Origin of the sequence: Amycolatopsis pithecellobii, assembly GCF_009707865.1 — a bacterium.
GTDB lineage: Bacteria > Actinomycetota > Actinomycetes > Mycobacteriales > Pseudonocardiaceae > Amycolatopsis_E > Amycolatopsis_E pithecellobii.
Map to the genome: position 1 here is coordinate 113,324 of NZ_WMBA01000003.1, position 113,273 is coordinate 226,596.

Annotated in this window: 108 protein-coding genes and 1 pseudogene (1 of these 109 cut by a window edge); 64 read left to right on the plus strand and 45 right to left on the minus strand. The window is 67.7% G+C overall.

Annotation, left to right across the window (positions count from 1 at the left end; genetic code table 11):
* The 3 genes in view from GKO32_RS03195 to GKO32_RS03205 are tightly spaced (at most 39 nt apart) and all read left to right on the plus strand, a layout consistent with a single transcriptional unit that may run on beyond the window.
* Positions 1–537, plus strand: partial view of an SDR family NAD(P)-dependent oxidoreductase gene (locus GKO32_RS03195; protein ID WP_154755241.1) — the 3' portion only. It extends 234 nt beyond the left edge of the window; 537 of the gene's 771 nt are visible here — the last part of the coding sequence; its start codon lies beyond the left edge, outside the window; its stop codon occupies positions 535–537.
* A 19-nt stretch (positions 538–556) separates the two neighbouring features.
* Positions 557–970: a VOC family protein gene (locus GKO32_RS03200; protein WP_154755242.1), complete on the plus strand. Its 414-nt coding sequence runs from the start codon at positions 557–559 to the stop codon at positions 968–970.
* Positions 971–1,009: 39 nt separating this feature from the next.
* Entirely contained in the window at positions 1,010–1,699 is a 690-nt protein-coding gene (locus GKO32_RS03205; RefSeq protein ID WP_154755243.1) for a TetR/AcrR family transcriptional regulator, read from the plus strand.
* 359 nt (positions 1,700–2,058) lie between these two features.
* Here GKO32_RS03205 and GKO32_RS03210 read toward each other — a convergent pair whose 3' ends face one another.
* Complete coding sequence (locus tag GKO32_RS03210) at positions 2,059–2,613, minus strand: TetR/AcrR family transcriptional regulator (RefSeq protein ID WP_154755244.1); 555 nt, start codon at positions 2,611–2,613, stop codon at positions 2,059–2,061.
* A gap of 161 nt (positions 2,614–2,774) precedes the next feature.
* On the opposite strand from GKO32_RS03210, the gene GKO32_RS03215 reads away from it, so the two are divergent.
* Positions 2,775–4,451, plus strand: coding sequence for a CocE/NonD family hydrolase (locus GKO32_RS03215; protein ID WP_208024251.1), 1,677 nt, complete (start codon positions 2,775–2,777; stop codon positions 4,449–4,451).
* Between the two features lie 34 nt (positions 4,452–4,485).
* Positions 4,486–6,018 (plus strand): AMP-binding protein, encoded by a 1,533-nt coding sequence (locus tag GKO32_RS03220; protein ID WP_312867459.1) that lies wholly within the window; start codon positions 4,486–4,488, stop codon positions 6,016–6,018.
* Here the strand turns inward: GKO32_RS03220 and GKO32_RS03225 are convergent.
* On the minus strand, positions 6,011–6,325 hold the full coding sequence (locus GKO32_RS03225; RefSeq protein WP_154755245.1) for a putative quinol monooxygenase: 315 nt from the start codon (positions 6,323–6,325) through the stop codon (positions 6,011–6,013). The two genes, GKO32_RS03220 and GKO32_RS03225, sit on opposite strands and share 8 nt — an antisense overlap.
* A 57-nt stretch (positions 6,326–6,382) precedes the next feature.
* Positions 6,383–6,943 carry a TetR/AcrR family transcriptional regulator gene (locus tag GKO32_RS03230; RefSeq protein WP_154755246.1) on the minus strand — a complete coding sequence of 187 codons (561 nt, stop codon included), beginning with the start codon at positions 6,941–6,943 and terminating at the stop codon, positions 6,383–6,385.
* A gap of 111 nt (positions 6,944–7,054) precedes the next feature.
* Here GKO32_RS03230 and GKO32_RS03235 point away from each other — a divergent pair, with 111 nt between their 5' ends.
* The 13 genes from GKO32_RS03235 (at position 7,055) to GKO32_RS03295 (ending at position 18,514) form a co-directional block, all read left to right on the plus strand.
* On the plus strand, positions 7,055–7,762 hold the full coding sequence (locus GKO32_RS03235) for a GntR family transcriptional regulator (RefSeq protein ID WP_154755247.1): 708 nt from the start codon (positions 7,055–7,057) through the stop codon (positions 7,760–7,762).
* Between the two features lie 82 nt (positions 7,763–7,844).
* Positions 7,845–8,033 (plus strand): ferredoxin, encoded by a 189-nt coding sequence (locus GKO32_RS03240; RefSeq protein ID WP_154755248.1) that lies wholly within the window; start codon positions 7,845–7,847, stop codon positions 8,031–8,033.
* Complete coding sequence (locus GKO32_RS03245; protein ID WP_154755249.1) at positions 8,033–9,208, plus strand: NAD(P)/FAD-dependent oxidoreductase; 1,176 nt, start codon at positions 8,033–8,035, stop codon at positions 9,206–9,208. Before GKO32_RS03240 ends, GKO32_RS03245 begins: the two co-directional genes overlap by 1 nt.
* Positions 9,205–10,392, plus strand: a complete 1,188-nt coding sequence (locus GKO32_RS03250) for a cytochrome P450 (protein WP_154755250.1) — start codon at positions 9,205–9,207, stop codon at positions 10,390–10,392. Before GKO32_RS03245 ends, GKO32_RS03250 begins: the two co-directional genes overlap by 4 nt.
* Complete coding sequence (locus GKO32_RS03255; RefSeq protein ID WP_208024252.1) at positions 10,389–10,751, plus strand: creatininase family protein; 363 nt, start codon at positions 10,389–10,391, stop codon at positions 10,749–10,751. Before GKO32_RS03250 ends, GKO32_RS03255 begins: the two co-directional genes overlap by 4 nt.
* Positions 10,748–11,035, plus strand: a complete 288-nt coding sequence (locus GKO32_RS03260) for a putative quinol monooxygenase (RefSeq protein WP_166459352.1) — start codon at positions 10,748–10,750, stop codon at positions 11,033–11,035. The genes GKO32_RS03255 and GKO32_RS03260 overlap by 4 nt, the downstream gene beginning before the upstream one ends.
* Positions 11,036–11,050: 15 nt before the next feature.
* Entirely contained in the window at positions 11,051–11,902 is an 852-nt protein-coding gene (locus GKO32_RS03265; RefSeq protein ID WP_154755252.1) for a fumarylacetoacetate hydrolase family protein, read from the plus strand.
* 1 nt (position 11,903) lies between these two features.
* On the plus strand, positions 11,904–12,788 hold the full coding sequence (locus GKO32_RS03270; RefSeq protein WP_154755253.1) for a VOC family protein: 885 nt from the start codon (positions 11,904–11,906) through the stop codon (positions 12,786–12,788).
* 3 nt (positions 12,789–12,791) lie between these two features.
* Positions 12,792–13,631 (plus strand): SMP-30/gluconolactonase/LRE family protein, encoded by an 840-nt coding sequence (locus GKO32_RS03275; protein ID WP_154755254.1) that lies wholly within the window; start codon positions 12,792–12,794, stop codon positions 13,629–13,631.
* A gap of 13 nt (positions 13,632–13,644) precedes the next feature.
* Complete coding sequence (locus GKO32_RS03280; protein WP_154755255.1) at positions 13,645–15,150, plus strand: bifunctional 3-(3-hydroxy-phenyl)propionate/3-hydroxycinnamic acid hydroxylase; 1,506 nt, start codon at positions 13,645–13,647, stop codon at positions 15,148–15,150.
* Complete coding sequence (locus GKO32_RS03285) at positions 15,147–16,175, plus strand: fumarylacetoacetate hydrolase family protein (protein WP_154755256.1); 1,029 nt, start codon at positions 15,147–15,149, stop codon at positions 16,173–16,175. The genes GKO32_RS03280 and GKO32_RS03285 overlap by 4 nt, the downstream gene beginning before the upstream one ends.
* The gene (locus tag GKO32_RS03290; RefSeq protein ID WP_154755257.1) at positions 16,151–16,942 is read left to right on the plus strand and encodes an enoyl-CoA hydratase/isomerase family protein; all 792 of its coding nucleotides are present in this window, start codon (positions 16,151–16,153) and stop codon (positions 16,940–16,942) included. Before GKO32_RS03285 ends, GKO32_RS03290 begins: the two co-directional genes overlap by 25 nt.
* A 15-nt stretch (positions 16,943–16,957) precedes the next feature.
* Positions 16,958–18,514, plus strand: a complete 1,557-nt coding sequence (locus GKO32_RS03295; protein WP_166459353.1) for a class I adenylate-forming enzyme family protein — start codon at positions 16,958–16,960, stop codon at positions 18,512–18,514.
* Between the two features lie 64 nt (positions 18,515–18,578).
* Here GKO32_RS03295 and GKO32_RS03300 read toward each other — a convergent pair whose 3' ends face one another.
* On the minus strand, positions 18,579–19,169 hold the full coding sequence (locus tag GKO32_RS03300) for an NADPH-dependent FMN reductase (RefSeq protein WP_208024253.1): 591 nt from the start codon (positions 19,167–19,169) through the stop codon (positions 18,579–18,581).
* A gap of 118 nt (positions 19,170–19,287) precedes the next feature.
* On the opposite strand from GKO32_RS03300, the gene GKO32_RS03305 reads away from it, so the two are divergent.
* Complete coding sequence (locus GKO32_RS03305; protein ID WP_154755259.1) at positions 19,288–19,767, plus strand: MarR family winged helix-turn-helix transcriptional regulator; 480 nt, start codon at positions 19,288–19,290, stop codon at positions 19,765–19,767.
* Positions 19,768–19,915: 148 nt separating this feature from the next.
* Here the strand turns inward: GKO32_RS03305 and GKO32_RS03310 are convergent, their stop codons facing one another.
* From GKO32_RS03310 to GKO32_RS03325, 4 genes are read right to left on the minus strand one after another with little or no spacing between them, the layout of a single operon-like run.
* Positions 19,916–20,845 carry a DODA-type extradiol aromatic ring-opening family dioxygenase gene (locus tag GKO32_RS03310; protein WP_154755260.1) on the minus strand — a complete coding sequence of 310 codons (930 nt, stop codon included), beginning with the start codon at positions 20,843–20,845 and terminating at the stop codon, positions 19,916–19,918.
* The gene (locus tag GKO32_RS03315) at positions 20,845–21,756 is read right to left on the minus strand and encodes an alpha/beta fold hydrolase (protein WP_312867460.1); all 912 of its coding nucleotides are present in this window, start codon (positions 21,754–21,756) and stop codon (positions 20,845–20,847) included. The genes GKO32_RS03310 and GKO32_RS03315 overlap by 1 nt, the downstream gene beginning before the upstream one ends.
* Positions 21,753–22,253, minus strand: a complete 501-nt coding sequence (locus GKO32_RS03320; protein WP_154755261.1) for a cupin domain-containing protein — start codon at positions 22,251–22,253, stop codon at positions 21,753–21,755. The genes GKO32_RS03315 and GKO32_RS03320 overlap by 4 nt, the downstream gene beginning before the upstream one ends.
* Positions 22,254–22,267: 14 nt before the next feature.
* On the minus strand, positions 22,268–23,059 hold the full coding sequence (locus GKO32_RS03325) for an SDR family oxidoreductase (RefSeq protein WP_154755262.1): 792 nt from the start codon (positions 23,057–23,059) through the stop codon (positions 22,268–22,270).
* Positions 23,060–23,139: 80 nt separating this feature from the next.
* On the opposite strand from GKO32_RS03325, the gene GKO32_RS03330 reads away from it, so the two are divergent.
* The 3 genes from GKO32_RS03330 to GKO32_RS03340 all read left to right on the plus strand — a co-directional run bounded on the left by GKO32_RS03330 (position 23,140) and on the right by GKO32_RS03340 (position 25,962).
* The gene (locus tag GKO32_RS03330) at positions 23,140–23,907 is read left to right on the plus strand and encodes an IclR family transcriptional regulator (protein ID WP_312867461.1); all 768 of its coding nucleotides are present in this window, start codon (positions 23,140–23,142) and stop codon (positions 23,905–23,907) included.
* 99 nt (positions 23,908–24,006) lie between these two features.
* The gene (locus tag GKO32_RS03335; protein WP_154755264.1) at positions 24,007–25,497 is read left to right on the plus strand and encodes a flavin-containing monooxygenase; all 1,491 of its coding nucleotides are present in this window, start codon (positions 24,007–24,009) and stop codon (positions 25,495–25,497) included.
* A 15-nt stretch (positions 25,498–25,512) separates the two neighbouring features.
* Positions 25,513–25,962, plus strand: coding sequence for a cupin domain-containing protein (locus GKO32_RS03340; RefSeq protein ID WP_154755265.1), 450 nt, complete (start codon positions 25,513–25,515; stop codon positions 25,960–25,962).
* A gap of 321 nt (positions 25,963–26,283) precedes the next feature.
* Here GKO32_RS03340 and GKO32_RS03345 read toward each other — a convergent pair whose 3' ends face one another.
* The 5 genes from GKO32_RS03345 to GKO32_RS03365 form a co-directional block, all read right to left on the minus strand.
* Positions 26,284–27,546 carry a hypothetical protein gene (locus GKO32_RS03345; protein WP_312867462.1) on the minus strand — a complete coding sequence of 421 codons (1,263 nt, stop codon included), beginning with the start codon at positions 27,544–27,546 and terminating at the stop codon, positions 26,284–26,286.
* A 40-nt stretch (positions 27,547–27,586) separates the two neighbouring features.
* Positions 27,587–28,618, minus strand: coding sequence for a TIGR03842 family LLM class F420-dependent oxidoreductase (locus GKO32_RS03350; RefSeq protein ID WP_154755266.1), 1,032 nt, complete (start codon positions 28,616–28,618; stop codon positions 27,587–27,589).
* An 8-nt stretch (positions 28,619–28,626) separates the two neighbouring features.
* Complete coding sequence (gene hydA, locus GKO32_RS03355) at positions 28,627–30,036, minus strand: dihydropyrimidinase (protein WP_154755267.1); 1,410 nt, start codon at positions 30,034–30,036, stop codon at positions 28,627–28,629.
* Entirely contained in the window at positions 30,033–30,881 is an 849-nt protein-coding gene (locus GKO32_RS03360) for a nitrilase-related carbon-nitrogen hydrolase (protein ID WP_154755268.1), read from the minus strand. The genes hydA and GKO32_RS03360 overlap by 4 nt, the downstream gene beginning before the upstream one ends.
* 100 nt (positions 30,882–30,981) lie before the next feature.
* Positions 30,982–32,007, minus strand: a complete 1,026-nt coding sequence (locus GKO32_RS03365) for a LacI family DNA-binding transcriptional regulator (protein ID WP_166459354.1) — start codon at positions 32,005–32,007, stop codon at positions 30,982–30,984.
* 163 nt (positions 32,008–32,170) lie between these two features.
* Between GKO32_RS03365 and GKO32_RS03370 the strand changes: the two genes are divergently transcribed.
* From GKO32_RS03370 to GKO32_RS03400, 7 genes are read left to right on the plus strand one after another with little or no spacing between them, the layout of a single operon-like run.
* On the plus strand, positions 32,171–33,241 hold the full coding sequence (locus GKO32_RS03370; protein ID WP_154755270.1) for a BMP family ABC transporter substrate-binding protein: 1,071 nt from the start codon (positions 32,171–32,173) through the stop codon (positions 33,239–33,241).
* Between the two features lie 14 nt (positions 33,242–33,255).
* Complete coding sequence (locus GKO32_RS03375; protein WP_154755271.1) at positions 33,256–34,776, plus strand: ABC transporter ATP-binding protein; 1,521 nt, start codon at positions 33,256–33,258, stop codon at positions 34,774–34,776.
* Positions 34,769–36,019, plus strand: coding sequence for an ABC transporter permease (locus GKO32_RS03380; RefSeq protein ID WP_154755272.1), 1,251 nt, complete (start codon positions 34,769–34,771; stop codon positions 36,017–36,019). The genes GKO32_RS03375 and GKO32_RS03380 overlap by 8 nt, the downstream gene beginning before the upstream one ends.
* Positions 36,020–36,022: 3 nt before the next feature.
* Positions 36,023–37,288, plus strand: a complete 1,266-nt coding sequence (locus tag GKO32_RS03385) for an ABC transporter permease (RefSeq protein ID WP_154755273.1) — start codon at positions 36,023–36,025, stop codon at positions 37,286–37,288.
* 21 nt (positions 37,289–37,309) lie between these two features.
* Complete coding sequence (locus GKO32_RS03390; protein WP_154755274.1) at positions 37,310–38,098, plus strand: nucleoside phosphorylase; 789 nt, start codon at positions 37,310–37,312, stop codon at positions 38,096–38,098.
* Positions 38,095–39,105, plus strand: a complete 1,011-nt coding sequence (locus tag GKO32_RS03395; RefSeq protein WP_154755275.1) for a s-methyl-5-thioribose-1-phosphate isomerase — start codon at positions 38,095–38,097, stop codon at positions 39,103–39,105. Before GKO32_RS03390 ends, GKO32_RS03395 begins: the two co-directional genes overlap by 4 nt.
* Positions 39,106–39,114: 9 nt before the next feature.
* Positions 39,115–39,798 (plus strand): class II aldolase/adducin family protein, encoded by a 684-nt coding sequence (locus GKO32_RS03400; RefSeq protein WP_312867463.1) that lies wholly within the window; start codon positions 39,115–39,117, stop codon positions 39,796–39,798.
* Here GKO32_RS03400 and GKO32_RS03405 read toward each other — a convergent pair whose 3' ends face one another.
* Positions 39,799–41,379 carry a PucR family transcriptional regulator gene (locus GKO32_RS03405; protein ID WP_154755276.1) on the minus strand — a complete coding sequence of 527 codons (1,581 nt, stop codon included), beginning with the start codon at positions 41,377–41,379 and terminating at the stop codon, positions 39,799–39,801. It abuts the gene before it with no gap.
* 123 nt (positions 41,380–41,502) lie between these two features.
* Here GKO32_RS03405 and GKO32_RS03410 point away from each other — a divergent pair, with 123 nt between their 5' ends.
* From GKO32_RS03410 to GKO32_RS03450, 9 genes are all read left to right on the plus strand, one after another.
* Entirely contained in the window at positions 41,503–43,017 is a 1,515-nt protein-coding gene (locus tag GKO32_RS03410) for a CoA-acylating methylmalonate-semialdehyde dehydrogenase (RefSeq protein ID WP_312867464.1), read from the plus strand.
* Positions 43,010–44,353, plus strand: coding sequence for an aspartate aminotransferase family protein (locus tag GKO32_RS03415; protein ID WP_154755277.1), 1,344 nt, complete (start codon positions 43,010–43,012; stop codon positions 44,351–44,353). Before GKO32_RS03410 ends, GKO32_RS03415 begins: the two co-directional genes overlap by 8 nt.
* 184 nt (positions 44,354–44,537) lie before the next feature.
* Positions 44,538–45,401 carry an amidohydrolase family protein gene (locus tag GKO32_RS03420; RefSeq protein ID WP_154755278.1) on the plus strand — a complete coding sequence of 288 codons (864 nt, stop codon included), beginning with the start codon at positions 44,538–44,540 and terminating at the stop codon, positions 45,399–45,401.
* A gap of 1 nt (position 45,402) precedes the next feature.
* Positions 45,403–46,152 carry an SDR family NAD(P)-dependent oxidoreductase gene (locus tag GKO32_RS03425; RefSeq protein WP_312867465.1) on the plus strand — a complete coding sequence of 250 codons (750 nt, stop codon included), beginning with the start codon at positions 45,403–45,405 and terminating at the stop codon, positions 46,150–46,152.
* A 61-nt stretch (positions 46,153–46,213) separates the two neighbouring features.
* Positions 46,214–48,331: an acetate--CoA ligase family protein gene (locus GKO32_RS03430; protein WP_154755279.1), complete on the plus strand. Its 2,118-nt coding sequence runs from the start codon at positions 46,214–46,216 to the stop codon at positions 48,329–48,331.
* Positions 48,332–48,357: 26 nt separating this feature from the next.
* Positions 48,358–50,346, plus strand: coding sequence for a flavin-containing monooxygenase (locus GKO32_RS03435; RefSeq protein ID WP_154755280.1), 1,989 nt, complete (start codon positions 48,358–48,360; stop codon positions 50,344–50,346).
* A complete protein-coding gene (locus tag GKO32_RS03440) occupies positions 50,339–51,295 on the plus strand; it encodes an alpha/beta hydrolase (RefSeq protein WP_166459356.1) in 957 nt (318 codons plus the stop codon). The genes GKO32_RS03435 and GKO32_RS03440 overlap by 8 nt, the downstream gene beginning before the upstream one ends.
* Positions 51,292–52,482, plus strand: a complete 1,191-nt coding sequence (locus GKO32_RS03445; protein ID WP_312867466.1) for an FAD-dependent monooxygenase — start codon at positions 51,292–51,294, stop codon at positions 52,480–52,482. The genes GKO32_RS03440 and GKO32_RS03445 overlap by 4 nt, the downstream gene beginning before the upstream one ends.
* Positions 52,483–52,588: 106 nt before the next feature.
* A complete protein-coding gene (locus GKO32_RS03450; protein ID WP_312867467.1) occupies positions 52,589–53,470 on the plus strand; it encodes a dioxygenase family protein in 882 nt (293 codons plus the stop codon).
* Between the two features lie 187 nt (positions 53,471–53,657).
* Here the strand turns inward: GKO32_RS03450 and GKO32_RS03455 are convergent, their stop codons facing one another.
* From GKO32_RS03455 to GKO32_RS03465, 3 genes are all read right to left on the minus strand, one after another.
* Positions 53,658–54,458 carry an alpha/beta fold hydrolase gene (locus GKO32_RS03455; RefSeq protein WP_154755282.1) on the minus strand — a complete coding sequence of 267 codons (801 nt, stop codon included), beginning with the start codon at positions 54,456–54,458 and terminating at the stop codon, positions 53,658–53,660.
* 5 nt (positions 54,459–54,463) lie between these two features.
* A complete protein-coding gene (locus GKO32_RS03460; protein ID WP_154755283.1) occupies positions 54,464–55,453 on the minus strand; it encodes an amidohydrolase family protein in 990 nt (329 codons plus the stop codon).
* A gap of 128 nt (positions 55,454–55,581) precedes the next feature.
* Entirely contained in the window at positions 55,582–56,973 is a 1,392-nt protein-coding gene (locus GKO32_RS03465) for an aminotransferase class I/II-fold pyridoxal phosphate-dependent enzyme (RefSeq protein ID WP_154755284.1), read from the minus strand.
* A 179-nt stretch (positions 56,974–57,152) separates the two neighbouring features.
* On the opposite strand from GKO32_RS03465, the gene GKO32_RS03470 reads away from it, so the two are divergent.
* The 4 genes and pseudogenes from GKO32_RS03470 to GKO32_RS03485 all read left to right on the plus strand — a co-directional run.
* Entirely contained in the window at positions 57,153–58,301 is a 1,149-nt protein-coding gene (locus tag GKO32_RS03470) for a thiolase C-terminal domain-containing protein (protein WP_154755285.1), read from the plus strand.
* A 35-nt stretch (positions 58,302–58,336) separates the two neighbouring features.
* On the plus strand, positions 58,337–58,738 hold the full coding sequence (locus tag GKO32_RS03475; protein WP_154755286.1) for a Zn-ribbon domain-containing OB-fold protein: 402 nt from the start codon (positions 58,337–58,339) through the stop codon (positions 58,736–58,738).
* Positions 58,735–59,664 carry a cyclase family protein gene (locus GKO32_RS03480; protein ID WP_208024254.1) on the plus strand — a complete coding sequence of 310 codons (930 nt, stop codon included), beginning with the start codon at positions 58,735–58,737 and terminating at the stop codon, positions 59,662–59,664. Before GKO32_RS03475 ends, GKO32_RS03480 begins: the two co-directional genes overlap by 4 nt.
* A 7-nt stretch (positions 59,665–59,671) precedes the next feature.
* Positions 59,672–59,752 (plus strand): annotated as a pseudogene (locus GKO32_RS03485) (transposase); the annotation flags it as partial.
* A gap of 17 nt (positions 59,753–59,769) precedes the next feature.
* Here GKO32_RS03485 and GKO32_RS03490 read toward each other — a convergent pair.
* The 5 genes from GKO32_RS03490 to GKO32_RS03510 are packed head-to-tail and all read right to left on the minus strand — an operon-like array spanning position 59,770 to position 67,021.
* On the minus strand, positions 59,770–61,116 hold the full coding sequence (locus tag GKO32_RS03490) for an MFS transporter (RefSeq protein WP_208024255.1): 1,347 nt from the start codon (positions 61,114–61,116) through the stop codon (positions 59,770–59,772).
* 30 nt (positions 61,117–61,146) lie between these two features.
* Positions 61,147–62,076 (minus strand): amidohydrolase family protein, encoded by a 930-nt coding sequence (locus tag GKO32_RS03495; RefSeq protein WP_154755287.1) that lies wholly within the window; start codon positions 62,074–62,076, stop codon positions 61,147–61,149.
* Positions 62,077–62,081: 5 nt separating this feature from the next.
* The gene (locus GKO32_RS03500; RefSeq protein ID WP_154755288.1) at positions 62,082–63,674 is read right to left on the minus strand and encodes a class I adenylate-forming enzyme family protein; all 1,593 of its coding nucleotides are present in this window, start codon (positions 63,672–63,674) and stop codon (positions 62,082–62,084) included.
* Positions 63,675–63,705: 31 nt separating this feature from the next.
* Entirely contained in the window at positions 63,706–64,683 is a 978-nt protein-coding gene (locus GKO32_RS03505) for a TIGR03619 family F420-dependent LLM class oxidoreductase (protein ID WP_166459357.1), read from the minus strand.
* A 34-nt stretch (positions 64,684–64,717) separates the two neighbouring features.
* Positions 64,718–67,021, minus strand: coding sequence for a CaiB/BaiF CoA transferase family protein (locus GKO32_RS03510; RefSeq protein ID WP_154755290.1), 2,304 nt, complete (start codon positions 67,019–67,021; stop codon positions 64,718–64,720).
* Positions 67,022–67,168: 147 nt separating this feature from the next.
* On the opposite strand from GKO32_RS03510, the gene GKO32_RS03515 reads away from it, so the two are divergent.
* Complete coding sequence (locus GKO32_RS03515; protein WP_154755291.1) at positions 67,169–68,542, plus strand: MFS transporter; 1,374 nt, start codon at positions 67,169–67,171, stop codon at positions 68,540–68,542.
* Positions 68,543–68,578: 36 nt separating this feature from the next.
* Here the strand turns inward: GKO32_RS03515 and GKO32_RS03520 are convergent, their stop codons facing one another.
* Entirely contained in the window at positions 68,579–69,274 is a 696-nt protein-coding gene (locus GKO32_RS03520; RefSeq protein ID WP_154755292.1) for a GntR family transcriptional regulator, read from the minus strand.
* Between the two features lie 186 nt (positions 69,275–69,460).
* Between GKO32_RS03520 and GKO32_RS03525 the strand changes: the two genes are divergently transcribed.
* Positions 69,461–70,639 (plus strand): cytochrome P450, encoded by a 1,179-nt coding sequence (locus GKO32_RS03525; RefSeq protein ID WP_154755293.1) that lies wholly within the window; start codon positions 69,461–69,463, stop codon positions 70,637–70,639.
* A gap of 384 nt (positions 70,640–71,023) precedes the next feature.
* On the opposite strand, the gene GKO32_RS03530 is transcribed toward GKO32_RS03525, so the two are convergent.
* Positions 71,024–71,806: an SDR family NAD(P)-dependent oxidoreductase gene (locus tag GKO32_RS03530; RefSeq protein ID WP_154755294.1), complete on the minus strand. Its 783-nt coding sequence runs from the start codon at positions 71,804–71,806 to the stop codon at positions 71,024–71,026.
* 86 nt (positions 71,807–71,892) lie between these two features.
* Here GKO32_RS03530 and GKO32_RS03535 point away from each other — a divergent pair, with 86 nt between their 5' ends.
* A complete protein-coding gene (locus tag GKO32_RS03535) occupies positions 71,893–72,750 on the plus strand; it encodes a helix-turn-helix transcriptional regulator (protein ID WP_154755295.1) in 858 nt (285 codons plus the stop codon).
* A gap of 314 nt (positions 72,751–73,064) precedes the next feature.
* On the opposite strand, the gene GKO32_RS03540 is transcribed toward GKO32_RS03535, so the two are convergent.
* Positions 73,065–73,916 (minus strand): SDR family oxidoreductase, encoded by an 852-nt coding sequence (locus GKO32_RS03540; protein ID WP_154755296.1) that lies wholly within the window; start codon positions 73,914–73,916, stop codon positions 73,065–73,067.
* Here GKO32_RS03540 and GKO32_RS03545 point away from each other — a divergent pair.
* The gene (locus GKO32_RS03545) at positions 73,884–74,207 is read left to right on the plus strand and encodes a TetR family transcriptional regulator C-terminal domain-containing protein (protein WP_166459358.1); all 324 of its coding nucleotides are present in this window, start codon (positions 73,884–73,886) and stop codon (positions 74,205–74,207) included. The genes GKO32_RS03540 and GKO32_RS03545 overlap by 33 nt on opposite strands.
* Positions 74,208–74,316: 109 nt before the next feature.
* Here the strand turns inward: GKO32_RS03545 and GKO32_RS40410 are convergent, their stop codons facing one another.
* The 8 genes from GKO32_RS40410 to GKO32_RS03585 form a co-directional block, all read right to left on the minus strand.
* Positions 74,317–74,475 (minus strand): hypothetical protein, encoded by a 159-nt coding sequence (locus tag GKO32_RS40410; protein WP_246243100.1) that lies wholly within the window; start codon positions 74,473–74,475, stop codon positions 74,317–74,319.
* A gap of 46 nt (positions 74,476–74,521) precedes the next feature.
* Positions 74,522–75,592 carry an aminotransferase-like domain-containing protein gene (locus GKO32_RS03555; protein WP_154755299.1) on the minus strand — a complete coding sequence of 357 codons (1,071 nt, stop codon included), beginning with the start codon at positions 75,590–75,592 and terminating at the stop codon, positions 74,522–74,524.
* Between the two features lie 27 nt (positions 75,593–75,619).
* On the minus strand, positions 75,620–77,062 hold the full coding sequence (locus GKO32_RS03560) for an MFS transporter (RefSeq protein WP_312867468.1): 1,443 nt from the start codon (positions 77,060–77,062) through the stop codon (positions 75,620–75,622).
* Between the two features lie 48 nt (positions 77,063–77,110).
* Complete coding sequence (locus tag GKO32_RS03565; protein WP_154755300.1) at positions 77,111–77,878, minus strand: HpcH/HpaI aldolase family protein; 768 nt, start codon at positions 77,876–77,878, stop codon at positions 77,111–77,113.
* A 5-nt stretch (positions 77,879–77,883) separates the two neighbouring features.
* On the minus strand, positions 77,884–78,660 hold the full coding sequence (locus tag GKO32_RS03570) for a cupin domain-containing protein (protein WP_154755301.1): 777 nt from the start codon (positions 78,658–78,660) through the stop codon (positions 77,884–77,886).
* Entirely contained in the window at positions 78,661–80,241 is a 1,581-nt protein-coding gene (locus tag GKO32_RS03575; protein ID WP_154755302.1) for a hydantoinase B/oxoprolinase family protein, read from the minus strand.
* The gene (locus GKO32_RS03580) at positions 80,234–82,327 is read right to left on the minus strand and encodes a hydantoinase/oxoprolinase family protein (RefSeq protein WP_154755303.1); all 2,094 of its coding nucleotides are present in this window, start codon (positions 82,325–82,327) and stop codon (positions 80,234–80,236) included. Before GKO32_RS03580 ends, GKO32_RS03575 begins: the two co-directional genes overlap by 8 nt.
* A 230-nt stretch (positions 82,328–82,557) precedes the next feature.
* On the minus strand, positions 82,558–83,352 hold the full coding sequence (locus GKO32_RS03585) for an SDR family NAD(P)-dependent oxidoreductase (protein ID WP_154755304.1): 795 nt from the start codon (positions 83,350–83,352) through the stop codon (positions 82,558–82,560).
* Positions 83,353–83,461: 109 nt separating this feature from the next.
* Between GKO32_RS03585 and GKO32_RS03590 the strand changes: the two genes are divergently transcribed.
* From GKO32_RS03590 to GKO32_RS39625, 6 genes are read left to right on the plus strand one after another with little or no spacing between them, the layout of a single operon-like run.
* On the plus strand, positions 83,462–85,015 hold the full coding sequence (locus GKO32_RS03590; protein ID WP_154755305.1) for an FAD-dependent monooxygenase: 1,554 nt from the start codon (positions 83,462–83,464) through the stop codon (positions 85,013–85,015).
* Complete coding sequence (locus GKO32_RS03595; protein ID WP_154755306.1) at positions 85,012–86,673, plus strand: (2,3-dihydroxybenzoyl)adenylate synthase; 1,662 nt, start codon at positions 85,012–85,014, stop codon at positions 86,671–86,673. Before GKO32_RS03590 ends, GKO32_RS03595 begins: the two co-directional genes overlap by 4 nt.
* A 48-nt stretch (positions 86,674–86,721) precedes the next feature.
* Complete coding sequence (locus tag GKO32_RS03600; protein ID WP_154755307.1) at positions 86,722–87,318, plus strand: VOC family protein; 597 nt, start codon at positions 86,722–86,724, stop codon at positions 87,316–87,318.
* Positions 87,315–87,590, plus strand: a complete 276-nt coding sequence (locus GKO32_RS03605; protein ID WP_154755308.1) for a hypothetical protein — start codon at positions 87,315–87,317, stop codon at positions 87,588–87,590. The genes GKO32_RS03600 and GKO32_RS03605 overlap by 4 nt, the downstream gene beginning before the upstream one ends.
* Positions 87,583–88,842, plus strand: a complete 1,260-nt coding sequence (locus GKO32_RS03610) for an alpha/beta hydrolase (RefSeq protein ID WP_154755309.1) — start codon at positions 87,583–87,585, stop codon at positions 88,840–88,842. Before GKO32_RS03605 ends, GKO32_RS03610 begins: the two co-directional genes overlap by 8 nt.
* Positions 88,843–88,866: 24 nt before the next feature.
* Complete coding sequence (locus tag GKO32_RS39625) at positions 88,867–89,652, plus strand: TetR/AcrR family transcriptional regulator (RefSeq protein WP_154755310.1); 786 nt, start codon at positions 88,867–88,869, stop codon at positions 89,650–89,652.
* A gap of 51 nt (positions 89,653–89,703) precedes the next feature.
* On the opposite strand, the gene GKO32_RS03620 is transcribed toward GKO32_RS39625, so the two are convergent.
* Entirely contained in the window at positions 89,704–90,660 is a 957-nt protein-coding gene (locus GKO32_RS03620; RefSeq protein WP_154755311.1) for a quinone oxidoreductase family protein, read from the minus strand.
* Between the two features lie 71 nt (positions 90,661–90,731).
* Between GKO32_RS03620 and GKO32_RS03625 the strand changes: the two genes are divergently transcribed.
* From GKO32_RS03625 to GKO32_RS03635, 3 genes are all read left to right on the plus strand, one after another.
* The gene (locus tag GKO32_RS03625) at positions 90,732–91,334 is read left to right on the plus strand and encodes a TetR/AcrR family transcriptional regulator (RefSeq protein ID WP_154755312.1); all 603 of its coding nucleotides are present in this window, start codon (positions 90,732–90,734) and stop codon (positions 91,332–91,334) included.
* Positions 91,335–91,747: 413 nt separating this feature from the next.
* Positions 91,748–92,050, plus strand: coding sequence for a hypothetical protein (locus tag GKO32_RS03630; protein ID WP_208024257.1), 303 nt, complete (start codon positions 91,748–91,750; stop codon positions 92,048–92,050).
* Between the two features lie 120 nt (positions 92,051–92,170).
* Positions 92,171–93,388: a glycosyltransferase gene (locus GKO32_RS03635; protein WP_312867469.1), complete on the plus strand. Its 1,218-nt coding sequence runs from the start codon at positions 92,171–92,173 to the stop codon at positions 93,386–93,388.
* Here GKO32_RS03635 and GKO32_RS03640 read toward each other — a convergent pair.
* Positions 93,385–94,434 (minus strand): saccharopine dehydrogenase family protein, encoded by a 1,050-nt coding sequence (locus GKO32_RS03640; RefSeq protein WP_154755313.1) that lies wholly within the window; start codon positions 94,432–94,434, stop codon positions 93,385–93,387. The genes GKO32_RS03635 and GKO32_RS03640 overlap by 4 nt on opposite strands.
* A gap of 81 nt (positions 94,435–94,515) precedes the next feature.
* On the opposite strand from GKO32_RS03640, the gene GKO32_RS03645 reads away from it, so the two are divergent.
* Positions 94,516–95,100, plus strand: a complete 585-nt coding sequence (locus tag GKO32_RS03645) for a TetR family transcriptional regulator (protein ID WP_154755314.1) — start codon at positions 94,516–94,518, stop codon at positions 95,098–95,100.
* A 72-nt stretch (positions 95,101–95,172) separates the two neighbouring features.
* Here the strand turns inward: GKO32_RS03645 and GKO32_RS03650 are convergent, their stop codons facing one another.
* On the minus strand, positions 95,173–96,336 hold the full coding sequence (locus GKO32_RS03650) for an alpha/beta hydrolase family protein (protein ID WP_154755315.1): 1,164 nt from the start codon (positions 96,334–96,336) through the stop codon (positions 95,173–95,175).
* A 110-nt stretch (positions 96,337–96,446) separates the two neighbouring features.
* Here GKO32_RS03650 and GKO32_RS03655 point away from each other — a divergent pair, with 110 nt between their 5' ends.
* Positions 96,447–97,073, plus strand: coding sequence for a TetR/AcrR family transcriptional regulator (locus GKO32_RS03655; RefSeq protein ID WP_154755316.1), 627 nt, complete (start codon positions 96,447–96,449; stop codon positions 97,071–97,073).
* A gap of 53 nt (positions 97,074–97,126) precedes the next feature.
* Here GKO32_RS03655 and GKO32_RS03660 read toward each other — a convergent pair whose 3' ends face one another.
* Positions 97,127–97,714: an AfsR/SARP family transcriptional regulator gene (locus GKO32_RS03660; RefSeq protein ID WP_166459359.1), complete on the minus strand. Its 588-nt coding sequence runs from the start codon at positions 97,712–97,714 to the stop codon at positions 97,127–97,129.
* A gap of 978 nt (positions 97,715–98,692) precedes the next feature.
* Between GKO32_RS03660 and GKO32_RS03665 the strand changes: the two genes are divergently transcribed.
* From GKO32_RS03665 to GKO32_RS03680, 4 genes are all read left to right on the plus strand, one after another.
* On the plus strand, positions 98,693–98,875 hold the full coding sequence (locus GKO32_RS03665; protein ID WP_154755318.1) for a hypothetical protein: 183 nt from the start codon (positions 98,693–98,695) through the stop codon (positions 98,873–98,875).
* A 90-nt stretch (positions 98,876–98,965) separates the two neighbouring features.
* Positions 98,966–99,148 carry a hypothetical protein gene (locus GKO32_RS03670; RefSeq protein WP_154755319.1) on the plus strand — a complete coding sequence of 61 codons (183 nt, stop codon included), beginning with the start codon at positions 98,966–98,968 and terminating at the stop codon, positions 99,146–99,148.
* 240 nt (positions 99,149–99,388) lie between these two features.
* Positions 99,389–100,837 (plus strand): hypothetical protein, encoded by a 1,449-nt coding sequence (locus tag GKO32_RS03675; RefSeq protein ID WP_154755320.1) that lies wholly within the window; start codon positions 99,389–99,391, stop codon positions 100,835–100,837.
* Between the two features lie 84 nt (positions 100,838–100,921).
* The gene (locus tag GKO32_RS03680; protein WP_154755321.1) at positions 100,922–103,081 is read left to right on the plus strand and encodes an MMPL family transporter; all 2,160 of its coding nucleotides are present in this window, start codon (positions 100,922–100,924) and stop codon (positions 103,079–103,081) included.
* Here GKO32_RS03680 and GKO32_RS03685 read toward each other — a convergent pair.
* Entirely contained in the window at positions 103,070–103,546 is a 477-nt protein-coding gene (locus tag GKO32_RS03685) for a MarR family winged helix-turn-helix transcriptional regulator (RefSeq protein WP_154755322.1), read from the minus strand. The two genes, GKO32_RS03680 and GKO32_RS03685, sit on opposite strands and share 12 nt — an antisense overlap.
* A gap of 89 nt (positions 103,547–103,635) precedes the next feature.
* On the opposite strand from GKO32_RS03685, the gene GKO32_RS03690 reads away from it, so the two are divergent.
* Positions 103,636–104,049, plus strand: a complete 414-nt coding sequence (locus tag GKO32_RS03690; RefSeq protein WP_154755323.1) for a DUF6069 family protein — start codon at positions 103,636–103,638, stop codon at positions 104,047–104,049.
* Between the two features lie 64 nt (positions 104,050–104,113).
* Here the strand turns inward: GKO32_RS03690 and GKO32_RS03695 are convergent, their stop codons facing one another.
* Genes GKO32_RS03695 through GKO32_RS03715 form a run of 5 tightly spaced genes read right to left on the minus strand, consistent with a single transcriptional unit; the run spans position 104,114 to position 109,931 of the window.
* The gene (locus GKO32_RS03695; RefSeq protein ID WP_154755324.1) at positions 104,114–105,151 is read right to left on the minus strand and encodes a phosphotransferase family protein; all 1,038 of its coding nucleotides are present in this window, start codon (positions 105,149–105,151) and stop codon (positions 104,114–104,116) included.
* Positions 105,148–106,188: a zinc-dependent alcohol dehydrogenase family protein gene (locus tag GKO32_RS03700; RefSeq protein WP_208024258.1), complete on the minus strand. Its 1,041-nt coding sequence runs from the start codon at positions 106,186–106,188 to the stop codon at positions 105,148–105,150. The genes GKO32_RS03695 and GKO32_RS03700 overlap by 4 nt, the downstream gene beginning before the upstream one ends.
* Position 106,189: 1 nt before the next feature.
* A complete protein-coding gene (locus GKO32_RS03705; protein WP_154755325.1) occupies positions 106,190–108,064 on the minus strand; it encodes an acyl-CoA synthetase in 1,875 nt (624 codons plus the stop codon).
* Positions 108,061–109,059: an NADPH:quinone oxidoreductase family protein gene (locus GKO32_RS03710; protein WP_154755326.1), complete on the minus strand. Its 999-nt coding sequence runs from the start codon at positions 109,057–109,059 to the stop codon at positions 108,061–108,063. Before GKO32_RS03710 ends, GKO32_RS03705 begins: the two co-directional genes overlap by 4 nt.
* The gene (locus GKO32_RS03715) at positions 109,056–109,931 is read right to left on the minus strand and encodes an alpha/beta fold hydrolase (protein WP_154755327.1); all 876 of its coding nucleotides are present in this window, start codon (positions 109,929–109,931) and stop codon (positions 109,056–109,058) included. Before GKO32_RS03715 ends, GKO32_RS03710 begins: the two co-directional genes overlap by 4 nt.
* A gap of 122 nt (positions 109,932–110,053) precedes the next feature.
* On the opposite strand from GKO32_RS03715, the gene GKO32_RS03720 reads away from it, so the two are divergent.
* The gene (locus GKO32_RS03720) at positions 110,054–110,662 is read left to right on the plus strand and encodes a TetR/AcrR family transcriptional regulator (RefSeq protein ID WP_154755328.1); all 609 of its coding nucleotides are present in this window, start codon (positions 110,054–110,056) and stop codon (positions 110,660–110,662) included.
* A gap of 25 nt (positions 110,663–110,687) precedes the next feature.
* Here the strand turns inward: GKO32_RS03720 and GKO32_RS03725 are convergent, their stop codons facing one another.
* Complete coding sequence (locus GKO32_RS03725; RefSeq protein WP_154755329.1) at positions 110,688–110,981, minus strand: DUF427 domain-containing protein; 294 nt, start codon at positions 110,979–110,981, stop codon at positions 110,688–110,690.
* Between the two features lie 32 nt (positions 110,982–111,013).
* On the minus strand, positions 111,014–112,024 hold the full coding sequence (locus GKO32_RS03730; protein ID WP_154755330.1) for an aldo/keto reductase: 1,011 nt from the start codon (positions 112,022–112,024) through the stop codon (positions 111,014–111,016).
* Positions 112,025–112,132: 108 nt separating this feature from the next.
* Between GKO32_RS03730 and GKO32_RS03735 the strand changes: the two genes are divergently transcribed.
* Positions 112,133–113,119 (plus strand): AraC family transcriptional regulator, encoded by a 987-nt coding sequence (locus GKO32_RS03735; RefSeq protein WP_154755331.1) that lies wholly within the window; start codon positions 112,133–112,135, stop codon positions 113,117–113,119.
* Positions 113,120–113,273 lie beyond the last annotated feature (154 nt).

The following is a 113,273-nucleotide window of genomic DNA, read 5'->3' on the forward strand; positions in this document are numbered from 1 at the left end:
GCGGCGGTGGCCCGCGCGCACGACCGGCTGGAGGGCCTCGACATTCTCGTCAACAACGCCGGCGTCGCCACCGCGGTACCGGCTGTGCGGGAGACACCCGACGAGTTCCGTGCGGTAGTGGACCTCAATCTCTGTGGCGCCTACTGGATGGCGCAAGCCTCTGCGGCGGTGATGCCGTCCGGCAGCTCGATCATCAACATCAGCAGCGTGCTGGCCCTCACCACCGCGGCGCTGCCGCAGGCCGCCTACACCGCGAGCAAGGCGGCGCTGCTCGGACTCACCCGCGACCTGGCGCAGCAATGGGGACCACGGCGCGGAATCCGGGTCAACGCCATCGCACCGGGCTTCGTCCAGACGGAAATGACCGACGGATACCGCCCCGGCTACGTCGAGACGGTCATCACGCCGCGCATCCTGCTGGGACGGTTCGGCTCGGCCGGCGAGATCGCGAGCGTCGGCGTCTGGCTCGCGTCACCGGCCGCCGGCTATGTCACCGGCCAAACGATCGTGGTCGACGGCGGAATGACCATCACCTGACTGTCAAGGGAGTTATCAGATGCAATACAACCGCATCCACGGCATCAATATCGCGGTGCGTGACCTCGACCAGTGGACCCGCCGGTTCGAGGAGGTGTTCGAGGTCCGCAGCAGCCCGGTGGACGAGTCGGGCTTCGCCTTCCCCGGTCTGCGCGGTTCGTCGTTCGATATCGGGGGCTTCCACCTCAACCTGATCGCCAGCGAGGCCGACCCCACCTCGGTGAGCCGGTTTCTGGACCGGCGAGGAGAGGGTGTGTTCCTCCTGTCGGTCGGTGTCGAGGATGTCGAGGAGGCGACACGTGAACTCCGCGAATCCGGGTTGACGCCCATCCTGGAAAAGCCCGTCAGGGGCGATGGGCACGCTGGTGTTAACTTCACTCATCCGCGGGACATGGCTGGGGTCCAGCTCGAATTCATCGAGGTTCCGCGCTGACGGAACGGGTTTTCTTCAGGAAGGGTGGACGTCGAGGGCATGCCCAAAGGCACCGTGATGCAGGACGAGCTCATCAAGGCCGCAACGAGACTGTTCCAGACCCGGGGTATCCGAGCGGTTTCGCTGCAGGACATCGCCGAGGAGGTAGGGGTCACGAAGGCCGCGTTGTATCACTACTTCGCCAACCGTGACGATCTTCTCCGGCACGTGTTCGGCGACTGGCTCAAACGCGACATCGAGAAGCTCGACGCGGTGACGTCCGCGCCGGGAACCACACGGGAGCGGCTTCGCCGTTACGTCCACCATCACATTTCCTGCATCACGGAGAACATCGAGCTCTACGGTCTCACCTTCAGTGCCGAGAGTGAGTTGCCGCCGGAAGTCCGCGCCGAATTTCGCCAGTTCAAGCGCGAAAGTGATCTGGTCGTCCAGGAGATCCTTCGCGAGGGCGTGCGAAGCGGGGAATTCGTGGGCAGCGACGAAAACGCGACCGTGTTCGCCATTGACGGAATGTGCAACTGGCTGTGGAAGTGGTACCACTCGTCCGGCACGATGAGCCCTGAGCAAATCGCCGACCGATTCGCAGATCTGGTCCTGTACGGCCTCGCCTCGCGCGACGGCGGGCAAACCGAAGGCCCGGCCGATCTGGGGCGCGACGAACTCATTCGCTACCACACGCGGGCGATTCGCTTTCACAATGAGCGCATCGAAGCACTTACCACCGAGTGATCTCAGTGTACGTAGTCGCCCGGACCAGCAAGTACGCGGTATAGGTGCCCCTTGTTCTCCTCGTGATCCATCAGTGTTTCGAAGCCTGCCGTCCAAGACATCGAGGACAGCCTTTTTCATGACGGCATTGACGATCATCCGGCGGCGCCGTGCGGCTGGCTCGCCTGCTTCGGTCTTCTCGGAAGACATATCGACGTCCTCCTGGTCATTCCAGTCAATCATTACTCCGTAAGGGGAGTCCTTGTGGATGTGGATCACGGCTCCAGCACGCTGCTGGAATCCCGGCCTTGAGGATTTCGACTCGTGCCCGATTCGCCAGTTCGTGCCACTGAAGCAAAACGTCGTCGAGATCCCTCGGACTACGCCGAGGTGACCCGGGCGAGGATCATCGCGCCGACTTCGTCGGCCAGTTTGCCGGTGGGGAGCGGGTTTGCGGTGACTTCGTCGGGGTCCCACAGCGCCCGTGAGGCGCCCAGCCCCAGCAGGATCGTGTAGCAGGTCTGGGCCGCGGCGGGCGTGCATGCGAAGCGGTCGATCAGCCACGTCGACAGCCGGTCGGCGATCGCGTGGCTGGCTTGCCGGCCGCGTGCGTGGTGGAAAGTCTGTTCGTGGGCTTCAACCATGAAGGCCCGGAAACGCTGGTGGTATCGGGCGAACAGGTTGAGCCACAAATCGACCAGCCGGCCGACGGCCGCACGGTCGTCAGCCACCGAGTTCGCCGCCTCCATCTCGGCTGCCATCGCGTCCTCGACCTGGCTGAGGAAGTGGTCGATAGCGGCTGCCACGAGACCGTCGCGGTTGCCGAATCGGTGGTAGATCGAGCCGTTCGAGGTCTCCGAGAGGCGTGCGACGTTGTCGACGGTCAGTGCCTTCAGGCCACCTTCGTCGACCGCGGCGAGTGCGCTGGAGAGCATCCGCTCCGCAGACCTGCGACTGCGTTCTTGGCGCGGCGACTTCACGACGCCGATTCTGCCGGACCCGTGCCGGAACCGGTCGAGGAGGACCCTCGCCAAATTAGAGGCTAGCCTCTAGTATGACGGAAGCGTCCTTTTCATCGGAGAGAAGTGAGTAGACCGTGACTGACACCGACGTCATCTGGAGTGCGGCGAATCCTCCCGAGAGCCCGACAGCGAAGTGGCGCGGATTCAAGCCGGGGAGCGAGGTGCTGCCGCAGGGCTCGGTCCACTCGCCAGGCGGTCTGCCGCTGCCGTGCGACATCGTCTTCGAGCGGGACGTCGAGGTGACGTTGCGCGATGGCAAGCGGATCTTCGTCGATGTATTCCGTCCCGTCACCGGGGATCCGGTGCCCGCATTGATGGCCTGGAGTCCCTACGGGAAACAAGGCGGCTACTGGCATCTCGATGGCTATCCCGGTCGCGCGGGGGTGCCGGCTTCGGCGATTTCAGGACTGAACAAGTGGGAGGGTCCGGACCCGGCGTATTGGTGCGCCCACGGTTACGCGATCGTGCACCCGGACCCGCGCGGCGCGTTCGAGTCGGAGGGCGACATCCAGACGTTCTCGCCTCAGGAGGGGCGAGACGGCGCGGACGTGATCGAGTGGATCGCCGAGCAGCCGTGGTCGAACCAGAAGGTGGGGATGGCCGGCAACTCCTGGCTCGCCATCTCACAGTGGATCATCGCCGCGGAGCAACCTCCGCACCTGTCCGCCATCGCCCCTTGGGAAGGGTTGCTCGACATCTACCGCGACCTGGTCGCGCCGGGTGGCATCCCCTTCACCGACTTCATGGCATTGATCCTCTCGCACCATTACGGGCGCAACCGGTACGAGGACACGCTGGCGATGCTCGAGGCGCATCCGCAGCTCGACGAATACTGGGCGACGAAGGTGTTCGACACCTCGCGGATCACGGTGCCCGCCTATGTCGTCGCGAGCTACACCAACCTGATTCATGTGGACGGCACCTTCCGGGCCTGGGAACGCCTTGGTTCGGCCGAAAAGTGGCTGAGAATCCACAACACGATGGAGTGGCCCGATTTCTACGAGCACCAGGACGATCTGCGGCGCTTCTACGACCACGTGCTCAAGGGCGAGGCGAACGGCTGGGACGAGACGCCCCGGGTCCGGATGGCCATCCTCGACCCCGGCCACGACGATGTCGTCGATCAGCCCGAGACCGAGTTCCCGCCGAGCCGGACGGTCACCACCAAGCTGTATCTCGACGCCGCATCGGGGACCATCACCAGCGGTTCACCGAGGCAGGAGAGCCACATCAGCTACGACGCACCCACGGGATCCGCGGTCTTCACCGGTGATCTGGGAGATCTCACCGTTGCCGGCCCGATGCGGCTGCGGCTGTGGGTGGAGAGTGACGGACACCCCGAGGTGGACCTGTTCGTCGCGATCAGCAAGATCGACGCCGAGGGTGAGCATCGCGTGCCCGAGTGGGCCACCGGACTGCCCTCACCCGGCGCCCGAGGGTGGATGCGCACGTCGCATCGGGCCCTCGATCCCGAGCTGTCCACCGACTTGCGACCGGTCCAGAGTCACCAGGTCCGACAGCCTTTGGCGCCCGGCGAAGTCGTTCCGGTCGACATCGCGATCTGGCCGATGGCGATGCGCTGGCACGCCGGCGAAAAGGTGCGCATCGAGGTGACAGGCCACGACCTCGCGGTGGCTGTTCCCGATCTGCCGAACCGGTCCGGGGACAACGCCGGCCACCACACGCTGCGCACCGGTGGCCGTTACGAGTCCTATCTGCTCGCGCCCGTACTGCCCGAGTGCGGGCAGTAGGCCGAAATTCCGCCATCTGAGCAAGGAGTGCCGCGTGTTCGTCCCGTTCAGTGTCAATGACTTCATCCGTCGCGCCGAAGCGGTGTACGGCGACCGGATCGGTGTGGTCGACGAGCCGGACCAGCCCGCCGCCGGCCTCGGTTCGCTGACCTATCGGGAGGTCGCCGCCCTGGCCCGCCGGCAAGCCGCGAAGCTCGATGAGCTGGGGATCGGCGTGGGCGACCGCGTCGCCGTCGTGTCCCAGAACAGTGCCCGGCTCCTCGTGAGCTTTTTCGGGATATCGGGTTCCGGGCGGGTGCTGGTACCGGTGAACTTCCGGCTGAGCGCCGACGAGGTCGCCTACATCGTCGAGCACAGCGGCGCCCGGGTGCTGATCGTGGATCCTGAGCTCGACGACGCGCTGGCCGGGGTGCACGCGGAGTTCCGGTTCGTGATCGGGAAGGACGAGGACCTCTACGCCGCCGAGGATGCCGAACCGGGGCACTGGCAGCCCGACGAGGCCGCTACCGCCACGATCAACTACACCTCGGGCACGACGGCGCGGCCCAAAGGTGTTCAGCTCACGCACCGCAATATCTGGACCAACGCCATGACGTTCGCGCTGCACGCCGGCGTCACCGACCGCGACGTCTATCTCCACACCCTGCCGATGTTCCACGCCAACGGGTGGGGAATGCCGTTCGCGGCGGCGGGCGTCGGCGTACCGCAGATCGTGCTCCGCAAGGTCGACGGTGCCGAGATTCTGCGGCGCATCGAGCAACATGGGGTCACCTTGCTCTGCGCGGCACCCGCGGTCGTGGCCTCGGTGCTGGAGGCCGCGCGGAAGTGGGACGGGGAGGTGCCCGGGGCGGACCGGGCCCGGATCGTCGTCGCCGGCGCGCCGCCGCCGACGAAGATGGTCACTCGCGTCGAGCCGGAGCTCGGCTGGGAGTTCATTCAAATCTACGGGCTCACCGAAACGTCGCCGCTGCTCACGATCAACCGTTCGCGAGCCGAGTGGGACGGGCTCGCGGCGGAGGAACGGGCGGCGAACCTTGTCCGCGCGGGTTCGCCGGCTCTGGGTGTACAGCTCCGAGTCGACGAGGAGGGCGAGGTGCTGGCGCGGTCCAATGTGGTCCTGGAGGGCTACTGGGGTCAGCCGGAAGAGACCGCGAAGGCGCTCGACGGCGACTGGTTCCACACCGGTGACGGGGGCCGGATCGGTGACGACGGCTATCTCACCATCAGCGATCGCAAGAAGGACGTCATCATCACCGGTGGCGAGAATGTCAGCTCGATCGAGGTCGAGGACTGCCTGTTTTCCCACCCCGCTGTCGCCGAGGTGGCGGTTATCGGCGTGCCCAGTGAGAAGTGGGGCGAGACGATCAAGGCGCTCGTGGTCCCCGCGCCTGGCGTCGAGGTGTCCGAAGTCGAGCTGATCGCCTGGTGCAAGCAGCGGCTGGCCGGCTACAAGGCCCCGACCTCGATCGAGTTCCGGGCGCACCTGGCCCGCACCACCACCGGCAAACTGCAGAAGTTCAAGCTGCGCCGGCAGTACTGGACGGGCCAGGAACGCCAGGTCAACTGACGGGATCCCGGGAAGACTTGTCCGCGAGCTCGCCGAGGAATCCGGTGGGCACCTCGCCGAGAAGCTCGGTGACGCGGGTGATCTTCGGGTCCTGGTAGTAGCTGCCCAGTACGGCTTCGCCGTCACTGCGGGAGTTCCAGCGGGTCACGATCACCACGTGGCCAGGGTCGGCCAGGTCGCGGATGACGTCGTAGCCGGTGCAGCCCGCGGTCGCCGGCATATCGGCTCCGATGGCCAGGGCGAGGTCTACACCTTCTTCCGCGGCCTCGGGCGAGAAGCGCATGTCGAACACCGACGAAACGGCCATGTATCACTCCCAGTCACTAGTACGAGCGTACTAGTGAGGCTAACTAGGACGCTCGTACTAGTCAAGGGTCAACGCCTGAAGCAGTGCCGACGCGCTCTGCTCGAAGACGGTCAGCGTGCCGGTGGCGCGGGCCAGGACGAGGCTGCCCTCGAGGAAAGTGACCATCAACTGCGCGGTGGCGACGGCTTGCGATGCGGTCACTCCGACCTGGCGAAGCCTCTCCTCGAGAACGTCGATCCACGACCGGAACGCCGCCTCGGCCGCGGTATTCAGTGCGGCTTGCTCCGGTGACGCTTCCACCGTTACGGCAGCCACCGCGCAGCTCGTCCCCCCGGCGGCTTTCGCGACGACCGGCCGCATCAGGTCCACGAAGTTTCGCAACACGGCGCCCGGATCGTCGCCCTCGATGCGCTCGAACTCGGTGCGGACCCGGTGTCCCGTCCAGGTCACAGCCTGCTCGATGAGGTCGTCCTTCCCGCCGGGGAAGTGGTGGTAAATCGCCCCGCGTGCCGCGCCGCTCGCGGCCAGGACTTCGGTGAACGAGGTCGCGGCCAGGCCTTGTTTGCGCAGTGACAACGCCGCGGCTTCGATCATGCGCTGCTTGGTGTTCCTGGTCATCGGGCCTCCCACTCGTACGGCCGTCCTAGCCTAAACCGCGGCAAACTTTTCTCAGGCACGACAACTTTTAAAACTTGTGTTGATGTTCTCAAGTGAGTTAGGGTTTCTGCCATGGCCAAGCGACGGGGTGCGGAGACGCGGGCGGACGAGCTCTACGAGCGGCTCCGGTCGGACATCTTCATGGCCCGCTTGAAGCCAGGGCAGCGGTTGAAGTTCCCCGAACTCTCCGCCGCATACGGCACGAGTGTGGGGCCGATCCGTGAGGCGCTCACGAAGCTCACTGCGGAGCGGCTGGTCACGTTGCAGCCGCACCAGGGGTACGCCGTCGCGGCGTTGTCCGAGGGCGAGCTGACCGACCTGACCACCGTGCGCGTGGAAATCGAGGGGCTCGCGTTCCGGCAGGCGATGCTCAACGGTGATGACCGCTGGGAATCGGAGGTCGTGGCGACGCATCATCTCCTCGGCCTTCGGGAGCGTGAGGCCAAAGAGGGCGTCCGCGGTGACGCGTGGTACCTCGCGCACGAAGCCTTCCACGCGGCGCTGCTCGCCGGATGCGGCAATCGCCGGCTCATCCAGATCGCGCAGGGGTTGCGCGCGGAGACCGAGCTCTACCGGCGCTGGGCCGCGCCCCTGCTGGTGGAGAACGAACGCGATCCAGCCGCCGAACACCGGGCGCTCGCCGACGCGGCCCTTGCCAGGGACATCGAAGGCGGGGTGGACCTCCTGCGCCGGCACATCGCTTTCACCACGCAGATGCTGCTCGGCCTTTCGATGCCGGCATCGCCGGAATTTCCCGAGCTGGAACAGCGCCGGCGCTGACCACCGCAAGGCCGGGAGCACAACACCGAAAGAGCGCACCGGCGCTCGAGCACTGTCACCGAAGCCAGTGAAGGAGTTGGCAATGAAGCTGACCGTCGACCGGGACCGATGCGAAGGGTATGGACTGTGCGCCGAATCGGCGCCTCAGCTCATGCACCTCGACGAGGACGGCGAACTCGTGCTGGACCATGAAGAGGTCCCGGCCCCGTCGGACTCCGCGGCCGAAGTCGCCGTCCGGGTGTGCCCGGTGGCCGCCCTCAAGGTCGGCTGATGCGGCCAGGAAACCGGGCCGAGCGGATCGTCGTGGTCGGGGCGTCCGTCGCGGGCGTCACGACGGCCGACGCGTTACGCCGGCACGGCTACACCGGCACGCTGACCCTGATCGGCGCGGAGCCGCACGCCGCGTACAACCGGCCCGCACTGTCCAAGGGGATCCTCACTGGAACCGATACATACGAGGACATCGTGTTACCCCCACTGTCCACTGTGGCCGATCAGCGGCTCGGTGCGCGGGCCGTGGGTCTCGATGTCGAACGCCGGGAAGTTCTCCTCGCCGATGGCGATCGGGTCGCCTATGACAAGCTCGCCATCACGACGGGTGCGAGGGCCCGGCGGCTCGCCGAATTCGGGGTCGCGGACCCCGGTGTGCGGGAAACGGCCTTTCGTGATCTGGACGACGCGCGGCTGCTTTCCCAGCGGCTCGGCTCGCGGCCGCACGTGGTCATCGTCGGCGCGGGAATCCTGGGCATGGAGCTCGCTTCCGCGTGCGTCCATCGCGGTGCGACCGTGACCGTGGTCGACCAGCAACCACCGCTCAGGCGCCGGCTCGGCCCGTACCTGGCCGGCCTCATCACCGAGGCGGCGACCGCACAAGGGGTCCGCTTCGCCCATCACCCCGGCGGAGTCCATTTGCGAGGGTCGGGCACGCCGGTGGCCGAACTCGGCGACGGGCGCCGTTTCGAAGGCGATCTGGTGCTCAGCGCGGTCGGTTGTGCCCCCAACCTCGACTGGCTCGACGGGACCGGGCTGCTGACCCGTGGTGAACTCCGGATCGACGACCGTTGCCGCGCCGGCGAGAACATCGTCGCCGCGGGGGATGTCGCCGCGTTTCCCGTCGGGGCGGGACACCGCCGGACCCCGTGGTGGAACAGTGCTCTCGAGCAAGCGAGGACCGCTGCGATCGCCCTGCTCGACGGTGACGCGGCACCGAAACTGACGCCGTCGCCGATGTTCTGGACCGAGCAGTTCGGCCTGAGCATCCGGGTATGCGGCCCGCTGCCGGTCGCCGGTGAACCGGCCATTGTGGACGGTCAGTCCGTCTCCAGTGGACTCCTGCTCCGCTGGCCCGGCGAGAACGGGGAAGCGACCGCCGCCGCGGTCAACAAGCGGATCCCGATCACCCGGCTGCGTGCTCTGACCGGCCCCCGACAGGAGGTAAAGCAATGACGCTCACCCAGGCCCCGCATTCCGATATCGACCTGTTCGACGACAAGATTCTGCACGATCCCTACCCGGTCTACCGCGATCTCCGGCAGCTGGGCGGCGCCGTCCACCTCGACAGGTTCGACGCGTGGGCGCTGCCCCGCTACGCCGACATCCGGCACGCGCTCGCGGACTGGGAAACCTTTTCCTCGTCGGGGATCGCGCTCAATGACCCGGTGAACGAGATGCTGGTCGGCACGGTGCTGGCCGCCGATCCGCCCGAGCACGACAGGCTCCGCTCCGTGGTCGCCGACCGCCTCGGTCCTCGTGCGATACGGGGACTTCAGGCCGACATTTCCGCCCGCGCCGACGCGCTCGTCGAGGAAGTGCTGCGGAAGGAATCGTTCGACGCGGTGGGCGATCTGGCCGTCGTGTTCCCGTTCTCCGTGGTGTTCGACCTGATCGGCCTTCCCGACGAGGCCCGGCCGAACATGCTCCGGTGGGCGGATGCGACCTTCACCGTCATCGGCCCGATGAACGAACGCACCGCGAACGGTCTGGCGACCATCGGCGAGATGTTCCAGTGGGTCGGCACGCTCAGGCCGGACGATCTCAAAGAGGGCAGCATGGGGCGGGCCATTTTCGAGGCCGCCGACGCCGGCCGAATCCGGCCTGAGTCCTGCATCCCGCTACTCGCGGCCTATGCCACCGCGGGGATGGACACCACGATCAACGCCATCGCCAATGCCGTGCATCTTTTCGCGACCCATCCGGATCAGTGGGACCTGGTGTGCGCGGATCCGAGCCGCATTCCCGGCGCCTTCAACGAGGTCCTCCGGTACGACGCGCCGGTCCAGGTGTTCGGGAGGCGGACGAGGAAACCGGCCGACATCGACGGGGTCCGGATCGAAGCGGACGCGCAGATCCTGCTCCTGTACGGCTCCGGGAACCGCGACGACCGGCATTTCCCGGACCCGGACCGGTTCGACGTGACCCGTGCTCCGGCCGATCATCTGGCCTTCGGCTACGGCACGCACGCGTGTGCCGGCCAGGCGCTGGCGAGGCTCGAAGGCCAGGCGGTGCTCGCGGCGCTGGCCAGGCGAGTCCGGCGATTCCACTTAGGACAGCCACGTCGCCATCTGAACAATGTGGTCCGTGGACTCGAATCGCTGCCGGTCACCGGGACGGATCGCCGGGAGACATCGTGAAACTGTGGGCCTACACGTGGATGCGGCTCGAGGAGTACCTCGGGCGCGACGACCGGGTGGTGGTACCGCTCGGCTCCACCGAACAGCATGCCTGCCTTTCCCTCGGCACCGACGCGATTCTCTGCGAAAAGGGAGCCATCGAGGCGGCGCGGCCTGAAGGTGTGCCGGTGTTGCCGGTGAGTATCGCCGAGGCCGGGCACGCGTCATGGGTCGAGAATTTCTCCGCCGCCCGGATCGAGGGTGTCGCGATTCCCGTCGAAGCCGGCCCGCTTGTTTCTCCGGATGCCTTGCAGACGGCTTCTCCCGCACGCGTAAGGGAACTGCGGCGCGACGGGTCCGGCTGGGCGGGTGCCAGATGAGCATCGTCGAGCTCGTCACGATGCGGGCCAAACCAGGCCACGAGGATTACCTGGGCCGGACGCTGCCGAAGGGGCTGGCCGTCCTCGCCGAAGCCGAAGGATGTCTCGGGACGGCAGTCATGCGGTGCATCGAGCGTCCTGACGAATTCGTGTTGCGCATCGAGTGGGTCTCGGTGGCGGCACACGAGGATTTCCGGGCGGCGCCTGAGTTCGCGCACTACCGGGCGCCCTTCGCCGATCACCTCGCCGAGGTCGTCGGATTCGCCCACTACACCAGAATCTGAAAGAACGGAGATGTCATGCGACTGGCAACAATCAGGACGGGCGGCGGGTTGCGTGCGGCCCGCGTCGACGGTGACGAGCTGACGCTCCTGCCGTTCGAAGATGTCGGGCAGCTGCTCGCTTCGGGCGAAGACTGGGCGCAGCGCGCCGCCGGCGCCGAAGGTTCGCGGTTGGCACTGGCCGGCGCCGATTTCGCCCCGTTGACGCCGAATCCCGAGAAGATCGTCTGTGTCGGCCTCAACTACCGCGATCACGCGGCCGAGGGCAATCTGGCGGTGCCGGAACATCCGGTGTTGTTCTCCAAGTACAGTCGCAGTCTGATCGGCGCCCATGACGATCTGGCGATCCCGTCCGTGTCGAAGCAGGTGGACTGGGAGATCGAGCTGGGCGTGGTCATCGGCCGTCCGGCCCGTCACGTCAGTGAATGCGACGCTGAGTCCTATGTGGCCGGTTACACGATCGTCAACGACGTCTCGATGCGGGACTGGCAGCTGCGCTCCTCGCAGTACCTGGCGGGCAAGACGTTCGAGCACTCCACACCGGTCGGCCCGTTCCTGGTGACGCCCGACGAGGTCGGGCATGCCCGCGCGCTGCGGATGGAACTGGCCGTCGACGGCGAGGTCAAGCAACGCTCGTCGACCGACCAGCTGATCTTCTCGGTGCCGCAGATCATCGCCGATATCAGCACGTTCATCACGCTGGCGCCCGGTGACCTGATCGCCACCGGCACGCCCGGCGGGGTCGGGCACGTCGCCCAGCCCCCGGCTTATCTGACTCCCGGAAAAACCGTGACCTGCCACATCGAAGGTCTGGGCACCCAGACCACGCACTGTGTCGCGGCGCCCGGCTACGCATCCTCGGCGGCCTGACATGACTCCTCACATCATCAGCGAAATCGGCCATGCCGCACTCCGGGTCCGTGATCTCGCGGCGGCGGAGGAGTTCGCCACGAACATTCTCGGCCTGCACCTGACCGACCGCACCGATGACGGGCTCTGGTTCACCCATGGCGGACCGCATCACAGCCTCCAGTACCTCGCCTCGGACGAGGACGCCCTCGACCACGTCGGGCTCGTCGCTCCGGACGCCGAAGCCGTTGCCGAGGCACGAAAACGGGTGGAAGCGGCCGGGCTGCGGATCGTCGAGGACGGGCCGCTGGGCCCCGGTGTCCAGGACGGTTTCGCGTTCCAGGACAGCTACGGTTTCGTCTTCGAGATCTACAGCCAGATGACCGACGTCAAGCCGGACCGAGCCGCCGGGGTGCTACGGCCGCAACGACTCGGCCACTTCAACTTCTTCGTGCCCGATCCGCGGCGGATGGAAAAGATGCTGACGGAGCTTTTCGACTTCCGGGTGTCCGACCGGATCGAGGAGGGCGTTTTCCTGCGCTGCAACGTCGACCATCACGGTATCGGGGTGTTCCCTGGGCACGGGCGGATCCACCACTGTGCCTGGGAATACCCGACGATCGTCGAGATCGGGGCGATCGCCGACCTCATCGATGCCCGCGGCGAATCGGTGCTCTGGGGCCCACTGCGGCACGGCATGGGCCGCAACATCGCGACCTACGTGCAGGAGCCGAGCGGGCTTGTCGTCGAGTTCTACTGCGATATGGAACGGATCTACGACGACGCCCGGCATGTGCCGGGGGAGTGGTCCTACGACGGGCACAAATGGGTCAGCCTGTGGGGGCCGCACCTCACCCCGGAGGGTTTCGCCGAATTGGGCCTGCCGCCCGGAACCCGTGAGTCGTAAGGAGTGAGCGACACAATGCTGGCCGCCGATCTCGTGTGGGCCGAATCGCCGCGCTGGCGGGACGGAAGGGTGTGGATCTCCGACACCCAGGGAAACCGGCTCGTCATCGTCGGGCAGGACGGCACCCAGGTCCATCCCCTTGAGACACCGGTCAACGGCACGGGCTTTTTGCCCTCCGGTGATCTCGTCGCCGCGCGCATGCACGCGGCACGACTGGACAGGTTCGACGGGGACGCCTGGTCGGTGTACGCCGATCTGACCGGGTTCGTCGACGCCCGGCTCGGTGATCTGCTCGCCCTGCCGGACGGAACGGTTTACGTCGACGAGGTCCGGACGCCGGACGAGCCTGGCCGCCTCCTGAAGGTGGACGCCGCCGGCCGGGCCTCCGTCGCGGCCGAAGGGCTGGTGTTCCCCAACGGGCTCGCGGTGATCGACGAGGGCCGCACGCTGATCGTGGCCGAGACGTTCGCCGGCCGGCTGACCGCGTTCAGCATGGGTGCGGACGGGAAGCTCGACGGCCGGCGAACCTGGTTCGACCTGAGGGAGCGCCTCGGCGCCGGATACCTCCCGGACGGAATCTGTGCCTGCCGGGACGGATCCGTCTGGGTCGCGACGATGACCGGCAACGCTTTTGTCCGTGTTCGTGACGGCGACGTCGTCGACCGGATCGACGCCGATGGGTTCGCGATCGCGTGCTGCCTCGGCGACGACGAGAGCGAGCTGTACATCACCACGGCGACCAGCCTCGACCCGGGCACGCCGGTGATGGACGCGGCGCACCGGCAACGCACACGTGCCCGGGTCACCGCACTTCCGCACCACACAATCCGACCGCCCGGGTGAGCGAGGTTTGATCATGAACGAGACTTTCGACAATGAAGTCGATGTCGCGGTAATCGGTTGCGGGACAACGGGTCTGACACTGGCCCGGCTCCTGGAGTTCGAGGGCCTGCGTGTCGCGGTGATCGACCGCGGCCGCCTGCCGATGTCCCGGCCACGTGCGACACATGTCGACGACGAGACGATGCGGGCGTTCCAGACGCTCGGCGCGCAGCATCTGGAGAAGACATTTTCCCCGGTGGGCGTCTACCGTCACTACGATTCCCAATGGCGCACGGTGATGGAAATGGACATGAACCGTGGCTTGACCGAACAGGGCTGGCTGTCGGACTACATGTTCCATCAGCCCGATTTCGAGGCCGTGTTGCGCGGCTATGTCTACAACTATGCCGAGGGGAGCACGTATTTCGGCTGGGAAGCCACCACGATACGGGACACCGGCGATGCCGTACTGGTCGACGTCCGCGAGATTTCCACCGGTCAGGAGCGGCGGATCACGGCGTCGTTCGTGGTCGGCTGCGACGGCGCGAATTCCCGGGTGCGCGAATTCATGGGCTGCACGGAGGTCGATCACAAAGCGACGCACCGTTCGCTGATCATCGATATTCTCCCGTTCGTTTCCCACGACAAGCTGCCGGGCCGCGATTCCTTCATCCAGGGCGCGATTCGCAACCCGTTGACGTTCGTGCCCATCGCGGAGCCCCGCCTGCGCTTCGAGCTGATGCTTCGCCCGGACGACGACGCCGCGGTGTTCGAACGGACCGAGAAGGCATACGAAGTGGTTTCGCCGTGGTTCAGCCCGGATCAGTACCGGCTGTTGCGCTGCGACGTCTACGAATGGCGGTCGGTCACGGCGAGCCCATGGCGGTCCGGGCGGCTCCTGCTCGCCGGCGACGCCGCGCACACCATGCCGCCGCATCTGGGGCAGGGCATGTGTTCGGGTATCCGGGACGCCACCAACCTCGCCTGGAAGCTCGGGCGGGTGATCCGGGGTGAGTCCCCGGCGGGGCTTCTGGACAGCTACGAGACCGAGCGCTGCCCGCATGTGCAGACGTTTACGGCGATCGCCGCGGAGCTGGCGAACCGGATCGAGGCGCTGGAAGCGCCGGACGACGATCCCCCTGTCGTCAAGGCGGAAGCGTTGCGCCCGCGGCTCGGCCCCGGCGTTCTCGACGGCGTGAACGAACTCGCCGGAACCTTGAGCGCGCAACCGAGGACGACGAGCGGCCGGCTTCTGGACGACGTCGTCGGCTACCGTTTCGCCGTGGTGGGCGACCCCGTGACCGTGTCGCGGATGAGCTCCGATACGAAGGCGATGCTGGACTCCCTCGGCGTCCGTGTCGTCGACGATTTCTCAGGTGGGATCCGGGAATGGGTGACGGGTCTTGGCGTGGCCGCGGTGGTCATCCGGCCCGATCGATACCTCTTCGGGACCGCGAACAGCGCGGCCGAACTCGACGACGTGGTCGCCCGGCTCGGCTCCACAGTGGTGCCGCCGATCGCCGTGCGGGGCCCGGCATGAAGCTGGTCACCTTCGCGGTCCGCCGGGCGGAAGGTCATCTTGTGCGGGCGGGAGTTCTGCTCGGTGACGTCATCGTCGACGTCGACCTGGCGCTGGCCGGTCAAGGGCGCGAACCAGTCGCAAGTGGACGGTCCGGCGGCGATTCCAGCCTGCTGCGGTTGATCAGCGGGGGAGAGAGGGTGATCGAAGCCACCAGGGAAGCCACCGCCCGTGCCGTCGAGAAGGGAACCGACCGGCTGGGCGATGCGCGGATCTTGTACCCCGCCGGTGACGTGCAGCTCGTGTCGCCACTACCGCGCCCGAACAGTCTGCGCGACTATCTGGTCATCGAGGAGCATCTGCGGGGCGTCATCGCCGCCGGGGTGATCAAGGACGTGCCGGATGAGTGGTACCGGATTCCGGCGCACTACAAGGGAAATATCGACGAGATCTACGGCCCGGACGACACGGTCCCGTGGCCCGCCTACACCGGCAAGCTCGATTACGAACTGGAAGTGTGCGCCGTGATCGGCACGCCGGGGCGGCGAATCCGGGTCGGCGACGCCGGCCGCCATATCGTGGGTTACACGCTCTACAATGACTGGAGTGCCCGCGATATCCAGGCACGGGAAATGAGCATCGGCAACGGTCCGGGAATCAGCAAGGACTTCGGCAGCTCGCTGGGCCCGTGTATCGCCACGCCGGACGAATTCGACCTGCGCACCGCGCATCTCGAAGCACGGATCGACGGCGAAGTGTGGTCCGCGGGCACGCTCGGCACGATGCAGTTCTCGTTCGAAGAGCTCATCGAATGGACCAGTCAGGAGCAGACGTTGCGGCCGGGAGACCTGCTGGGCAGCGGCACCATTGGCAAGGGCTGCGGGGTCGAACTCGGTCGCTGGCTCACCGAAGGGTGCCAGGTGGAGCTGGAAGCCGAAGGCATCGGGATATTGCGGAACCGGGTCGGCTACCGGGGCCAGGGCCCGCGCCGTGCGGTGGACATCGTGAGCAGGAGCGAGGAATGTACAGCGACTACGAGTTCTTGAAAGTGGAGCCCGGCGCGGACCGGGTGCTGCGGATCACCATGAACCGCCCCGAAAAACTCAACGCATCCGGCGAGATCGGGCACGGCGAACAGGGCCGTATCTGGCGCGAATTCGATGCCGACCCGGAGATGAACGTCGCGCTGATCACCGGTGCGGGCCGGGCGTTTTCCGCCGGTGGTGACCTCGAAGCCGGCAACGGCCCGCTGGCCACCGATATGCGCGACGGGCGGGCGCTGGTGCGCAACATGATCGCTTGCCGCAAGCCGATCATCTCGGCCATCAACGGGTTCGCCGTCGGCGGTGGGCTGGCCATCGCGCTGCTTGCGGACATCAGCATCGCCAGCGAGAAGGCGGTACTCATGGACGGCCATCTCAAGATCGGCCTCGCGGCGGGTGACCACGCCGCCCTGGTGTGGCCACTGGCCATCGGCCTGGCACGGGCGAAATACCATCTGCTGCTGTGCGACCGCATCACCGGGAAGGAAGCCGCCGAAATCGGGCTCGTCGCCCGGTGCGTGCCGCACGAGGAGCTGATGACGACGGCAGAGGACATCGCGGCGCGGCTCGCCAAGGGACCTCAGTTCGCCATTCAGGGCACGAAAGCGGCCTTGAACAACTGGTATCAGCAGAACATCGGCATTTTCGAGCATTCACTGTATGTCGAGGCCCTCAGCGCGACCCTGCCGGACGCCGCGGCCGGCCTCGACGCGTTCCGCACCGGCGCCGAACCCGAGTTTCCCGGTGCCACCAACGCCAACATGTACTGAGGAAGGATGTGGGCGGTGGACACGCTCGCGGATTGGACGACCCTGGCGCGCCGGTGGACGCTCGCCACGGTGGCCGCACCGGAGGCGACGTTTCTCGAATACGTGCCGTCCGGCGGCGAGGTGGTCGCGTGGACCTATCGCGAATTCGACGCGCTCATCGGGCAGGTCCAGCGCGCGATCGCCACATACGGGGTGCGCCGCGGTGACCGTATCCAGCTGATTTTGCCGAACTGCCCGGCGTTCGTCGCCGTCCTGCTGGCCGCGGCCCGCAACGGCTGGATCATCCTTCCGTGCGACCCGCGCGGCACCGCCGGGGAACTGGCACGGCAGGCGGCGAGGGTCGATCCCGTGCTGGTTGTTTGCGGAGCCGCGCAGGCCGAAACCTACCAAGCGTCCGGAGCACCGGCGCCGGCCGTCGTCGTGGACCCTGAGGACCACAGGCTGACGGCACTGAGCATGCCCGGCGCCACTGAACCGGAGCCCGTATCGGTCGCACCGCTGGACAAACTGGCCCTGATGTTCACCTCGGGTACCACGTCGGAGCCCAAGATCGTGGAGCTGACACAGGCCAACTACGCGTTCGCCGGCGACGTCATGGCGGCGGCTTCCGGGCTGCGGGCCGGGTCGCGTTTTCTGGTCGTGCTGCCGCTTTTCCATGCGAACGCCCAGTACTATTCCGTTGCCGCGGCCATTTCGGTCGGGGCGACCGTGGTCCTCGCCGGTTCCTTTTCGGCCTCGCGGTTCTTGCGGCAGGCCGAGCAGTTGCGGGCCACCCATGCGTCGTTGTTCGCGGCGCCGATCCGGATGATCCTGGCGCGGGCCGAGCCGACGCCCTTGTCGCGGCCGCTGGAAAACGTGTGGTTCTCGCAGAACCTCACCGGCGACGAATACGACAGGTTCGCCGCGCTCGTCGGGTGCCGGCCGCGGCAGATCTACGGCATGACGGAGACCGCCCCGGCGGTGCTCATGAGTCGGCGGTTGAATCTCGCGAAAATGACGTTGGGCACCCCGACACTCGGTTGTCATGTCCGGCTCCGCGACCCGGACACCGGCGCACCGGTCGAACCGGGCGAGATCGGGGAGATCCAGGTCGGCGGCTTCCCGGGGCTGTCGTTGTTCGCCGGCTACCGTGACAACCCGGCCGCGAATGCCGCCGCGATCGTGGACCGAGATGGCGACGGATTCGCGTGGCTCAGGACCGGCGACCTCGGGCGCCTCGACGTGGACGGCGACGTGGTGTTCGTCGGCCGGGGCGGCGACATGCTCAAGGTCGCGGGGGAGAACGTGTCCGTCGTCGAGCTCGAATCGACGCTGGTCGACCACCCCGAGGTGCTCGACGCCGCGGTTGTCGGGGTGCCGGACGCGGTGCGTGACGAGGTGCCGGTGGCCTTCGTCGTCCCGGCGGCCGGCGCGTCCCCGACCCTGGCCGACGACCTACGGCAGTGGTGCGAGGAGCGCTTTTCCGGCCCGCGGCGCCCCCGTGAGATCCACGTGGTGGACGAACTCCCCCGAACCGCAGTCGGGAAGATCCAGCGCTTCCGCCTCGCGGAACGAGGGAACGCCAAGTCCTAGGTGGTGTATACCGGCGCCGCGGCCCGGCAGGCGCATGCTGCCGGGCCGCGGCGGGACGTCGGCGTCAGACGGCGGCACGCGCCTCGCGCAGGGCGGTCGACCACCAGACGAGGTCGTCGAACATGGCGTCGACCGAGGGCAGCAGGATGTTCTCGATGTCCGCGATCGGTGCGTCGCCGCCGAAGGGATGCACCTTGAACAGGTCGCTGCCGCCGATGTGGGCGCCGAACTTGGAGGGCACCATCTGAAGTTCGACGCCGATACCGCGTAGGTGCTCGACGGCGCGCGCACCGCCGGTGCTGCCGTAACCCAGCGCCGAGAACGGTTTGCGCACCCATTCGACGTACGCCTGATCGAGAGCGTTCTTCAAGGCCCCCGTGATGGAGTGGTTGTACTCGGCCACGACAAAGACATAGCCGTCGTACGGGCGGATGGCGTCCTGCCAGGCGACTACCTTGGGGTCGGCGCTGGGTACGTGCAAGTTCGAGCCGGCCTCGGCGAAGAACGGCAGATCGAAGTCACGCAGATCGAGGCGGTCGAGGGTGAAGTCGTCACGCTTGGCGGCGTAATCGATGAGCCAGTCAGCCGGTTTGTCGGCGAAGCGTTGCGGGCGGGTGGAACCGATGATGAGGGCCAGGCTGGGCCGAGTGCTCACGGGTCTTCCTTCGTCGTTTCAAGCGCCGGGGACGCGGCAACGATACGACCCGGAATAATCCGAGTCAAGATGATCCGGGTCTTGATGAGTTTTGCCGTGCTCATTAGCATGCTCTGGTATGGCGGTTCGAGCGACTGAGGACAACGGGGAACGGGTCTGTTCGACGTTGTTCCCGTCGGCCGACCTGAGCTTCCTGCTGCATGCGGCCTGTGCGCGGGTTTCCGCGGAGATCGACGGTGCCGCTCGCGAGATCGGGCTGACGGATGCACGCGATTGGTTCGTGCTGGCCGTTTTGGACGGCGGCGAGAAGCACACCCAGCTTGAGCTCAGTCGCATGGTGTGCGTCGACAAGACCACACTGATCAGCGTTATCGACCGGCTCGAGCAACGCGGTTTCGTGCAGCGCACCATCGATCCGGCCGATCGCCGGGTGCGCATTCCGCGAATTACCGCCGCCGGGCGCCGGGTGTGCGCGAAATTCGCTGCGGCACGCGACGAGGTCGAGTCGCGGGTGTTCGACGGCATCGAGCCCGGCCGCCGGGCGCTGCTGCTCGAACTGCTCGGGCAGGTCGCCGAGCGCGAGCCTGCTGGAGTCTGACGCGCCGACCACTGTCCACAGTGTACAAGAGGATGGCCGCAACGACCGAAACGGCAGCAAAGTCGGGTAGGCTTTTCTCGGTGGCCACATCGGACAGTGCCGGTCTCAAGGATTTCTCACGTCCGCAACGAGTTGACCCCCGGGTTGCTCAGCCGACGGGGAATGTGGTGCCGATGCCCATGCCGGTGATCCACTCGGGGACCGGCTCATAGCTGGTCCAGACCAGTGGTGCCCCGGCGGCGACCTGCCCGATCAGCCAGCAGCGCACCTCGTGGCCGCCGCTGCCCGCCAGGTCTTCCAGTTTTTCGTGTCCGAGTGCGGCGACCGCCTCGGCGTCGTTCGCGCTCAGGCGGTCGAGGAACCAGCCGTCCCACTCGGTGTTCACCCGGGCGCCGGGGTCACCGCCCATCGCGCGGACCCGCGGCTCCCGGGCTGCCGCGAAGGCGCGGACATCCGCGCGGCCGTGGATCAGCGCCTCGCGGCGCTCGCCCGTCAGTTCGCGTGGGTCGTTGGAAGGCAGCCAGTGCGACAGCCCACCGCTCGAGGCCACCAGGACGCGGCCGGGAAAGTCGGCCGAGCGCAGGGCCTCGCCCAGTGCGTGTCCCAAGGCGACGCACCGGTGCGGCGAGGGCAGCGGCGGCGCCGCGGTGTTGACCACGATCGGGACCATCGGCCGCTTGCTGCCGCCGGTGAGCATCTCGTAGGTCTGCACGATGCCGTGGTCGACGGTGAGCGAGTACGACAGAGCCAGGTCGAAGCCGGCGTCGGTCAGTCCATTATGGACGGACCAGGCGAGCTGTCCGGCGACCGGCAGCGGACCTTCGGCGCTGTCGAAGTCCCCGAAGCCGGCCGCGTGCTCGACCCCGAGGACGAACGGCGGCATCACGTCGTAGAAGTTGCCGTGGAAGTGGTCGGGCCCGATCACGACGATCGCGTCGGGGGCGAGGGTATCGACCGCGTGGCGGACCCGCTCGGCGTCGGCGAGAAACCGCGCGCCGGGACCGCCCTCGGCGGGCGGTGCCAGCAGTGTCGCGAAAGGACTGTGGGACATGCCGGCGAATCCGGCGATCTCGGCCATCAGGACGGGTCCTTCCCGGTGAGCAGCCAGGTGCGGTGGACGTCGAGGAACTCGGTGACCTTCTCCCACTGCGGCCAGTGGCCGGCGTCCTCGATGACGTGCAGGCGGGCGTCGGGCAACCAGCCGAGCAGCAGCTCGGCTTCGTCGAGCCCGCCGGTGGGGTCGTGGGTGGTCCATAGCAGCAGTGTCGGTGCGGTCACGCGCGACACCCAGGACGGGTCCCACGCGAAGTCCTTGCGTACCTCGGGGTCCTGCAGCACCAGCGTGTTGCCGATGGCCGTGACGAACCCGGGCCGGGAGTAGACCCGGCGGCGCAGGTTGACCAGCTCGTCGGTGACCATTTCCTTGTGGTGGAACAGGAACTCGACCCGGCGGCGCACGGTCTCGTCGCTCGGGTCGAGCACCGCGGCCATCGTGCTGTCCCGCATCTTGGCCATCACCTCGGGCTTGCTGGCGATGTTGCCGGGCGTGTTGAGCACGATCCTGCCGACCCGGTCCGGGTGGTGCGCGGCGGTCCAGGCGACCACCCAGCCGCCGAGGGACTCGCCGGACAGGTGTGCCCGCTCGATGCCCAGAGTGTCCAAAAGGGACACCAGGTGCGCGGAGAGGACGTCGATTGTGTAGGGCCGGTCCGGCAGGTCCGACCAGCCGTGGCCGACCATGTCGTAGACCGTGACGCGGAAGTCGCGGGCGAGGCCGGCCAGATCGCGGGCGTAGGCCTCGAGGTGCCCGCCCGTGCCGTGCAGCAGCACCAGGTCTTCTCCGGTGCCCGCTTGCAGGACGCGGGTCCGCACCGGCTGCCCGTCCAGCGGCACCTCGACGTAGCGCAGGGTGTGTTCGAGCTCGCCCAGCTCACCCCAGATGCCGACGTGGTCGGGGATGGGCGGGGCGGCGCGTTCGGTGGTCGTCACTGGTCCTCCCGGTGGTCGCCACGGGCTTCGGCGATGCTCGCCAGGCCCGCGCTCTGGCGGCGGCCGACCCCGAAAAGGTTCAGCAGCCGCGAGTTCTCGATGGTCAGGAACTCGACCGGGTGCTCGGCCGAGTCGTTGTAGTGGCGGTGCCACGTCCATGGCGGGGTGTAGATGAACGAACCGGTCGTCCATGCGACGGTTTCGTCCTCGATCTCGCTGTGGCCGCGCCCCGTCAGGACAAAGTGGACGGTCTCGTGGTGGTGGCGCTGCATGTCCGAGCTTTCGCCGGCCGGGATCACCTGGCGGAAAAGCTCGAACGTCGCGGTCGGCAGCTTCCCGGCGACCCGCAACGACGTCGGGTTCGGGACCGTGCCCGGCGGGATCTCCTCGAGTTCGCCGTCATGCACGACGAGCGGCCGCTGCGCGCCGGGGCGGACGGTGTGGCTGATGCTCGCGAGGAAGTCGGTCATGGCGAAACCGGGTCCGGATGTACTCATGAAGCACCTTTCGCTCAGGCTGGGGATTCCGTGCGGCCGCCGTCGACCGTCAGCACCGTCCCGTTGACGTATCCCGCTTCGGGGGACGCCAGGAACGCCACCGCGGCCGCGATCTCGCGAGGTTCCGCGGCCCGGCCGGCGGGGATGACGGCGAGGTCCTCGGCCATCGCCGCCGCGACGTCGACCCCGGCCGTGCCGGCCCGGCTGCGGACCACTTCGAGGCGCCGCTCGGTGAGCGTCGCACCGACGGCGACGCAATTGACGGTGACACCCCGGTCGGCGTATTCGCGGGCGGCCAGCTTCGCCGCCGATGTCGTCGCCGAGCGCAGCACGGTCGACGCGGCGAGCCCCGGCTGCGGCTGGCGCACCGCCGTCGACGTGATCACGACGACGCGTCCGAAGCCGCGCTCGGCCATCGACGGCAGTGCGGCGCCCATCAGCGCCAGCGGGCCCACGACCAGCAGATCGAGGTCGTGGTGCCACTGCTTGGCGGGGACGTCGAACACCGTGCCGGGCGCGGGACCGCCCGCGTTGGCGACCACGACGTCGAGCGTGCCGTGGCGCTCGCGTACCCGGGCCACCGCGTCGGCCGCGGCGTCCGGGTCGGCGAGGTCGCACACGACGAACTCGGCGTCGTCACCGAGGGCGGACGCGGTTTCGGCGAGTGTCTTTTCCGTGCGCCCGGCGAGAACCACGCGATGGCCGCTGGAAAGCAGCGCTGCGGCGCAGGCCGAACCGATGCCGCCGGCTCCGCCGCCGACGAGGGCGACGCGGCGGTCGTTCGCGAAGGACTGGTTGGTCTCCATGATGTGTCCTACATTCAGGCCATGTCCCCGAGAGACCAAGCATGAGTCCCACTGTGCGGGACTCGCGAGACGATGGTGCGGTGTCGGGCGCGCTTGAACGAGCGGCCGCGCTGCTGGACGCGTTCGACGTGTCCTATCGCGAGCTGACCCTCTCCCAGCTCGTCGAGCGGTCCGGGCTGCCCCGCTCGACCGTGCACCGGACCGCGGCCCGGATGATCGAACTCGGCTGGCTCGACAAGCCGGGGGAGAAGTACCGGATCGGCACCCGCCTGTTCGAGCTGTCCGGCCTGGTGCCGGTGCGTCACGAGCTGCGCGAAGCCGTCCTGCCGTACCTGCAGGACCTCTACGCCGCGGCCAAGACCACCGTCCAGCTCGGCGTGCTCGAAGGCACGCGCGTGCTGGTCGTCGAGAAGATCAGCGGGCACCGCCAGCTGCCGATGCTGGACCAGGTGGGCGGCTTCATCCCGGCGCACTGCTCGGGGCTCGGCCGCGCGATCCTCGCCTGGTCGGACGCGGAGACGGTCGGCGCGGTGGTGGCCGCCGGGCTCACCCGGCGCACCCCGCGCACGATCACCAGCGCCGACGCGCTGGAGCGCGAACTGGCCGCCGTCCACGAGCGCGGCTGGGCCTACGACCTCGAAGAAGGCAACCCCGGCATCAGCTGTGTCGCGGCGCCGATCTTCGACTTCACGGGCAACGTCACGGCTGCCCTGTCGGTCACCGGGCCGAGTGCCGCGGTGCAGCGCGATCGGATCGGACCGGCGGTGCGGATGGCGGCCGCGGCGGCGAGCCGGGCCTATTCCGCGCGGCGCTGGGCCATGCCCCGCCCGGAGCTGCCATCCCAGTGACTGGGACTCAAGTTTGGCCTACTCCTCACCGCTGATTCACGCTGTGGCACACGCCGTGCCGGGCACCCGGCGCGGATGATCGGTCGAGGAGGACCAGGCATGCGCGTCGCGATCATCGGAGCCGGCGTCGCCGGGCTGACTACGGCCAAGGTGTTGCTGCAGGCCGGCCACGACGTCGAGGTCTTCGACAAGACCCCGGATATCGGCGGCGTGTGGAGCCGGACCCGGCGCTATCCCGGGCTGACCACCCAGAGCCCGAAGGCGCAGTACTCCTTTTCGGACTTCCCGATGCCAAGGGAGTTCCCGGAATGGCCTTCCGGCGCGCAAATCCAGGAGTACCTCGCGGCCTACGCCGACGAGTTCGGCGTCACGCCGCGGCTGCGCCTGGACACCGAAGTCGAGTCGGTGGTGCTCGAGGACGGCCGGTGGGTGGTGACCACCGCGGCGCGGGAAACCTTGGGATACGACCGGGTCGTCGTCGCGAACGGTGTGTTCTCCGAGCCGGCGATCCCGGACTACCCCGGTCGCGCGGAGTTCGAGGCGGCCGGGGGGCGGCTGCTGGCCGGCTCGGACTTCCACGATGGTGAAGACGCTCGCGGCAAGCACGTGCTCGTCGTCGGCTACGGCAAATCCGCCTGCGACGTGACCGTGGCGATCAGCGATGTCGCCGCGAGCACCGACGTCATCGCCCGGCAGCTGCTGTGGAAGGTGCCGCGCCAGATCGCCGGTGTGCTCAACTTCAAGATGCTGCTGCTGACCAGGATGGGCGAGGCGCTGTTCCGCTACCGGCGGCTGCGCGGTTTCGAGAAGTTCCTGCACGGCGCGGGAAACCGGCTGCGACGGGCGCTGCTCAACACGGTCGGGTCGGTGTCGGTGCGGCAGTTCGGGCTTGCCCGGCACGACCTGGTGCCGCGCGGCGAGATGGAGCACATCATCAAGAACGCGATCGGTCTGGTCACCGAAGGGTTCTTCGAAGGCGTCGCCGACGGTTCCATCCGCGTCCACCGGGACCAGGTGATCACCCGGTTGTTCGCCGGCGACGGTCGTCCGATGGCGGAGCTCGCCGACGGCACCGTGCTGCCCGCCGACCTCGTCGTCTGCGCGACCGGGTTCACCCAGGGGGTACCGTTCCTGCCGGAGCCCGTTCAGGAGCGGCTGTTCGACGAGCGCGGGAATTTCCTGCTGTACCGGCAGATCCAGCCGATCGGTGTGCCGGGTCTGTATTTCAACGGCTACAACTCGTCCCTGTTCAGCCCGCTCAACGCCGAAATTGCGGCGTTGTGGATCGCGGCCGACCTCGGCGGCGCGCTGAACCTGCCCGACGAAACGACTCGCCGCGAGGACGTCGTCGCGCAGCTCGCCTTCATGGACACCGCCACCGACAAGCACCACAGCCGCGGCACGAAGATCATCCCGTTCTCCATCCACAACGTCGACGAAGTGCTCGGCGACATCGGCGTGCAGATCGGCCGGTTCACCCGCTTCACGCACTGGCTGAACCCGGTCGCGCCGTCGGCGTATCGGTCGCTGACCCCGAAGCTGCTCGCCCGCCTGGAAACCGCCCCCGAACCCGTCAAAGCCCCGCTGTAGAAAGGGAGTCCGCGGATGGACACTGCCACCGGCCACCACGTCATCCACCCCGATGAGGGCACGAATCTGGGCGCGATCGGGCTGGGCATCTACGCCCGGCTCACCGGCGCCGACACCAATGGCGCCTACTCGTTGTTCGAATACGTCGTGCCCCCCGGCCTCGGTGGCCCGCCGACCCACATCCACAGCCGCGAGGACGAGCTGTTCACCTGTGTCCAGGGCCGCGTCGAGGTCGAACTCGACGGCGTCCGGCACGTCCTCGGCCAGGGCGACTCGCTGCTCATGCCGCGTGGTGTGCCGCACGTGTTCCGCAACCCCTTCGACGAGGAGACCCGCGTCATCGCCGTGGTTTCCCCGCCGGGACTGGAAAACTACTACCGCGAACTGTCCGAACTGCCGCCCGGCCGCGACCTGAAGCTGGTGGCGGAAGTGATGACCCGCTACGGCTTGGCACTGCAGAAGTAAACCCCGCCCCGACACACGGAGAAAAACCGAGAATGACCGACGATATCCACGACGAGACGATCAGCTTCGACGCCGCCGAGATGCCGATTCCGACCTGATGAAGCGGTCTCCGGGCTATCATGGACGGCCTCTCCCGGAGGCGAACAAGCCGCTCATCGAGGCGGTGGACAAGCTGGGGGCCGCGGAAAAGTCGAGATCCACGACGGCGCTGGTGAGCTCGCCGAACTGAGCGGCTGGAAGCCCGCCGGACCGCCCTGCGGCGCGGTGAGCAGGGCCATGGACAGCTCGTCGAGGTTGGCGTCGGGGCGCAGGTCACCTCGGTCACGCATGCGTCGTGCTTGGTTGGTCCGTTGCAGGGCGGGGTGCGTGAGGGCGCCGGTATTCTCGTGTTTTCACGCTGAATTCCGCGATGGCGAAGGTGTCGCCGTCGGGGATTCCGGTCGCTACTGCTCCCGCGTGTGGTTCGCCGGCGATCCAGAGGCGGCGTGAGCCCATGAGTTCGGCTGCGATGTCGGCGGGACAGTCCACGATGCGAAACCGGGCGCGCATCCCGTCGGGGAACCGGGCCCAGCCCAGCATCGGCCGACCGGGGCGGAAGTCCTCGGCCACGACCGCGGCAGCCACTTCCGTCCACGGGCCTGCCGCCAGGAGCCGTGCCGGGGACGTCACATCCCACCGCCAGTTCACGGCCGCCGCGACGGCGAGGAGGACCAGCACCGGTAGCACCCAGGGCAGCACGCCACCCACGGTGATGACCGCCGCGGTCTCCAGCGCGACTCCGAGCACCACCACGGTCGCCAGCACGAACGTGCGGATGCGAAGGTGTAGGCCCAAAGCTGCCCGTGAGCGCGGCTTGCGACCGGGCATGCCGAATTGATCCGACGTGAACGTGACGCGGGCAAAGTCGTCAGAGCCGGGAAACCCGGCGATGGCCGAGCCGGGCAGAGCGGCGGTGATCCACATCCGCCCGGCGTGTTCGATCGCCTCGGCCAGTGCCGGTGGGCAGTCGCGGAGTACGAAATACCCAGGCGTGCCATCGGGAAAGGACACCGTCCCGGTGACGTCCGCGACGAGATGGTTGGCGCGCACCGGGAACGGCGTCCACGGGCCCTTGAGGACGCGCAGCATGCGGACGGTTCGCGCCCACCGGACCAGCACGAACACCGCCAGGCCAAGAGCGCAGGCCAGACCGAATGCGGCATAGAGCACGTCGACGCCGTGCGGCGGGTGCTCGACCATGCCACCCACGACCGCCGCCGCCGGCAACCAGGCCGGCAGCAGCACGCAGCTCAACCGAATACCGCGCGCCCGCAGCCATGAGCGCGACCACGGTCGCGGTGACCACTCACCGGTCAGCCAGGGCGGCACCCGGCGCACGAAGACCAGGATCAGCGTGCACCCGAAGCCCACTGGCAGACCGATCGCGGCCGTCGAGGTCCAGCCATCAGACAGGTGGATTGCCGCGAGAGCGACGAAGACGCCGAAGAGCCACCAGCGTGGACGCCACCCGATCTTCTCGGCGCCGGATTCGGTCAGCCCGGGAACGGGCTCTCCGACCGTCGACTCGGCGCCGTCCGAAACCACCGCATCACCGCCCGACTCCGGCTTCAGCTCGACCCCGTGATCATGCCTTGGCCTTCGGGCGTGAGGCCATCTGCGGTATGACTCCGTCACCGTAGGCGCGCAGCGTTTCGTCCTTGGCATCGTGTTGCAGGTAAAGGGCGAACTGGTCGACCCCCAGCGATTCGAGTTCACGCAGCCGCCGAACCTGGGTGTCGACCGGGCCGAGCAGGCAGAAGCGCCGCACTATCTCGTCGGGGACGAATTCCGTGTGCGCATTGCCCGCCTTGCCATGGGAGTTGTAGTCGTAGCTCTGCCGGCCCTCGACGTAGTCCGACAACGCCGCGGGCACCGAGCCCCCATCCGCGCCGTAGCGCTTCACGATGTCCGCGACGTGGTTGCCGACCATGCCGCCGAACCAGCGGCACTGGTCGGTGGCATGGACCAGCCCCGCGTCGGTTCCGTCGGTCACGTACGCCGGCGCGGCGACGCAGGTGGTGACCGATTCCGGGTCACGACCCGCGTCCGCCGCTGCCTTCCGGACGGCCCCGACGGACCAGGCGACCACGTCCGGATCGGCCAGTTGCAGGATGAAGCCGTCGGCCACCTCGCCGGCCAGCGCCAGCGCCTTCGGCCCGTATGCGGCCATCCAGACCGGCAAGTGCGAGCCGTGCGACCACGGGAAGCGCACCGTATTGCCTTTGTGGTGAACAGCGCGCGAGTTGCCCAGCTCCCGGATCACCGTGATCGACTCGCGCAGCGTCGCGAGGGTGACCGGACTCCCGTTGATCACGCGCACCGCCGAATCGCCCCGGCCGATGCCGCAGATGGTGCGGTTGCCGAACATGTCGTTGAGGGTGGCGAACAGCGACGCGGTGACGGTCCAGTCACGAGTGGCCGGGTTGGTGACCATCGGACCGACGGTGACCCGGTGGGTGTTCGCCAGGATCTGGCTGTAGACCACGTAGGGCTCCTGCCAGAGCAGGTGCGAGTCGAACGTCCACACGTGACTGAACCCGTAGTTCTCCGCGCGCTTGGCGAGGTCGACGACGCGCCAGGCCGGCGGATCATTCTGCAGTACCACTCCGAAATCCATGTGCGGCCTCAAATCAGGTTCTGGGAGAGATTGCGCTTCACGAAGCGGCCATGGCCCTTGGCGCCGATATAACCGGTGTCGTCCTTGATGACCGTGCCCCGCGACATCACGACATCGACGTGTCCGTCGATCTCGTATCCCTCCCACGCCGAGTAGTCCAGATTCATGTGGTGGGTCTTGCCCAGCCCGATCGACGTGTGGCCATGGGGGTCGTAGATCACGATGTCCGCGTCGGCGCCTGCCGCGATGGCGCCTTTCCTGCCGTCGAGCCCGAACATGCGGGCCGGCGCCGTGCAGCAGACATCGACCCACTTCTCCAGCGAAATCCGCCCGTCCACGACGCCCTGATAGAGCAGGTCCAGCCGGTGCTCGACCGAACCGATTCCGTTGGGGATCCGGGAGAAATCGTCGATGCCCAGCTCTTTCTGGTCTTTCATGCAGAACGGGCAGTGGTCGGTCGATACGGTCGTCACGTCACCGGTGCGGAGGTAGCGCCACAGTTCGTCCTGATGTCCCTCGGCCCTGGCTCGCAGGGGAGTGGAGCAGACCCATTTCGCCCCTTCGAATCCGGGCGCGCCGAGCTGCTCCTCCAGCGACAGATACAGGTACTGCGGGCAGGTCTCGCCGAAGACGTTCTGCCCGGCGTCGCGCGCCTCGGCGATGCGGGCCAGCGCCTGCTTCGCGGACACGTGCACCACATACAGCGGCGCTCCGGTGAGGTCGGCCAGCATCACCGCCCGGTGGGTCGCTTCCTGCTCGGTCTGCCACGGCCGGGTGGTGCCGTGGTGATACGGCGTGGTCTCGCCGCGGTGCAGGGCCTGCTGGACCAGCACATCGATGGCCGAACCGTTCTCGGCGTGCATCATGATCAGCCCGCCGTTGGCCGCCGCGGTCTGCATCGCCCGCAGGATCTGCCCGTCGCTGGACAGGAAGACACCGGGGTAGGCCATGAACAACTTGAACGACGTGATGCCCTCCCCGATGAGCTCGTCCATCGCCTTGAGCGACTCGTCGTTCACCTCGCCGATGATCTGGTGGAACGCGTAGTCGATCGCGCAGTTGCCGGCCGCCTTGTCATGCCAGCGCGCCACCTGGTCCTGCACCCGCTGCCCGCGCGTCTGCACGACGAAGTCCACGATCGTCGTCGTACCGCCCCAGGCCGCCGCCCGGGTGCCCGTCTCGAAGGTGTCCGAGGCGAACGTGCCGCCGAAGGGCATCTCCATGTGCGTGTGCCCGTCGACGCCCCCGGGGATCACGTATTTGCCCGTCGCGTCGATCACGTCGTCCGCCGAGATCGATGCCCCGACCGCCGACCCCGGTGCGAGGACCGCCGCGATCCGCTCGCCTTCCACCAGCACGTCGGCCGGCGACGAACCAGTAGAGGACACGACTGTCCCGCCCTTGATCAAGGTGGTCATGGGCGCGTCACCTTGGTGTAGGAGTCGGGCCTGCGGTCGCGGTAGAACTGCCAGTCGTCACGGGTCCGCTTGATCTCGTCCAGGTCGAGATCACGGATGACGATCTCCTCCTTGTCCTCGGAGGCGATCTCGCCGACGAAGTTGCCGCGCGGGTCGACGAAGTAGCTTGAGCCGTAGAACCGCACGGCGTCGTCGCCGAATTCGCCGGTCTCCCGGCCGATGCGGTTGCTGGCAGCGACGTAGTACTGGTTGTTCGCGGCTGCCGCCGGCTGCTCTATTTCCCATAAGCGGTTGGACAATCCCGGTTTGGTGGCCGACGGATTGAACACGATCTGCGCGTTGCCCAAGCCGAGCTCACGCCAGCCCTCGGGGAAATGGCGGTCGTAGCAGATGTAGACGCCGACGCGGCCCACGGCCGTCTGGAAGACCGGGTAGCCGAGATTCCCGGGACGGAAGTAGAACTTTTCCCAGAACTGCGGCAAATGCGGGATATGGTGCTTGCGGTACTTGCCCAGCAGGGTCCCGTCCGCGTCGATCACCGCGGCCGTGTTGTAGTACTCGCCCTCGTTGGCGACCTCGTAGATCGGTAACACGATCACCAGGCGCAGTTCCCGGGCGAGGGCCTGGAACCGCTGCGTTGCCGGCCCGGGAATCGGCTCCACGTATTCGTAGTACTTCTGATCCTGCACCGCGCCGAAATACGGTCCGTAGAACAGTTCCTGGAAACCGATGATCTGCGCTCCGGCCGCGGCGGCCTCCCTGGCCAGCTCGGCATGCCGCTCGATCATCGACTCCTTGTCGCCCGTCCAAGCCACTTGCGTGATCGCGGCACGCACGACCGTCATGTTTTTTCTCCTCCGCTACCCGGGATGTATTGTCCGGACGCCAGATTGGTACCGGTTTCAAAAACCCTCGCACAAGGCGGCGCGGATGGTCAAGAGCGCGCTAGCTGGAGGCGCGGATGATCAGATCGCAAGCCACCGTGGTGGTGCGCTCGGCCGGGAGCCCCTGGATGGCCGAGGTCAACATGCGGGTGGCGGCACTGGCGATGTCGTCGAGGTTGACCGAGACGCTGGTGAGCGGCGGATCAAGGTAGCGAGCCAGTTTGGTGTCGTCCCATCCGACCACGGCGACGTCACCCGGGACCTTCCGGCCGAACTCGCCGAGACCGCGCAGGACGCCGACCGCGATCTGGTCGGCGGCACACAGCACGGCATCGAGGTCCGGGGCGGCGGCCAGTAGCCGTTTGATCGCCCGGTGGCCGGCCTCGAACTCGTAGCCGACGGACTCGATCAGCTTGGGATCGATGGTGAATCCCCGCTCGGCGGCGATGGCGGTGAACGCATCGAGTCGCTCGCGCGCGATCGGTGACTGGTGGGCGTCCACGCCGCTGAGGTAGGCGATCCGGCGGCGGCCGGTGCGCCACAGATGCTCCAGGGCCTGCGCCACGCCGCTGACGCTGTCCGTCACGACGGTCGGCAAGTCGATGCCCTCGACCTCCCGGCCGGTCAGGACCATCGGGGGGCCACTCGACGCGATCGACTCCACCAGCGGGCGGATGGCCGGCTCGGCGAGGTGCGTGATCCCGCAGTGGATGATGCCGTCGACGCCGCGGTGCGGCAGATCCCGCAGGAAGCGGGCGAGCCGGTCCTGTCGCCAGTCGGTGTTGCACAGCATCAGGGTGTAGCCGGCTTCGTCACAGTAGCGCTCGAAGCTGCGGGCGATCTCGGCGAAGAAGGCGTTCGAGATATCGCTGACGATGAGGGCGACGACCCCGAAGCTGCGGCTCTTCAGGCTCTGCGCGACCCGGCTCGGGCTGTACTGCAGCTCGGCGATCGCACGCTGCACGGCCGCCCGTTTCTCGGGGCGCACGTTGGGGGAGTCGTTGAGCACCCGGGATACCGTCGTGACCGATACTCCGGCCGCGCGCGCGACCTCCTGGATGGTGACCTTCACCGGTTTCGTTGCCACGCCCGCAATGGTACCGGTTCCGCAACTCTGCGCGATAACTCTGCCCGGGGACGGTATCGGCTCTTGACTGGTTTGGGGCAGGGAGGCACACTCCCTCGCATCGGTACCTGAAACCGGTACCAAAGCCTGGGGGCGGAAACCGTTACGGACCTAGGAGTACGTCATGTCAGCATCTCGCCGAGCGAAATCGGTCTGTGCCCTGGCCGTAGTGGCCGTGGCAACGGCTTGTGGTGCGCCACCGTCGGGCGGCGCGGCCAAGGCCGGCGACGGGCCGACCGGATGCCTCGTCGCGGACACGGCCGGCATCAACGACGGCGGGTTCAACGCGCTGGCCTGGGGCGGTATGAAGAAGGCCGAAAAGGACCTCGGCGCGAAAGTCCGCTTCTTGCAGGCACGCTCCAGCGATGACTACGCCACCAACATCAACGCGTTCGTCAAGCAGGGTTGCGATCTGATCGTCACCGTCGGCTTCCGCATGGCGGACGCGACCAAAGCGGCCAGCGCGCAGTATCCGGACGCGAAGTTCGTCATCGTCGACAACGCCTACGACCCCGCGCTGCCGAACGTGCGCGGAACCACCTTCGCCACCGACCAAGGCGCGTTTCTGGCAGGCTACGCGGCCGCGAGTGCCAGTCACACCGGGAAGGTGGGCACCTTCGGCGGTGTCAAGATCAGCCCCGTCGAGTCCTATATGGACGGATTCGCCCGCGGGGCGGCGTACTACGGCAAGCAGACGGGTAAGGACATTCAGCTCCTCGGGTGGAGCATCGACCGCCGCGACGGAACCTTTATCGGGGACTTCAACGACCAGGAGAAGGCCAAGCAGATTACCCGGGCGCTCATGCAGCAGGGCGCCGATGTGATCTACCCGGTCGCCTCCGGTGCAGCTGTCGGCGGGTACTCCGCCATCAAGGACAACGGCAATGGCGTGCTGGGCATCAAGGGCGATATCGACGGCTGCACCGCTTTGCCCGACTACTGCGGCATCTTCCTCACCTCGGCACTGAAGAACGTCGACGCGGCCGTCTTCGAAGCCATGACCGAAGTGCGCGACAAAACGTTCAAGGGCTCGACCTACGTCGGCACCCTCAAGAACGACGGCACCGGCATCGGACCGTTCGGCCAGAACGAGGGCCGCGTGCCCCCGCAGGCGCGAGAGGACCTCAAGAAGATCGCCGACCAACTCAAGACCGGCGAGCTGAAGACCGGTTCCCCGTTCACCGTCGCGAACTAGGTGGCGACCGCATCGTGAAGATCGCGACAGAAAAAGTCACGAAGCGCTTCGGCGACCTGGTCGCCAACGACGAGGTTTCGATCGAGTTCGGCGCCGGCGCCATCCACGCCCTCCTGGGCGAGAACGGCGCGGGCAAGAGCACCTATATGGCGATGCTGTACGGAATGCTGGAACCCGACGAGGGCACCATCCTCTTCGACGGAAAACCCGTCGAACTGTCCGGACCGCCTGATGCCATGGCCGCCGGGATCGGCATGGTCTTCCAGCACTTCATGCTGGTCGGCCCGTTCACCGTCGCCCAGAACGTGCTGCTCGGTCTGGAGCCGGCGGAACTGACGGGCGTCGACGAGGAAGCCATGAACGCGCGCGTCGCCGAGCTCGCGGATCGCTACGGTATTCAGATCGACCCGCGTGCCCGCGTCGATGAGCTGTCGGTCGGGTTGCAGCAGCGCGTCGAGATCCTGAAGGCTCTCGCCCGCGACGTCCGGGTCCTCATTCTCGACGAACCCACCAGCGTGCTCGGCCCCGAGGACGCCCAGGCGCTGTTCGTCGTCATGCGCAAACTGGCGGCTGAGGGCAAGACGATCCTCTTCGTGACGCATCGGCTCAACGAGGTGCGTCAGGTCGCCTCCACGGTCACGGTCATGCGCCACGGCCGGGTGGTCGGCACGTGTGACCCCAGCGCGGACCGGGACGAGATCGTCGCTCTCATGCTGGGCGAATCCAAGCCACTCAGCCTCACCTACGCGCCCCCACCGCGTCGAGGCAAGACCGAGGTCCTGCGGATCCGTGACCTGCACGCCGCCGCCACGCTCGGCTCCGGACTGCGCGGTCTGGAGCTGAGCGTGCGACCCGGTGAGATCGTCGGCGTCGCCGGTGTCGAAGGCAACGGTCAGCGCGAGCTCCTCCGGTCACTGATCGGGCTGACGAGACCGGAGCACGGGACCATCAGCATCGACGGTCACGACGTCACCGATGCCCCGCCGGCGGAGCGGACCCGCCTCGGCCTCGGCTTCATCGCGGACGACCGGCACGGCCTCGGCATGATCGGGGGACTGAGCGTATCGGAGAACCTCATCTTGACCCGGCAGCGCCGGTTCACGAAGCACGGACTGCTGGATTTCAAGTCCATCGACAGTGATGTGGCCGCGCGGATCCGGGAGTTCGACGTGCGCCTTTCTTCGCCACAGCAACTCATCGGCAGGCTCTCCGGCGGCAACCAGCAGAAGGTGGTCATCGCCAGGGAACTCGCGCGTGAGCTGAAGATCCTCGTCGCGGCCCAGCCGACACGCGGAGTCGACGCGGGGGCGGCGCACAACATCCACTCGCAGATCGTCGCGTTGCGCGATCGGGGCGTGGGCGTGCTGCTGTTGTCGGCGGAACTCGACGAAGTCCTCTCCCTGTCCGACCGCGTCGTCGTGCTTGCCGGCGGCGTCGCGGCGCCGGCCGCTGCGCGTCCCTGGGATCGGCAGGCGATCGGCGCGGCCATGTCCCACGAGCACCCCGAAGCGGTGAGAGGTTCCCACGATGGCTGACACCATGCGCGAAACCAGCGCCCCGAACGGCTCGGAGTCACGGAAAACGCGAGCGGTCGTGCCGTTCCAGACCTTCCTGCTCTACGCGGGATCAGCCCTGATCGCGCTCGTCGTCGGCGCCGTCTTGATCATCGTCACGTCGTCGGACCTGCGGGCACGCTACTCGTACTTCTTCGCCGTGCCCGGCGACGCGATCGGGGCGACAGCGCACCGGATCTCCGAGGTCTACGGGACGCTGCTCACCGGCGCCGTCGGCAGCCCCAGCGCCTACCTCGCGTTCATCCGGGCGCCCGGCGCGGACACGGCCGGTGTCGCGTTTTCACCGATCTCCGAGACGCTCGTGGCCGCCGCTCCGCTGATCGTGGCCGGGCTCGGGATCTCGCTCGCGTTCCGCGCCGGCCTCATCAACGTCGGCGGTCCCGGACAGGCGGCGCTGGGCGCGCTCACCGCGGCGGTCGTGGGTTACTGGCTCGATCTCCCGTTTCCGCTCCCGTTGCTGATGGCGGCGGGCGCCGCCGTCCTGGTCGGCGGGCTCTGGGGCGCTCTCGTCGGCTGGCTGAAGGCCAGGTTCGGCGCCCACGAGGTCGTCACCACCATCATGCTCAACTACGCCGCGACCAACCTCGTCGTGCTGGCGTTGAGCTTTTCCTTCCTGAGGCGGCCGGGCCGCAGCGACCCGATCACCCCGGAGATCAGCGAAGGCGCACGGCTGCCGGGACTGTTCGGGAGCGACTTCCGGGTCAATATCGGCATTCTCGTCGCGATCGCCGCGGCCGTGCTGTTCTGGGTCCTGCTCAACCGGACGCCCCAGGGCCTGGAACTGCGGGCTGTCGGGCAATCGCGGCAGGCCGCGACCGCCCTGGGTATCAACCACCGGCGGGTATGGGTGGGTGCCATGGCCGGCTCCGGCGGTCTCGTCGCGCTGGGCGCCGCGATCCACGTCATGGGTGTCGAGCACGCCATGACGCCCGGAACGGCCGGAACTCTGGGCATCGACGCTCTTGTCGTCGCCCTGCTCGGCCGCACCGGGCCGGTCGGGTGCTGTGTCGCCGGGGTGATCGTCGGTGGCATGCGCGCCGGCGGTACCCAGGTGCAGGCGCTGACCGGCGTGCCCTACGACATCGTCACGTGCATCCAGGCGGTCCTCGTGCTGCTGATCGCGACACCGCGCGTGGCCAAGGCGCTCTTCCGGCTCAGGAAGCTTTCCATCAAGCCTTCGACGACCCATGGGTGGGCGGCGTAATCCATGACCACATCGATTGTCCTTGCGATCAGGGGAACCACCGCTCGTGCCACCAGGGTGAGGCTGGGCGCGGCACTCGCGCTCGCCGCCCTGAACGCGCTGCTGGTGCTGCTGACCTTCCGATCGCACAGCGGGACGACCAAGATCGACTGGTCGGTCTCCGGGCGCGAGACGGCCTGGACCATCCCGTCGTTCGCCGTCCCGACGAGCGTTGCCGCGGTATTGGGCGCAGTAGGGCTGCTCGCCGCCGGTCTCGCGGTGAGCCGCGGTGGAAAGCGCCACCTGGGCGGGCTGTTGACGCTCTCCGGGATCGTCGCGGTCCTCGCCACGCTGGTCCTTTGTGGAGCCGGGCAGACCGTCTCGTTGCTTGCGCTCGCCGATGAGTCGATGGCCCGCGCGGCGCCGTTGGTGCTCGCCGCGCTCGGCGGCGTGCTGTGCGAACGCGCCGGAGTCATCAATGTCGCCATCGAAGGCCAGCTCCTGTTCGGTGCTTTCGTCGGCGCCATCGCGGGCAGTGCCGGCGGATCCGGCCTGGTGGGGGTGCTTTTCGGTGTGGTGGCGGGTGTCGCTATCGGTGCGCTCTTCGCGACACTCGCGATCCGGTTCAAGGCCGAGCAACTCGTCGTCGGGATCGTGCTCAACACGGCGATCGCCGGGCTGACCGGGTTCTTCGTCTCCGGCATCTTCATCGACACCCCATCGCTGAACAACACCCCGACCATCGGCGCGATCAGCATCCCGCTGCTGGGCGACGTGCCTGTCCTCGGACCGTTGTTGTTCCACACCAGTCCTTATGTGTGGCTGGCCGTCGTCCTCGCGTTCGTGGTGAACTTCATCCTCGAGCGCTCCCGGATAGGCCGGCACATCACGGCGGTGGGGGAGAACCCCCGGGCCGCCGACGCCGTCGGTATCAACGTCCAGCGCGTCCGGTTCTGGGCGACCGTCGCCGGTGGTCTGATCATCGGCACCGCCGGCACCTACTTCACCGTGGGCAGCGTCGGCCAGTTCTCCATCGACATGACCGGGGGCCGCGGCTTCATCGCGCTCGCGGCCGTGATCCTCGGGGCATGGCGCCCGGCCGGGGCGATCGCCGCGGCGGCGCTTTTCGGCTTCGCCGACGCCTTGCAACTGGCGCTCAACATCCTCGGCGCTCCGATCCCGTCCCCGTTGCTCCTGTGCCTGCCTTACGTCGTCACGATCATCGCGATCGTCGCACGAGGCCAGGTGCGTGCGCCGTCGGCCGACGGCGTTCCGTACGAACGAAACTGACCCGAGAGGAACACACAGTTCATGACCGTCGACGAGCACCAGGCCGTACCCGCGGCCGCCCTTGCTCCCCGTTTCTTCACGGCACTGGCCGAGGATGGGTTCACTGCGGCGAACGCTCTAGTCACCGGTGATCCCGGCCGCATCGAGCCCGTATCGGAGCTCCTCACCGACGCGCGGGTGAAGTCGTTCCGGCGCGGATTCAAGGGCGCGACGGGACATTACCGAGGGCTGCCCGTCTTCCTGCTGTCCCATGGGATCGGCGCACCCGGAATCGAGCGAGCCCTCATCGAGCTGAAGGAGCTCGGGGTCCGTTCGGTCATCCGCGTCGGCACGACCGGTGCGCTGCAAGAGGGGATCGAGCCCGGGACGCTGATCGTCAACGACGCCGCCGTGCGCCTGGAGGGAACCTCCCTCAACTACGCGCGACCGGAGTTCCCCGCTGCCGCTTCCTGGGACATGACAGCGGCGCTGGTCGAGGCCGCCAGGGCACGGCAGCAGACCGTGCACGTCGGGACCGGGGCCACCACCTCGTCTTTCTTTGCAGGGCAAGGCCGAGAACCGTTCACGAAGTGGAATGCCGCCGCTGCCGGCGTGCTGGACGAGATGCATGCGTTGGGGGTACTGAACTTCGAGATGGAGGTGGCCACGCTGCTCACTCTCGCCCGGATCTTCGGCGTGCGTGCCGGTGCGATCTGCACTGTCGTCAACAACCGCGTCGACAAGGTCCCCGGCTGGGAGTTCAGCACTCTCGACGCCGCGCAGGTCGCACTCGACGCGCTCGTCGAGGCCGACAGCGCTGTCGTCCGATGAGCGCGATCCTCGACGCGGGCTGGGATACCGGGGTCTTCCTGCTCGACAACATCGCCCGCATCGACGCTCAGGGCGTGCACATCCTGGACCGGCGGGTCTATCCGTTCGACAAGACCTGGGTCACCTGCCCCGACGTACCCAGCGTGGCCACCGCGATCATCGACATGGTGACGCAGAGCGGCGGCACCGCGACCGCCGCCGCATACGGGATGGTGCTCGCCGCGGATCACGCCGGCCGGCACGCCCAGCCCCGTGACGAGCTCCAGCGTCTCGCGCGCATTCTCAGGGAAACCCGCCCCACCAACGACTCCGTGAAGACGGTGGTGGAGAACTCCCTCGAGATCTGCGCTCGATGGGAACCGGAGCAATGGCCCGGCGCGCTGGTCGAGTCCGTCAGCACCCGGGAAAAGCAGCGCCTGGCGCTGACCTGGCAGATCGCCGAGCACGGCGCCACGCTCCTGCCGGACGGCGTGCGGCTCCTGACGCACTGCTGGGCCGAAACGGGCCTCACCCAGATGGTTCTCGCCGCCACCCGCGCGGGCCGAACCGTCCAGGTGTTCTGTGACGAGACCCGGCCCTATCTGCAGGGCTCGAGGCTGACCGCCGACGCGCTGCGCGATGCCGGTGCAGCCGTCACCGTGGTGCCCGATGTGGCGGCTGGATATCTCCTGTCCGAGGGGGCGGTCGACCTGGTCGTCACCGGGTCCGACCGGGTCGCGGCCGACGGCAGCGTGGTCAACAAGGCAGGCACTTTGGCGCTGGCGCTGACCAGCAAGCGTTACGGCGTCCCGTTCTACTCGCTGTGCCCCCGCGTGGACAGGGACACCCCCACGGCCGCCGGCGTTCCGATCGAGCTGCGCGACGGTGAAGAGGCGTTGCACTGTCTCGGGCGGCGCACGGCCACCGAAAACGTGGCCGGCTTCTACCCGGCCTTCGACCGGACGCCGGCCGATCTCGTCACCGGACTCATCACGCCGACCGGGGTCAAGGCGCCCCACGAACTCTGAGGGACAACCGTGCAGAACCAGCAAGAACGGCGCCGACTGGTCGACGTGCTCCAGGAGATGTCACGTTCCGGGCTCGTCATCTCGACGGCCGGAAACGCCAGCATCCGGATCGACGACGACCTCGTGGCGATCTCCCCGTCACGACTGCCTTACGACAGCATGCAGGCCTCGGACATTTGTCTGGTCCACCTCAACGGTGCGCTGATTGACGGTCACCCGCATCCCAGCAGCGAGATGCAACTGCACCTCGACATCTACCGGGCAACCGATGCGCGAGCGGTCGTCCACACTCATTCGAAGGCCGCAGCGGTCGTTTCCACGGTCGCGGATCAGCTGCCGGCCATCCACTACTACATCAATCAGCTCGGGGGCGCGCCCATCCGCGTCGCCCCGTACTTCACGTTCGGCACCAAGGAGCTGGCGAACGCCGTGGTCGCTGCTCTGCGGGGCCGCACCGGCGCCCTGATGGCGAACCACGGTGCGGTGGCGATCGGCGATACGGTCGACGAGGCCTACTCGCGCGCCACCGTGCTGGAGTGGCTCTGCGAGGTGTGGTGCTCCGCCCAGACGCTAGGCACGCCGAGGCTGCTGAGCGACGAGCAACTCCAGGATGCCGAACGTCGACGCGAACGGTCGGTCTACGAACAGATGCAGGCCGAGCGCGCGCCAAGATCGTCGGCACCCGCGAACTGATCACTGAGCGGCCAGGTCGGCGGCGATCAGTGCCACGTGCAGCGACACCCGGATATCAGGATCCTGCAGGGACGCTCCCAGTAGCTTCTCGATCTTCGCCAGCCGGTCGTAGAACGCGGCGCGAGACAGGTGCAGGCTGGCCGCCGCGTCGGATTTGCCCGACGGATGTTCCAGGAGGGCACGCAGCACGTTCAGCAGGCCGTCGCCGGTCTGCCGGTCGTGTTCCGCGAGCGGATCCAGCTCACGGGCGACGAACAGGCGCAGTCGGTCGTCCGGACCCAGCAGCGTCAGCAGGCCGCGCAGATGCACGTCCTCCAGGCGGTACACCACCCGCTCGCCCGGGTCCTCGCGCAGCGACTCCACCACGTGCTGCGCCTCCCGCAGTGACCGGTCTATCTGCCCGGTCCTGGGCACGCCGCGGCCGGCCCCGACCACGACGGGATGGCGGCGCGCCACCCGCTCGGCCAGGTCGTCGACGAGCCGCTTTTCCTTGGCCGATGGCGGCAACGACAACAGCACCCGCACATCCCGGTCGATCTCGCACACCAGGGCCGGCACCCGCATCTCGTGGACCGAGTGCACCACCGCCGCGAGCGCGTCCTCCACCACCGACGCGGTGGAGCCGGGCGCCGAAACGCGGGGCCGGATGGTCAGGCCGACGAAGTTCCGCTTCCCCATCGGCAGGCCGGACAGCTCGCATCGGCGCACCAGGTCGGGGCCGGCCGGATCGGCGAGCAGACCGATGAGCAGCTCGTGATGGGTGCGGCGGACCAGGCTGTCCCGCTGCCGGTCCTGCAGCCGGTGCATGGCCAGTGCGGCCGCCGCCCGCTCGGCCACCACGATCAGCCGCCCGGCAGGCGCGGTCGGGGCCTGCACGATCAGCCGCCCCCAGCCACGATCACGGCGCCCCAGCCGGGTCAGGAGCCAGCCGTTCGTCTCGTCCCACGCCGTCCGCTCGGCCTGCTCGACGCCACGGGAACGCGACTGCCAACCGGCCAGGAATACGCCGATGTCCTCGGGGCCGGCACGGTAGTCCAGCACGCGGTGCTGCTCGTCCTCCAGCACCACCGCCGCCCCCGCGAGCCGCTGCACGGCTTCCAGGATTTCCGCCGGGCCGGCTTCGGCGATGCTCAACGCGGTGAACGTATCGTGCACGCGTTCGGCTTCGCGCAGCTCGGCCAGCTGGTCGGCCACGATCCGCTCGCCGACCGCCTGCGCCACCTCGGCGAACCGGATCTCCCGGCCCAGCGCGACCAGGGGGAGCCCGAGCCGTTCGCACGCGGTGATCAACGGCACCGGAACCGTGGCCCAGCGTCGTCCCAGCTCGATGAGCAGGCCCGCGGATTCGCTTTCGGCCAGGCTTTCGGCGAAGGCACCGAGCTCATCGGCCTTGTCCGGCAACGCGATGCCGGTGCTCAGCACCAGATCACCGCCGCGCAGCAGCGGCGCGATATCGGCCAGTTCGGTGGTGTGCACCCAGCGCACCCGCCGCTCCAGACTCGCGGCGCCGGCCAGCACCTTGGGCCGGGCCGCGCGCAGCACGGGCATCCGCACCACCTGCCCGACGGTCAGTCCGGCCATCCGGCATCCTCCCGCGTGAGCTGACAGAACGTTGGATATTGAGGTCGAACTCTACATTCTGTCGGCCCGAGTAGGGGCGCTGACCAGTTAGTTTCGGGAGCAGACCAGCGAAGGAGCCGCCACGTGACCACCCCGATCCACCACTGGGCCGACGGTGCCGAGTTCCCCGGCACATCCGGACTTTGGGCCGATGTCACCAATCCCGCCACCGGCCGGGTATCCGGCCGGGTCGCGCTGGCGAGCGAACGCGACGCCCAGTTCGTCATCGCCTCCGCGGCGCGGGCGAGCCACGCGTGGGCCGCCACCTCGCTGGCCAAGCGCACCCGGATCCTGTTCGCCTTCCGCGAGTTGCTCAACAGCCGCAAGGACGAGCTCGCCCGGCTGATCACCGCCGAGCACGGCAAGGTCCACTCCGACGCGGTCGGCGAGATATCCCGGGGCCTGGACGTCGTCGAGTTCGCCTGCGGCATTTCCCACCTGCTCAAAGGCGGGCACAGCGAAAGCGTGTCCACCGGCATCGACGTGCACTCCCAGCGTGTCCCAGTGGGCGTGGTCGCCGTCATCAGTCCGTTCAACTTTCCCGCGATGGTGCCGATGTGGTTCTTCCCGATCGCCATCGCCGCCGGCAATGCCGTGGTGCTCAAGCCCAGCGAGAAGGATCCGTCCGCGGCGTTGTGGCTGGCGAAACTGTGGCAGGAAGCCGGCCTGCCGGACGGCGTGTTCAGCGTGCTGCAGGGCGACAAGACCGCCGTCGACGCGCTGTTACACAGCCCCGAAGTCGACGCGATCAGCTTCGTCGGCTCCACCCCGATCGCCCGGTACGTATACGAAGAAGGCAGCCGGCACGGCAAGCGCGTGCAAGCCTTGGGTGGGGCCAAAAACCATCTGGTGGTGCTGCCCGACGCCGACCTGGACCTGGCCGCCGACGCGGCGGTCAACGCCGGATACGGCAGCGCGGGTGAACGCTGCATGGCGATCAGTGTGCTCGTCGCCGTCGACCCCATCGGCGACGAACTCGTCGCCCGCATCGCCGAGCGGACCCGCGCGGTGGTCGTCGGCGACGGACGCCAGGGCGAGGCCACGGAACCCGATATGGGACCGCTGGTCACCCGTGCCCACCGCGATCGGGTGGCCGGCTTCATCGCCGCCGGGGAGGCCGCCGGCGCCAAACTCGTCCTCGACGGCCGCGACGTCTCGCCGCGCGGGGACAGTGACGGTTTCTGGCTCGGTCCCACACTTTTCGACCACGTAACGTCCGAAATGGACATCTACCGCGAGGAGATCTTCGGACCGGTCCTGTCGGTGGTGCGGGTGGCCTCCTACGCCGAGGCCGTCGAACTGATCAACCGCAACGAATACGGCAACGGGACCGCGGTGTTCACCAACGACGGGGGAGCGGCGCGCCGGTTCGAGGCGGACGTGCGGGTCGGCATGATCGGAATCAACGTGCCCATCCCGGTTCCGGTCGCCTGCTACTCGTTCGGTGGCTGGAAGCGGTCGCTGTTCGGCGACACCCATGCGCACGGCACCGAGGGCGTGCATTTCTTCACCCGCGCCAAGGTCGTCACCTCACGCTGGATCGACCCGGCGGCGCGGCCGGCCGGCGGGCTCGAATTGGGGTTCCCGCGCAATGTCTGAGCTGATCCCGGCCGACGCCGGCCGCGCCTACGAACTGGACCGCCGGCACGTGTTCCACTCCTGGTCCGCGCAGGCGAAAATCGATCCGATGGTCGTGACCAAGGCCGCGGGCAGCTACCTGTGGGACGGCGAAGGGAACCGGTTGCTGGACTTCACCTCGCAACTGGTCTTCACCAATCTGGGCCACCAGCATCCCCGGATCGTGGCCGCGATTCAGGAACAGGCGGCCAGTCTGTGCACCATCGCACCGTCGCATGTGAACAGTGCTCGCTCGGAAGCCGCCCGGCTGATCACCTCGCACACGCCCGGGGGACTGGACCGCATCTTCTTCACCAACGGTGGGGCGGACGCCAACGAGCACGCCATCCGGATGGCGCGCCTGCACACCGGGCGGCACAAGGTGCTGTCCACCTATCGCTCCTACCACGGGGGCACCAGCCTGGCGATCAATGTGACCGGTGACCCGCGCCGGTGGCCCAACGACACCGGAACTTCGGGCACCGTCCACTTCTTCGGCCCATTCCTTTACCGCAGCGCATTCGCGGCGACCACCGAGGACGAGGAATGCACGCGGGCACTGGAACATCTGCAAAGCGTGATCGAGTTGGAAGGGCCGGACACGATCGCCGCGATCGTCCTGGAATCCATTCCCGGCACCGCCGGCATCATGGTCCCGCCACCGGGTTATCTGCGCGGCGTGCGTGACCTGTGCGACCGGCACGGGATCCTGTACATCGCCGACGAGGTGATGTCCGGATTCGGCCGGTCCGGCAGGTGGTTCGCCGTCGAGCACGATCAGGTGGTCCCGGATCTGCTGACCTTCGCGAAAGGCGTCAACTCCGGGTACGTCCCGCTCGGCGGCGTCGCGATCAGCGAAGGGGTCTGCGCGACCTTCGCCGAGCGACCCTATCCCGGTGGGCTCACCTACTCCGGGCACCCATTGGCCTGCGCCGCCGCCGTGGCCACCATCCGGACCATGGAGGACGACCGGGTCGTCGAGCACGCGGCGGAACTGGGGCGCACCGTGTTCGGCCCCGGGCTGCGCGAGCTGGCGGACCGGCACGAGTGGATCGGCGACGTGCGTGGCACCGGTGCCTTCTGGGCGGTCGAACTGGTCGGCGACCGCACCACGCGTGAGCCACTCGCCCCCTACGGCGCGAGCAGCCCGGTGATGGACGCGATCCTGGCGGCCTGCCGGCGCCGTGGCCTGCTGCCGTTCGCCAACTTCAACCGGATCCACGTGGTGCCCCCGCTGACGATCACCCCGGCCGAGGCGAAGGCAGGTCTGTCCATTTTGGACCAGTCGCTGGCCGGGGTGTCGATGAACAACGCCTGACACGGTCGCCGTCGTGCCGGCATTCTCCGGCACCCTAGAACTCCGTTCGCGGCGCGGGCAACCGTGGCTCGTTATGGCACAAGCACCGGGCGTCCGGGGGCCTTTCGCCGTTGATTTTCGCCATGCCGGTCCACCACTGTGGAAACCGGCCGTGAAGCGGAAATCGAGAACGGGGAACCCACCGATGGGCATCGACCTGAATGCGATCGAGGCAATCGACATGCATACGCATGTCCTGTCCTCGGTGGCCGGCCATCGTATCGCGCCGGACTCGGTGGAAGCAGCCAGTGGCGAGGTGTTCGGCCACGCGATGGCGATGACCGTTCCCGAGCTTGCGGAGACCTATCGACAGCGGCGGATGCTGTGCGTGACGTTCATGGTCGACGTGATGGGCACCGAGAATCCGGTGACCAACGACGAGGTGCTCCGGCTGGGGGCCGAGCACGGCGACGTGATCATCCCGTTCGCGAGTGTCGATCCGCGGCGCCCCGATGCCGTGACGGAGGCTCGCCGGCTGCTCGAGACCTACGACGTCAAGGGATTCAAGTTCCATCCGACGATGCAGAACTTCTATCCGAACGACGAGCGTTTCTACCCGCTGTACCAGGTGATCCAGGACAGCGGCGCGATCACGATCTTCCACACCGGACAGACGGCGATCGGGTCCGGTCAGCCCGGCGGGGGAGGACTGCGGTTGAAATACTCGAACCCGATCCACCACGACGACGTCGCCGCGGACTTCCCGGACCTCAAGATCATTCTCGCCCATCCGTCGACGCCGTGGCAGGATGAGGCACTCGCGGTCGCGGTCCACAAGCCCAACGTCTACATCGACCTGTCGGGCTGGTCGCCCAAGTACTTCCCGCCGCAGCTGGTGCAGTATGCGAACACACTGCTCAAGCACAAGGTGCTCTTCGGCACCGACTTCCCGGCGTTCACCCCGGAAAAGTGGCTCGAACTGTTCGACAAACTGCCGATCAAGCCCGAGGTTCGCCCGCTCATTCTCAAGGAGAACGCGGTCGCGTTGTTCGACGGGAAAGGGCTGTGACGTGAAGGTCGAAAACAACGTAGCCGTGGTGACCGGAGGATCGAGCGGACTCGGGCTGGCCACCGCGAAGAGACTTTCGAACATGGGAGCGAAAGTCTTCGTGCTCGACAGGCAAAAGCCGCCATCGGACGCGCTCGGGACCGCCCACTTCGCCGAGTGTGACGTCACCGACGAGGACGGGGTTCGCCGCGCGTTCGAGGAGGCATCGGCCCTGGGCCCGGTCCGCATCGTGGTGAACTGCGCGGGGATCGGCGATCCCCAGCGTGTCCTGTCCCGGGACGGCAGCACGAAGCCGCTGGCTCCGTTCCGGCATGTGCTGCAGGTCAACCTGGTCGGCACGTTCACGGTGCTGAGCATCGGGGCCGGGTTCATCGCGCAGACGCAACCGCAGGACGGCGAACGCGGGGTCATCGTGAACACCGCTTCCGTGGCCGCCTTCGACGGACAGATCGGCCAGGCCGCGTACAGCGCTTCCAAGGGCGGCGTCGCGGCGATGACGCTGCCACTGGCCCGCGACCTCGCGCAGTCGCTCATCCGGGTCGTCGCCGTCGCCCCCGGCATCTTCAGGACACCCCTGCTGTCCACCCTGCCCGAAGCAGCGCAGGTCGCGCTGGGCGAGCAGATCCCGCATCCGAAGCGACTCGGCGAGCCGGACGAGTTCGCCGCGCTCGTCGAGCACATCATCGGCAACCCGATGCTGAACGGAGAGGTCATCCGGCTCGACGGCGCCATCCGGATGGGTCCCCGATAGCCGCAACGTCCGCATTCCCCGAGCAACCCCCACCCAGCTTAGTCCACATTGGAGTGTCGTCATGCCGTTCACCGGTGAACCCCGGGAGCCCTCGCCCTCGGCGCGCTCCGCGGTCGAGAGGCTGATCACCCCGCGGTCGGTTGTCGTCGTCGGCGGGTCCACCCGTCCCGAGGCGCTGGGCAATCGCGTGCTGCGCGGCCTCATCGACGGCGGCTTCGACGGGGAGATCCACGTGCTGGGCCGCCGGGCGGCCACGATCCACGGGCTCCCGTGCGTCACGAGCTTCGACGACCTCCCGGACGGGATCGACCTTGCGTTGCTGACGATGCCGTCCGCTCAGCTCGGCGACGTCGTCGACTCGTGCGTCGCGCACCATGTCGGCGCCGCGGTGTGCTTCGCCTCCGGGTTCGCCGAGCTCGGCGAGGAAGGGAGCCGCCACCAGGAGGAGCTCGGTCGCCGCGCCCGCACCGGCGGTCTCCGCCTGCTCGGCCCGAACTGTTTCGGGCTGCTGAACACGGTGGGCCGGTTGTCGGCGCTGCTCGCGCCGATGCCGCCGACGCCCGTCCCCGGCCCCGGGCACGGGCCGGGAGTCGCGATCATCGCGCAGAGCGGCGGCATCGGCACGCTCGTCGCGGGCGGCCTCGGCGGGCGCGGTGTGCCCGTCTCCCACCTCATCGCGACCGGCAACGAGGCCGACCTGGGACTGGCTGACCTCCTCGAGTACCTCGCCGACGACGAGCACACCGCCGCCTTCGCGGTGTATGCCGAGCAGATCCGCGAGCCCGGCCGTTTCCTCCGCGCGGTGCGGATCGCCCAGGACCGGCGGAAGGCCGTCGTGCTGCTGCATCCCGGGCGTAGCGATCGGGCGCGGGTGGCGGTCCAGTCGCATACCGGCGCCCTCGCCGGCGACCACTCGCTGATGGCGACGGTCGCCCGCCGCGCAGGGGCCGTCGTCGTCGACACCACCGAGGAACTGGTGGACCTCGCCCAGCTCCTGCTCCGTTTCCCGGCGCCGCCGGCCAAGGGCGCCGGGGTGATCACGCAATCCGGTGCCATCTGCGCGATCGTGACGGACGCCGCCCAGACCCTCGGGCTCGACCTGCCCGAACTGACCCCGGAGTCCGGTGACCAGGTCCGGAACCCGCTCGATCTCGGCACCGGGTCGATCTCCGATCCGATGATCATCGGCAAGGCGGCGGAGCGGATCCTCACGGATCCCGCGATCGGCAGCCTCCTCGTCTCCAACCCGGACGCCCAGGACCCGCTCGACTCCGTCTGGCTGGAGAGCATCGTTCCGCTGCTGGCCGGCTCGGCCAAGCCGATCGTCTACGTGAGCCAGAACGAGGCCGAGCCCCCTCCCGGTTTCCACCGCCTGCTCCTCGACCACAAGGTCGTGTTCCACCGCTCGCCGGAGCGCGCGCTGCGGGCGCTGGCGCGGGCGACCGAGGCCGGAGCCCGGCGCGCCATCGGCAGGCGCGAACCCGGCGCGCTCACCCCTGCACCGTCCCTGGCGACAGGCGTCCAGCCGGAGTGGATCGGGAAGCAACTGTTGCGGCAGATCGGTATCCCCGTTCCCGAGGGCTCACTGGCCCGGACCCCGGATGAGGCCGTCGAGATCGCCGAGCGCATCGGCTATCCGGTCGTCGCCAAGATCCAGTCGGCGGCGCTGTCCCACAAAACCGACGTCGGCGGGGTCGTCCTCTCGATCGCCGACGCCGATGAGGTCCGCGCCGCCTGGGCGCGGTTGCACAGCGGCATCGCGCGCGTGCGTCCGGGACTCGCCGTTGACGGCGTCCTCATCGAGCGGATGAGCGCCCCCGGGCTCGAGCTCGTCATCGGGGCGAAGCGGGACCCCCGGTGGGGCCCGGTTGTCATGGTCGGCGCCGGTGGCGTCCTGGTGGAGGTTCTCGAGGACATCCGGCTGCTGCCCGCGGACCTGCCCGAGTCCGCTCTCGCCGAGGAGATGCTCCGGCTGAAGGCCGCCCGGATCCTCCGCGGGTACCGCGGTGGCGCGCCCGCCGACATCGCCGCGGCCGCACACGTGGCCGCGCTCGTCGGTGATCTCGTGCTCGCGAGGCCCGAGATCACCGAGATCGATATCAACCCGCTGATCGTGTTCCCCGAGGGCCACGGTGTGATCGCGCTCGACGCGCTGGTGACCACCGCCGACCTGGGATAGACGCGACCCGCTTTCCGAGGAGGCCCATGATGGTGGCGAAGCAGCCGGAGCTCTTGGCCGCGACCGACCAGACGATCGACGACGCACTGGGGTACGCGGATCCCCTGGTGCTGCGCGGACTCGTCTACCAGCTGACCGCGGATCCGGAGCTGCTGCCGATCGAGGTGGAGACCGAGAACTTCGGCATCTCCGAGAGCGTCACAGTCCGGCACCAGGCCGACGTGGCGATGATCCGGGCGAAGGCCGCGGCCTACCTGAGGGCGTGCCGGGACGCCGGTGCGGGCGACGTGCCCTTGGGCCCGGCGGAGCGGCTTCCGCGCAGCCTCGCCCTCACCGCGGGCCGGGAGATCCCGCCGCCGGAGCTGGACATGTGGCTGGAACAGCTTGCCGTGGACCGGTTCGCCCGCGGCGTCTCCTGGCAGGAAAAGCCCTCCGCGGAGCGGCTCGACGCGTTTTCGGTCGTCGTGATCGGCGCCGGCATGGGCGGCCTGAACGCCGGGGCGCAGCTCGCGCACGCGGGCATCACCTTCACCATCCTGGAGAAGAACCCGGAAGTCGGGGGGACCTGGTACGAGAACCGTTATCCGGGCTGCCGGGTCGACACGCCGAGCCGCACCTACACCCACGTCCTCGGCGCCGATTTCGACTACCCGTCCCCGTTCTGCGTGCAAAGTGAGAACGAGCGGTATGTGAACTGGATCGCCGACCACTTCGATCTCCGGGAGAAGGTCCAGTTCGGCACGGACGTGCAGTCGCTCGTCTGGGACGAGGACACCAAGACCTGGGAGATCACCGCGCTGCAGGGCGGTGTTCAGCGCGTCTGGCGGGCCAACGCGGTGATCACCGCCGTCGGATTCCTGTCACGGCCCAACATTCCCTCCGTGCCGGGCCTGGACGAGTTCACGGGGGAGCTCTTCCACACCGCGCGCTGGCCGTCCGGCCTCGACCTCACCGGGAAGTCGGTCGCCGTGGTCGGCAGCGGCTGCACCGGCTATCAGCTGGTGCCGGAGCTGGCGAAGCAGACCGGGCACGTCTATCACTTCCAGCGCACCCCGAACTGGGTCTTCGACGTGCCCGGATATCTGGCTCCGTACCCGCCCCAGGTCAACTGGCTGGACCGCAACTTTCCTTACCTGGTCAACTTCATCCGTTTCCAGCAGTCCTGGTCGCGGCGCCCGGATGCGACCAGGGCGGCCAACGAGATCGATCCCGCGTTCGAGGACCCGACCGCGCTGAGCGCCGCGAACAAGGTCGTCCTCGAGCAGCGCCTCGCGTTCATGAGGTCCAAGTTCGCCGACCGCCCTGACCTGATGGCGAAGATGCTGCCGGTGGCCGCACCGCTGTCCGCACGGCCGGTCCTCGTCGACCGGGACTACAGCATCTACGACGCGCTGCTCGACGAAGACAAGGTCACGCTGGTGACCGGGGGGATGCAGAAGGTCACCGCCAAGGGGATCACGGCCGAAGACGGCACCGAATACGAGGTCGACGCGATCGCGCTGGCGACCGGGTACCGGGCGAACGACTACCTGTGGCCGATGCGGGTGCAAGGACGCGACGGCGCTACGCCGCAAGAGCTTTGGGCCAAGGACGGCGCCCGCGCCTACCTCGGGTGTCTGCTGCCGGGGTTCCCGAACCTGTTCGTGCTCTACGGCCCCAACACCAACGCGAACGTCGGCTTCGCCGCCATCCACTTGGAGGAGCTGGTGACCCGGTTCGCGGTGAGCTGCATCGCCGGCGTGATCGCCGAGGAAAAGGACACCGTCGACGTGACCATGGACGCCTACTGGCGGTACAACGACGAGCTGGACCGCAACATGGTCTCGAAGGTCTACCTCGATCCACGCGCGAACAGCTACTTCACCAATGAGTTCCGCCGCAGCGCCACCAACGGCGCCATCGACCCGCGGATCCTCTGGCGGTGGCTCCGCGACCCGCGGAGCACGGACCCGAGCCTCACTCGGGACGGCGACGCGATCAGCCCCCGCTTCGGTGAGGACCTCGTCGTTGAGTAGGGCGGGTGCTCCGCCGGTGGATCCCGGGGTGCGGCGGGACCTGAACTCGATACCGGCCGTGCGGGAGCTGACCGCCGAGTCGCTTCCGGCGATTCGGGCGGCGCGTCCACCGCGCCCCCAGCTCTCGGGCGAAGTCGAGCACTCGGACCTGACCATTCCCGGCGATCCCGCGCTCCGGCTCAGGATTCATCGACGCCGGGCCGCCACGGGTGTCCTGCCGTGCATCCTGTCCATCCATGGTGGCGGCTTCGTGCTGGGAGACGCCACCGTGGACGACGCGCTGTTCGAGAACTGGTGCCGGCGGTTCGACTGCATCGGGGTTTCGGTCGACTACCGGCTCGCCCCGGAGACGCCGTATCCGGGTCCGCTGGACGACTGCCACCGCGGGCTGCGATGGGTGCGTGACCACTCCACGGAGCTCGGCATCGACCCGGCCCGGGTCGGCGTGTTCGGCGTCAGTGCGGGCGGCGGGTTGGCGGCGGGTCTCAGCCTGCTCATCCGGGACCTCGGTGAACCCCCGCCGGCCTTTCAGGCACTGCTGTACCCGATGCTCGACGACCGGCAGGTCACGACGTCGAGCAGGTGGACCGACGTCCCCCGCTGGAACCCGGTCGCGAACCGGTTCGGCTGGCGGTCGTATCTGGGCCCGGTATACGGCGCGGCGGACGTCCCGTACCACGCGGCGCCCGCACGGGCCACCGACCTGACCGGCCTGCCGCCGACCTGCGTCGTCGTCGGGACCGTGGACGGTTTCCACGACGAGGACGTCGCCTTTGCCCAGCGGCTGTGCCACGCGGGCGTATCGACCGAACTGCACGTTTATGCGGGTGGTTCCCACGGCTTCGCCGCACCGGCGTGCCGGGCGCCGCTCGCCATCCGCGCCCGGCAGGTGATCGACGACTGGCTGGCCGGTCAACTGGGGCTCAACCGAGAAGAGGAATTGTCGTGAGCACACCAGATCCGCGTTCCGGCCGCATTCCCCTGCTGATCGTCGGGGGAGGCATCGGCGGGCTCGCCGCGGCGCTGGCCATCGCCCGTACCGGACGGTCGGTGCACCTGATCGAGCAGGCGGCCGAGTTCGCCGAAATCGGCGCGGGGCTGCAGATCGGGGCGAACGCCACCCGCGTGCTCGACCGGCTCGGGGTGCTGGAGGCGGCGGAGTCGGTCGCCGTCCATCCCGAGCAGGCGGTGATGCGGGACGCGACCACGGGGGAGAAGCTCACCGGGCTCACCCTGGGTGCCACCTACCGCCGGCGCTACGGATTTCCCTACCTCGTCATGCACCGCGGCGATCTCCTGCAGATCCTGCTCGACGCCTGCAACGCGGACCCGCTGATCACCTTGGAGAACAACCGGCACGTCACCGGCTGCCGGCTCGAGACCGGCGGTGTGGCCGTGACCTGTGCGGACGGCCAGGTCTACCGGGCGGGGTTGGTGGTGGGGGCCGACGGGCTGCGGTCCACGCTGCGGACGCTGTTCGCGGACGACGAACCGGTGTGCAGCGGATATGTGGCGTACCGCGGCACCGTGCCGATCGAGGAGGTGGAGACCGGCGTCGAGGGCAACGACGTCATGCTCTGGATCGGCCCGCGGCTGCACCTCATGCAGTACCCGGTGCGGGTCGGGGCGCTCTACAACCAGGTCGCCGTGTTCCACAGCAAGACCTTCGCCGCCGGTGGTGAGTGGGGGACGCCCGAGGAGCTCGACGAGATGTTCGCCCCGACGGTCGAAGCCGTCCGCCTCAGCGCCGCTTCGGTCTCCCGTATCCGGCACTGGCCGCTGTACGACCGCGAACCGCTCGGCTCCTTCGTCCGCGGCCGGGCGGTGCTGCTCGGGGACGCCGCTCACCCGATGCTGCAGGTTCTCGGGCAGGGCGCGTGCCAGGCCCTCGAGGACGCCGTCGTCCTGGCCGACGAGCTCGCGGCCAATCCGGAAAATGTGGAGAAGGCGCTGGCCGCATATGAGCAGGCGCGGCTACCTCGCACCACCCGGTGCCAGCGTGTCGCCCGCCCGTGGGCGGACATCTGGCACCTCACCGATCCGCTGGCACTCGCGCTGCGCAACCGGATCTTCCGCACCCGGGCCGACGACGACTTCAGTGACGTCGACTGGCTGTATGCCGAACTCCCGGCTTGACCGCTCGTTCTAGCACAAGCCCGGGGCCGAAGCGAAAGCGTTCCGTCGGCTCTCCCGGTATTGATGGTTCTACCCCTGCCGTTTCCCAAGAAGGAGAGAAACGCTCGTGAGCGAGTCCGAGACCAGGCTGCAGGTCGTGTTCGCCGACCTGCGTCGCGCCATCGACGACGTGATCCTCAAGCACGAGGTCACCATGGAGGAGTTGCTGGCCGCGGTCAGGTGGATCCGGCAAGCCGCCGATGCCGGCGAACTGGAGCTCGCCACCATCCTGTTCGCGAAAGCGGTCCTGAAACACAGCGAGGGCGCCACCTACGCCCATCCGGAGACCGATGGCGCGAGCAACTGGGAGATGGAAGGCCCCGCCTATCTGGCCGGCGCCCCCCTGCTGGACAGTCCCGCCGTGCTGCCGATGCGCCCCGACGAGGCCGGTGAGCCGCTCATCGTCTCCGGGACGGTGCGGTCCACCACGGGTGACCCGGTGCCGGGTGCGATCGTCGACGTCTGGCAGATCGACGCCGACGACGTGTACTCCGGTTTGACGACCGCCGATTTCGCGATGCTGGGCATCACGCCGGACATCCCCAACGACGCCACCGGCATCCCCACCTACAATCTCCGGGCCAAGATCGTCGCCGACAGCGACGGGCACTACGAGTTCCGCACGATCATGCCCGGCGTCGAATCCTTCGGCTTCAAACCCGGCAGCCCGCTCGAGGCCCTGACTCAGGCGCTGCGGCTGGAGGGCGACCGGCCCCTGCACATCCACGCCATCGTCTCCGCCGACGGATTCCTCCCACTGACCACGCAGATCTACTTCGACGGCGACCCTCGCGTCGAGGGCACCATCGAGGGCCACATTCCCCCTGCCGCGGTCAAAACCACCACACGGCAGGACGACCCCGGCGACTTCCGGGCCCACGGCCTCGACCAGCCCTACCGCGCCCTCACCTACGACTACGTCCTCCGCCCGCAGTCACTTCACGACTAGAGCCTGTGCACATGCGCTGATCAAGGAGTTTCCAGAGGGTGGGCTTTCGTGGTCGGCAACGCACAGGTGTGTGGCAAAAGCCGCCACGGCGCGGTGGCGGTTGATGCAGCATTCCACCGGGTGCCGCTGTTTTGCCGATGTCGGTGTCGAAGGCCGGTGGTCGCGCAGTGAGGAAAACCCCGGCACCTCAGGTCCGCGCCGCCTCCACCCGGCCGAGGAAGCCGAGCACGGCCCGGTTGAACTCCTCCGGCCGTTCCCACGGCGCGCTATGGCCGACATCGGGCATCACCACCAGCTGGGCACCGGGAATGTGTGCGGCCACCTCGCGCATCGCGGGCGGGGGCACGTACAGGTCCGCGCCGCCGGCGATCAGCAGTACCGGCGGCGCGAGCCGTCCCAGGGTGGCCCAGGTGATGTCGTTCGTGACGTGCTGGATCACCATCTCGCCGCCGTTGTAGGCCAGCTCATGGATCCGGCGCCACTCCGTGAGCCCGTCCGGGTTCTCCGCCCGGTAGCTGGGCCCCAGTTCGAGGAAGTCGTGTGGCAGACCCCGGAACCCGGGGAACTGCAGCGCGTCAAGGCGGGCCTGCCAGTCGGCATCGGTGATCCCCATGACGCTGCCCGCGATCACCAGGCTGCGCAGGGCCGCCGGGTGCCCGAGGGCGAAGTCGGCCGCATAAATGCCGCCGGCCGCGACGGCGACCGCGTGGAACGGCCCGAGTTCCAGCGCGCTCGCCAGCGCGGCGAGGTCGTCGGCCCCGCTGCCCGGCACCTCCGGCGGCGGCGCCGACGAGCGGTAATGCCCTCGCCGCGAATAGCCGATCACCCGATAGCCGGCTTCAGCGAAGGCCGTCTGCTGGCCCGGCCAGCTGAGCGCCGACCCCGTGCCGGAATGGAGCAGGACAACCGGCGGCCCGTCGCCGCCGGTGTCCCAATACCACAGTTCCCCGCCCGGTATCGCCGCCTTGCCCTCACGGACTCCGGTCATCACGGTCAGCGCCGGATATCCGCGACGAGCTTTTCCCAGTTGCCGAAGGCGAAGCTCTCGCGTTCGGTTTCGCCGATCGGCGCTGTGTCGATGAACTGGCGCACGGAGCCGGCACGCTCCCGGTTGAACGGGTAATCGGTGGCGTACATGACGTGTTCGATTCCCACCGTCTCCACACTCCACCGCAGGTACCGGTGGCTGGAGATGCCGCCGGGCGTGATGAAGATGTTCGACCGGAAGTACTCCGCGACGGGTCGCTGAAGCCCGGCGACGTTGTCCAGGACGGCGATGCGGTCGAGGTAGAACAGGACGACCTCGCCCCAGTGCCCGAGAATCACCTGGAGATCGGGGAACCGGTCGAACAGGCCCGAGGTGATCATCCGCAGGACGGTCAGGCCCGCGTCGTAGTGCCAGCCGATCGCCCCGGTCGCCAGCAGGTTGTCCACGGGCTCATCGAACCCCTGGTAATAAGCCTGGTTGACGATGGGCAGCGGTGCGCGGGGGTGCAGGTAGACCGGGGCGTGCAGGTCTGCGGCCGCCTCGTAGATATCCCAGAACTCGAGCGCATCCACACTTTGCTCACCGGAGCGGGCGTTGATCATCACCCCGTTGAGCCCGAGTTCGGTGACCGCGCGCCCCAGTTCGGCAGCGGCCGCTGCCGGAGCGGGTGTTGCGAGCGTGGCGAATCCCTGGAGACGCTCGGGATGGCGGCGCACGGCGGCGGCGATGGCGTCGTTCGTGGGCCCCTGCAAGGCGATCGCCTCGGCGGCGGCCAGGTTCTGCAGACCCGGCGTGGTGAGGGACAGGACCGCCACATCGATCCCGGCGTCATCCATGGCGGCGAGACGGCTGTCGTCGAGGTCCAGCAGCGCCGGCGTGATATCGCTTTCGAGGGCCCATTTCATCATCGGCTCGGTCAGCCCGGGATCCTGCCGTTTCCATGCCTCGACCACGTCGGTGGTGGCCATGTGCTCTTCCAGTGCGTAGATCCTCATCGAGGAAACCTGCCTCCACAACGTTCATCATCACCGGGACCCCCCGTCCCACAGTGCTGACCGGCCCGGCGAAAAGCAACGGCGACCGGCCCGTCGCCGCGAAGTGCTTGTGCCATAACGAACCGCGCTCAGCGCAGCGCGACAGCGCGGGACGCGGTAGCAGCCTCGCGCACCGCGAGGGCGACCTCGGCCGCATGGTGCACCGGCAGCTGCGTGGTGGCGATCCGCAGATGGTGTTGCCTCGCCGGCAGCTGCGTGAAGGCGCTGCCCCCGGCAGCACTGATGCCATAGGCCCGCAGCACTCGCAACGCGGTGTGCTCGTCCTGGACGCCGACCCACAGGGAAAAACCCTCGGTGCCGTAGGTATCGATCTCGAGCCGGCTCAGCTCGCGGGCCAGTGCGGCACGCCGTTGCCGGTATTCGCCGGCGGCCGCGGCGACCGTCCGCGCGACCCCGTCATCGGCGAGCATCAGCGACAAGGTTCCTTGGAGCAGGCGCGAAGTCCACACCGAGCCCATCGCGCGCCGGCGCCGGGCGAGCTGCACGATGCCGGGTGCGCCGCCGATCAACGCCACCCGCAGATCGGGACCGTGGGACTTGTTCCACCCGCGAACCAGCACCACCCGGTCGGGCAGCCAGTTGCCGAGGGACACGCCGGGGCCGGCCGCGAGCAGCGGCGCCGGGTCCGACTCGATGACGACCGGTACCGTCGGCCGTTTCCGGAGAATCCCGGCCAGCTCGCCCGCCCGGTCCGCGGTCATCGTGTGCCCGTCCGGGCTGGAGAACCGTGACTGGATGACGACCACCTCGACATCCCCCGCCTCGGCGAGAGCGGACGGGATCATGCCCTCACCGTCGGCCGGCACCGGCACGATCTCGCATCGCAGGTACTCGAGCTGATCCAGCACCGGCGCGGCGGTCGGGCTCTCCACGGCCACCCGCGTACCGGGGCGGGCGAGCACATCCAGGAGCAGCAACACCCCGTCGTAACACCCGCCGCAGGGCACGATCATTCCGGGATCGAACGGCCAGGTCCGCCTCGCATATTCCGCCAGCGGCGCGACGAGCATGTCCCCGCCGTACTTGTTGAAATCACCGAGAACATCCGAACTCATCACCGCGGCGAGATGCGGCTCGATGTCGGGCAACAGCTCGGGATCGGGGGACGGGCTCATCAGGTCCAGCTGCATCGGGAGCCCACCGATCACCGACTCCAGGCGGTGCCCTGGTGGTTCCTCGCCGACCACGCGGGTGCCCTGACTGCCGTTGGTGCTGATGAGCCCGGCCTCGCCCAGCACCCGCCATGCCTTTGCGACTGTCGCCGGACTGATCTGCAGCGTCCCGGCGAGGTTGCGCACGGTCGGCAAGTAGCGGTCCTTCACCTCGCCGCGGTGCCGGATCAGGTCCGTCACGGCGGCGACGATCCCGCGCGCGGTGGCGTCGTGAATGTGCTGGGCCAGCCAGCGCGCCGGGATCACGTCACCCGGAGGCAGCTCCGCCGCGGCATACGCCTCGACCATGCGCACCTCCCTGGTGAAACAGCTGAAGATCGAGATTCACGGTACCCGGAGCCCGCACCCGCACGCCACAAGCAACCCCCGCTCGTTCTAGCACAACCGTGATGGCCGCGGCGCGGTCATATCGTTGACTTCGGTGGTGCCGGCGGTCACGGTTCGAACGGACGAAAAGAGCGGTGGAGATGAAGAACCAGGCGTGCATCATCGGGGTCGGGCAGACCGGCCTTTCGCGCAACAGTGGACGCAGCGTCCAGCGGCTGGCCGTCGAGGCGACCGCCGCCGCGCTGGCGGACGCGAACCTGCCGGCGAAGGCGATCGACGGCATCGTGCCGTCCCCCGTGGGGCCCACGGCCGAAGACATCATGGCCTCGTTCGGCATCGCCGACGCCCGCTTCACCGCCGTGCCGCACCTGGGCGGAGCCGGCTCCGTGGCGGCCCTGCGCCTGGCCGCGCTTGCCGTGGCCGGTGGACAGGCGGATGTCGTGCTCACCTTCGTGGCGCGGAACGGGAGATCCGGCGCCCGTGTCGACCAGCGTGTGGCCGTGGCGATGCCCGGTCAGCAGTTCAGGACGAACCTGGAATATCCGCACGGGATGAACACGCCGGCGCAGTGGTACTCGCTGCTGTGCCGCCGGCATATGCATGAGTTCGGCACGACGCGGGAGCAGCTCGGAGCCGTCGCGCTCACGATGCGCCGGCATGCCAACCTCAACCCGGCGGCACAGATGTACCGCAAGAAGCTGACCATGGAGGAGTACCTCGCCGCGCCGGTCATCGCGGACCCGTATCACCTGTTCGACTGCTGTCTGGAAACCGATGGTGCGGCGGCGGTTCTCGTGGCGTCTCCAGAGTACGCCGCCCGGGTGGGCGCCACGCCCGTCTTCATCGAGGGGGCCGCTGAAGGGCACCCCGACTCCGCCGACGACATCAGCAACCGGCAGGACTTCTTCAACACCGGACTGACCAAGGCGGCGCCGCGGGCTTTCGACATGGCCGGATGCGGACCCGAGGACGTGGACTTCGCCATGGTCTACGACTGCTTCACCTTCGAGGTGATCCATCAGCTGGAGTGTGCGGGCTTCTGCAAGCTCGGCGAGGGCGGCGAGTTCGTGGCCGGCGGCGGTATCGCACTCGGCGGCCGGCTGCCGGTCAACCCGAGCGGCGGCTTGCTCTCCGAAGGACATCTCGGTGGTATGAACCACATCGTCGAGGGCGTCCGGCAACTGCGCGGCAGGTGCGGTGACCGGCAGGTACCGGGCGCCACCCGCTGTGCCGTCACCGGCTGGGGCGATCTCGGCGACGGCGCACTCGCCATCCTCGGCACGGCGTGACCACCCTCTGTCCAGTCAAGAGATCAGGTGCCTCGATGATCAACCCTCCCGACCGTCACGATCCTGAGCTGGAGCCGTTCTGGGACGGCACGGACCAGGACGAGCTGCGCGTCCAGCACTGCGCGGCGTGCGGCACCTTCCGGTGGCCGCCTCGCCCGGCCTGTGCCCACTGCGGCTCGCTGGACACCGAGTGGGTTCAGGCGCCCGGCCGCGGCGAACTTTTCAGCTGGACCGTCGTGGCGCGCTCGACGCTGCCGGACTTCGTGGATCAGGTCCCTTATGCGGTCGGAGTCGTCGCGTTGGACGGCCTGCCCGTGCGCATGATCGGCAAGATCGAAACGGACGACCCCTGGGGACTGCGGGTGGGAATGCCGGTCACCGCGGTGTTCCGGAACCACGCCTCCGGCGTCCGGCTCGCGGTGTGGGAGCTCAGGTGACACGGGAATCGGTGGATCCGCAGGTCGAGGGGCTGCTGGGCAGCCTGAGCAACTGGGGGCGGTGGGGGACGGAGGATCAGCTGGGCACGCTGAACCACATCACGGCCGAGTCCCGGCTCGCCGCCGTGAAGGCTGTGCGGACCGGGGAAACCGTCTCATGCAGCCGTGACATCTCACCCCGGCAGAGCAAGGAGAACCCCAGTCCGCTGCTGCACCACATGATCGCGAGCGGGGAGGGCGCGCCGGAGGAGGGTCTCGGCATCGCGGCCGACTGGCTGGGACTGGCGTTTCACGGCTACTCGGTCACGCACCTGGACAGTCTTTCCCACCTGTTCTGGAACAAGCAGAGTTACAACGGCCGCCCGGCCAGTGACGTCTCGACCGTATCGGGCGCGGCGACCGGGTCGGTCGAGGTGGCGCGGAACGGCATCGTCACCAGGGGAGTCCTGCTCGACCTCGCCGGCGCGCGAGGGCAGGAATGGCTCGAACCGGGGGAGGCGTTGACACCGGCCGATCTGGAGCGCGCTGAACGGGAGCAGGGCGTGAGTGTCGGTCGCGGGGACGTACTGCTCGTCCGGACGGGCCGTGATGCACGCCGTGCCGTGAAGGGCCCCATCCACCCCGACCACGAGGGCGCGGCGGGGTTGCACTTCTCCTGCCTCCCCTATCTTCACGAGCGGCAGATCGCGGTCCTGGGCTCGGATGCGGTCAACGACGTCGTCCCGTCCGGCGTCAGCGGGTTCGAGATGCCCGTCCACACGGTCGCCCTGGTGGCGATGGGTCTGTGGCTGCTCGACAACGCCTACCTGGACGAGCTGGGCCGGCGCTGCCGCGACCGGGGGGCCTGGGACTTTCTGGCGGTGCTGGCGCCATTGCTGCTGAAGCGCTCGACCGGCTCGCCGATCAACCCGCTCGCAGTCCTTTGAGGCCGTGGTCCTGACCTCGATGCCGGGCATCGGGGTCAGGACCCCAGCTCGCATCCTGCTCGAGATCGGCGACGCTGCGCACTTCGCCGACGACGAGACACCCGGCTAAACCCCGGCTCTACCGGTGACGCGCGGGCCGAATGCGATGACGACGAGCGCGAGGGCCGGCGCCAGGGCGAAAGCGAGGAAGATCGCGGGCGTGCCGAGTCCGGCCGCGAGCAGCAGGCCGCCATAGATGGGGCCGGCGATTCCGCCCAGGCGGCCGACGGTGAGGGCGAGACCGAGTCCGCTGCCCCGGTTGTGCGTGGGGTAATACACCGCCATGTAGGAGTTCAGCAGGCTCTGCGTCCCCACGCCGCCGGCGCCCATCACCAGGACGAGCGGATACACCAGGATCGCCGGTGGCTCAAGCGCCAGCACGACAAGGGAGGCCGCCGCGGCGAGGAAGCTGGTGAGCACGACCGGCTTGGGGCCGATCCGGTCCGCGATCGTGGCGCCGGACAAGGAACCGGCCATGGTGCCGATATTGAGGATGACCACGAAAATGAGTGCGGACGTGATCCCGTACCCGGATTTGATCATCAGCTGCGGCAGCCAGACGTTCGCCCCGAATCCCATCAGCAGGCACAACGCGGTCGCGAGCCAGAACACGATGGTCGCCCGCACATGCTTGCGGCTGAACAGCGACCGCACCGCTCCGGTCGCGGATCGGTCCGCCGCCGACGTCAGCGCCGGGCCCGTCTCCAGCAGGACAGGCAACCGGTGACGGCGAATGCAGTTCTGGGCTTCCGCCGCCCGTCCCCTGGCGAGCAGATACGAGATCGACTCCGGCAGGCGTGCGTAGGCCAACGGGAACAGCAGCACCACGGGCAGCGCACCGACCCAGAAGGCCGCGCGGAAACCGTAAGCGGGCACCAGCCAAATACCGAGCAGTGCGGCGATGACTCCGCCGATACCGAGGCCGACCTGGGCCAGGCTCGAGTTGAAGTTCCGGCGCCGAAGTGGCGAGAACTCGACAATCAAGGAGAGCGCGGTCGGGGTGAAGCCTCCGCTACCGAGTCCGACGAGGACACGGGCGACGAGGAGCATTTCGGGGTTCACCGAGACCGCACTGAGCACCATGCCGCCGGAAAAGCACAATACGGTGGCGAGGTACATGCGCCGGCGGCCGATGAGGTCGGTGAGTGTGCCGGCGGTGAACGCCCCCAGCCCCATGCCGAAAACCGCCGCCGACCCGATGAGGCCGACATATTCCGGAGTGAGGGACCAGCCCGATTTCAGCAGCGAAGGCACGGTCACGCCGAGGACGAGAATGTCGTAGCCCTCGAAAATCAGGGTGACCGCGGCGAGGATCAGCAACGCGACAGGGGTCCGCAGAACGGTGACGGTCGTGGCGGTTCTTGTGGTCGCGGAAGGTTTCGGTTGTGATGCGGGGGTGGGTATGGCGTTCACGAGACCTCCTTGTACAGGTGAACGACAGGTTCAGAGCAGTGCCTTCGCGTTCCGGCGAAAGAGATCCAGCCATCCCTCGCCGGAGTCCAGTTCGCGCATCACCTTCCTCACGCTGGGCTGCCGGGCGAAGCAGTAGTCGGTGCCGAGCAGGAGCCGGCCGGTTCCGACGACCGAGGTCAGTGTGGGTAGCGCGGTCGGCAGGGGCAGCACCGCGCAGTCGAACCAGAGCCGGCCGAGCTGGATGCGGGCGGACTCCTCGGCCTTCCCGTCGCCATAGCCTTGCGCGGAGCCGCGGAAGCGTTCCACCCGTTCGGTCACGAGCGGGAGGACGCCGCCGCTGTGGGTGGCGATGAACCGGATATCGGGATAACGCAGAATCACTCCGGCGAAAATCAGATCGACAAAAGTGCGGGCGCTGTCGAACAAGTACTCGATCATCGGCTCCGGGCGGCCGAGCGAGACCAGGTCGCTGTTCGGCGGCGAGGTGGGGTGCACGAAAAATGTCGCACGGCGGCGGTTGAGCGCCTGCCAGAGCGGCTCGTACCGGGGATCGCCGAGGTAAACGCCGCCCGCGTTCGACATCACCGAGTATCCGGTGACGCCATCGCGGTCGTGGACACGTTCGATCTCGGCAAGCGCACCGTCGACGTCGGGCAGTGGCAGGGAGGCGAAGAGCCCGAACCGGCCGGGGTGCCGGCGGGCCGTGCTGATACCGACATCGTTGACGAGGCGAGCGATATCCCGGGCCGGCTCGTCGTGGCCGAAGTGGATACCGGGCGACGACACGGACAGGATCGACCGGTCGATCCCGACCTCGTCCATCAACGCGAGGTGCTCCTCCGCGGACCAGGCCGGCCACGCGGGCATGTTGTCGGGCACCCGATGACCACCCTGCTTGGCAGCGGCGATGTACTCGTCAGTGACGAAGTGGGCGTGCACGTCGACGAGCGCGTCGGACATCGTGGCTACGCCTCGCTGTGGGCGTGCCCCGACGAGGCCAGTCGCTCTCGCAGGCTGGGCTTGGAGATCTTGGTACTCCCTGTCAGCGGCCACCTCTCGACCGGGATGAACTCCTTGGGACGCTTGAAGGCCGCGAGTCCGGAGCGGCAGAACTCCTTCAATTCCTCTTGGGTGAGGGTCATTCCGGGCGCGAACTCGATGAAGGCGACGACCTTCTCACCCCATTTCGCGTCGGCCACCCCGATGATCTGAGCCTCGACGATGCTCGGGTGCTCTTTGAGGAAGATCTCCACTTCGAGCGCCGACACGTTCTCGCCGCCGGACTTCACGACATCCTTGATGCGGCCGTGGAACCGGAGGTAGCCGTCTGGGGAGAGGCTCCCCAGGTCGCCGGTGCGAAGCCAGCCGTCGTCGGTGAACGGTTGCTCGTCGTCGGGCATGCCGAGATAGCCGATCATGCGATTCCAGCTCAGTATCTGGATCTCGCCCATCGCGCCGGCCGGGAGGACGTGCCCGTGGTCGTCCACGATGCGCACTTCGATACCGGCGTGCGGGCGGCCGATGTACTGGAACCGCGTCTCCTGAGGATCCCGCAGGTCCCCCAGTGCGACCGTGGGGGAGCATTCCGTCAAGCCGTATACGTTGGTGATCTCCGCCCCGAGCACGTCGTGCAGTTGCCGGCAGAAGCCCGGTGTCTCCGCGGTGGCCACCAGCCGTATCCGCGATTCGCCCCCGGTTCGTTCCCAGCTGCGCACGAAGTCCCAGAGGACCGTCCCCACCCCGATGAGCACCGTCAGCCCCGTGCTCTGCGCGATCCGGGCCGCCCGGTCACCCGACCAGCGGGACATGATCGCGACCGAGGCGCCGCCGAGGAAGGCGGACAACAGCGTGAAGACCGCCCCCGAGTTGTGGTAAAAGGGCGACGCCCCAAGGAAAACGTCGTCGATCCCGACCATCCAGCGGCCCGCGTTGGCGGCGCCGGTGGCGATCAGCGCGTCCTGCCGGAGCCGGGCGCCCTTGGGAGATGCGGTACTCCCCGAGGTGAACTGGATCATGCCGACGTCGGTGGAAAAGTCCCTGCCCGCCGCGCTCGGACCGGCTTCGTCAGCCGCTTCCAGCACCGGGAACGGCGCCCCTGGTGTGTCACGGAGCCAGCGGCAGGTGATGCCGGTGGTCAGCGGACCGGCGAGGCGTTCGGTGGCGAATCTGGTGACCGCATCCGAGTCCGGGTGCGGTTCGTCGACCAGCAGAAGACGCGGTTGCGTCTTCTCCAGCTGGAACGCGATCTCCCGCCAGGTGAGCTTGGTATTGAGCGGTACCACCGACGCTCCGAGCACACTCGCGCCGAACCAGGCATAGACCCAGGCGATGGAGTTCTCGGCGAGGATCGCCACCCGGTCCCCGGCGGATACGCCCGCGGCGGACAGCCGTCCTGCCATGAGCCGGGACTGGGTGTTCAGATCCTCGAATGTGACGACGCCGGCTTCTTGTTCCCACCCTCCCTCTTCGGGATGGAGCGCGGGACGTTTGCCGTAGCGCCTGGCCAGTGTGTCGAGCATGCAGGAGAAGTCATGACCGAGCCAGTCCTGGTCCCTCATCGTCCCTGCCTTTCCCGCGAGGTTGCGTACGTCAATTCGCCCGGACACCGGACTTCACCACCGCTTCCGTGAGCAGTTCCAGCTGTCGCATGAGGATTCTTTCGCTGGGATTGGGCAGGTCGATGGTGACGTGCTGGACGCCGAGGTCCGCGTATTCGTTCAGCAGTTCCGCCGCGTTCTCCACCGACAGGAATTTCCGGAGACTCTTCCCCGTATAAGGCGCCTTCGGATCGGAGATCCCCCAGATCAGCGATACCGCGATCCCCGGGCACGGAACGCCCTGCTCAGCCGCCTGCTCCTCCAGGTAGCGCCGGCCGGTCCGCACCTGCTCGGGCTCCAGCCTCGCCGGCAGCCAGACGTCGCCGAGCTCCACGGCACGCCGCACCGCCCGCCGGCTGTTGCCCCCGACCAGCACGGGGGGACTCGGCTGCTGCGGGCTTTTGATGAGCGGTCTGATGGTGGGCAGCTGGGTGAACCGGCCGGCGAAATCGAACTCCTCACCCCGGAGCATCTGGCGGATCACCCGGATGTACTCGTCGGTGCGGAGTCCCCGCTGGGCGGGAGAAACACCGATGGCGTTGAACTCCGCCTCGACGTGACCGACCCCGATACCGAAGAGCATCCGGCCTTTCGAAAGGACGTCGAGGGTGCCCAGCATCTTGGCCTGGACAACGGGATCCCGGTAGGGCAGCACGATGACGGAGCTCCCGAGCTCGATCTTCGTCGTGCTACCGGCGAGAAAGCCCCAGAGCATATACGGGTCCAGCCACCAATTCTCCTCCCCGTAATATTCGACGGCCGTGAATTCCTTGTTGCCGTATTCCTCGATGTCCAGCCATTGCCGTACCGGCTCGACGCGGGTGTCCTCGAGTCCGCCCACCGGCGCGACGAGGTGGTCTTGCACCCACAGCGAGTCGAACGCCAGGTTCTCCGCGGTCGTCGCGAGGCGCAGGACCTCATCTCCGCGGACCCAGGACCGATAGCACGGTATCCAGGTACCGACCTTCACAGCGCCTCCTGATTTCTCCAGAAAAAATTGCGGCTCACGGCCATCCCGGCGGCAAGTCATTGGTCTGGACCGCCCAGTGCTTCTCCAGCGTGGCCACTTCGTCACCGAGCCCGGCCCGCTCGAGGATACGCACGCCGTCGGCGCCGGGCGGCCGGACGGCGTGCCCGACGCGGGCCGGGGTATCCGACAGCGCGAGTGCGACGCCCGGCATCGTGATCTCCCCGGCCTCCTCATAGATCTGCCGCACGGACATGCCGCGGGCCAGGTTCACCGGGTGCGTCATCAGCTCGGCGAGGGTCACCAGCTCGTGGGCGCCGAGGCCGGCGGCACGCAGCGCGGTTACCCACTCGGCAGCGGGCCGGGCCGCGAACGCCTCCTCCAACCGGCCGGCCAGCTCGTCCGGGCCGGTGATCCCCGCGATGCCGGCCAGTCCGTCGATCCCGTCGAGGCGGGCCCGGTCGGCCTCGGTGGCACCGAGGAAGAACCAGCTGTCCGCCGCCTGGTAGAAGCGCATCAGCGGGCCCTCGCCGAGCACGGCGATACCGGCCGGCTCGGCGGCGGGTCCCGACCCGGCGTGCTCCAGCATCAGTGTCGCCTGGTGCAGGGTGCCGGTCTGGACCAATGATGTCCGCACCCGCAGGCCCTCGCCGGTGGCGGCGTGGTGATAGATGCCCAGCAGCGCGGCGAAGGCCGTGGCGACCCCGGTGCCGTAGTCGAGCACGGTGTAGGGGCCGAAGATGGCGGGCGGGTTGCCGGGGCCGCCGGTCCGCGCCATGACCCCGGTGACGGCCTGGCCCTGGGCCTCGTATCCGCGCCCGCGCGCCCACGGCCCGATGCCGCCGAAGCAGCTCACCGTGGCGTAGACGATGCCGGGTTTGCGCGCACGGACAGCCTCGTAGCCGATGCCGTAGCGCTCGGCGGTGCCGGGCGGGAAGTTGAGCACCACGACGTCCGCCTGGTCGACCAGCCGCCAGAAGACCTGCTGGCCCTCGACGTGCTCGATGTCGAGGAGGATCGACTGTTTGCCGCGGTTGATGCTGCTGTGTACCGGGATAGTGCGCTGCGGTGCGTTGATCTTGATGACCTCCGCGCCCAGCTCCCCGAGGATCCGTCCGGAGCTCGGACCGGCCAGGATCTGGGTGAGGTCGAGCACGCGCAGGCCCGCGAGCGCGCTTTCCCGCGCGACGGCGGCCGGCGCGGGGGTCTCGGCGGGCTCGGTAGTCGCGAGCTCGGCGAGAATGTCCGCCCGGTCGGCGTCGGGCAGGTGACGGGGCCGCAGCGCGTGGTCCAGACCATCTGGGCCCTGGTCGTCACCCACGTGCACCGGGATGCCCGCCATCCACGTCGGGCCGAACACCGGGTCGTCGAGCCGGGTGACCGCGCCGGACGCCCCGGCGTGCGGTGTCGCGAGCCACTCGCGGGCGGTCCGGACCTTGGCGATCGGGACGCCCGCCCGGCGTCCCAGGTCCTCCCAATACGCCGCCGGGTGCTCGAGGAACATCTCGGTGAGCCGGGCGCACAGGGTCTCGTCGTCGAGGACTGTCCACTCCGGACGGCCGGCCTCCTGTAGCAACCAGTTGCGGAAGCGCGGGCTTGAGCCGATCGGGTTGAACTGCACGTACCGGTCGTCCCCGCAGCGGTAGGTGCCGGCGCCGAGGACCTTGTTCAACACGAACTCCGGTTTCGGCCCGCCGGCGGAGATGGCGTAGGTGCCCTGGTCCCCGATGGCCTCGAACATGGCGTCATACAAGGGAACGGACACATGCTGGCCGCGGCCGGAGCGAAGGCGCTCGGTCAGCGCGGCGACGATGCCGACGGCACCGAGCAGCGCCGCGAAGTTCGACGCGATCGGCAACGCGCTGTAGGTGGGCCGCGTCATGTCCCAGCCCTCGGGGGCTTCGCTCATCCGCGTCCGGCAGTTGTGTGTGGCGGCGGCGATGACGCCTTCGAAGGCCCGGACCCCGGCGCGTGGGTCGTCCGGGGCGAAACCGGGCAGCGACAGGTAGACCAGGCGCGGACTGCTCTCCCGCAGATCCGCCCAGCCCAGCCCGAAGCGCGCCATGACCCCTGGCCGGAAGTTCTCGATCACCACGTCCGCCCGCTCGACGAGCGCGAGGGCGGTTTTCCGGTCCGCCACCGTGGTCAGGTCGAGGGTGATGCGGCGCTTGCCGCGGCTGAGGAAGGCATCCGCCGTGGCGGTTGCCACGGCACTGTCGGGGCGGTCGACTCGCACCACCTCCGCCCCCTGCTCGGCGAGCAGGACGCCCACGAGCGGCCCGGCGATGTAGTGGCCGAAGTCGACGACACGAATCCCTGCGAGCGGGCCGGCGTTGGTCATAAGGGAACAGTCATTGTCAGCACTACGAAAAGTCAACGGGACGGCGCCGCTGCGACCGCGGCAGTTGTTCTAGAACGAGCGACGGTTGCTCGCCACGGACGCGCCTGCACAGACTGCGTACTGCCCTGGGACGACAGAGGAGTCGCCATGACCGTTCCCGCCGAGCCGGCCCGCCCGTCACTGACGGAAGTAGCCGCCACCGCGACGATCACCCCGGCCCAACGGAAGCGGGCGACGATCTCCGTCGCCGCCGGATCGGTGCTGGAATACTTCGACTGGATCATCTACTCGGTGTTCGCGGTCTACTTCGCACCGCTCGTGTTCCACGCCGGTGATCTGACCTCGGCGCTGCTGCAGTCCGCCGCGGTGTTCGCGACCGGCTATCTGATCCGCCCGATCGGCGCGGTGATCATCGGCAAGGTCTCCGACCGGCACGGCCGTAAGCCTGCCCTGACCCTGTCGGTCACCATGGTGACGATCGGGACCCTGATGATCGCCGCGGTGCCCACCTACGCCGCCGTGGGCGTCTGGTCCTCGGTCATGCTGGTGGTGGCCCGGGTCCTGCAGGGCCTGGCCTTCGGCGGCGAGTTCGGCACCGCGTCGGCCACCCTGCGCGAGATCTCCCCACCGGAGCGGCGGGGCAGGGTGTCGAGCAGCTTCACCATCGCGTCCTCGAGCGGCAACATTCTGGGCTTCGTCGTGCTGGTGGTGCTGACCACGGTGCTCAGCCCCGCGCAGATGAGCAGCTTCGGGTGGCGCATCCCGTTCGCCCTGGCCGTTGTGGGCGCGTTCGTCCTGCTCTACCTGCGCGTGCGCATGATCGAGAGCCCGGTCTTCCGGTTGGTCGAGGCTTCGCCCGCGCGGGAACGGGGGCGGATCCGGGACCTGCTGAGCCCCGGGAACCGCGGGAGCATGCTGCTGGTCTTCGGGGCCTTCGCCATGACCATCCCGATCTTCATCACCGTGACCTCCTACTCCCAGAAGCTCGGGGTCGCGGGCCTGGGGCTGTCGTCGAAATCGGTGGGGTGGGCCCTGCTGATCGCCCTGGTCGTGATGGCGGTCTCGACGTACTTCTTCGGCTGGCTCGGGGACCGATACGGGACCGCCACCGTGTTCGCGATCGGGGTCGGCAGCGCCACCGTCCTCATCGTGCCGGCGTATCTGTTCATCACCGGGACCGGCACGGTTGCCGGGCTCACGATCGGGGTGAGCGTGCTCAGCCTGTGCGTATCGATGTGGGGCGCTGTGCAGCAGACCGTGTACGCCGCGCTGCTCCCGCCTCACCTGCGGGCCCTCGGGGTCGGTCTGGCGGTCGGCATCGCCACGGCGGCGTTCGGCGGTCCGGCGGAGCTCGTCGCGCTGAGCTTCGCCAAGGCGGGTTTCCCCATCGGACACTTCATCCTGATGACCTTCCTCGGCCTGTGCGGCACCGTCGTGGCCCTGCTCATCCGAAAGCGGCTCGCCGCGGAGCGCTCGACACCCCTTGCCGAGCCGGCATCCGCCGCGCGGCAGGCCCGCTAGGGGCGCTCGCGAGCCGGCTGACCGAGTAGCGCCGGCTCAGGCCACCGAAGAGGCGGCCTGAGCCGCCAGGTATTCGAGCAGGAGATCGGCGGTCTGCGTGAGATGACTCTTGAGCAGCTCGCTGGCCTCGGCGCCGTTCCGCGCCAGGGCCGCGTCCTTGATGGCACGGTGTTCCGCGGCGAAGTCGCGGTGCGAAGTGTTGAGGGTGACCCCGTGCGACCAGCTTCGGTAAATCTGGCCCGCATCGCGCAGGGAGGCCGCGATGTCGATCAGGCGCACGGATGGGCAAGCGGAAATCAGTGCGACGTGGAAGTCGGTGTGAAGCGCCTCCCATGCCGGGCTGACCGCGTCGCCGGTGGCTCCTTGCCATACCGGCGTGCGTTCGAGCGCGTAGTGACTGGCGACGACGCGGGTCTCCCACGCGAGGTCGCCGTGTTCCACGGATTGCACGAGCGCGGAACCCTCGATCTCGCAGCGGGCCAGCGTCAGATCCGACAAGTCCGCGGCCGTGACCGTGGGCACGCGGAACCCCACCTGGGGTTCGGCGACGACGAGGCCCAGCTCCGTCAGCCGGGACAGCGCTTCACGAGTTACGCCCACGCTCGCCGAATACCGTTGGCTGAGGGACGCGAACGCCAGCTTGGACCCTGGCGGGAGATCACCGGACAAAATGTCGGCTTTGAGCCGGGCGAACACACCTTCGACTCGCGTTCGTTCATCGCCACTCGCCATGGTGAAATGGTACCAGATTCAAGATCCCTCGTATGTTCGAAGATTCTTGATGTCTTCGACTTCTGTGGCTAGGCTGAGCGGACTCGATCAGCGGCGACGAGGGAGGCGGGCGTTTCATGAGGCTGGCGGTCGGCAGGCCGCGCCGTCTCTCATCCGTCTCGACGCGCGGTAATCCAGAGGTAAGGGATGAGCGTGACCGTGATTTCACTTGATATTGATCTGTTCAGTGATGGGGCGTTGTTGGATCCGTGGCCGTTGTATCGGCGGATTCGGGATGCGGGGCCGGTGGTGTTTCTGAGTCGGCTCGGGGTGTGGGCGATGGGTCGGTATGGGCCGGTGCGGGCGGCGTTGCGTGATTGGGAGACGTATTCGTCGGCGCAGGGGATTGCGTTGAATCCGGTTGCGAATGGGACGACGGAGGGCCGGTTGCTGACGTCGGATCCGCCGGAGCACGACACGTTGCGTAGTGTGCTGGCTCATCGGTTGTTGCCGCGGCAGCTTCGGGATGTCGGGCAGACTGTGGCTCGGCGGGCGGAGGAGTTGGTCGAGGGCCTCGTCGAACGGGGCGAGTTTGATGCGGTGCCGGATCTGGCGCAGGCGTTGCCGTTGGGTGTCGTGTTGGATTTGATCGGGTTACCGCAGGACGGTCGTGACGAGATTCTGCGCTGGGCGGATGGGGCGTTTTCCGCGAGTGGGCCCGAAGGTCCTCGGACGTCTGAGGGGCTTGCGTTGCTGGAGGAGCAGTTCCAGTATCTGATCACCCGGGCGACCAGGGACCAGCTCGCTCCCGGCAGTATGGGCTGGGCTATTTATCAGGCTGCTGATGAGGGCAGGATTGATGCGAAGTCCATCCTGCCGTTGATGTCGGCGTATTTGACTGCTGGTCTTGACACGACCGTGAATGCGATTGGTAACGCGGTTTACTATTTTGCCCACAATCCGGGGCAGTGGGATCTGGTGCGGCAGAATCCGGAAATCGTGGCTAATGCGTTCAATGAGGTTCTGCGTGTTGAGTCGCCGGTTCAGTTCTTCACGCGTGTGACGACGCGTGAGGTGGATGTTGAGGGTGTGCGGCTGCCGGAGGGTGCCAGGGTGATGATGATGTACGCGTCGGCTAATCGTGATGAGCGTCGGTGGGAGAATCCCGCGACGTTCGATGTCAGGCGTAACGCGGCTGAGCACATCGCGTTCGGTCATGGTGTGCATGGCTGCGCCGGACAGGCCCTGGCCCGCATCGAAGGACACGCGATTTTGCAGTCCCTCGCGAAACGTGTGGCCCGCTTCGAAGTCTCGGCACCGGAACGGCGGATCAACCAACTGATCCGCGGCTTCAAATCGTTGCCGACCGTCGTCCAGGCGCTCTGATCAATCGTTCGCCGGTGTTACCCGTAACCGGCTGCCGCGTCGCCCCGACGCCAACCCGATCGATGCGGCGTCGAGATGATGGACGCGCCCGAGATAGGACGGGACCCAGGCCGAGACGGCATAGTTGACGAATGCGGAGCACACGACAGCACCGAGAAGGAGCAGAGCAGATACACCCTGTTGCTGTAGGATCTCAAAACAGACTTCATTTTCTCACTGGCCACTTCATGTCCGTTTCATTTGTGAAGCGGAGATGAGACTGGGTCGGCCGTCTGGGGGTTGTCGGCTATCGAGCGCGATCTGGTGATCTACGATTCCCGGTTGGAGAAGGCGCGCTTGCTGTTCGCGGAATTCGAGAGCTTTTGAGCGGTCCAGGTGTCTCTGTTATGCGCCGGCGCCGCCGTCGACCGGAATGATGGCGCCGGTTACCATCGAGGCTCGGTCGCTGAGTAGCCAGGCGGCGACCTCGGCGACCTCGCGGGGCTGGGCCATGCGGCCGAGTGGGGTCGCCGCGTTGTTGCGTTCGATGATGCCCGGGGATACCGCTTCCCATGCGTCGATCATCTCCGTGGCGGTGCCGCCGGGGGTGATGCCGTTCACTCGGATGCCCTGAGGGCCCCAGGTCACGGCTGCGGTCTCGGTGATGCTGTTGAGTGCGCGCTTCATGGCGCCGTACGCGGGGAGGGCGGGGTTTGCGCGGCGGCTGCCGATGCTTGAGGTGTTGACGATCGCCCCGCCGCCGCCCCGTCGCATGAGTGCGGCCTGGGCGGTCATGGCGGTCCAATGCGCCCGGAAGTTCACGGCGAACTGCTCGTCGATGTCCTCGTCGCTCGTGGTGTCGAGCGGGCCGGGCTGCTGGATCGTCGCGCCGTTGTTGAAGGCGCCGTCGAGTCGTCCGTGCAGTTCCTCGACGCGGTCGAGCGCCGCGCGGATGCTCGTACGGTCGGCGAGGTCCACTGTCACGGCATCCGCGACGCCGCCGTGGGCGCGGATCTCGGTGACGATCCGCTGGAGGGCGTCGGTGCTGCGGGCGGCGAGCACGACGGCGGCCCCCTCGGAGGCGAAGAGTCGGGCTGCGGCCTCTCCGATGCCGCGGCTGGCGCCGGTGATGAACACAACCTTGCGGGTGAGCAGGCCGACGGGTGCGATGTTGATGTTGTTCGTCATGACTACAGCGTCGGGCCGGTCTCTAGGTCGGATACAGGCACAGGTGGTGCCAGGCTCCGTCGCCGCGCGGCGCGCAGACTTGGGGTATGGACAAGCAGGAGCTTGGGGCGTTCCTCCGTAGCCGTCGCGAGCGGCTCCAGCCGCAGGACGTCGGCCTCCCCTCGGGCTCGCGACGCCGGACACCGGGTCTGCGCCGCGAGGAGGTCGCGGTCCTCGCGCACATCTCCACGGAGTACTACGTCCGGCTCGAGCAGGGCAGGGCGCCGCGCCCGTCGAGCGAGGTCCTCGCCGGAATCGCCGGCGCGCTGCGGCTGACCAACACCGAGTCCGACCACCTCCACGTCCTCGCGGGCACCGCGCCGAGCCGCACCGGGCTGCACCGGCGCGACGTCCGTCCAAGCATCCGCGCGCTCCTCGAGCGGCTGCCGCAGACGGCCGCTTTCGTGATATCCGCCGCGTTCGATGTGCTCGCATGGAACGACCTCGCGGCCGCGCTCATGGAGGACTTCGCCCCGCTCACCCCGGAGAACCGTAACCTCGCCCGCCGCGCATTCCTCGCACCGGCACGCCCCGATGCGCCGCTGTACGGGATCTCCGACGCGGCGGAGTTCCGATGCCACGTCGTCATGGAGCTCCGATCCACCCTCGCCCGCTACCCGACCGATCCCGCGGTGACCGGCCTCGTCGACGAACTCCGCGACGCCAGCCCCGAATTCGCCCGGCTTTGGGAACGGCACGACGTGCAGGCCGCATCGATGCTCACGAAGACTTTCCGTCACCCGCTCGTCGGGGAGATCACCGTCGACTGCGACACACTCACGCTCACCGACCGCGACCAGCACCTCGTGCTCTACAGCGCACCGCCAGGATCCCGCAGCGCCGAGGCCCTCGCCTTCCTGAACGTGCTCGGAGCCGAGAGCGTCAAAGCGAACAAATCACCCTGACAAAGCCGGACACGACGGAAGGTTCTCCGTCCAGCCGTGCGCGGGATACGGAGAGTGCAGAACCGAGGCCAGCGGCACCGCAACGGGCAACTCGCCCCCAGGGCTGGACAGCGCAGTACGCCGCATGGCATCCACTGGTCAACAAAGATCGACATGTCACCCGTGGGCGATTACGCGAGACCAGCATTCCAACTCAAGGTGCGTCAAGTTCTTTCGTGAATGCCACCCGGCGAAGCCAACCTCCGCGTGCACTCCGACCACTCCCGACTCCTGACCGATCATTCAAGCATTCGCCGGCCGGGTGGCGAGGAGCTTCAGATCTGCGCCTGGCCGCCGTCGACGAAGAATTCGACGCCGTTGACGAAGCTCGACTGGTCGGTGGCCAGGAAGATCGCGGCATTGGCGATCTCGGCCGGATCGGCGACCCGGTCGAGTGGTACTTCCGCGGCCTGCGCGTCGAGCAGTGCCTGTTCCTGCCCGGCGGGGGCCAGGCCGAGCAGGCCGGGCGTGTTCGTCGGTCCTGGGCTCAACACGTTGACCCGGACCCCGCTCGCCCCGAGTTCGATGATCCAGGACCGTGCCAGGTTGCGGATTGCTGCTTTGGTTGCCGAGTAGACGCCGAGCCCGGGTCCTGGTCGCAGCGAGGTGGTCGAGCCGGTCAGGATCACCGAGGCATCTTCGGTCAGCAGCGGTAATGCGTTCTGCACGGTGAACAGCACCCCTTTCACGTTGGTGTCGAAGGTCTTGTCGAACGCCTCCTCGGTCACCTCGGCCAGTGGACCGGCCACTCCACCGCCGGCGTTGGCGACCAGTACGTCGATCCGGGCCTTGCGCTGCTGAATCGTCCGGTAGAGCGCATCCAGGTCCGCGAGGTCGGACGAGTCGGTCCGGATGCCCTCGCCATTCGGGCCGAGCTCGCGGACCGCCGCGTCCAGTTCGGCCTGCCGTCGTCCGGTGATGAACACGTAGGCGCCCTCGGCAAGGGCAGCCTGTACGGCGCCTTCGGCGACAAACACCAGCTGTTCCTGCGGGTGTTCGAGGGCTACTGCGCCGACATCAGCGAACAGGTCGAGCAGGCCCTGGCCGGCCCGGATGCCGAGGCGTTCGAGCGGCTGCGCGCACACGTGCGCGCCGTGGCTGCCGACACCGCGGCGGACGTCGAGCATCGCGGTTGCCTGCTGGCCAGGGGCACCTCGGAACTCGCCGGCCAGGACCCGGCCGTGGCCGCCCACGCCCTGCGCACCTTCGAATTCCTCGAAGATCTTTTCGTGGCGTGTCTGGAAAAGGCGCAGCGGCACGGCGACATCGACCCGGAGGCCGACCCGCGCGCACTGGCCGGCTTGCTGCTGGCGGTCCTGCGTGGGATCGAGGCACTGGGCAAGGCCGATAAGAGCGAGGCCTCGTTGCGCAGCATCGCCGAGACCGCGTTGGCCGTTCTCCCGCGCCCGGCGCCGTAAATATGCCACGAAACCGAGGCCGATCGTGGCTGACATCGGAGTGAGACAACTCCTAACCTTCAGGTCGCAGAAGATCAAGATGTCACGCGCGGCGAGACCCTACAGTTGCTCACCAGGTGACGCAGGGCGGACGCCGTGGTTTTCGCTCGGTGCCCGTGAACTTGAGCAGGATTGCGACGATCACACCGGGGACGGCGGCCGCCCACATCGCAACCCGCCGGCCGTAGGTTTGATCCAACCAGCCACCCGCGCTCAGGCCGATGAACAAGCCGATGAAGGTGCCCGACGACCACAGCCCGATGGCGCGGGCTTGGCTACGCGCTGATCGTGGTTTTGAGAAACTGCAGAGACCGGGTGAGTTCTTGCCTGTCCTGATATGCCCCCAAGGCAATGCGGAGTGCGTTCGGATGGACATTGTCGACGGCGAAACCGTCGCCCTTCGCGGCGATGCCGTTCGCTCGCAGCCGGCTGCCGAGTTCCGTGATATTCCGCTCGCCGGATAGCGAAAGCCAGGCATGCGGGCCTTCGGGGACGGCCGCGATATCTTCCTGATCCAGGATTTCTCGCGCGATCGCCTGCCGGGCTCTGCATTCGGATCGAATCGCCGCGAGAATTGCCGACGCCGAGCCATCTGCGATCCACTGGCTCGCCATCGCGACCAGTAATCGAGGGGCGAAGAGCGTGACGACACGGACGCCCTCGATCACCCGCGCCCTATCAGCCTCAGGCACGACGCAATACGCGACCCTCAGGCCCGGGGACACGCATTTCGAGAGGCTTGACACGTAGCACGTCCGTTCCGGCGCGAAGGCGGCGAGCGGCCGTGTGCCGTTTTCCGGAAGTAGTCCATACGCGTCGTCTTCGACGATCCGTAAATTGTATTGCTCGGCTACCGCGGCGATCTCGATGCGACGGCCTTCGGACATGGTGGCGGTGGTGGGATTGTGGATCGTGGGTGTGCAGTAGAGAACTTTTGGACGAACACGCTCGCACGTTTCGGCGAGCGAGGAAGGAATGATCCCTTCGCCATCGATCGCGACGCCGACGAGCGAGCGGCCGAAATGCCGGCTCACCGCGCGGATGCCGGGATAAGTAAGGTCTTCGGTGACAATCGTGTCGCCCGGCGCGGTCAGCGTGGTGACCAGTGCAACCAGCAGTGACGCGCCGCCCGCGCAGATCACTACTTCGTCCGCGGTGACGCTACCCAGCCGCGGACGCAACCACGACGCGCCGGCCAGACGATCTTCTTCGGCACCGGCCGTGCCTCCGTAATCGAGCAACTCGGGAATTCTTCCTTGATGCCGCAGAATCTCGATCGTGGAGGCAACTCTTTCCGGCAGGGCGGCACCTGGTGGCTGGGGCGGAACATTGAGTCGAAGGTCCATCGATCTCCTGTCGCTGTCGCCGCCACCTCAATCCTGGCTGAGGGCCTTGGTGGGCGCCGGCGTTTCGGTGAGCACCGTGTCGTCGTCCTTTGTCGCGTTGACTTCTTCCAGTGACCGTCCGGTGGTGCGGGGGCCGAACGCGGCGATGTTGATGATCAACAGAGCCATGATGACGCTGATGCCGATGAACATCGCGCCCGAGCCGTAGCCCTTGAGCAGCGGCAACAAAACGAAGGGCTGGACCGCGCCCGCGATACGGCTCACCGAGTAGCCGGTGCCGGCGCCGGTGGCTCGTAGCTGGGTGGGGAACAGTTCGCCCTGGTAGACGTGGTAGGCGTTGGAGAAGATGTTGCTGATGGCGGTGTAGAGGAATCCGGCGGTGAGCAGGAGCCATTCGGAATTGGTGAAACCGAAGACCAGGCCGCACACGATCATGCCGGCGGACGACAGCATCACGAGAGTACGGCGTTCGATGCGTTCGATGATCGGCAGCGAAAGGAGCGAGCCGACGGGGTAGCCGATGTAGGTGATCGCGGCGTACACGAGGCCGGTGTTGAGGTCGAATCCTTTCACTGTCAGCACGATCGGCGCGAGGATCCCGAAGCTGCCGAACCCGAAGTTCTGCAGGAAATGGAAAACCCACAGCATGATGGTGCGTTTGCGCCAGCGGGGCTCGAACAGTTCGCGGACCCGTGCGCGTCCGATGGGCGCGGCTTCCGTCCGGTCGGGTTCGGGCAGCGTGCCGGTTTCGGCGATGGCCCGGCGTTCGAACCTGCTGACGATGGCGTCGGCTTCCTTGGTACGGCCGACCGATTCGAGCCAGCGCGGTGACTCGGGGAGGAAGCGCCGCAATGCCCAGCAGATGGCGGCTCCCAGCCCGCCGATGATGAACATCCATCGCCATCCGGCGAGGCCCCACACATCGCTTTTGGTGCTGATACCCCGGGCGAGGAACCCGACGCCGGGCACCGCGAGCAGTCCCACGGTGTAGGCCCAGCCGATGAACTTCCCCCGCACGCGAGCAGGTAGCAGGTCGGACAGGTAGGCGTCGACCAGCGGCAGCTCTCCGCCGACGCCGATGCCGGCGATGAAGCGGCAGATGACGAGTATCTCGATGTTCGGGCTGAACGCGCCGAGCACGGAGAAGACCGAATACAGGCTGAGCGTGAGGAAGAACGCGCGGCGGCGGCCGAACCGGTCGGCGATGCGGTTGAGCCAGATGGCTCCGATGAACGCCCCGATCAACGCCGAGGACAGCATGAGTTTCTGCGCGGTCGAGCCGTTCGCGATCCCGTATTCGCGGGTGAGGACCGAGCCGAGCGTGCCGGCGAGGAAAAGCTCGTACATTTCGAAAAATACGCCGATGCCGACGATCACGACCGCGAAAAGGTGCAGCCGGGTGATCGGAAGCCGGTTCAGCCGGGCGGCGACGCTGGCACCCCCGACGCTGCTGTACTGGTGGCTCGTCACGTGTCCTCCGTTGGATGTCGAGTGAGCCTGATGGGGAGTTCGTTACGGTTAAAGGGAACCGAGTCCCTCTCGAACAGCTTTGAGTTGCTCGCCGGCGGCGATCTGAAGCAGCCGGATGTCGGTCACGACCGTGACCATCCGGAATCCCATTTCGAGATAGCGCAGCGCTTCCTTGACGGAACTCGTGTGGATACCCGCGGCGATCCCGTGTTCCTTGCAGGCGGCGAGAATCTGCTGCAGAGCATCGGCGAGGGGCCCTGCACCGGCGCCGGGCCCGGGCGCATGTCCATAACTCAGCGCGAGATCCGCCGGGCCGACATAAATCCCGTCGACACCCGGGACGCCGGCGATCTCGCGCACGTTCTGCATGCCCCGCAGCGTCTCGATCATGACGAGGCAGCACACCGCGTCGTTGACTTGATACGGGTCGGTCCCGGCTCCGAAGTAGCTCCGCGTCGGCCCGAAACTGCGAGTTCCGGCCGGGGCGTACCGGCAAGCGGCGACGGCCTGCCCTGCTTGGGCCGCGTCGTCCACCAGCGGCACGATCACCCCATTGGCGCCGGCGTCCAGCGCCCGCCCGATCTCGGTGGCGTCGTTGCGTGCTACGCGCACCAGTGGCGCGGCACCGGTCCTGGCCAGCGCGGTCATCGTGGCGACGAAGGAATCGAAGCCGATCAGTCCGTGCTGTTGGTCCACACAGACGTAATCGAACCCGGTGAGCGCCAGCTTTTCCGCGATGACGGGGTCCCGGGTGGTACTCCACGCTCCGAGCAGCGCGGTTTTTCCGGCCAGTTCGGTCTTGAATCCGGGCAGCATCCGCCTCACTCCTTTGCCGCGAGGTCCACGACGGTGAACCACGGATGTTCCGGCGAGTGCGGCTGCTCGGGCCCTGGTGCGTGGATGACGAGGTGACGCTCGAAATCCGGACCTTCGTTCCACTGGCGGTGCGGTACCCCGGCCGGGATGACGACGAGTTCCCGTGCGTGCGCGACGTGTGTCGTCAGGGCGTACTGGACGTGCAGGCTGCCGTCCAGGACCAGATAGAACTGGTCGTAGTCATGGATGTGCAGCGGGGGACCGGCGTCGCCCGCGGGCTCGGTCACGACGTAGGCCTCGACCTGACGGGAGCCCTTGGCCCGGGTGATGAGTTTCTCCATTCGCCTGTTCTCGCCGTCGAAGGGGGACAGGTCGCGGCACTCGGTGTAATAGGGAAGCCCTTGCGCATCGGTGGACGTGGTTTTGTCGCCCAGAGGGCGGCCGATGATGCCACCCGGCGCGAGAATCTCCAAATGTATTTCGTCCTTGTCACCGGGGTTCCAGTTGTGGTGCGGGACCCCGGCGGGGACGAAGATCACCGATCCCGCCGTGACGTCCTTGACTTCCTCGCCGAGCTGGATGGTGATATCGCCGTCGAGGACGTAGTAGATCTGGTCGCTGGTATGGGTGTGATTGCCCGGCCCTTTCGCCCCGGCGGGGACGAAGGTCGAGATGAGAATGCAGCTCTCACCGTTGTAGATGACCTTGCCCCGGTAACCGTCTTCAAAGGCGATATTGGCGGTGTCGACGTCGAAATCGAACTTTCGGATGGGTGAAAACATTCAGATCTCTCCCGTTTCTGTGACTGCGCCCATACCTCCGCCGCCGGCGGATTCGAGTAGCAAGCGGTCGCCGACCTCGACGCGACCACGGAAGCGCGAAGGGAGGACCTCGCCGTTGAGTTCGGCGTTGGACGGGAGTCCCTCGCCGCCGCCGAGGAGCCCTTGCGGCGGCATATGGGTTCGCTGCCGCAACACGTCCACGGTCGCCCCGCACCGGACGAACTCGAACTCGACGATCATGCCGTCGCCACCGGTGGTCCTCCCGGCACCGCCGGACCCGGCGCGGCGTTCCTGGCGCAGGTACCGGACATATCCCTCTTGTTCCGTCAGTTCGATCTGCTTGCGCCGGGCGCGTGCGGGGAACGTCGTCGCCACCAGTCCGTCGCGATGGCGGCGCGCGCCCTGTCCGCAGCTCGCGGTGACCCGGCCTTCGGGCGCCACGCCTTCGTCGGGGTTGAAGTGGGCCATCACGTCGGGTCCGCAACTGTCGGCTGCGAGAAATGGCGGCTCCGCGTCCGTGAGGGCACGCAGGACGAGCTGTGTCACGTTCTGACCGATCGCGGTCCGCATCGCGGTCGGTGCGGGATGTTTGCAGGCGACGATCGACCCTTCGGGAGCGACGACCTTGATCGGCGCCATCGTGCCCGCGTTCCACGGCAGCCGGTTGGTCACGGCCAGCCGCACCGCGTACTGGCTGTATCCGGCCGTGTAGACGAGCGTGGAGTTCACCCCTCGGCGCACCTCGTCACAGGTCCCGGCATAGTCGACGACGACGTTCGCGTCGTCGTCCACGGTGACCCGGACGCGCACGTCGAGAGGTTCACTGCCGGGGCCGAGCGGGTCGAATTCGACCGAGGCGCTGTACTCGCCCGGCCGCAATTGCCGCAGAGCGTCCCGCATGGCCCGTTCGGACCGGTCGATGATCTCGTCCGAGAGGGCATCGAGATCTTCGAGATCGAGCTCGTCGAGGAGGCGTTCCACGCCCTGGGCCCCGATCTGGATGCCCGTGATGGCGGCTTCGAGATCACCGGCGAAGTACTCGGGGCGCCGGACGTTCGCGAGCATTACCTGGTAGAGCTCTTCGTTGCGCTGTCCGGCCGCCACCAGCTTCACCGGTGGCAGATAGAGGCCTTCCTCGTAGATGTCGTTGGCCCAGCTCGTGATTCCGAGTCCGCCGATGTCGGTTGCGTGGAAGATGGCTCCGGCCGCTCCCACGAGGCGTGAGTTCCGGAAGATGGGTGCCACCACCGCCACGTCGAGCAGGTGCCCTGAGGTGACCCACGGGTCGTTCAGCACATAGACATCGCCTTCCCGCATCGACTCGGCCGGATAGGCGCGCATGACTTCCTGGCACACCGCGGCGATCGGCGCCATATGACCGGTCGAACCGATGTCGCTCACGATGAGCAGCCGGCCATGCCGATCGACGAAGGCCAGTGCGATATCGACGAGGTCCTGCACGGTCGGGCTGAACGCCGTACGGTAAACGCTCGTGGCGGCGCTGTTCGCCAGTGCCATGAGCCGGTCCCAGGCGACTTTGACGACGACTTCGTCCATCTTGTCTCCAGTGGGTTCAGGCATGCGGAGCCACCGCCTCGAGGATGAGTGTTCCTTCGTCCAGCCGCTGCCAGTTCCATCCGGGCGGCACGACGGTGGTGGTGTGGTTCTCGGTGATCAGCGCGGGACCACTGCCGTGGGCCGTCTCGCCGACTCGCTGGTACGCCGGGATCGTCGATGGTCCACTGTGGACGAAGGTGGCGCGCGTCGTCCGTGGTTGATCGCTGCCCGCGGGGATGTGCGAGGTGTCGAGCCGGATATCGGGCGTCCTGCCCAGTCCCTCGACCCGGAGGTTCACCATTTCCGTTGCGGCGTCCGGACAACGGTTGTACAGCCGCACGTACTCCTTCCGGAACGTCCGGACGACCTCGTCGGCCGGGGGGATCTCGGGCCCCAGGTTGACGGTGAGCACGTGGTGCTGGCGCGCGAAGCGCAGATCCGCCCGTGCCGTCACCTCCACGTCGCCGGATTCCATCACCGTTGCTATCTCCGCTTTCATGTCCTCGAACGCCTCTTGGACCTGCTGGTATTCGGTCGCTGCCCAGGGCAGCCGCAGCTTCAGTGACCGCACCGTCTCGAATTTCTCCGGCGCCCACACCAGGCCCACCGCACTGAACACGCCGGGCTCGGGCGGGATGATGACCCGCTTGATGCCTACCTGGCTCGCGATTCCACAGGCGTGGATGGGCGCTGCTCCGCCGGACGCCAGCAACACGTGCTCCTCGACGCGCCGTCCACGGTCGGCGGCGGCCACGCGCACGGCGCCGGCCATCTTCTCGTTCGCGATCCGGTGGATCCCGAGCGCGACCTCTTCGACCGCGCCATCGCCGTCCGGCGCACCGGATGCCAAGCCGGCTACGGCTGTACGCGCCAGTTCGGGGTGGATGTCGCTGACTCCGCCCAGGCGCTGCCAAGGGGGAAGGTAACCCAGCACGACATTGGCGTCGGTGACCGTGGGAAGTGTCCCTCCGCGCCCGTATACGGCCGGACCGGGTTCCGACGAGGCACTCTCGGGACCGACCTCGATCAGTCCCAGTTCGTTTCGCCGCGCGATGCTACTGCCGCCGGCGCCGATCTCGACCAGGTCGACCGAGGGGACGAGCAACGACATGCCGGATCCCGTCCGGTGCAGCTCGTCCCGCGCGACCTCGATGGTGTGGGAGAGCTCGATGGGTGCGTGCGGCTCGATGAAAACGATCTTGGCGGTGGTCCCGCCCATATCGAGCGCGACGACGGGCGCTCCCGCCTCGCGGAGGAAGTCCGAGGAGCCGATGAACGCGTGTGCCGCCGTCACGCCGGCGGCCGGCCCCGATTCGACGATCCGCACCGGCAGGTCCTGCGCGGTGCGCGCCGAGCACAGGCCGCCGTCGGACAGCATCATCATGAACCTGCTGTCCGCGCCGAGTCGCGCATGGGTTTCGTCCTCGAGCCGGGCCAGATACTGCTTCATCACCGGTTTGACGAAGGCGTTCGCGACGGCCGTGATGGTGCGGTAGTACTCGCCGGCCTCGCGTGAGGTGTCCGACGACAGGGACACTTCGAGTTCGGGGCGCAGTGCCAGCAGCGCATCGCGCACCTCGCGCTCGTGAGCCGGGTTCATATGCGAGTTCAGCAGCGAGACCGCGACCGTTTCCGTCAGACGAGGGGCGATTTTCTTGATCGCGTCGTGATCGAGGGCCGCGATTTCGGCGCCCTGGAAATCGGTGCGCTCTGCCACCTCGTGGATGTTCTGCTTGTCCACCAAGGGCGGCAGGTACTCGATGTCGAGGTCCCAGATATCGAATCGTTGCAACTGAGGGAAATCCAGCACATCACGGAAGCCGTCCGTGGTGACGAGCGAGACCTCGGCTCCGTCTCGCGTCACGTAGGCGTTCGACACCAGGGTCGTGCCGTGGATGAGCCGGGTGGAGACATCGGAGGGAAGGTCAGGGCCGGGTCCGGGCAGTGCCGCCAGACACCTGTCGATACCGGCCCGGATGGCTTCCAGCAGGTCGCCGTAGGTCGTCATCACCTTGGCGGTGAAGACGAGCGCGCCACCTGCGCTCAGCACCACGTCAGTGAAGGTGCCGCCGATGTCGACACCGATCCTGATGCTGTCTTTTCGAGTCACGCCCCGGGCCTCCTGCTTCGAACGGCCGGGTCGGACGTGCTCCGGCGGAATAGCATCGAATAATCATCCCGTCTGGAAAGAATGGCTTCGGTTCGAATTCGCAATCCTCGCGGCACCTCGCCCGCGGCGCAAAGGCGCGGACGCCGTGCATTGCCTGCCTACGATACTGAGCTTCTTGCAAATATGTCAATAGTCTGACACATGTGACCGATGGTGCGGGGGTGGGCAGGTTATGTGGTGTCGCCGGCACGCTCCCAGTCGATCGGGGAGTGCCACACGCTGGGACCGGCTGTGGTCATCATGATCTCGGGCACGAAGCACCGGTCCGAGGTCCGGAGAAGAAAGCGGACGGCCTCGGCCACGTCGTCGGCCGTGAGCATCCGGTCGCGGATCGAGCCGGGCGCCCATGACGTCCCCGGCGTGTCGACGAAGCCGGGAAGCAGCGCGGTGACATGGATGCCATGCCGGCTCAGTTCGGCGTGCGCCACGTTGCTCAACGAGACCAGCGCCGCCTTGGTGGCCGCATATGCGGAGCCGTTCGGCGGATTCTCCTTGGCCGTCAGTGAACTGACGTTGACCACGACACTCTTCCCGCCCGCTGCCGCGCTCTTGACGAGAGACGGGATGGCTGCCTGCAAGGTCAGATAGGCGGCCTTGAAGTTCAGCGACAGCTCCAGTTCGAGCTGCTTGGGGGACTTGTCGGCGATAGGACCGACGAATCCCACGCCGGCGTTGTTCACCAGTACGTCCAGGCCGCCGAACTCGGCCAAGTGCGACTCGACTGCCCGCGTCCCGACATCGGGTGAGGCGAGGTTGGCGCTGAGCGTCGCCACCCGGGCGCCGAGCGGGACGAGGCCTCGGGCCGCGGAGCCGAGCTTGTTCTCGTCGCGGGCCACGAGCGTGAGATCGAAGCCTTCCTCGGCGAGCATCTGCGCGATGGCGAGTCCGATGCCCGCGGATCCCCCGGTGATGAGCGCTGTCCGGGACGAGCTCGGGCTCGTTGCCGGCGTGGTGGCTGAGGTCATGCGATGACGCCTCCTGGGACGATTGACAGTGCCTGGCAATTCTGTCAGTCTTTTGGCACTACTGACAAATCGAGGTGGTCATGCTGACAGAATTGACCGGATCGGTCCGATGAGGCGGCGGATAGCGGTCGTCGGCGGCGGCCCCGGGGGTGCGTTCGTCGCGCGACTTCTCCGGATGGCCGGCCGCGATGACGAGGTCGTGCTGTACGAGGAACACCCCCCGCTGGCGACCTTCGGGTTCGGAGTCGGCCTGAGTATCAGCACGCAGCAAAGCCTGAGTGCGAGCGATCCGGAGACGTTCGAACTGATCGCACGGCAGGCCCAACGTGGCCATGGCGTCCGCCTGCATGCGGAGCGCGGGTCGGCCTGGATGGCCGGGAACGACCAGACCGCCATCGCACGGGCGGAGCTGCTGCGGATCCTGTATCACCAAGCCGAACACGCCGGTGTCCGCATGGAGATCGGCGCGCGGCACAGTGCGTTCGAGATCGATGCCGATATCGTGGTCGCGGCGGACGGGGCCGGTAGCGCGACGAGGTCGGCGCGCGCGGACGCTTTCGGTGCCCAGGTTTCACTCGGGCGTCAGCGCTACATCTGGTGTGGTGCGGACTTCGCGCTTCCCGATGCCGTCTTCGCCGCGGTGCACACCGAACACGGCGTCTTCACGACACACTCGTATCCGTTCCGGAACGACCGCAGCACGTTCTTGGTGGAGACGGATCCACATACCTGGCGGGCGGCCGGCTTCGAGCACACCTCGGAGGGGCTCCAACCGGGCGAGTCCGATACGACCACGCTGGCGTATCTCGAGAAGATTTTCGCCCCTCACCTTGCGGGAGGGGCTTTGCTGGGTAATCACAGTCGCTGGACCCAGTTCCGGACGGTGCGGTGCGCTCGTTGGTATGACGGCAATATCGTCCTGCTCGGTGATGCCGCGCATACGGCTCACTATTCGATCGGGTCGGGTACCAAGCTCGCGATGGAAGATGCGATCGCGTTGTCGGGGGCGCTTGCGCGCCACGATGATCTGTCCACCGCCTTCGCGACCTACCAGCAGGTTCGGGCACCCCGGGTCGCCCGCTTGCAGGCGCTGGCGGACCGCAGTCAGTTTTGGTGGGAGTCCTATGTGTCGCGCCTGGACATGCCACCGGAGCGTCTGCTGCTGTCGTTCATCACCCGTGCCGGGAACGTCTCCCTCGATGCCTTTCAGGAGCGCGAGCCGAAGCTGGCCGAGCTTGCCCTGCGCCAGTTCGCAGGCGATGCCCCGCCTCGCGAGCCGGATTCGCTGACCGATTGGGTCATGAGCCGGCCGTTGCGAAACGGCGCATTCGCGCTCCGCAGCCGGGACGCCGCTCGCAGCGGGCTCGAGCTTCTCCGGGAATCGTGCGACCTGCGAGATCCTCGTGACGAGGCCGCGGACCTGTTCATTTCCGGTCGTCGTGCCGCCGTGGACCGTGCTCGCGCCGACGGCGTGGAACTCGACGGGCCGCCGACGCGAGTGGCACTATTGGAGCGCCTCGACGTCGCCGAACGACTGCGGAACGAGGCCGGTCTGCTGACCTCGGTCCGCGCACCCGCGGAGTTTTCGGCAGATCTGGCCGCGGGTATCGCCGCTGGTCGCATCGATCTTGCCTCGATCACCGAGTCCAGGAGATTCTCATGACCACCGCCTCCAGCAAGCTGGTGTCGTTCCCGCCGGACGTCGTGGCCGGCTATCTCGCCAGCGGCGCCTGGCACTCCGAGCCGCTCGCCCGGTGTTTCCGGCGCGTCGCCGAACGCGAGAAGGGCCGCGAAGCTCTGGTTTGCGGAGGTGTTCGGCTGACCTATGCCGAGCTCGATCGCCTCAGTGATCAACGGGCGGCCGGCCTGCACGCGCTGGGCCTTCCGGTCGGGGGTGCCGTGCTTTTGCAGCTCCACAACACCGCCGAAACGGTGGTGACCTGGTATGCCCTGCTGAAGGCGGGATTGGTGCCCGTCTGCACCCTTCCGTTGCACCGGCGGCATGAGATCAGCGAGATCGGCCGGCAAACCGAGCCGGTGGCACACATCGTCGAAGCGGCGAACCCGGGCTTCGATCTTGTGGGGTTCGCGAAGGAGACCGCAGCGCAGGCGCAGCGGCCGTGGCGAGTTCTCGTGAGCGGCCCGATACCCGCCGATACCGCCGACGTCGTCAGCGTTTCCGACTTGGGCAATGATATCGATGCCAAGGAGGCGAGACGGCTGGTCGAGTCCATTCAGGACGGTCTCGCCCCGCATGACGTGGCCGTCTACCAACTGTCCGGCGGCACGACCGGCGTGCCCAAGGTCATCCCGCGGCTGCACGGCGAGTACTGGTACAACGCCGAGCGCTACGCCGCGGTCCTCGAGTGGGACCGGAATGACCGCGTCGCCTACATCGCCCCCGTCATGCACAACGCGGGCGTTGTCTGCGGGATCCATGGGCCGCACTCGGTCGGTGCCACCGCGATCCTGGGTGTGCCATCCCTTGAGCCGTTGTATGGGCTCCTCGCCGGGGAAGCCGCCACCGATATCGTGCTCGGCCCCTTCGCGTACGAGGCGGCAAGCGACGAACGGCTGGCGGAGGCAGCTGCCCTTAAGCGAGTCATCTTCAGCGGGAAGAAGGTGCCGGGCCACCACTTCGCCGCCTTGCAGGAGCGGGGAATCTGGGCGGGACAGCTGTTCGGCATGGGGGAGGGGCTGTGCATGACGACGCCGCTCGACGCTCCGGCTCAGGTGCGGGCCACCACCGTCGGCATCCCGATCTCCGAGCATGACGAGGTTCGCATTCTCGAGCCGGGCACCGAAAACGACCTGCCCGACGGCACAGTCGGGGAATTATGCGTCCGCGGTCCGTACACCATCCGCGGGTATTACGACGCGCCGGAGCACAACGAGCGGGCGTTCACCTCGGACGGCTTCTACCGCACGGGCGACCTCGCGATGGCGACGACCATCGAAGGCGTGCGGTGCTTCACCATCGAGGGACGGATCAAAGACCTCATCAATCGCGGCGGGGAGAAGATCAACGCCGAGGAGATCGAGCTGCTTCTGGTGAGCCACCCCGACATCATGGAGGCGGCACTCGTCGCCATGCCGGACACGCGCCTCGGCGAGCGGGCGTGCGCCTATGTGGTCGGGCGCGCCGGGGTCCGGCACGACCTGGCCACCATGCGGGCCTACTTCGAGGACCTGGGTGTCGCGAAGTACAAGTGGCCCGAGCGGATCGTGTGGCTCGACGAAATGCCCAGGGCGAGCCAGGTCGGCAAGATCGACAAGAAGCTGCTGCGGAAGTACGCCCGCAGCGAGACGCCGGAGGTCTAGACCGCGGTCGTCGCCGATCCGCTCTGACAAACTCGAAAGGAGCTCATCATGACTGAGCTGACCCACACGGTGCGCGGTGTGGACCATGCCGCGTTTCCGACCTACGACCCCAAGGCGACCATCCATTTCTACCGTGACGTACTCGGCTTCCCGGTCGTGCATGCGACCTGCGCACTGGGCTGGGGCCCGGAGGCGCATCCGGACTTCATCCACTTTTTCTTCGATATCGGCCAAGGCGACCGGCTTGCCTTCTTCTATTACTTCGGTGTCGAGAAGTACGAGGACACGCGGCTTCCCGAACTTCTCAAGCGGGCACGGCATCTGGCCATCCACGTCGACACCGAGGAGGACCTGCTGGAGTACCGGCGCCGGCTCGATGCCAGCGATCACCCGTGTGAGCTCCAGGTCCGCCACGAGACGGTGGAATCGATCTATGTGACGGATCCGAACGGCTACTTGATCGAGGTCACACGTCCGCTCCGGGCGATCACCGTCGAGGACGACATCGACGCCAATCTCAGTGCCGATGCGCTCATCGCGGTGGCCGACGATCCGGAGCCGTCTCTCCAGCGGTTCTTCGAGATCAAGGCAGAGCTGATCGCGAGCCGGTACGCCGGCGAGCCGGCCGAGGGCACGTTCGTATGATCACGTTGTACATCCTCGACGTCGCCGATTTCCGGCCCCTGGCGCAGGTCGCGGCCAAGAACCCCGCGGTGGCCGTGGTGCGGCGCGGCCCGTATTTCGAGCTGAGGAGCGCCGGTCCGTTCGAGATCGACCGGAACGCGACGGCGTGCCGGAACGCGGTGTGGTTCAGTTCGGTGGCCGCGATCAGCGGGGGGACCGTCGTGCGATGGGACAAGACCGTCATGCGCCTGGAGCCGTCCGCGGGAACCACAAAGGACGGTGCGCATGGCTGAGGCGGTGGACCGGCTGGGAGCCGGGCGAACCGTCGCGGGGATCGCGGCGCCGGAGTCGGTCCAGACCAGTCTCCACGAGCTGAAGACATTCGATGGCGCACAGGTTTGCGGTGTCCTGCATCGCCTTCCGGGCTCCAGCACGGTGATGGTGCTGATGCATCCTCGCCAGTCGCTCGCCCATCACCCGATGATCGGCTGGTTTCTCACCATGGGCGCGTCCGTCTGGACCCAGGACACCCGCTCGCCCAACAACGATCTGAACCTGGTCCATGAGCAAGCCATCCTCGATCTCGCCGCGGGACAGGTGTTCCTGCGGGACCTCGGCTTCGAATCGGTTATCACGTTCGGTCACTCCGGCGGCGGGGCCTTGTCCGCGTTCTACATCGAGCAGGCCGCTCTTCGACCGGAGCTCCGCATCGACGTCACACCCGCCGGCCGGCCGATCGCCCTCGCCGGCGCGGTGATGCCGGTGCCGGACGCGGCCCTCTTCCTGGCCCCGCACCCCGGTCAAGGGCGGGTGCTGCTGAGCTGCATCGACCCGTCCGTCGCGAGCGACGACGACCCGTTGAGCGTCGTGCCGGAGCTCGACATGTTCGACCCGCGCAACGGCTTCGCCACTCCGCCGGCCGCGTCGAGTTATGCCCCGGATTTCCTGACGCGGTATCGGCAGGCTCAGCTGCGGCGGATGAAACATATCGATGCCGTCGCGCGTGAGCGTGCCGGCGAAGCGGCCCAGGCGCGTGCCCGATATGCGCGGACGGAGGATCCCCGGGACAGGCGTGCGGCGCTGGCTCCCCGGTTGATCACCACATACCGGACGGACGCCGATCCGCGCTATGTGGATTTGAGCCTGAGCCCGAACGACCGGCCTTATGGCTCGCTTTTCGGGCGCCGCCCCGATTTGACGAATTATGGCTTGGTCGGGTTCGGCAGGCTGACCACTCCGGATGCGTGGCTGTCCACCTGGTCCGGCCTCAGCTCGAATGCGGTTTTCGAACGATGCGCCGCCGGAATTCACGTTCCCACGCTGTATCTGGAGTTCTCCGGGGATCAAGCCGCTTATCCCGACGATGCCGACCGGATGTTCGGTGCGATTCCGGCGGCGGACAAGTCCCGGAGCGTGGTCCGGGGGATGCATTTCGGTCAGCCATTGCGACCGGATGAGCCCACCGGATACGAAGTGGCCGCCGATGTCCTGGGGCCATGGCTCGCCGAGCGGTTCGAGCTCGTCGCCGTGCGTGAAACGATTTGAAAAGCGGGTAGCTAGGATGACAACGTGGTAGCTCGTCGATCGTCAGCCAGGACCAAGGGTGCGGCACCGGCCGAAAGCCCCGTCGAGGACACCCCGGAGCCCGAGGACGAGGCCGGAACAAGTGCTCCGCGGCGCAGGCGATCGAAGCGCCGCGATCTGGTCCTGGCCCAGATTTACGAAGAGGCCGCCCGCCTGTTCGCCGAAAGAGGGTACGCGGGGACAACGCCTCAGGACATCGCCGACGCGGTGGGAGTCAGCCGGCAGGCTCTCTACTACTACGTGCGCAGTAAGGAAGAGATCCTTGCTGGTCTGGTCGCCGAGATGACCAGCCAGATCGTCCAGGAAATGCGCCGCATCGTCGATCTCGGCCTCGATGAGCCCGAGACCTTGCGCCGCCTGGCGGCGCACATGGTCACCGATCGCGCCCGTAACCGGACCCGGTTTCGAATGCTTGATCGTTCGGAATCCGCGCTTCCCCCGGAACTGGCGCGTGAGTTTCTGCAAGGCCGCCGTGACGTCCTCAATCTTCTGGTCGACGTCATCAAATCCGGTGTGGCGGCGGGACGGTTCGTGACCCGCGATCCCCGGGTCGCGGCCCTGTCTGTCATCGGCATGTGCAACTGGGTTGCCTGGTGGTTCGAACCAGGCCCAGGGCACCCGGTCGAGCCCATCGCGGATCAGATCGCCGATAGCGCCGTCTCTACGCTCCGGCCGCTGGGGCCATCCACCGTATCCAATGACCCGGCGCAACTCATCGCCGCGATGGAGGCCGAACTGGCTCAGTTGAAGAAGCTGACGACGGGGTCGTGATCGCTATCCGGGGAGGCCATCGCACCGCACAATGGCCTCCCCGCAACGCCTTTACGGGATCAGCAGCAGTTTGCCCGTGGTCCTGCGTGATTCGATATCGGTGTGGGCCCGTGCTGCCTCGGCCAGCGGGTAGCGGCCTCCGATCCGGACGACCAGCTCGCCCTTCTCCACGAGCGTGAACAGCTCGCTCGTGTGCGCTTTGAGTTCCTCGGGCGTGCGGATGTGGTCCTCGGTCACGCCGTAGGTGAGGCGGGTGCTGCGCGGAATCTCGTTCATCGCGATGACCGGCACGTCCCCGATAAGCGGCCCGTAGAACACCAGCGTGCCGTGGGTGCGCAGCACCTGCAGCGACGCGTGGAACGTGGTGGCACCCGCGCCGTCGAATACCGCGTGCACGCCCGCGCCACCCGTCAGCTCCCGCACCGGCTCGACGAACGCGCCACCGGTGGAGACCAGGACGTGATCAGCGCCGGCCTCGGTGGCGGTCTCGACCTTTTCGGGCCGCGACACCAGGCCGATCACGGTGCCGCTACGGGCTTTGATGAGCTGGGTGAGCAGCATCCCGACCCCACCGGCGGCGGCGTGCACGAGCGTGATGTCGCCAGGCTGCACCGGGTGGGAGACGGTGCTGAAGTGGTGCGCGGTCAGGCCCTGCAGGAGCAGGGCCGCGGCCGTCTCGTCGTCGATGGCGTCGGGCACCGCGACGGCACCGGTGGCGGGGAGCACGATCTGCTCGGCGTAGCTGCCGTGCGTATTGATCGTCAACCACGCGACCCGATCGCCCGGGGCGAACTCGTGCACGCCTTCGCCCGTCTCCACCACCACGCCGGCGCCTTCCGCGCCCGGCACCTCCGCCAGGCGCTGCCTGCGGATGGCGGTATCGAAGAAGTTCACGCCCGCCACGCGGACGTCCACCAGAATCTCCCCGGGGCCCGGCCGGGGAGCCGGCCGCTCGCGCAGCTCCAAGACCTCCGGCCCACCTGCTTCGTTGATCACGATCGCCTTCATGCGGCCACCGTAGGCACGGCAAAATGTACCAGCAAGTACAATCCGGCGGCGCGTGCCAGTACGATCCGGGCATGACCACCGCGAAGGGTGCCGCGACCCGCGGGCGCATCGTCGAAGCCGCCTCGACCGAGATCCGGGAACGCGGCCTGAATGTCATCACGCTCGACGACGTGTGCCGGCGCAGTGGCACGGGCAAGAGCCAGTTGTTCCACTATTTCCCCGAAGGGCGGGAGCAACTCCTGCTCGCGGTCGCCGAACTCGAGGCCGAGCGGGTGTTCAACGACCAGCAGCCGTATCTCGGCGAGCTCACTTCGCGCGCGGCCTGGGAGAAGTGGCGCGATGTCGTCGTCGAGCAGCACCGCAGCCAAGGACTGCATTGTCCGCTCGGGATCCTGGTCGCCGATGTGGGCCGGTACAGCCCGGCGGCCCAGGCCGTCACGGCGCAGCTGATCGGGCAGTGGCAGGCGTGCGTCCGGGCCGGCATCGAGGCCACCCAGGCGACCGGCGAGGCCGATCCGGCGCTCGACGCCCAGCGCACCGCCGCGGCGGTGGTTACCGCCATCCAAGGCGGTGTCAGCATGATGCTCTCCACCGGCTCCGCCGACCATCTGGAGGATGCGCTCAACCTTTGTCTGGACCACCTGTTCTCGCCGGCGCGCGGAGTGAACAGCTGACTCAACGGAAATCGTCAGCGGCGGCCGGGATCCAGCACGATCATCGAGCCACCCCAACCGCCCCAGAAGCAGATTTTTTATCCAGTTCCAGGGGTGGGGGAGGGATGATCTCGGCCATGCGATCGTCGTCTCCCGCCCTGGTCCGATCTGGAAGTCTGCCTGGAGCGGCTCGGCGATCTCGGTCCGCACGAACTCCTTGAGCGGCAGGCCCGACACTCGCCGGACCACTTCGCCCACCAGGTATCCCATGTTGCCGGCGTGCTAGCCCGAAGCGGTCCCCGGCTGCCACCACGGTGCTTGAGCCGTGATCGTGTCCTCGGACCACGTGCGTCCCCATGTCCGTGCACTGTCTCTGTCATGGCTGGCAACGGTGAACCAAGCCGACGCGGGGATAGAGATCCGGCTCGCCGCAGTTGTCCGACTATTTGGGGGTGCTCGGCGGGACGGGGCTCACCGCCTATATCGGTCTGACCGAGATCGCTCCGGTGGCCAAGGGCGATGTGGTTTTCATCTCCGGTGCGGCGGGTGCGGTCGGGCTCGCGGCCGGATCGATGGCGCGAAGCGTGCCGGCCCCACGGGCGCGTAGCGCTGTGCGGGGCGATCTCCCAGTACAACTGGACAACGTGTCCGTGGCCATCGTCAAACGCTTGTCGCTCAAGGGTTTCATCGTGTTCGATCACCTGGACCGGCAGACCGTGTGGGAAAAACGCTGGTGAAACTCAGCTGATCCCTTCCACTTTCAACATATAGCCGACAGGGGGGCTTGCGGCAAGACCCGGGTCGTCCCTCAGAATGGCCGGCCGAAGGTCAGGACGAGGGGAAATGGGGACTCTGCAGTGCGTTTCTTGTTGACGACATGGGGATCGCGCGGGGACGTCGAACCGCTGGCGGGGCTCGCGGTGGCGTTGCGGGAACTGGGCGCCGAGGCGCAGGTGGCGGCGCCGCCGGATGAGGATTTCGCGGCGCTGCTGGCGCGTGCCGGCGTGCCGTTGGTGCCGCTCGGCCCGACGGTGCACTCGGTGGTGGCCAACCCGAAGCCGCCGACGCCGCAGGACGCGTTCAAGCTCGCACCCGCGCTGGTCGCCGCGCGGTTCGAGACGCTCAGCGCGGCGGCCGAGGGATGTGACGGGCTGCTGGCGACCGGTCTGATGCCGGCCGGCGCCCGGGACGTCGCCGAGAAACGGGGCATCCCGTATGTGCTCGCGTGCTTCCATCTCCTCGGGCTGCCGTCGCGGCATTTCCCGCCGGGGAGGCGACCCGGCACACCGTCCCCGGAGGGCGAGACCGACAACCGGGTGCTGTGGGAGCAGGACGCGCAGCGGGTGAATGCCTTGTACGGCGAAGCACTCAACACCCATCGGGCGGCGATCGGCCTGCCACCGGTGGACAACGTCCGCGACCACGTCCTCACCGGGCAGCCGTGGCTCGCCGCGGACCCGGTGCTGTGTCCCTCGGAAGGCAGGACGGATCTCGACGTCGTGCAGACCGGGGCGTGGATCCTGCCCGACGACCGTCCACTCCCGGATGGGCTGGAGGCGTTCCTGGACGCCGGCGCGCCACCGGTATATGTGGGCTTCGGCAGCATGGCCTCGTACATCCCCAAGGACATCGCCCAGGTGGCCATCGAGGCGGTCCGCGCGCAGGGCCGCCGGGTCCTCCTCGCCCGGGGCTGGGCCGAACTGACCCGGATCGACGACGCCGACGACTGCTTCGTCGTCGGTGAGGTGAACCAGCAGGCACTGTTCCCGAGGGTGGCGGCCGTCGTGCACCACGGCGGCGCGGGCACCACCACGACCGCGGCCAGGGCCGGTGCGCCCCAGGTGATCGTGCCCCAGGTTGCGGACCAGCCGCATTGGGCCGCCCGGGTGGCCGAGCTGGGTATCGGGGTGGCACACGAGGGCCGGGCGCCGACGGTCGGCTCCCTGTCCGCCGCGCTCACCACGGCCCTCACCCCGGAGATCCGGGCCGAAGCCAGGACGGTGGCCGGCACGATCCGTCCCGACGGGGCGACAGTGGCCGCGAAACTGCTCCTCGATATTTCTGCCCGGCACTAGACCACGAACTCGGCGCCGGCGGCCAGCGCCACCTGGGGGCCGAAGAGCCTGGCCGGGGTGAACGCACCGGGGCGGCCCTCGCCTTTGGCCAGGCGCAGGGCCACCTCGGTGACGGAGCCGACGGTGAACGTCATGCCGTCGCCGGTGCGCAGCCAGCCCTCACGCACGCGACCGGAGGGCCATTCGACTCGGGCGCGGCCCCAGGACGATCGGCGCGGGCGTTCCTTGGCCGTGGTCGACGTGACGCGGGCGAGCCGCCGGGTGGCGAAGCCGGCCAGGCCGGGCAAACGCAGCACGGCACCGATCGCCGGCAGAGCCGCCCGGACGACCGGGTTGGCCGGGGCGAGAGCCGAGGCGCCGATCACCGACAGGGCACCGCTGGCCTGCCACGCCGCGAAAAGCTCGCCGCCACCCACGGAAGCGGTGGTGACCACATCGCCGTCCGGGGTGGTCGAGCGCTCAGCGGCCCGGCCGGCCCGGGCACGGACCATCCGGCCCTGCCGCACCTCGCGGCCGCCGTCGAGCAACGCGTGCACGATGGTGGCGGCCAGGGCTTCGCCGAGGGCGCCGGGTTCGATCGCGACTGACGCGACGGCGTCGACGCGAACTCGCGAAGGTTTTTCCCCGGCCGCCAGCAGATGCAGCAGGATGCTTTCGGTTGCTAGCACGCCGAAGCCCGCCCCGGAGACCAGCGTGCGACCGGTCGCCGCCGCTTCCCGGTCCATGCCGTGGAGCTGTTCGAACGCGCTCAGTTCGTTGCCGACGTCGACGTAGTGGGTGCCCGGCGGGCAGGCCCGTGCCACCCGCGACGCCGTGACCGCGAAGGGGCCCACCGTGTTGATCACGACGCTCGGTGCCTCGGTGGCCAGCCGCGCGCAGACCTCGTCGAGCGAGCCGGTCACCGCCCGGGCGTCCGGACTCACCTGGGTCAGCCGCTCCCGGTCGCGGCCGCTCACCACCACCTCGGCGCCCGCCTGCCGCAGCCGCTCCACCGCCTCCCGGCCGACCCGTCCCGTCGCGCCGAGCACCCAGATCTCACCGGTCATCTTCGCCTCCCTCAGCCATGACACGTCATGTCATCACTATGACATAGCACGACACGACATGTCATCACTAGAATCCGGCGCATGGGTCGATGGCAGCCGGGTGCGCGGGAACGGCTCGAGCAGGCCGCGCTCGATCTCTTCCTCGAGCAGGGTTTCACCGAGACCACCGTGCCGCAGATCACGGCGCGGGCCGGGCTCACGACCCGGACGTTCTTCCGGTACTTCGCCGACAAACGTGAGGTGCTGTTCGCCGGCGAGGAGCTGCTGCCCGAGCGAGTGGCCCGCGTCATGGCCGAGGCCCCGCCGTCACTCGGCCCGATGGAGCTGATCACCGAGGGCCTGGCCCCGGCCGCGGCCGAGATCTTCGAGGGCCGCGGCCTCGACTACCTGCTACGCCGACGGGCCGCGATCGACGCCGAACCCGCCCTTCGTGAGCGCGAGCTGCGCAAGTTCTCGCTGCTGTCGGAGGCTCTGGAGCAGGGCTTCCGCGACCGCGGCGTCGACGACCTGACCGCCCAGCTGGCGGCCGAGATCGCCGGGACCACGTTCCGGCTGGCCGTGACCCGCTGGCTCAACCAGCACGGCGACCCCGACCTTCCGGCCACCATCAACCAGACCCTGGCGGCGATGAGGAACCTGACGACGACGCCGGATCCAGCCGGGTGAGGGTCACCGGGAAATCGGTTTGTTCCGGCTGCCCGGTCAGTGGATCCACCTCGGTTTCGTCGGTGAGGCTGTTCAGTTCGCGAGTACGCCGTCCAGCCAGTCGAAGGCGCGCTGGTGCCACAGCGCGAGGGCGCCCTCGTGGCAGTGCTCCCCGCCGCCTTCGTTCTCCGCGAAGACGAAGAGTTCCTTTGGGCAGGTCAGTGCGTCGTGGATCTGCTCTGGCTGGCCCTTGAAGAACTGATCGGCCTCGGCTTCCAGTACCAGCGTCGGGCAGCTGATCCGGTCGGCGATTCCCTGCATCGTGTACGACTTGGTCGCTTCCACCAGTTCCTTGGCGCTGTCGACGCCGAAGGTCCACAGGCCGTTGAGCACGGCCCACCGCGTCTGCGTGCTGACCTTCGCCAGCCCGTCGCGGCTGATGTCCGCATCGCCCAGCGAGAGCTGGTGGAAGGCTTCGTGTACGTCGTAGACGCCGTCGTGCAGAACGCAGGACGCCAGGCGGTGCTCGAACGCCGCCGCGCGGGCCGCGAGATAGCCGCCGAGACTGGTGCCGATCAACACGATCCGGTTCGCGTCGACCTCCGGCAACGTCAGGGCGTAGTCGACGACCGGGGTGACGGCCGCTTCCCAGTCCGGCCGGAAATGGATGCCCTGTTCGCGCAGGGCGCTGCCCTGACCGGGGCCGTCGAAGGCGAGCACGTGGTAGCCGCGTCGCAGCGCGCCGGCCGCCAGCGCCAGATAATCCTCCTCCAGAGTCGAGTCGTAACCACCGTGGTAGACCACCGTCGGCCGGGGCGCTCCGGAGTCGTCCACGAGGAACAGATATCCGGGCAAGGTGGTGTCCTCGAAGGGAATGCGCACCGGCCGGGCCGGGAAGTCGAACAGTTCCGCGGCATCGGCGAACGTCTTCCGCGAGGCGGCGGAAAGGCGGGCGGACTCGGCATCGTTGACCGGGTCGTCACGGCGGTAGAAGTCGGCGGTCCGGTAGTAGTTCGATGCGCGCAGCAGCGCCTCGCGCGCGCTGACCTTGTGCCCGGCCGCCAGCGCGGTCCGCCCGATGGCCTCCACCCGCTCGGCGGTCGCGGCCCATTCCGCCGACCAGGCCTGCTCGTCGCCTTCCGGGACCTGCCGGCACGTCACGAGCACTTCGCCGAGTTCGGCGCCACTGTAGGTGGCGTAGCCGGCGGCTCGCAGCGCCTCGAACGAGAACGACTCGTCCTCAAAGATGAACTTCATCGCCTGCCCCAATCCGTCAGAACGAGACGGTCTCGTTCCTTCTTCCTCGGATGACGATAGTGACCCTTTCAATGGAACGCAACCGTTCCGTCCGGGTTAGGATCGCGGCCATGACGAAGCAAGACGCGCCGAAGCGGCGCACGAGCGGCGGAGCGGTGCTGCGGCAGGGAGTGACCGAGGCGATCGAAGCCGCCGCGTTCGCGGAACTGGGCGACAACGGCTACGCCCGCACGTCGATGGACGCGATCGCACGGCGGGCAGGGGTGGGCAAGGCCGCGCTCTACCGGCGCTGGCCCTCCAAGGAGGCCATGCTGACCGACCTCATCGGGCACGCGGTGCGCGGATCCCTACCGCCCGCCCCGGACACCGGCGCCCTGCGCACAGATCTCCGCGAGATGCTCGGCCGTTTCCGCGATCAGCTCGGCAACCCGCTGGTCAGCCGGATCGGCCTCGGCCTACTCGCGGAGGCGGCGCACAGTGCCGCGCTCAACGATGCCCTGCAGGAACTGGTCGCCGTGCCGCGGCGCGCCGCGGCACGGCGACTGGTGGAGGCGGCGATCGACCGTGGCGAGCTGCCGGCCGAACTCGACGCGGAACTCGCGATGGACCTGTTGGTGGCACCGCTGGGACTTCGCATGCTGGTCATGGGCGGCCAGGCCGACGACACCTATCTGGAAACCCTCGCGCGGGCGATCGAGGCGGCCCTTCGCGCTGCCGTCCCGCCGGAACGAGCCTGAGCGGATTTCACCAGGTGGGCCGCAAGCGCCGGTTCTTCATGGAAGTGGTTCGCTCAGCCGGCGAACCGGGCGAGGTGCGGGCGGATGAGCCGTTGCACGGCTATCGACGGCCCGACCCCGAGCTCTCGGTGCAGCTGAGACCTGTAGTGCTGGAAGTGCCTGATGGCCTCGGATGTGTTGCCCTCGCTCAGGTACGCACGCATGACCACGGCGTGGGCGCTGTCCCGGAAAGGCTCGAGAGTCGTCGCGGCGAGAGCGGCGCGCACCGCGTCGCTGGGTTGATCACCGCGGAGTAGCTGGTCGGCAAGGGTTTCCAGGGCGCGCACGTGCTGCAGCCGCACTCGCTCGCGCTCCACCAGCACCCAGTCGTCATACCAGCCAGGGAGCAGCTCGCCGTGCGAGGCGAGAATGTCGAGCACGCCGCGCTGGTCGGCCAGGGATTGCAGCCTGCTCTGGTCGAGGGGGTAGCGCGCGACCTCGGCCAGCTGGTGGACGTCCACCGTGACGTCGGGGTGAAGGTCTACGTCGTGTCTGGTCGAGGTCAATAGTTCCGGTACATGGGAGCGGGCCCGCCACACCGCGGTGCGAAGGCTGGCCAGCGCGTTTTCCTGAGACTGCTCGGGCCACAATATGCCGGCCACATAGCCACGAGGCTGGCGTTGACGCAGCGCGAGGAAGGCGACGAGACGTTGGACGCCCGGTGCCAGTTCAATTCGTGAACCGCCGTGGCGCAGAGAAAATCCCCCGACGAGCGTGAGATGGCATCCCTCGCTGGGGTCCCCGGGTCTCAGCCATCTTCCTCGCTCGCTTCGTACGTCTCTCATCGTCTTCCTTTCTTTTCCTCACGCCGAGTGATGTGCGTGCCGTGCTCCCGGAGGGTGGGGACGAAAGTATGAAAGGGAGTCCAGTGTGGACAGCTGCTCCGCACGTTGCGCTGAGGACAACGGAACGGTGTGAATTGACACGCTGATTCTCGCCACACCGGGTGTGGCTGATCAAAGCGGTCGCCAAGGTGCAAACCGCCCCCTCCCACCGGTCAGGCACCTGTCAGGTTGTGTAGCTGATCGTCGAGGTCCGGGACGGTGGCCGCCGCCGGAAATTCCCTCTCTTTTCCAGAGAAGTCGTCGACATGACCAAACCCCGGATCACGCTACCTCCCCGATTGCCGCGCATCAACGGGCAATGCGATCGCACGGCCACGAGCGCGGAAGTTCATTCTTTTGAGGAGGTTCGGCATCCCGGTGCGTGGTATCTCGCTCAGAGTGTTTGTCCCGCAATGAGTTGGGGGACTTTCGTACAGCACGTGCAGGTTGCCCCGAGGGTGCGGACGACTATTGGGAGTCCGGTCACCCGGCACTGCATTCTGTGTTTTTTCACGGGTCTCGATGCCTTATGCGGGCAATTCGGGAGGCCGGTGCCATTCTCGGCGATTCGGGTTACAGGTCGCCATAATCACGGCCATTGTTCGTGAACAGCTTTCCCGTGTGTGGTGCGGGCCACGGCCGGATTCGATCGCGGACTGGTTGTGACGGTGCGGTGACTGTCAGGGCTCTTACTGGTCGGGTGCACGGAATCCGCGTTGCACACAACCAGAAAGAAATCCCGAGAGGAGAACGACAATGACCGAATTCTCGATCCAGGAGCTGTCCCTGCAGGGTGCCGACCTGCTGCCCGCACGCGAGGCGCTGTCGACGTGGAACACGGCGACCATCAACGCTCTCAACGCCGCGCTCGCGGTGAACCACGGTTCGGGTCTCGCGGCGGCCAACGCCGAGCAGACCATCGTGGTCATCCAGAACTGACACCCTGGCCGACTACTCATCGCGAGCTGCCGGTCGATCATCACCGGGTGAGCATGCCGGCAGCCGCGACTAGTAACCAAGGAGATTTCCGTGACGGATCACTCTCTGGCTCTGCTCGACGGCGAGTCGGCCGAGTTACTGCCCACCCGGCAGGCGCTCGGCGGTATCACCATCAACAACATCGTCGCTGTCAACCTCGCTATCGCGGTCAACGCGGGTGGCTGGCACAGCAACGCGATTGCTCTCGCCAACCAGTGGATCGGCGTCCGCTAGCTGGCGACGCGGATGGCGAGATGGTGACGCCATCCCGCCCCGCCGGAGCCTAGGTGGCTCCGGCGGGGACGGAGCACGCGGCGGGAGTGGCTTCTTCCGGAGTCGCTCCCGCCGTGTGATTCGCGCAGCGAGGCCGAGCCGCCGGACCGACCTGGTGCTCGGCGCCGACCGTGACACCCAGCACCCATTACCGCCGGGTCGAGGTCCGGCCGGTCGCGGGTGCGTGAGGAGGAAACCTCGATGACCCAACCGATTTCGCCGCAGAGCGCGCCCGAAGCGCACGCTCTGTCTTCGCCAGCGCCCACCATTGCGCCGGTCCCGGACGCACGCTCTGCGGAGCCGGCTTCCGCCCCCGCTGGGATGGACGTCCCCCACCGGGCCGAGGGTGTGTCGCTGCTGGGGGAGTACGAAGGCGGAGGCTACGACGAGCCGCGTTATCTGGTTTCCCGGGGCGACGGCCAGATGGTGCTGCTGTCCCGGATGTTGTACGCGGTCGCCGAGGCGGTGGGTGACGACCGGACGCTGGAGGAGGTGGCCGAGCTCGCGGGCCGGGCCTACGGCGCAAACCTGCCGCCGCAAGCGGCCCATTACCTGATCGAACAAAAGCTCCAGCCGCTGGGCCTGGTCACCTTGGGACCGCCGGTCGCCGCCGCGCCGCGGGCCGACCCGTTGCTCGCCTTGGCCCTTCATCGTGTTCTCCTGCCGGCCAAGGTGGTCCGCCGCCTTGCCGCGATCTTTGCGCCGCTGTTCGCCCCCGTCGTCGTGATTGTCGTGGCGTTGGCGCTGGTCGCCCTGGATGTCTGGCTGCTGGGCACCGGCCACGCCAACCTGTCGATCCATCAATCGATCGGATCACCGGCCCTGATGCTGGCCGTGCTCGGCGTACTGCTCGCGAACACGCTGTTTCACGAGTGCGGCCACGCGGCAGGTTGTCATTACGGTGGCGGCCGGCCGGGCGCGATCGGTGTCGGTGTGCTGATCGTGATACCGGCCTTCTATACCAACGTCACCGATGCCTACCGGCTCAACCGGCGCGGCCGGCTACGCACCGATCTCGGCGGCATTTATTTCAACGCCGTGTTCGCCATCATCCTCGGGGCGATCTACCTGGCGACGGGGTTCGCCGCGATCCCGGCGGTCATCGTGCTGATCCACCTGCAGATGCTGCAGCAACTGATGCCGCTGGTCCGGATGGACGGGTACTACATCCTCGGTGACCTGGTCGGCGTGCCGAACCTGTTCGAGCAGATCCGGCCCATCTTGCGGCACACCATCTTCCGGCGTGAAGCCGAGCGTTCGGTCACCAATTTCCGGCGGGGGACCAGGGTCACCATCACCGTCTGGGTCGCCATCGTGGTACCGGTTCTGGTCGCGGCGTTGGTCAATATTCTCATTTTCCTGCCGGGCTTTTTCCAGACCGCGATGATCAATGTCGCGCACTACTGGAACCTCGGCTTTGCCGGCTATCACGAGGGCAATGCCGGTGTGGTGGCCGTCGCGCTGGTATCCGTCGTCATTCTCCTGGTGCCGTGGCTGGGCATCGGCTCGCTGCTGACCCGTACGGTCATGAAGGCCGTCCGCCTGATCATCCGGCGCCGGAACGCGTCGGCGCCTCGGCACAGGCGTGCGGGCCAGACCGGCCACCAGCAACGGGAGCTCGTCGAAAGTGACGTCCGCGGCGCCGAGTGAAACACGCGGGACCTTCGGCCCTAGGGGGAGAGCGGGCGCGGGGCGAGGCTGGAGTGCGGGTTCATCCCGGTAATTGGGGGTGAGATGAAACAGCCTCCGGATCGGCTCGCCCGCACGGGCCGTTGGTGTGCGGGGCATCCCTGGCCGGTGCTCCTGGTGTGGCTGGCGGTGCTTGCCGGCGCGACGGTGGCGAACAGTCTGGTCGGCGGCACGTACAGCGACGATTTCACCCTCCCCGGCGCCGAGTCCGGACAAGGCAGCGCGGTGCTCGCCCAGCATGGCGTTGTCGGCGGGGGCAACAGCGCGCGCATCGTCTTCAACGCCGGTTCGGCGCCGTTGCCGGCGCAGGCGGTCGAACAGGCCGCGGCGCAGGTGCGGGCGGTGCCGCACGTGGTGTCGGTGTCCGATCCGCTGTCGCCGGCGACGACGTCACCCGGCGGGCAGGTCGTCTTCGCGAACGTGCAGTTCGACAACAAGCCCACCGCCCTGGGGCAGAGCCTCGTCGACGGGATCGACCAGGCCACCGCCGGGGCGCGCGCGCCCGGGCTCCAGGTCGACTACAGCGGCACACTGGGCAAGGCGGCTGAGCCCGCCGCGGGCGACTTCCGGTCCGAGCTGGTCGGCATCGTCGTCGCGATCCTGGTTCTGCTGGTGGCATTCGGCAGTGTGCTCGCCGCCGCACTGCCGATCGTCACGTCGATCATCGGGGTCGTCACCGGGCTGGGCATCCTCGGCCTCATCGCCGCCACGACGACGTTCGCGACGGCGTCACCGACACTGGCGATCATGATCGGCCTCGGTGTCGGGATCGACTACGCCCTGTTCCTGACCACCCGCTTCCGGCAGCACATGATCGACGGTGGCGACCCGGTGACGGCCGCGGGCCGGACGGTGGCGACCAGCGGGCGCTCGGTGCTGATCGCGGCGACCACCGTCGTCATCGCGCTGATGGGGCTGTTCGCGGTCGGGGTCACGTTCATCGGCAAGCTCGGTCTCGCCGCCGCCGTCACCGTGGTGATAGCCGGGATCGCGGCGATCACGCTCGTCCCGGCACTGCTTGGCCTGGCAGGACGCCGGATCGACCGGTGGCACGTGCGGCGGCCGGTCGCCGAACAGTCCGCCGACGGCCGCGAAAGCGCCTGGCACCGGTATGCGGTGCGCGTGGACCGGCACCCCTGGCGATTTCTGGGTGGCGGGGTGCTGGTCGCGGCGGTGCTCGCGATACCGGCCTTTTCCCTGCAACTCGGGCATATCGACGAAGGCGCCGACCCCGCGGGAAGCACCACGCGGCAGGCCTACGACGCGATCAGCGCCGGTTTCGGGCCGGGCGTGAACGGGCAGTTCACGGTCGTGATCGTGCCGGCGCCGGGCGCCGCGCCCGGCACGCCCGTGCAGCAGGCGCTCGCCCGCACGCCCGGGGTCGCCTCGGCCACCCCGCTCACGCCGAGCCAGGACGGTGCGCTGCTGCTGTCGACCGTCACCCCGGCCACCGGCCCGCAGGATGCCGCGACCGACCAGCTGCTGGGCGTGTTGCGCACGCAGACGCTGCCACCGGTGCTGGACGGTTCACGGTCGTATGTCACGGGGATGACGGCCGGGCAGCTGGACTTCCGTGACATCGTCGCCGCCAAGCTGCCGCTGATCATCGGTGTCGTGGTGGCGGCGGCGTTCGTGCTTTTGCTGTTGTCGTTCCGCAGCCCGTTGCTCGCCCTCAAGGCCGCGGTGCTGAACCTGCTGTCGATCGCCGCGTCGTACGGCGTGATCGTCGCGGTGTTCCAGTGGGGCTGGGGTGGTTCGCTGCTCGGTGTCAGCGAGCGGGTGCCGATCGAGTCGTACGTGCCGATGATCATGTTCGCGATCGTGTTCGGGCTGTCCATGGACTACGAGGTGTTCCTGCTGTCGCGGGTGCACGAGGCCTGGCTGCGCACCAAAAACAACCACATCGGTGTCGCCGACGGGCTCGCCGTCACCGCGCGGGTGATCACGTCGGCCGCGCTGATCATGATGTGCGTGTTCTTCGCGTTCCTCGTCTCGCCGAATGTTGTGATCAAGATCCTGGCGCTGGGCCTCGGCGTGAGCGTGCTGATCGACGCCACCATCATCCGGCTGATCATCGTGCCCGCGGCGATGTTCCTGCTCGGCAAGTACAGCTGGTGGCTGCCGGACTGGCTGGACCGCGCGCTCCCGCACCTCGAACCGGAGCCCGAGACGCTCCCGGCGCCGGCCGAACCGCTAGCGGGGTAGTCCGAGCGCTTCGACAATGCGTTCGGCGGCGGCGCAGACCGCCTCGAAGTCCTCGCCCAAAGGTTCCACGACGAGCCGGTGCACGTTGGCGACGTGCCCGGGAGCCGTGGCCTCGACATGAGCATGGCCTGCGTCGGTGAGTGTCACGGTGGTGAACCGCCGCCCCTGCCCGTCGTGCACGGTCCGCTTGACCCATCCGCGCTCTTCGAGCCGCGTCACCGCGTGAGAAATCCTGGGGAGCGAACCATTTGCCATCTGAGCGACTTCGCTCATCCGCAACGTCGCGTCGGGCAAGGCGGCCAGGCGGGACAGGATCATGTAGCCGAGCAAGGTCAGGTCCGCGTCGCGGGAGAGCTGGCTTTCGAGTGCCCCAGGCAGCGAGAGCAGGACTTTCACCAGGTTGAGCCAGGCCCATCCGCGGTCGTCGTCGCGCCAGCCCACCGGTCCGCTGCTCTTGGCCGTCATGCCCCCAGCATTCCCGAGATGCTTCTTGACTTCAACACGCAACCCACTTAGTTTGGGTTGCACACGCAACCCAACGCTAGGGGATGACCATGACAGTCACCACGCCGTCCACCACCTCGGCCCGCACCATCGCGCTCCGGCTCGGTGTCGCGGCAATGATCGCGCTGGTGGCGAACGCGGCCATCGCGCTGGCAACGAGCCAGTTCGACGACGGCGGTATCGGAGCGGGCCTCGCTCCGACGGAATACCTGCCCCTGACCTTGATCGGGATCGTGCTGGGAGCGGTCGGCTGGACCCTGCTCGCCCGCTACGCACCCCGCGCGCTACGCGTGGTCGTTCCGGTCGCGCTCGTGCTCACCTGGATTCCGGACGTGCTCCTGCTGAACACCGGCGCGACACCCGGAAATGTCATCGGCCTCATGGCGATGCATGTGGTCGTGACCATCGCGGTGGTAGCCGCGTTTCGGGGCCACCGCCCGGAAAGCGCTTCCCCGGCACGGTAAGGGATCGTCGATCCCGTGCCGTCCCGAGCCCGGCCGGCCGCGGCGGCTCGGTCGACGTGTGTGCTCACCACGATGCTCGCGTGTTCTCGGCGATGTCCAATGCCAGCTGGATCGCGGGCGTGGCGAGCCGGCCGATTTCCGCGGCGTTCGTGTTGGAGGCGGTGCCCGACCGGGATCTGTGCGCGATGCCGTGCAGGATGGCGGCGACCCGGTACAGGTTGTACGCGTAGTAGAAGGCGAACTCGTCCGGCCGGTCGTAGCCGGTTCTGGCGAAGTACCGCTCCGCCACCGTTTCCCGGGTCGGGATGCCCAGTTCGGCGAGGTCGGCGCGGGCCAGTGCGGGCGTCCCGGCGACGCCGGCCGGGATGATCCAGCTGAGCAGGAAGTAGCTCAGATCGGCCAGCGGATTGCCGAGTGTCGCCAGTTCCCAGTCGATGACGCCCAGTACGCCGGGCGTATCGGGGGAGAAGATGACGTTGTCCAGCCGGAAATCGCCGTGCACCAACGTCACGAGTTCGTCGGCGGGCTTGGATTCCGTGAGCCACGACTTCAGCCGGTCGGCGCCCGGCAGCGGGACGTCTCCGGCCTCCAGCTGGCGGGACCACCGGGAAATCTGGCGCTCGAAGTAGTCGGTATGGGGACCGAAGTCGCCGAGGCCGGCGGCATCGATATCGGTGGTGTGGATGTCCGCCAGGGCGTCCACGAGCGCGAAGTAGATTTCCTCGCGTGTCTCGGCCGGCTCGCCGGGCAGGGTGGGATCCCAGAAGACCCGGCCGTCCAGATACGTCATCAAGATGAACGGGCTCCCGATGACACCGGGGTCCGGGCACTCGTGCAAGATCGCCGGGACCGGAAAGCCGGTTTCGCCCAGCGACCGCATGACGCGAGCCTCCCGCTCGACCGCATGTGCCGATGACACGACAGCGCCGCTCGGCCGGCGCCGCAGTACGAATCGTTGGGCGCCGGTGTCCACGAGATACGTCGGATTCGACTGTCCGCCACCGAATTTCGTGATGTCGAGCCGGTCGCCCAGTAGTCCGGGACAGGCGCCGGCGAGGTACCGGCTGAGCGCGTCCGGGTTGATCGCCTGCCGTCCGCTCATTCGGACACCTCGAGCACCAGTTTGCCGAAGTGGGAAACGGTGGCGAGCGACTCGAGCGCGGTGCCGATCGCTTCGAGCCCGTGGAAGACGCGGTCGATGACGGGCCGGAGCTGATGCTGGGAAATGGCCCGGTTCATGTCCTCGAACAGGTCGCGCGGGCCGACCGCCACGCCCCGCATCGTGACCGCCCGCATGAAGATCGGCGGGAGCGAGAGATTCTCCACGACCGCACCGGTGACCGAGCCGATCAGCGCGACCGTGCCGCCCCGGCGCACGGCACGCAGCGACTCGGGCAGGGTTGCGCCGCCGCCCAGCTCGAGGACCACGTCGGCACCGATATCGTCGAAGATCTTTTTGGCGGTCCGGCCCCATTGCCGGTCTTCGCGGTAGTTGATCACGTGGTCCGCGCCCAGGTCCGCGGCCATGGCCAGCTTGGCGTCGTCCTGGGACGTGATCGTGACCTCGGCGCCGGCCAGCTTGGCGAACTGCAACGCGAACAGCCCGACGCCGCCGGTGCCGAGGATGAGCACCCGGTGCCCAGCCTGCACGGGTTCCGCGCCGCCGAACAAGCCGTTCCACGCGGTGACCGCCGCGCACGGCAAGGTGGCTGCCTCCGCCGGCGACAGGTGGGCGGGCACCTCCACGAGGTCACGCTCGTCGAACACGACGAAATCGGCCAGCACTCCCGGTATTTCCCCGCCACGTGCGGCCGCACCCGGCTCGCCACGGCCGGCTACCCAGCCGGGCACGTGGATCGGCATGACCCTGGTGCCGACGCCGAACTTCACCGCCCCCGGTCCTTTTTGGACGATCGTGCCGGCCGAGTCGGACAACGGGATCAGGGGTAGCGGCATCTTCGGGTCGTACACCCCGCCGACCACCAGGAGATCCCGGAAGTTCAGCGACACGGCCTGCGTTCTGACGAGAACCTGGCCGGGACCCGGTTCCGGACGGTCGACATCGGTGACCGCGAGGTTGTCGATTCCCCATTGGGCCAATTCGACGCGCCGCGGACGGCGGCTTGTCATTGTCGTCATGTCATTCCTCGAATTCGAGCGTGTGGCTGATGGAAAAGGAGCGGAACAGGCTGGTCGCCACCGATTCGACCGCGGTCCGGTCCGTGCCTGGCTTGGGCACGAGCACGATGTCGACGTGGATCCCTTGTGCGTCATCGGGTTTGGCGTGGACGCGCACCCCGGTGCCGGGCGGTAGCCGGTCATTGACGGCGTCGGCGATGGCCACTTCGGCGGCGGCGCATTTCAGTGGGACCTTGAAATGTTTGCCCACCGTCGTCGTGGGCATTTCCGCGATCACGAAGATTTTCTTGGGAGCCGCCGGCCGCTCGGTGATGCGCTCGACGGCGTACTCGTGCAGGCGCTCCGCCGTAACAGAGGCGCCGTCCCGCAGCGTGACGTAGGCGACGGGGAGCTCGCCGGCGTAGATATCGGGCATCCCCACCGCGGCTGCCGTCTCGACGTCGGGATGGGAAACCAGCACGGTTTCGATCAACCGCGGATCGATGTTGTGCCCGCTGCGGATGATGAGATCCTTGCGCCGCCCCGTGATAAAGAAGAAGCCGTCCTCGTCCTGTCGTGCCAGGTCGCCGGTATTGAGCCAGCCGTCGCCGGCGAACAGCCCGGGTGTTCCGGTGAGGTAGCCGCCGGTGACGTTGGGGCCCTTGAGAAGCAGCACACCGACCTCGCCGGTGTCGCAGTCCCGGACGTAGGCCCCTTCGTCGTCCAGGACCGCGGCCTTCATCTGCTGATAGGGCACGCGCAGCCCGACGGAACCGGCCTTCCGGGGACCTTCGAGCGGGTTGAGGGAACTGAGGCAACACCCCTCGGTCAGGCCGTAGCCTTCGCAGATGCCGACCCCGAATCTCTTCTCGAACTGCTCGATGATCTCCAGGGGAAGTGGTGCGGCCCCGGCTCCGGCGAAGCGCAGGGACGAGATGTCGTGCCCGCCGATGGGGACCTTCAACAGTCCTGAGTAGACGGTCGCCACAGCCATCATCGTGGTGACCCGGTACCGTTCGATCGTCTCCCACAGCCGCGCGACGGCGGACGGATTCCGGTAACCGTGCGGCCCCAGCAACACGAGCGAGGATCCGGCGGCCCAGGTCGCGATTCCGTTGACGCGCAGGGCTGTCGCGTGGAAGAGCGGCAGCCCGGCCAACGTCACGTCGGCGGGCGTGCAGTGCGTCAGCGCAGCCGCGAGCCAGCCTTGCGTGGCTTCCGCCCAGTGGGTCGACCGGGCGATTTTCGGGGTACCGGTGGTGCCTCCGGTGTGCAACAGCGACGAGCAGTCCCCGGGCTGGGCGTCATAGCCGAATTCCAGGCGATCGCCCGGGCAGGCGTCGAGCCGGCGCAGGAAACCGTCGGGGTGCGGATCCTGCGTGTCGACGCAGATCACGCGCAGCCCCGGCGCAGCCCGCGCCACCAGGCCGGCCTTCTGCCGGAGAAAGTCGAACTCCCCGCCGCGCGCCGTGATCAGCAGACGAACCCCGGCCGCGCGTACCATCGCGGCGAGGTGTCCCGGTTCGAGCAACGGATTGAGCGGCATGACGATGCACGCGGCCTGGGCGCCGGCGAGCACGAAATGCGTTTCGGGCAGGTTCGGGAGCAGATAGGCAACCACGTCGTGCCGGTCATTTCCTTGCCGGCGAAGGAAATTCGCCGTCTGCCGGACGCGATGCAGGAGTTCACCGTAGGTGAACGCGCGATCTGCCGGTGAAGGCACCCCGGTCGGCAGCCAGTGAATCGCGACGTTGCCCGGCTGTGCCTCGGCGACCCGGCTCAGGAGTTCGTACGTGGTCGCGCCGGGCATCCGTGCTTCCAGGGGGACGCGTTCGATCTCCTCGATATCCGACTGGCTGGTCACCGGCAGATAGGGCACGTACCCGGCGGACGTCATAAAGTATCACCGTTGGTGAGCACAGCCCGGCCGACGACTCGCCGCTCCGCCAGGGTGGCCAGCGCGGCGCCGGCTTCCGCCAGCGGGAAGCGATGCGAGACATGCGGGCGCAACGAGCCTCGGGCCGCCAAGCTCAGCAGATCGGTCACTTCGCGGTGGGCGCTGCGGGGATCGCGACGGGCTGCCTCCCCGGCTCGTACTCCGAGAATCGAGGCGCCTTTCAACAGAATCCGGTTCGCTTCGAAACGGGGTATCGTCCCGGCGGCGAAGCCGACGACGAGATACCGGCCGCCCCAGTCGAGCAGCCGGAGCGCCTCCGTGGCGAGGTCGCCTCCGACGGGATCGAATACGACGTCCGCCCGGCCCACGGAATCGCGGACGGCCTCGACGAGATCGGATGTGCGGTAGTTGACGACATGTTGTGCGCCCGCGTCTTTCGTGACCGCCAGTTTGGCGCCGTCCGAGCCGATTCCGACGACCGTTGCGCCGAGTTCCCTGGCCAGTTGCACGGCCGCCATGCCGACGCCACCGGTCGCCCCGAGCACGGCGACGGTCTCGCCGGATCGCAATGCGGCGCGGGCCACGAGCGCGTGATATGCGGTCTGGGTGGCCACGAGGAAGGTGGCACCTTCGATCGGCGAGAAACCTTCCGGCAGGCCGAAAACGGCTTCGCTGGGCACGACGACTTCTTGGGAGAACCCTCCGGTTCGCGTCATGGCGATCACCGGCGTCCCGGGCGGCCACCGCCGCTGTCCCGGCTGGTCGGGGTGGGATTCGGCCACGACGCCGGCCACTTCCATGCCCGGGACGAAGGGCGGTTCCAGCTTGAGCTGATATTCGCCGCGCGTCAGCAGATAATCGGGGTAGTTCACGCCCGCGGCACGTACCGCGACGCGCACATATCCGGGAGTCAACGGCTCGTCGGGGACGCGCATGGTTGTCACGGAACCAGGGCCGTCCAGTGCGGTGCAGACGGCCGCTTCGTGGTCGGTCATGTCCAGACCACCTCACGGATGGCTGCGGCCACCGCCGCGGGTGACTCCGACTGCGGGAAGTGGCCGACGTGGTCCAGCGCCGTCACTTTGGCGTGCGGCAACAGCTTTCGCGCCTGCTCCAGCACCTGGCGGCCGGACACCGGGTCGGCCAGTCCCCACACCAGGCTGAGCGGACCGTCCCACGCCCGCAGGGCCGCTTCCCAGCGCTCATGGTGAACGTTGCGCTCGGTGTTGTACCGGATCAGGAGGTGACCCAGCTTGTGCCCGTTGTCGCGGGAGATGCCGTACCAAAGGCCGGCGAACTCCTCGTCGCTCAGCTTGGCGGAGCCCCGGATGCCGTCCAGCCCGGCGCGCAGGCGTTCACTCGTGACGCGGTTCGCGATGAGCCGCCCGATCACCGGTTTGATGAGGAGCTTCTGCAGCGAGGTCGGCCGGTAGGCGGCGTAGACGATCCCGCAGTTCAGGATCGTCACGCTGCTGATATTGAAGCCCAGCGCGCCGCGGCGACGGCGGTCCAGCAGTTCCTGGCCGACGATCCCGCCGTAGTCGTGGATGACGAGATGGACTTCGCCGAGGCCGAGATGTTTCACGACCTCCTCGACGACGCCGGCGGACTCGGTGACGGAGTAGTCGTACGGATGGGGCTTGTCCGAAACGCCGTAGCCGGGGAAGTCGAGGGTGACGACTTCATGGTCGCGCGCGAGATCGCCGGCCACGGGCGCGTAGTCGTAGGACCACGTCGGGAAGCCGTGCAGCATCAGTACGGGGAAACCGTGACCGCGCCGCCGGTACGCCACGCGATGTCCGATGGCTGTGGTCAGCGTTTCGCACTCGTCGATCCACTGCGCCGCGGTGGGGTTCCCAGGGCTCATCGTGCCTCCAGCTACCTCGTCGGGCTGTCACATACGCTCATAAATTCCAATACAGTTGTGTATCACAATGCGGGTGTGTCAGGCTCGTGTCAAGACGCCATTGGTGACCGGTAGGAGTTGCAGTGCCCCGTTTGACTCGCGCGGAACAGCGTGAAGAGACACGTCGCCGGCTCATCGAGGCGGCGGGCCGAGTCTTCGGGCGACTGGGTTTCGAGGCCGCCCCGATCGACGTCATCGCCGAAGAGGCCGGTTTCTCGCGGGGGGCCTTTTACTCGAACTTCGAGTCGAAGGACGAGTTGTTCATCGAGCTGGTCCAGAGCCACTTCGAGGCCGAGATCGAGACATTGGGGCGGGCACTGGCCCGGATCGCCCGCGCCGAAGACCTCGCCAAAGCGGTCGAGCGGCGCTACCGGATTCTCGGCGAGGACAGCAGCTGGTGCCTGCTCACCACGGAGTTCCAGCTCTACGCGATGCGCGGGGGTCGCATGGCCGGCCGGTTCGCCGAGCTGTACGAGAAGTACCGCAGCGACCTCGGTGAACTGATCGGCACCCACTTCGACCGGCTGGGCATCCGGTCGTCCCTGACCCCGTACGAATTCGGGGCGGCGCAGATCGCCCTGTCACACGGACTCGCACTCCAGCGCGCCGCCAACAGCGCACTGGACACGACGTTGCCCGCCCGTGCGCTGGCCACCTTCGTGCGAGGCGCCCTCGAACCCCGGGAGGGTTGAGGGCGCCTCTTGCCATGACTACGGGCTACTCGCTGATGGCGACGGCACGATCGAACGCGACGAACTTGGCAAAGTCCTTGCCGACCCGCTCGACGGCATCCGCGTGGGGTGCAACGTACGCCCAAGCGACATCCTTCGGGCCGCCGACGAGAGAGTAATACTCGGCCTGCCCCTTCCAGGGGCAGGTGTACACGGTCGGGCTCGATTCCAGCAACGACCAATTGACGGAGCTCGGAGGGAAATACCAGTTCCCCTCGATCATGACGAGATCTTTGGTGTCCGCAGTCGCGATGACCCGGTCCTCGAGCTTGGCTTTCATTCGTCCTCTCGAACAGATTTGATGGATAATTCTTACGGTTGGGCGAACCGTTTCTTCGCTACCCGGTCGTGCTCCGACCACATTTCGTGAGGGTATCCCAACTGTGGCGCGCTCACCTCGTCCAGCCAGTCAAGCTGACGCGGTGAGATATCCAGATCGCCGGCCGCGAGGTTTGACGTGAGCTGATCTACGCTCCTCGGTCCCACGATGGGGATCACCCCCTTCGACAGCGACCACTTGATAGCTACCCCCTCTGGAGTCGTATCGAGGTCCCGGGCGACGCTCTCGACAGCATCCAGAATGGCCGCCTTGGCGGGGTCGTCTTCCTTGTGCAGGAATTGGCTGATCGAACTCTGTGCGCGACCTGTTTCGCCCCGCCGGTACTTGCCCGTCAGAAGACCACCGCCGAGCGGGGAGTACCCGAGGACACCCAAGCCAAAGGCTTCTGCCATCGGCACCAACTCCCGGTCGGCATTACGCTCGACGAGACTGTACTCGACCTGAATTGCCACAAGAGGGGCCCAACCCTGCTGCTGCGCCAGGGTAACTCCCGTTGCCACACGCCATGCCGGGAAATTGGAGAGGCCGGCATACAGAATCTTGCCGGCGCGCGTCAGATCATCGAAGGCGCGCACTATTTCTTCGATGGGTGTGGACGTGTCGGCCACATGCGCCCAGAGCACGTCCACCCGGTCGGTGCCCAGCCGGCGCAAGCTCTGTTCCAGGGACTGGACCATCGCCTTCCGGCTGTTCCCGGTCAATTGGAGACCGCTGCTTGCTGAAGAACCCATGGTGTACTTTGTCGCGAGAACAATATCCTCGCGATCCGAGGAGATGATATCTGCGAGGTACTCCTCAGCTTCCCCCAACTGATAGTTGGAACCGGTGTCGATGAAGTTTCCTCCCGCTTCTCTATAGGTGTCATACATCGCCCGAGCCTCGGGTGCAGACGCCCCATGCCCCCAGCCCATGCCAAAATTACCTGTCCCCAGCGACAGTTCCGATACTCGCAGCCCCGATCTTCCGAGAAATCGGTATCGCATACGTCTCTTTGCTCCTCGTGTCGATCCGGCATGAGTAGGCTCCTCACACCTGGCGGCTCCCGCCGCCAGACGCCCATCCTTCCCGTCGCTGGGTGTATATTCCATAACATGGAGTGCAGTAATGTTTATCGATCGTCCAGCGCTGAGGTCACCCTCGATACACATGACCCCATCCGGGACGCCCTGGCGCTGGCCCGGCCCCACACCGTCGCTCCCGTCCCGCTCCGCGCGACGGCGCCGTGGGGAGCTCGGTTCTCCCCTTTTCCGCACATCAAGCTCGGCGTGATAGTGGAAGGCGAGTGCTGGCTGTGCATCGACGGACTTGAACCTCTTTTCCTGAGCACAGGCGATTTCTATCTTCTCGGAAATCCACCCCCTTATGGCCTCGGGAGCTCGATTGAGGCAGCCCGGGCTCGCGACTCGAAGGGGCCGCGCCGCAAGGAAATTTCCGCGAGTGGACCCGAGATTTCTCAAGGCTCCGTCACGTACACGTGCACCGTCGACTTCGAGTTTCAAGATTCCGATGCATCGACCCTGTTTTCATCGCTGCCCCCGGCCGTGCTTGTCAAAGCAGACGATACCGACGGAAGATTGCTCTGGAATATCGCGACCATCCTCGTCCACGAGATGGGGGCGCACAAGGCGGGCCGGTCTCTTGTCCTTGAACATCTGGCCCAGATTCTTCTTGTGCATATGCTGAGGTCGCACGCCGGTTCGTCCCAGGAGCCCCTGGGATGGCTTGCGTCGGTTTCCGATGATGGGATCGGGGCGGCGTTACGAGCTATACACGCCGAACCGGGCGATCGCTGGACGCTCGAAGAGCTCGCTAAAATTGCGATGATGTCGAGGTCGGCTTTCGCGGTGAACTTCAGAAACAGAGTAGGAAGACCTCCTTTGGATTACCTCATTGAGTGGCGAATGCAACTGGCGCGTGCGGCACTGCGCACGGAGGATTCCCTCACGGCCATAGCGGCGGCCATCGGATACCAGTCCGAAAGTGCTTTCAGTACCGCTTTTCGGCGCGTCGTCGGGATGTCACCACGAGAGTTCCGCGTCTCACTGCATGCGCAGCCGAGGGACCGTGCAGAAGCGTGACTAGGTCGTGGTTCATAAGCGGCGGAGCCGCTTGCTGTGGGCCGTCAGCTTGCACCGCTGCGGGTTCTCAGGTGGTTCCTCGCGAGGACAGCGCCGACGTGGTGCAGGGGCGTTGCCGCGCGGAGCGTGTCCGTCGGGGGTGGTGGTCGGGCTG

Bases quoted from the DNA above. Each gene is read 5' to 3' on its own strand.
- GKO32_RS03200 (WP_154755242.1), top strand. From the start codon at position 557: ATGCAATACAACCGCATCCACGGCATCAATATCGCGGTGCGTGACCTC.
- GKO32_RS03205 (WP_154755243.1), top strand. From the start codon at position 1,010: ATGCCCAAAGGCACCGTGATGCAGGACGAGCTCATCAAGGCCGCAACG.
- GKO32_RS03210 (WP_154755244.1), bottom strand. From the start codon at position 2,613: ATGCTCTCCAGCGCACTCGCCGCGGTCGACGAAGGTGGCCTGAAGGCA.
- GKO32_RS03225 (WP_154755245.1), bottom strand. From the start codon at position 6,325: ATGGCCGTTTCGTCGGTGTTCGACATGCGCTTCTCGCCCGAGGCCGCG.
- GKO32_RS03230 (WP_154755246.1), bottom strand. From the start codon at position 6,943: ATGACCAGGAACACCAAGCAGCGCATGATCGAAGCCGCGGCGTTGTCA.
- GKO32_RS03235 (WP_154755247.1), top strand. From the start codon at position 7,055: ATGGCCAAGCGACGGGGTGCGGAGACGCGGGCGGACGAGCTCTACGAG.
- GKO32_RS03240 (WP_154755248.1), top strand. From the start codon at position 7,845: ATGAAGCTGACCGTCGACCGGGACCGATGCGAAGGGTATGGACTGTGC.
- GKO32_RS03245 (WP_154755249.1), top strand. From the start codon at position 8,033: ATGCGGCCAGGAAACCGGGCCGAGCGGATCGTCGTGGTCGGGGCGTCC.
- GKO32_RS03250 (WP_154755250.1), top strand. From the start codon at position 9,205: ATGACGCTCACCCAGGCCCCGCATTCCGATATCGACCTGTTCGACGAC.
- GKO32_RS03260 (WP_166459352.1), top strand. From the start codon at position 10,748: ATGAGCATCGTCGAGCTCGTCACGATGCGGGCCAAACCAGGCCACGAG.
- GKO32_RS03265 (WP_154755252.1), top strand. From the start codon at position 11,051: ATGCGACTGGCAACAATCAGGACGGGCGGCGGGTTGCGTGCGGCCCGC.
- GKO32_RS03270 (WP_154755253.1), top strand. From the start codon at position 11,904: ATGACTCCTCACATCATCAGCGAAATCGGCCATGCCGCACTCCGGGTC.
- GKO32_RS03280 (WP_154755255.1), top strand. From the start codon at position 13,645: ATGAACGAGACTTTCGACAATGAAGTCGATGTCGCGGTAATCGGTTGC.
- GKO32_RS03285 (WP_154755256.1), top strand. From the start codon at position 15,147: ATGAAGCTGGTCACCTTCGCGGTCCGCCGGGCGGAAGGTCATCTTGTG.
- GKO32_RS03290 (WP_154755257.1), top strand. From the start codon at position 16,151: ATGTACAGCGACTACGAGTTCTTGAAAGTGGAGCCCGGCGCGGACCGG.
- GKO32_RS03305 (WP_154755259.1), top strand. From the start codon at position 19,288: ATGGCGGTTCGAGCGACTGAGGACAACGGGGAACGGGTCTGTTCGACG.
- GKO32_RS03310 (WP_154755260.1), bottom strand. From the start codon at position 20,845: ATGGCCGAGATCGCCGGATTCGCCGGCATGTCCCACAGTCCTTTCGCG.
- GKO32_RS03320 (WP_154755261.1), bottom strand. From the start codon at position 22,253: ATGAGTACATCCGGACCCGGTTTCGCCATGACCGACTTCCTCGCGAGC.
- GKO32_RS03325 (WP_154755262.1), bottom strand. From the start codon at position 23,059: ATGGAGACCAACCAGTCCTTCGCGAACGACCGCCGCGTCGCCCTCGTC.
- GKO32_RS03335 (WP_154755264.1), top strand. From the start codon at position 24,007: ATGCGCGTCGCGATCATCGGAGCCGGCGTCGCCGGGCTGACTACGGCC.
- GKO32_RS03340 (WP_154755265.1), top strand. From the start codon at position 25,513: ATGGACACTGCCACCGGCCACCACGTCATCCACCCCGATGAGGGCACG.
- GKO32_RS03350 (WP_154755266.1), bottom strand. From the start codon at position 28,618: ATGGATTTCGGAGTGGTACTGCAGAATGATCCGCCGGCCTGGCGCGTC.
- hydA (WP_154755267.1), bottom strand. From the start codon at position 30,036: ATGACCACCTTGATCAAGGGCGGGACAGTCGTGTCCTCTACTGGTTCG.
- GKO32_RS03360 (WP_154755268.1), bottom strand. From the start codon at position 30,881: ATGACGGTCGTGCGTGCCGCGATCACGCAAGTGGCTTGGACGGGCGAC.
- GKO32_RS03370 (WP_154755270.1), top strand. From the start codon at position 32,171: ATGTCAGCATCTCGCCGAGCGAAATCGGTCTGTGCCCTGGCCGTAGTG.
- GKO32_RS03380 (WP_154755272.1), top strand. From the start codon at position 34,769: ATGGCTGACACCATGCGCGAAACCAGCGCCCCGAACGGCTCGGAGTCA.
- GKO32_RS03385 (WP_154755273.1), top strand. From the start codon at position 36,023: ATGACCACATCGATTGTCCTTGCGATCAGGGGAACCACCGCTCGTGCC.
- GKO32_RS03390 (WP_154755274.1), top strand. From the start codon at position 37,310: ATGACCGTCGACGAGCACCAGGCCGTACCCGCGGCCGCCCTTGCTCCC.
- GKO32_RS03395 (WP_154755275.1), top strand. From the start codon at position 38,095: ATGAGCGCGATCCTCGACGCGGGCTGGGATACCGGGGTCTTCCTGCTC.
- GKO32_RS03405 (WP_154755276.1), bottom strand. From the start codon at position 41,379: ATGGCCGGACTGACCGTCGGGCAGGTGGTGCGGATGCCCGTGCTGCGC.
- GKO32_RS03415 (WP_154755277.1), top strand. From the start codon at position 43,010: ATGTCTGAGCTGATCCCGGCCGACGCCGGCCGCGCCTACGAACTGGAC.
- GKO32_RS03420 (WP_154755278.1), top strand. From the start codon at position 44,538: ATGGGCATCGACCTGAATGCGATCGAGGCAATCGACATGCATACGCAT.
- GKO32_RS03430 (WP_154755279.1), top strand. From the start codon at position 46,214: ATGCCGTTCACCGGTGAACCCCGGGAGCCCTCGCCCTCGGCGCGCTCC.
- GKO32_RS03435 (WP_154755280.1), top strand. From the start codon at position 48,358: ATGATGGTGGCGAAGCAGCCGGAGCTCTTGGCCGCGACCGACCAGACG.
- GKO32_RS03455 (WP_154755282.1), bottom strand. From the start codon at position 54,458: ATGACCGGAGTCCGTGAGGGCAAGGCGGCGATACCGGGCGGGGAACTG.
- GKO32_RS03460 (WP_154755283.1), bottom strand. From the start codon at position 55,453: ATGAGGATCTACGCACTGGAAGAGCACATGGCCACCACCGACGTGGTC.
- GKO32_RS03465 (WP_154755284.1), bottom strand. From the start codon at position 56,973: ATGGTCGAGGCGTATGCCGCGGCGGAGCTGCCTCCGGGTGACGTGATC.
- GKO32_RS03470 (WP_154755285.1), top strand. From the start codon at position 57,153: ATGAAGAACCAGGCGTGCATCATCGGGGTCGGGCAGACCGGCCTTTCG.
- GKO32_RS03475 (WP_154755286.1), top strand. From the start codon at position 58,337: ATGATCAACCCTCCCGACCGTCACGATCCTGAGCTGGAGCCGTTCTGG.
- GKO32_RS03495 (WP_154755287.1), bottom strand. From the start codon at position 62,076: ATGTCCGACGCGCTCGTCGACGTGCACGCCCACTTCGTCACTGACGAG.
- GKO32_RS03500 (WP_154755288.1), bottom strand. From the start codon at position 63,674: ATGAGGGACCAGGACTGGCTCGGTCATGACTTCTCCTGCATGCTCGAC.
- GKO32_RS03510 (WP_154755290.1), bottom strand. From the start codon at position 67,021: ATGACCAACGCCGGCCCGCTCGCAGGGATTCGTGTCGTCGACTTCGGC.
- GKO32_RS03515 (WP_154755291.1), top strand. From the start codon at position 67,169: ATGACCGTTCCCGCCGAGCCGGCCCGCCCGTCACTGACGGAAGTAGCC.
- GKO32_RS03520 (WP_154755292.1), bottom strand. From the start codon at position 69,274: ATGGCGAGTGGCGATGAACGAACGCGAGTCGAAGGTGTGTTCGCCCGG.
- GKO32_RS03525 (WP_154755293.1), top strand. From the start codon at position 69,461: ATGAGCGTGACCGTGATTTCACTTGATATTGATCTGTTCAGTGATGGG.
- GKO32_RS03530 (WP_154755294.1), bottom strand. From the start codon at position 71,806: ATGACGAACAACATCAACATCGCACCCGTCGGCCTGCTCACCCGCAAG.
- GKO32_RS03535 (WP_154755295.1), top strand. From the start codon at position 71,893: ATGGACAAGCAGGAGCTTGGGGCGTTCCTCCGTAGCCGTCGCGAGCGG.
- GKO32_RS03540 (WP_154755296.1), bottom strand. From the start codon at position 73,916: ATGCTCGACGTCCGCCGCGGTGTCGGCAGCCACGGCGCGCACGTGTGC.
- GKO32_RS03555 (WP_154755299.1), bottom strand. From the start codon at position 75,592: ATGGACCTTCGACTCAATGTTCCGCCCCAGCCACCAGGTGCCGCCCTG.
- GKO32_RS03565 (WP_154755300.1), bottom strand. From the start codon at position 77,878: ATGCTGCCCGGATTCAAGACCGAACTGGCCGGAAAAACCGCGCTGCTC.
- GKO32_RS03570 (WP_154755301.1), bottom strand. From the start codon at position 78,660: ATGTTTTCACCCATCCGAAAGTTCGATTTCGACGTCGACACCGCCAAT.
- GKO32_RS03575 (WP_154755302.1), bottom strand. From the start codon at position 80,241: ATGCCTGAACCCACTGGAGACAAGATGGACGAAGTCGTCGTCAAAGTC.
- GKO32_RS03585 (WP_154755304.1), bottom strand. From the start codon at position 83,352: ATGACCTCAGCCACCACGCCGGCAACGAGCCCGAGCTCGTCCCGGACA.
- GKO32_RS03590 (WP_154755305.1), top strand. From the start codon at position 83,462: ATGAGGCGGCGGATAGCGGTCGTCGGCGGCGGCCCCGGGGGTGCGTTC.
- GKO32_RS03595 (WP_154755306.1), top strand. From the start codon at position 85,012: ATGACCACCGCCTCCAGCAAGCTGGTGTCGTTCCCGCCGGACGTCGTG.
- GKO32_RS03600 (WP_154755307.1), top strand. From the start codon at position 86,722: ATGACTGAGCTGACCCACACGGTGCGCGGTGTGGACCATGCCGCGTTT.
- GKO32_RS03605 (WP_154755308.1), top strand. From the start codon at position 87,315: ATGATCACGTTGTACATCCTCGACGTCGCCGATTTCCGGCCCCTGGCG.
- GKO32_RS03610 (WP_154755309.1), top strand. From the start codon at position 87,583: ATGGCTGAGGCGGTGGACCGGCTGGGAGCCGGGCGAACCGTCGCGGGG.
- GKO32_RS03620 (WP_154755311.1), bottom strand. From the start codon at position 90,660: ATGAAGGCGATCGTGATCAACGAAGCAGGTGGGCCGGAGGTCTTGGAG.
- GKO32_RS03625 (WP_154755312.1), top strand. From the start codon at position 90,732: ATGACCACCGCGAAGGGTGCCGCGACCCGCGGGCGCATCGTCGAAGCC.
- GKO32_RS03640 (WP_154755313.1), bottom strand. From the start codon at position 94,434: ATGACCGGTGAGATCTGGGTGCTCGGCGCGACGGGACGGGTCGGCCGG.
- GKO32_RS03645 (WP_154755314.1), top strand. From the start codon at position 94,516: ATGGGTCGATGGCAGCCGGGTGCGCGGGAACGGCTCGAGCAGGCCGCG.
- GKO32_RS03650 (WP_154755315.1), bottom strand. From the start codon at position 96,336: ATGAAGTTCATCTTTGAGGACGAGTCGTTCTCGTTCGAGGCGCTGCGA.
- GKO32_RS03655 (WP_154755316.1), top strand. From the start codon at position 96,447: ATGACGAAGCAAGACGCGCCGAAGCGGCGCACGAGCGGCGGAGCGGTG.
- GKO32_RS03665 (WP_154755318.1), top strand. From the start codon at position 98,693: ATGACCGAATTCTCGATCCAGGAGCTGTCCCTGCAGGGTGCCGACCTG.
- GKO32_RS03675 (WP_154755320.1), top strand. From the start codon at position 99,389: ATGACCCAACCGATTTCGCCGCAGAGCGCGCCCGAAGCGCACGCTCTG.
- GKO32_RS03680 (WP_154755321.1), top strand. From the start codon at position 100,922: ATGAAACAGCCTCCGGATCGGCTCGCCCGCACGGGCCGTTGGTGTGCG.
- GKO32_RS03685 (WP_154755322.1), bottom strand. From the start codon at position 103,546: ATGACGGCCAAGAGCAGCGGACCGGTGGGCTGGCGCGACGACGACCGC.
- GKO32_RS03690 (WP_154755323.1), top strand. From the start codon at position 103,636: ATGACAGTCACCACGCCGTCCACCACCTCGGCCCGCACCATCGCGCTC.
- GKO32_RS03695 (WP_154755324.1), bottom strand. From the start codon at position 105,151: ATGAGCGGACGGCAGGCGATCAACCCGGACGCGCTCAGCCGGTACCTC.
- GKO32_RS03700 (WP_208024258.1), bottom strand. From the start codon at position 106,188: ATGACGACAATGACAAGCCGCCGTCCGCGGCGCGTCGAATTGGCCCAA.
- GKO32_RS03705 (WP_154755325.1), bottom strand. From the start codon at position 108,064: ATGACGTCCGCCGGGTACGTGCCCTATCTGCCGGTGACCAGCCAGTCG.
- GKO32_RS03710 (WP_154755326.1), bottom strand. From the start codon at position 109,059: ATGACCGACCACGAAGCGGCCGTCTGCACCGCACTGGACGGCCCTGGT.
- GKO32_RS03715 (WP_154755327.1), bottom strand. From the start codon at position 109,931: ATGAGCCCTGGGAACCCCACCGCGGCGCAGTGGATCGACGAGTGCGAA.
- GKO32_RS03725 (WP_154755329.1), bottom strand. From the start codon at position 110,981: ATGAAAGCCAAGCTCGAGGACCGGGTCATCGCGACTGCGGACACCAAA.
- GKO32_RS03730 (WP_154755330.1), bottom strand. From the start codon at position 112,024: ATGCGATACCGATTTCTCGGAAGATCGGGGCTGCGAGTATCGGAACTG.
- GKO32_RS03735 (WP_154755331.1), top strand. From the start codon at position 112,133: ATGGAGTGCAGTAATGTTTATCGATCGTCCAGCGCTGAGGTCACCCTC.